Source organism: Marivibrio halodurans (genome assembly GCF_017963645.1).
Taxonomy (GTDB): Bacteria; Pseudomonadota; Alphaproteobacteria; order UBA8366; family Aestuariispiraceae; genus Marivibrio; species Marivibrio halodurans.
Map to the genome: position 1 here is coordinate 284,655 of NZ_JAGMWN010000005.1, position 95,225 is coordinate 379,879.

The window sequence follows — 95,225 nt, forward strand, 5'->3', positions numbered from 1 at the left end:
CGATATTCCGGATGGCCCGGATGCAGTGCCAACAATGCCGCCCGGGGGTCGGCCGTGGCATCGGCGAAGGCGCGCGCGACGAAGCCCGCCGCCTCGAAGGTACGCGCTTCCGCGAAAACATTGGGATCGCGGTCATGAGGGGCGGCACGCCCAACCGCCGCGTCGCGGGCATAGGCAAGGAGCGCCGTCGTGCTCTCCACCTCCAGGGCGGCGAGACGTTCAACATCCGACGCCGCGTCCTCGACGAAGGGGATGACCCGGTCGGCGGATATGGAATGCGGGTAGTCCGTGGGATTCAACCCCTCCCGGCCTGCGTCCTTCAGCACGGAAAGTGCCGCCGCCAACCGTCCGGCGCCGGCCGCCAGCCCCTCGGCGAACCAGATGGAACGCCATCCCCGGGCCTCATAAGCCTCCAGCAGCTCCCCCTGGATCCGGGTCCGACCGGCCGCGTCACGAGACGTCGGAGCGGCAAATCCCTGCTCGCCCACCTGCCGGAGCAAGGCCGCGGAGAGCGCATCCCCATCCAACGCCGCAGAGTTGGAAGACCATGCCGGAATGAGCGATATCGCCAGCAGAACGGCCGGAAACAAACCATGGGCGAGTTGCTTGACGAGAGAGCCCCATGGAATCGGAGTCATGATCGAATTCATCGAATGAATATAGGGCACGGGCCGAAAAGCGGCCAGTATACCGAAACGCCGCTATCCGGAAGGGCTGATGGGCGTGTAGTTGACGGGTGGCTCGTAGCACCGCTTCAACCGCGCCATGGAATCGCGCAGCGGAATAAGGTTGAATTGATAGCCGTGGCTGTTGCCCTCGGTATCGATAATCGTGAAATCCGCCGTGGTGCCGCCGAACCCGAAATCGGCGATCAGGGTATTATAGATGTTGTTGTACCAATCGACATACTCCGGCGAGACGCTGCCCGCCTCCTTGTCGAACATCTCCGGCGTGGGGCCGAAACGCGCCTCGTACATCTGATTGTAGCGCGGAAAAAAGGCGCCGGATTTCAGATTCTCCATAACGTAGAACCAATGTTCCTGAACCGGGCCGCCATCGATCGAATAGGTGACGCGGAAGGGCTGCGTCGACGCGCCGATCTCATGCCCGTGGGTAATCCACAGTTCCGGATTCGCATCGCCCGCGTCGCACAGGAAATAGAGAAAGGCCTTGCCGTCCATCGATTGCAACCGGAAGCCCGTCAGATCTGTTCCGTCCTTCGGGTCCTTGCCGTCGACCGGCACCGGATTGGCCGCAGCCGACCAGGCCCATACCGCCGACACGAAGCCGAGCACGGCCAGCGCCACCGACAGTTTTCCCACGCGCCAAATCGTCATGCGTCCCATGCGGCAGGTCCCCACCCGTTTCCACGCGCCCGGGACGGCGCGCCCTTCCCTCTTCCTATCGTGTTCGCATCGCGAAGGGTAGGGTTTACCGTCGGCCGCGCGCCGTCTAAACCCTATCGTGAACCCATTGCCGGCCGCCCCCTTTCCAGAGGGGCAATGCCCGCGACAGACGCCGATTGATCAGGAGACCGACCGACATGGCCTTTTCCCCGCGCCCCCCCTTCCGCCGTCTCGCTCTCGCGCTCGGACTTGGGCTGACGCTTTCCGCCGCCGGGGGCGGCGCGGCCCAGGCCCAGGATCTGGACCCGGAGAACACGCTGATCATGACGCTGGAAAGCGGCGAGGTGACCATCGCCATGCGGCCCGACCTCGCGCCGAACCATGTGGAGCGGATCAAGACGCTGGCGCGCGAGAATTTCTATGACGGTGTGGTCTTTCATCGGGTGATCGACGGCTTCATGGCCCAGACCGGTGACCCGACCGGCACCGGCACGGGCGGCTCCAGCTATCCCGACCTGAAGGCCGAATTCAGCGATGCCCCGCATGTGCGCGGCACGGTTTCCATGGCGCGCACACCCGATCCGGACTCGGCCAACAGCCAATTCTTCATCGTTTTCGACCGCGCGCCGCACCTGAACGGTCAATATACCGTCTGGGGCGAAGTCGTCGACGGCATGGATCTGATCGACGGCCTGAAGCGTGGCGCGCCGGGAAGCGGCATGGTCAGCAACCCCGATCATATCGTGACCCTGCGGGTGATGGCGGACGTTCAGTAATCCGGGTAGTGTCTCAGTTTGAAGTCTGCCGGGATTGACTCCCTGTCGCGAACCCGCTCGCCTTCCTATATGCTTAGCGTGAAGCATAGGAGGGTCCAATGGGACGCGAGAAAGAGGAAATGGAGTTGCGGGAGCAAGCCCAGCGCGACGCGGCTGAGCGCGATGATCGGCGGTGCGGGTACTGCGGAAGCGTCGTGCCGTACGGCACAGATTTGGGCGAGCACGGTGAATGCCCCGCATGTGTTGGCGCATTGGAAAACGATTGATGCCTAAAGGCCCCAAAGGACAAAAGCGCCCCGCCGACGTGATCGGCAACGCCGTGCGCGTCATGCAGATCGCCACAGGCGAGGCTGAGGAAGAATACGACGACGACGGCAAGAACAAGGCCGCGCAAGAACTCGGGCGCAAGGGCGGCGCATCGCGGGCGAAGAAGCTGACGGCGGAACGACGCTCCGAAATCGCGAAAAATGCTGCTACTCGTCGTTGGAAGTCGGATCGGAAAGAGGAAGTAGCGGGGCCTCCGGATACGACAGAGCGTTCCGAGTAGATTCATCAACCATTTCGTCGCGAATTCCCTTAATGATGATGTATGGCTGCATCATCGGGTCTCGGAATCGATAACGGAACTGCCGGTCCTGGCCGCGGCGAATAAGGACGCGCCCCCGATCTTCGGAGACAAACTCCGTTAGGTGCCGCTGAAAATTGGCATGGGTCACCGGCCGCTTTCTAATCATCTTTAACGGCGGTATCACGCTAGTCGGTGAGAAAAAGCCGGCGTCGTCTGATTGGGCCAAAGCACAAGCCAAAAGAACCTCTTGGAATTTCGCATCCGTTTGGTTGCTGGCCGTGGCTGTGACGTAGTCATCTTGAAAAGATTGCTCGGTCTCTGAAATAAATCGGTCCATAGCCGCATCAACGTCCCCGTCTTTTACAGTAAGCCTCCGCTCGCGAGCGGCATTCTGGAACGAATATTTTCCGAGCATATGAACGTAGAAAGGTAACCCTCTGGCTAGGGTAACTATTTTCCACCTAGCATCGCCGTCAAGCTTAAGTGGCGTTAGCTTAAGACGAAGATTAAGTATCTCGTTGAGTTCTTCATTTGACATTCGGTCCAGTTTAACTTGAACCAAAGGCCTTCTTATGGACTCGTGACCTTTAACCAAATCAGAAACATTCTCTGCAACACCAACTAAAATTATGGTTGCTGTAACATTGTAATCGGACAAAGATTTTATAAGATTCGCGGTGAGCTCTTTAGCGTCTTCATCGTAAAGCTTGTCAAATTCATCAATAATTATAATGGGTATAGAATTTGGATTGCACTTTTGTAATTCCCTTCTGATTGTATCAGGGGAGACGCGGTCAAACTCCACTTCAATAGGAACAAGTTCGGCCCGGCCCGTCATTTTGGCAAATGCCAACAATTCTTCGAGAGCTTTTGTCCACAAGGAAGTAAAATCATCGGAAGGATCCGTTTGCACGCGTCCTATCACGAATGATTGCAAAGTCTTTCCGTACCGTCGCCAAAAAATGTTGGCCAACGAGCTTTTCCCAACGCCACGCTCGCCGAACAAGATTGCATGCTTCGACCTGTCAAATACCGTTTCAAGCAGCAACCGAACCTGGCTCGTACGACCAGCAAAGAGGCGTTCCTCATCGACAGGGCCGGTGCTAAAAAGCTGCGCAATATCGAACTCTAGCGCCAACCAATCCTCGGGAGTCTTAGGCCGTTCAATTTTGTCAATCATCAGCGCGCCTTTATCGTGTCCGGGGAGTTAAGTAGGGCGCCAAAAGTTTAAAGTAAGGTTCTCAAAGGTGCAAGTAGCTTATAAGTGAGCAATGTACTTGACGCCAAGCATATAAGTTCACATATTAGGGGTATGAACAAACTGCCCCTTCAGAAGCGCGTCCAAATCCTGAGCATGCTGTGCGAGGGATCGTCCATGCGCTCGATCTCGCGGGTTACGGACGTGTCCATCAACACCGTGAGCAAGCTGCTGGTGGACGCGGGGAACGCGTGCAGCGCCTTCCATGACGACAAGGTGCGGGGCGTCGAGGCCCGCCGCGTCCAGTGCGACGAAATCTGGTCCTTCACGTATGCGAAGCAGAAGAACGTGAAGACGGCGAAGGCCGCGCCGGAGAATGCGGGCGATACGTGGACGTGGACGGCGCTGGATAGCGACAGCAAGCTGATCGTTTCTTGGCTGGTCGGTGGTCGTGACAGCGAATACGCGATGGCGTTCATGGACGATCTACGCAGCCGTCTGGCCAATCGGGTGCAGCTCACGACGGACGGGCACCGCGCCTATTTGGAGGCCGTGGAAGGCGCGTTCGGCGGCGACGTGGACTATGCGCAGCTTGTGAAGCTGTACGGTGAGCCTGCGGAGAAGTCGCCGGAGCGGAAGTACAGCCCGTCAGTCTGCAAGGGCGCCCGCAAGCAGCGCGTCGAAGGTAACCCCGACCCGAACCACGTCAGCACGTCGCATGTGGAGCGCCAGAACCTCACCATGCGTATGCAAATGCGTCGGTTCACGCGGCTTACCAACGCGTTCTCGAAGAAGTTCGAGAACCACATGCACATGATCGCGCTCTACACCGTCTGGTACAACTTCGTGCGTATCCACAAGTCGCTGCGGGTTACGCCCGCGATGGCGGCTGGCGTCACGTATCGGGTGTGGAGCATGGAGGATATCGTGGGGCTGATCGACGCGGCTGCCCCGAAACCAGGGCCGCGCGGGCCGTACAAGAAACGCGCTTCAGTGGATATGCTGACGCCAGAAGAACAAGAGGCCCTGAGAGCGGACGGCCGCCGCACTAGCGCCTACGCTCGGGAAGCCTTCAAAGATTTGCGGCCAAAGAATTCAAACTGAGACAGTACCGTAATCCGCCATCGCTTGCCGATATGCGGCGCCGGCGCTATAATCGCGCCTGTTCGGGAGAAGCCCGAGCAGGCGCGCGGCCGCCCGTTTCGCCGCCCGGCCCTCGACGAGGCCGGTCCATAGCGGGATCGCAGAAGCCGATCCACGATTGTGGAGAGTTGCCGCCATGTCCGTTTCGGCCGCCGGTGCAGTCGCGCTTTCCAATGCCGTCACGCAGCAGAATTTCGCGATCGCCGCCGTCAAGCAACAACAGCGGATGGATGAAGGTGTCCTGCAACTCGTGACCCAAGCCGTGCGGGATGGCGGCCAAGCGCTCAACAGTAGCGGGCGTGGGCAAGTGGTGAATATCCTGACCTGACGCCGATCGCGCGCCGCGCATCCGGCCCCTCCTCAGCCGCTACCGCGCGGTACCGGTTTCCGGACGCCTCCTCGGGCGGCGGTCAATATATCCTGGCGGGGGCGCGGCGGTCACGGCCCGACCGAACTATGAAGGGCGAAACGGCATGCTCGATGAACCGCCCAATGAGGCGGAGGTCCGTCGGATTTGGGAGAAGAAGCCGGCCCTGCGTGCCATCTATTCGGATTTCCACGATCGCATGACCGAGGCCCTGCCCGATGACGGCGATTGGCTGGCGATCGGCGCGGGTGCCCTTTGCGCCCTGGAAGGGCTCGGCGCGCGGTTCCATCTCGACATCCTGGACACAGCCTGGATCGACGAGCATGGCGCGCATGCCGACCGCCTTCCTCATGAGGATGGCAGCCTGTCCGGTATCGCGATGCTGGACGTGCTGCAACATCCGGTCGAGCCCGGCGCCTTCCTGACGGAGGCCGCGCGGGTGCTGCGACCGGGCGGACGCCTCGTCGCGATTGAACCGGGCATCACCCCGCTGTCCTGGCCGGTGCATCGCTATCTGCGCGGCGCCCCGGTGGAGATGAGCGCCGATCCGCTGCACCCCACCGCCGGCCATCATGGCCCTTATGACGGGAACCTCGCGGTACCGACCTTGCTGTTCCGCCGGGAGGAGCATCGTATCGCGTTCATGGACGCGGTCCCGGATTTCGCGATCCGCCGTCGGGATTGGCTCGGCCTTATGGCCTATCCGCTATCCGGCGGTTTCAAGGAATGGGGCCTCATGCCGGAAGGGCTGGTCGCGCCGCTTTCGCGGCTGGAAGACAGGCTGATGCCCTGGCTGGGCCTGTGGATGGCTTTCCGTCTTCTCATCGTCCTGGAGAAGCGGGGCTAGCCGCGACGCACCGATCGCCTCGCCCCTTCCGCCGGTCCGGCGACATCCCCCTTAAATGGCCCTACCCGATTGCTTTATTGCACCTTACTTATAAGGCCATTGCGAGGAATCATTCATCGGGTAGAGGGTTATGAGCGCCTACGGCACGACCAAGCTATCGGTCAATCTCAATAAGGTGGCGCTACTGCGCAACCAGCGCGACGTCGGCTATCCCGATCCGGTCGCGGCGGGGCGCACGGTGCTGAAGGCGGGCGCGCACGGCCTGACCGTCCATCCACGCCCGGACGAACGGCACATCCGGCGCGCGGACGTCCATGCCATCGCGGAGATGATGGCGGTCGAGGGATGGCGCCGCCGGGGCATCGAGCTGAATATCGAAGGCAATCCGTTCGACTCCTACATGGACCTCGTGGCCGCCGTGCGGCCGGATCAGGCGACCCTGGTGCCCGACGGCCCGACGGCCGCGACGTCCGACAATGGCTGGGACGTCCTGGCGGAGTCCGATCGGCTGGCGGACCGCATCGCCGCGCTGCACGAACTCGGCGCGCGTGTCTCCCTGTTCATGAACGCGGAGAAAGACGGCGCGCGGGCCGAGGCGGTGATGGCGAAGGCGGCCGGGATCGGCGCCGACCGGATCGAGCTTTATACCGGTCCCTATGCCCAGGCCTTCGCGACCGAGGCACGCCAAGCGGTGCTGGAGGACTATGTCCGCACCGCCGAGGCCGCGGTGAAAGCAGGCCTGCTGATCAATGCGGGCCATGACCTGACGACCGAGAATCTGGGGCCGCTGCATAATGCGCTGCCGCGCCTCGACGAGGTCTCGATCGGCCATGCCTTCACCGCCGATGCGCTGTGGATGGGGTTAGAGGGCGCGGTGCGCGCCTATCTCGACGCGTTGGGCGCGCGTCCGTCCCGCTCCCGGCACGTGGCTTAGTAAGGCGCGGCGCCGGCGACTTAGCGCTGTCCCGGACCGCCCGGCGGCGGCAGGCCGCGTTCCTCGGCTAGGTCGACGGCGGATTCGTGGCGTTCCGTCTCGCGGATCTCGCCATTCTCCAGGAAATCCAGGATACGCGCGTCGCCCCAGCGCGATATCTGATGCTGCGCATGGGTATCGTCGATCGCCACGCCGAAATCGCCGGGCAGGCCCAGCGTCTCCAACCGGCCCGCCACCGCCGATTGATAGAGCGTGCCCCGCCGGTTCATGAAGCAGCAGCGGTCATATTGATTGAAGACCTGCAGGTAGCTGCGCCCCTCCCCCTCGCTGGCGAGGAGCGGAATCTCCAGATAGTTCGTCGCCTTGATCAGCGGGGCATAGAGATGCGGCGGCGTCCATTCCGGCGGCGCCCACCAGGTCCGCAGATAAAGCGGCAGGAAGGAGGCGACGGAGACACTGCGCCGGAAGCGCGTATCGGCCGCGGCCGCGACGGCGGTGACCCACCCGCCGGCGGAGAAGCCGACGAGATCGACCGCCTTCACCCCATGTCCCTCGCGCAGGCGGTTCGCCATGACGATGGCCGGCTCGATATAGACGCGCATCGGATGCTCCAGATAATAGAGCAGATAGTCGAGCGTCAGATTGACCGGCCCCCATTCCGGGGAATTGTAGATCTGGAACTGGTTTTCCCCATAGCCCGGGAAATTGAGCAGGCCGACGGTATGGCCGTCCTCCAACAAGGCCTGGATGAAACGTTTCGATTGCGAGAAATCGCCGGCATAGCCGTTCTGATAGATCACCGCCTCGCCCGTCGGCTCCGGCGGGGTCAGGATATAGCCGATGCTGACGTAATTGGCCTCGTTCGGCATGGTCAGGCGTTCCGCCGTCACGCCTTCCATTCCGGCTGTCACGCCATAGGGGTCCAGGCGCCCCGCCTCGACCTGTGACGGTTGACGCCCGGTCGGCACGCCCGACGGCCCCCAGACGGCGTCGCGCAGCGCGCCGCGCAGTTGCACGATATCCGACGGTTCATGCGCATCGATCAGCTTGGCCGGATCGATGGTCAGAAGGTCGGAGGAGATTTCCTCGTAGAGATAGGGACTGTCGGCCTTGAGGCGCTTATAGACCATGTAGCCATAGTCCGTCTTGCGCGCATACCAGACGAGCCCCAGAGCCAGGGCGAGGAAGGCGGCGAGGCCGATCAGACCCGCGCGGCGCCAATTCATCGGCGGCAGGTGATCGACCTCACGGTGCCCGGTGAGCGGCCCGATCATCCGCGCGCCGGGCAGCACCAGGATCGACAGGAGCGCGACCTGCCACCACGCCGACCAGATCGAGAAATTCGCGAGCGAGCTGACCCAGAAGGCCGCCAGCGTGGCGAGCGACACCAACGCGCCGGCCCGCCCCGCGATCGTGTTTCGAACGAAGACCGCCGCCAGGGCGGCCAAGCTTCCCAACAACAGCAGGAGGCCGGGAATCCCGGTTTCCGAGAGAACCTCCAGGAGCCAGTTATGTGGGTGGGAGGGCACATATTCCTGGCCGATGTCCAGGACCTCGTCATGCGCGCCCTCGACCATATTGATCGTGTTGATGCCATAGCCGAGCAGCGGGCGCTCCAGCGCCTTGTCGAGTACGAAACCCCAGATCGCCTGGCGATGGAAATCGACCACCGGCAGAGGCGGCGCGGCCTCGTCCGCTTCGGTGACGGGTGGGCTCGGCAATCGCATCAGAACGACCAGCGCGAGCGCGGCGAGCACGGCACCGGCCCCGCCGACGGCCCAAAGGCGCGTACCCGACGGCAGTCGCCGCCCCCCCCAATAGGCCCCAAGCGCGAGCAGCGCGGCCAGCAAGCCGCCATAGGCCGCGCGCCCCGGCTGGCGCCCGTCGCCCAGCACGACGAAACCGCCCGCCAACGTCGCCGTCAGAGCCAGTGCGAGCCAAATCCCCCCGGCGCGATAGCCGATCCACAGCATCACGGGTATCGCGATGGCGACCACCGAGGTGAAGCTCTTGAAGAAATAGACCGGGTCGGAAACGGAGCTGTCGAAAGGTGCGAAAATTCTAACCAGCCCATAGGCCTCGTAGATTGAGGTCACCGCGATCAGCATGACGGCCGTGAAGGCGACGAGGAACGTTCGTTCCGCCAGTTCCCGCAGATCCGCGCGCTCCGCAAGGACGATCACGAAGGCAACGGCGGCCGCGATAAACACGCCGATGCGGATCACCACCTCGAACGAGGCCAGCGGATCCTGGGAGAACGCGCTGGAAAGCGCCCACCAGAGCGCGGTGCCGCCGGCCATTCCTCCCGGCCATCCGATGAAGAGATCGCGGAACCGCCAGCGCAGGACATGGTCCCGGAAGCGGGGAAGGATCAGGATCACGGCGATCCCGAAGACCAGGGCGAACACCGCCCGTCCGAACAATACGGACGGTACGGAAAGACCGAGCAGAACCGCCGAAAGACGCGCCGGATCGATGTCGCGCGCGCCGTCGAGAACGGCCTGGCCGAGTGGCGCCGTGCGCCGCAACAGGGTGATGGGACGTTGCATCACCCTATACCGCCGCGCCCCGCCCGGGACCGGCCCATCGCCGTGGCGGAATCGCGGCCCCGCCCCGGGCCCCCGGAGCCATCACGTTGCCGTACCACCACCGCCATCGCCGCCTACCGCCCTTCATGCACGCGGGCATGCGCCCGTCAGTCGATCAACCCGCGTTCCCGCAACTTCGCTACCACCAACTCGGCCGCATCCTCGGCGGAGAGAGTGCCGGTGTCGAGCCGAATTTCCGGGGATTCCGGCGGCTCATAGGGGGAATCGATGCCCGTGAAGTTCTTGATCGCGCCCGAGCGGGCCTTCCGATAGAGCCCTTTCGGATCCCGTTGTTCGCAGATTTCGAGCGGCGTGTCGACGTGGATTTCGATGAACTCGCCCTCCTCGACCAATGCGCGCGCCATGGCCCTCTCGCTCCGGAAGGGCGAGATGAAGGACACCAGCACGATAAGCCCCGCATCGACGAAGAGCTTCGCCGTCTCGCCCACGCGCCGGATATTCTCTACCCGCTCGGCATCCGTGAACCCGAGGTCGCGGTTGAGCCCGTGCCGCACATTGTCGCCGTCGAGCAGATAGGTGTGCCGGCCGAGGCTCATCAGCTTCTTCTCGACCAGATTGGCGACGGTCGACTTGCCCGCGCCGGAAAGACCGGTGAACCACAGGACGCCCGGGCTCTGTCCCTTCGCCGCCGCGCGGGAGGTCTTATCGACGTCGAGCGCCTGCCAATGCAGGTTGGTCGCCCGTCGCAGCCCGAAGGCGATCATGCCGGCCCCGATCGTCCGATTGGAATATCGGTCGATGATGATGAAGGCGCCGGTCTCGCGATTGTCCTGATACGGGTCGTAACCGATGGCGCGGTCGAGCGCGATATTGCAGTAGCCGACCTGATTGAGCCCCAGCGTCTTGGCCGAGCTGTGCTCCATCGTATTGACGTTGATCTGATGCTTCAGGCTGGTGACCGCGCCGTTGACGCTCTGCCCGCCGAACTTGAAGAGATATTGCCGTTCGGGAAGCATCGCCGCCTCGTCCATCCACAGGATGTGGCAGGCGAACTGATCGCTGACCTGGGCCGGTTGGTCGGACGCGGCGATCAGGTCACCGCGCGAGATATCGATCTCGTCCTCCAGCGTGAGCGTGACCGCCTGCCCCGCGACCGCTTCCGCCGGGTCGCCGCCGAAGGCGACGACGCGCGCCACCCGGCTGGACTTGCCCGACGGCAGCACGGTGACCGCGTCGCCGGGCTTGACCGTCCCGCCGACGATGGTGCCGCAATAGCCGCGGAAGTCCCGGTCCGGGCGGTTCACATACTGCACCGGCATACGGAAGGGCAGCGCCGACCAGTCGCGCGCGACCTGCAGCGTCTCCAGCACCTCGACCAGGGTCGGCCCCTCGTACCAGGGCGTTTCCTCCGCGCCCCGGCGCAGCACGTTCGCCCCTTCCAACGCGGAGATGGGGATGGCGGTCACGCTCTCGAAATCGAGGCCCTCGGCGAAGGTCCGATAGGTGGCGACGATCGATTCGAACGTCTCGCGCTCGTAGCCCACCAGATCCATCTTGTTGACCGCCAGGATGACATGCCGGATGCCGGTCAGGCTGGCGATGAAGCTGTGCCGCTTGGTCTGGGTCAGCACGCCCTTGCGCGCGTCGATCAGGATGACCGCGGCCTCGGCCGTCGAGGCGCCGGTCGCCATGTTGCGGGTATATTGCTCGTGCCCCGGCGTGTCGGCGACGATGAACTTGCGCTTGTCGGTCGCGAAGAAGCGATAGGCGACATCGATGGTGATGCCCTGTTCGCGCTCCGCCTGCAGGCCGTCGACCAGCAGCGCGAGGTCGAGGCCGTCGCGCACCGTGCCCGCGTTCCGGCTGTCCTTCTCCAGCGCCGCCATCTGATCGTCGAAGATCAGTTTCGAATCGAACAGCAGCCGGCCGATCAGGGTCGATTTGCCGTCATCGACGCTGCCGCATGTGATGAAGCGCAGCAGGTCCTTCTTCTCCTGCTCCTCCAGGAAACGGGCGACCTCCTCCGGCGATTGGGCCTCGGCGATCGCTTGCAGGGCGGGATCGTCCATCAGAAATACCCCTCCTGCTTCTTCTTCTCCATGGAGCCTGCGGAATCGTGGTCGATGATCCGGCCCTGGCGCTCGGAGGTTCGGCTGACCAGGGTTTCCTGGATGATCGCGGGCAGGCTGTCGGCCTCGCTCTCGATCGCCGCCGTCAGCGGATAGCAGCCGAGCGTGCGGAACCGCACCTTGCGCATGGCCGGCGTTTCCCCCGCCTCCAGCGGCATCCGATCGTCATCCACCATGATGAGTTGCCCCTCGCGTTCGACCACCGGACGTTCCTTGGCGAAATAGAGCGTCGGAATCTCGATCCCTTCGGCGTGGATATATTGCCAGATGTCGAGCTCGGTCCAATTGCTCAAGGGAAAGGCGCGGATGCTCTCCCCCTTGGCGATCCGGGTGTTGTAGATATTCCAGAGTTCCGGGCGCTGGTTCTTCGGGTCCCAGCGATGGGTCGCGGTGCGGAAGGAGAAGACGCGCTCCTTCGCGCGGCTCTTCTCCTCGTCGCGGCGGGCGCCGCCGATCGCCGCGTCGAAGCCGTACTTGTCGAGCGCCTGCTTCAACGCCTGGGTCTTCATGACGTCCGTATGCAACGCGGAGCCGTGCGTGAAGGGTCCGATTCCCTGCTCGACCCCCTCCCGGTTCACATGGACGATCAGGTCCATGCCCACCTCGCCCGCGCGGCGGTCCCGGAATTCGATCATTTCCCTGAACTTCCAGGTCGTATCGACATGCAGCAAGGGAAAGGGCGGCGGCGCCGGATGAAACGCCTTCTGCGCCAGATGCAGCATCACCGAGCTGTCCTTGCCGATCGAATACATCATGACCGGCCGCTCGAACGAGGCGGCGACCTCGCGCAAGATATGGATGGACTCCGCCTCCAAACGGCGAAGATGGGTCAGCCTGCGGTCCATCTTAGAGCCGCTCCCCTCTATTCCGTGACCGGCCGAAGGCCGGTCGATCAGGCCATGGATGGCCGGTCGCGCGGACCCCGACCCGGTCTCGCGCCGGCTGGCGGACACGCAGAACCCGGACTATCGACGCCCACTCTCAACGATCGGGTCCTACCCGATCCTTTCTCGTGTTGTCCCCGGCCGCGCGCGCATCCGCGCATGACGTATCGGGGATATCATCGGCACTGGCGCCGACAGATCCCCTCGTGAGGACATCCCCCGCGGGGGAATGGGCGTTTCCCGGAATGCGTTCGACCGTTCCAACTCCGGATTCCATGTCCCGATGATGCGAAACCCCGGTCGGAGGGAATGAGCCCGCGTCGTTTTCCACGCGGACCACCGCTCCATCGCGGCGCGGTCGTCGCGACCCGCCTTGATCGAGCGATTCTCCCGACCGACTGAAATGTCATGCATCGACGCTGGGCCTCCAGGAAATCGGCGATCGATTTTCTTGCTCGGTTGGTTGGACCGTTAACTACACTGTCTTTGTGGTAATTGCAAGGCGACCACGACGCGATTGCTTGCGCGCCTCCCTCGCAGACGGCATGTTGCATGGGGTAAGCAATACGCGCCGACGGTCGCCGAAACCATGCATTATGACAGCGATCTTGGCGGATACGCGCCTCTGGACGGCCATTTCCCAATGGTGCTCCCTCTTCGCAGCATGGCGGACAGGATGATCGAAAGAGAAACCAATCGGCGGTGAAGGATCGTTGACGGTGAACAGCGCGGGGACGGCGAACAGCGCGGAGACGGTAAACAGTGCGGGAGGGGATGTGACGGCATCGCTCACCCTGCCCAGACGGCGCCCCCGCGTGAGTGGACAGAGGCCGTCTTTCGGGTGGATCGAGGATATTTTCGTGTATCGAGACGTAACAGCACCCATCGGCTGCCGCGCCCTGTCCCCCTTTGCCCCGTCCGTGGGGCGGGTCGGATCTCCCGCCCCGTCGGCCGCCGCATGAGTCCTCCCTCGAGCGACATGCCGGACGGCGAATTCGGGCCGCCTCCCTCCCCGTTCTCGACCATCCTTTCGCCGCGCCCTTCAGCGACGCGGCGGGTATATCCGACATGATGTTTCCCCGTTCGATACGCGACGCGATCTCGGAGGTAGGCGTCATCCTAAGCAGGCGCGATCAGGCCCGCCTCGCCAGCATCGTGCTGGCGACGACGGCGCTCGCCGGGATCGAGGTCGCCTCGCTCGCCACGATCGCCTCCTTCATGCTGCTGGTGACCGACCCCGGTCAGGCCGGCGACAATTGGATATTGTCGACCATCCAAAGCCAGTTCGACCCGACATCCGATATCATCTATGCGGGGCTGGTGGGGGGCGTCCTCATCCTTTCCGTCGTGCTCCGCAACATCATCGCCGCCGGGGTCACCTGGTACCGGTTGAGCGTCGTCGAGGGCTTGCGCGAAACGGTCGCGAGCCGCCTGCTGGCGAGCTATCTCTCCCAGCCCTTCAGTTTCTTCTACCGGATCAATTCGGCGACCATCGCCAAGAACGTGACGCACGAGATCGATGATTTCGTCTCGACCTACATGAACGGCATCGTTCTGCTGGCCAGCGACGTGATCGTCTCCGGCGCGATCATCCTTTTCATGATCGTTCAATCGCCGGGCGCGGCACTGATCATCCTGGTCAGTACCGGCGCGCTGGCTGGCACGGTGATCGTGATCCTCAAGAACCGCTTGGGGCAGATGGGACACACGCACCGAAAGCTAAACGAGACACGCCTGAAGCTCGTCAACGAATCGATCGGAAGCATCAAGGAAATCCGCCTGCTGCGGCGGGAGCGTTATTTCTACGATCTGTTCTCGCGCACCTTCCGGCGACTGACCGATCTGCACGTGCGCTATCAACTCATGCTGGAGTCGCCGCGCTACATCCTCGAAGTAGCCATCATCATCGGTCTTTTCAGCGTCTTCGCGACGCTGGTCTGGACCAGCGGATCGATCGCCCAAGCCGCCCCGAGCGCCGCGGTGATCGTGCTCGCCTGCTATCGCCTGACCCCGATAGCGCACCGGATCGTGAATACCTTCGGCTCGCTTCGCTTCAACACGGCCATCCGAACCGCGATCGCCGAGGTTCTGGTCCAGCGGGGGCGGGAGTTGGAGGTTCTGGAACGCCCGCCGGTCACCCCCCTGCCATTTCGGGACCGGATCACGATGACGGCCGTGGGCTTCGATTACGACAACCGGGAGGGCGCGCTCAAGGAGATCGACCTGACCATCCGGGCCGGCGAATCCGTCGGTATCGTCGGCCGCTCCGGCGCCGGCAAGACGACTCTTGTCGACGTCATGCTCGGCCTGCTGGAGCCGACGAGCGGCTCGGTCTGGATTGATGACCGGAAGCTGGATGCGACCGCGCATGAAAGCTGGTCGGCGAGCGTCGCCTATGTGCCACAGTTCGTTTTCCTGACCGACGCGAGCCTCGCGCACAATATCGCTTTCGGCCTCAATGACGACGAGATCGACCGCGACCTGGTCGAGGATGTCGCCCATCTCGCCCAACTCGACGATCTGATCGCGCAATTGCCCGATGGGCTCGACACCGTGATCGGCGAGGGTGGCAACCGGCTTTCCGGCGGTCAGCGCCAGCGGATCGGAATCGCGCGCGCTTTCTACCAGGATTGCGCGCTCCTCGTTCTAGACGAGGCCACGAGCGCGCTGGACACCGTGACCGAAAGCGCCATCCAGGACGCGATCCATGCCCGGCGTGGACTGATCACGCAGGTGGTGATCGCGCATCGTCTGACCACGGTGAAGGAATGCGACCGGATTATCGTGATGGACGCGGGCCGCATCGTCGCGACCGGCGACTACGAAACCCTGGAACGCGACAGCCCGCATTTCCACGCCTTGATCAACGTTCATGCCGGGCCGGGGAAATAGCGCGGCCAGAATAAAGCCCGATGCCGTACGCATACGGCACGCACCGGGCTTCCTACATTTGCCGATCCGCGACCACGCCGCCTCTTCTTTCCTTCGGAAAGATCAGGCGAACCGTGGTGCCCTGTCCGACAGTGCTTTCTATCTCCAGGGCCCCGTCATGCAATTCGATCAACCGACGCGTGATGGCGAGCCCCAATCCCGAGCCTTCGTAACTGCGGGAGAGCGAGCTTTCCGTGTGACCGAAAGGTTGCGTGACGAGATCGAGCTTGTCCTCCGGTATTCCCATGCCGACATCACTCACCCGGACGACCGCCCCCTCCCCGTCCGCTCCGATATCGACAGCGACCTCGATCGAACTTCGGGACTCGCTGAATTTGACCGCGTTGGATAGGAGATTGAGCAGCATCTGCCGCAAGGCGCGCTCATCCGCGATCAAGGTCGGGATGTCCGGATTGGGCGTGAATTCGATACGGACCTGCCGTTCGCGCGCCAGGGGGTTGATCAGTTCGATCGCGCCGCGAATACAATCGTCCAGCGTGATCTCGACATCGTCCAGCTCCAGCTTGCCCGCCTCGATCTTCGATAGATCGAGGATCATGTTGATGATCGAGAGCAGATGGGAGGCGCTGGTATGGATATCCTCCAGATAGCGGGTATAGCGGGGCACCCCGATCGGCCCGAAAAGCTCATCGCGCATGATGTCGGTGAAGCCGAGGATGGCGTTCAACGGGGTGCGCAATTCATGGCTGACATTGGCGATGAAGTCGGACTTGGCACGGTTCGCGAACTCGGCCTGCAGCTTCGCTTCGTAAAGCGACTGCTGGACGCGCGCTTCCTCGGTCACATTGGAGCCGACACCGCGATAGCCCCGGAAAACGCCATTCTCATCGAAAATCGGTACGCCGCTGGCGCTGATGACCAGAGGGTCGTGGTTATCCGGACGCTTGAAGGGATAGCGGAAATCATAGAAGGCGCGCCGGTTCTTCAGATCGTCGAGATGGGCCTGCCAATGCGGGTCGCCCGTATCACCCAGCGCGCTCTCCGGCCGGCCGCGCCCCAGCAGCTTCTGCGGGTCGATGCCCGTTTCGGTCGCGAGCGTGTCGGAGAAATAGGAAAAGCACAGTGTCTCGTCCATTTCCCAGAACCAGTCGGAGGCGATTTCCGCGTAGTCCCGGAACCGCCGCTCGCTCTCCCGTAACGCGCGCTGCACCGACAACAAATCGGTAATGTCCTGTATCGTCCCCTCGTAATAGAGGGGAGTATCATCCGCATCGCGCACGAAACGCGCCGTCTCGCTAACCCATATCCTCCGGCCGTCGCGGGACTGCACCTCCGAGACCAAACGGTCTATCTCTCCCCAGGACTCCATCAAGCGTACGAAGGCATCCCGCCGATCCGGATCGGCATACCAGGCAAGCTTCCCTTCCGCTGCCGCCTCGACCAGGGAATCGACCCCCGGATAGCCATAGATGTCCGCCAACGCCTTGTTGGCGAGCAGCAACCGGCCGGACGGTGTCGTTCGATAGACGCCAATCGGAAGCGCACTGACGAGGTCGCTCTGCTCGCCAGCGCTTCCGACCGCTCCCCCTGATTCGGTCGAATCGGCCATGTGGACGGACGGTTCCCTTCGCGGAATCGGGAAAGGATCGAGCATTCCCGATCCCCCCGATCCGCACGCGCTTCTCTATTCCGGCCGCACTCTAGCCCGCGACACGTGCCTTTTACAATTGTCCCGCATGTCGACGCAGTTACCCGACCGGGAGCTTACGCACCATCCCTCACGCACGGGCCCTCACACGCGGGCGCGCGCTGCCGCTATACACCCGCGCAGACACCCGCACAGGCACCCACGATCAGGGGCGAGGGAACAGCCGCGCGTCGACGGGAACGGGATCGTCCGGCAATTGACCCGCGCGGGAGAGCGCGACCGCTTCCTCGATCAGATGGGTCAACAGTTCGGTGAACAGCATCGGCGACTCGTCGAGCGCCTCCCACAGGAAATACCCGAAGGAACCGGGGCAGGGATTGACCTCGTTGAGCCAGACCTGCCCGCTCTCCCCATCGCACAGGAAATCGATACGCGGTGCCCCGGTCCCACCGACGATGCGGTAGGCCTCCGCCGCCCATTCCCTGATATTGTCGGCCATCCCGGCCGGCATGTCGGGGTTGAGATCGCGGGTCAGCGACAACATGCCCTGGCTGGCCTGCCCCGGCGCCTTGGCCCCGCCCTTCTCGCCGCTCTTGCCGCCGCCGGACATGTATTTCTGCTTGAAGTCGAGGAGATCGTCGCTGCGCTTCGGCCGCTCGATCGCGCTGGTGCGAACCGCGCCGTCGATCCGGGCGACGGCTATATTATATTCCACCAAATTGGGGACATAGGGCTCGATCACCGCGCGGCTGTCGAGACGGAAAAGGTCCGGCAGCACCTCCAGGAGCGTCTCTAGGTCGTCGACCTTGGCCACCCCGATGCTGGAGCCGAGATGCGCCGGCTTCGCGATGGCCGGAAAGCCGATGCGCTGCACCGCCACCTCGACCGCCGCGCGGTCGGGGATCAGCCCCTGGGCCGGCCGGTCAACGGCCGCGTCGTCCAACAAGGGGATATCCCCGCCGCGCAGGGCACGCTTCGTCAGGCCCTTGTCCATCAATAGCGCGGAGGCGAGGGTACGCATGCCCGTATAGGGAATGCCCGCCGTCTCGAACAGGCCCTGGATCTGGCCATCCTCCCCGATATTCCCGTGGAAGGCGGGCAGTGCCACGTCGAAGCCCACCGGCTTCGGCTTGGAAAAGAGGCCGCCGCCGGAAAGCGGGATCAACCGTCCCTCCCCCCGCGCGGTCAGGTCCAGGGTAACGGGCGTCAGCCCCTCCGCCGCCTGACGGCCGGGAATGTAGGCCGCGCGCCGGCGCAGCGCATCGCCGACGAACCAGTCGCCACGCGTGGAGATATAGACCGGAAAGGCCTCGTATCGCGCGCTATCGACCGCCGCCAATGCCTGCAGGCCAGAGACGACACTGACGTCATGTTCCGGCGAGCGGCCACCGAACAGCACCGCGATCCGCATCTTCCCCGCCATGGCCGAAATCCACCCTTTACGCTTGTCCGAAGGCTCGTTCGAGCTTCCGACGAATCATGGACGATTCGGCGGCAGGTCCAAGGCAAATCTGGGCGTCCCGCCTCTGCTTTCCGCCCTTCCGGTGCGGTGGAGGGGCTTTGTTCCTCCCTGGAATCCCTGTAGGAGAGGCGAAGACAATCCACCGAAAGGTCCCGCATGACCGCCAACGGCCAGGACAGCATGGACCCGATCGAGGCGAACGGCGCGCGCTTCGCCGTCCGCGCGCTCGGCCTCGCGGCCGGTGAAGCCCCGTTGCAGCTCATCTGGGCGCATGGCTGGGGCGTCGATCACCGGCTGATGGCGCCGCTGGCGGAGACGACGGCGCGCCGGGCCGCCAATTGGCTGATCGATCTGCCCGGGTTCGGCGCGGCGCCAAAACCACCGGACGACTGGGGCACCGCCGACTATGCCGACCAGATGGCCGAATGGTTCACCACCCTGCCCCGGGCGGCGGGGGCGAAACGGGTCTTCATCGGGCATTCCTTCGGCGGGCGCGTCGCGGTGCAACTGGCCGCCCGCCATCCGGACGCGGTCGATGCGATCGTGCTGATCGCCGGGGCGGGCCTGCAACGCAAGCGCGGGCCGGTCGACCATCTGCGCCGCAAGGTCCGTCAACGGCAATATAGGATGCTGCGCGCGCTTGCCCGGGACGACGCGGCGCGCGAGGCGCTGGCCCAGCGCTTCGGCAGCCCCGATTACCGCAATGCCGGCGCCATGCGGCCGATCTTCGTGCGCGTCGTGCGCGAGGATTTGAGCGATCAGGCCCGCCGTGTCACCTGTCCCGCCCTCCTGGTCTATGGAAGCGAGGATCAGGAGACCCCGGCGGAATTCGGCGCACGCTATGCCGGGCTGATGCATGATGCGCGGTTCGTCGAACTGCCGGGCCTGGATCACTATACCGTGCTGGGCGACGGGCGGCATCAGGTACTGCACAGGCTGAAGGACTTCCTGGACGGATTATGACCGAGTGGCTCGCCTATCTCCCCCCGATTGCCCTGCTGGCGGGCTTCGCCCTCTTCGCCCGGCGGCGTTTGCTGACCTATCTGCATGTCTTCCAGCAGGAGGAATATGACGGCCCGCGCTTCATCAAATGGATCGCGCGCAATGGGGCCGTCGACCGTCGCATGACGTTGGCGTTGGCGGCGCTCGGCTTCGCCACGCCGCTGCTCCATGGGATCGGCGGGATAAACGGCAGTTGGATCGCGGCCGGTTTCGCGCTGCTCTTCTTCCTCGGCCTCGCCGCGATCGAGAACGACCCGCGCAAGGCCGCGAAGAAGAAGCTGGCGATGACCCGGCGCGCGCGGCGCATCCTCTATCTGGCCGCCGCCGTGCTGGCCGTGCCGGCGATCGCGATCGCGGCGATCCCGCTGCCGGTCTGGTCCTGGCTGGTGGCGGTGCAGTCGATTCCGATCGCCCTGGTGCTCGGCAATCTTCTGCTCATGCCCTATGAGGCACGGGTGCAGAAACGCTTCTGGACCGAGGCGCACGATAAGCTGACGCGCCTCGCCCCGACCGTCATCGGCATCACCGGCTCCTATGGCAAGACGTCGGTGAAGCATATCCTGGGGCATATGCTGGAGACCGTGGCCCCCACCCTGATCACGCCCGGCAGCGTGAACACGCCGATGGGCATCGCCCGTGTCGTGCGCGAGAGCCTGGGCGCGCACCATCGCTATTTCATCGCGGAGATGGGGGCCTATGGTCCCGGGTCCATCGCGCGGCTATGCCGTCTAGCTCCGCCGGACTTCGCCATCATCACGGCGATCGGCCATGCGCATTACGAACGGTTCAAGACGCTGGAGACCGTGGCCGAGGCGAAGTTCGAACTGGCCGAGGCCGCCATCGCCCGCGACGGCCACGTCGTGGTGCCGACATCCTTGGCGGAGATCGGCCCCGCCGCCGCCCGGATGGCGGAGCGGCCGGATCGCTTCATCCGCTGCGGCGCGGCGGAGGGCTGCGACCTGCGCATCCTGGAGAGCCGCCAGACGCCCGAGGGCATCCTGGTGCGCGTTGTCTGGGACGGCGTGGAGCACGAATTGCGCGCACCGCTGTTCGGCAGCCATCATGCGACGAATCTCGCGCTCGCCTTCGCGGCGGTCTGCGCGCTGGGCGTCCGGCCGGAAGACGCGAAGCTGGGCCTCAAGCGCCTGCCTCAGATCGCCCACAGGCTGGAGGTCAAGCCGCGGCCCGACGGCAGCGTCACGCTGGACGATGCCTATAATTCCAACCCCGTCGGCTTCAAGGCGGCGGTGGAGACCGTCGGCCTGCTCAAGGGGAAGCACGGCGGACGCGGCATCCTGGTAACGCCTGGCATGGTGGAACTGGGCGAGGCGCACCGCGCCGAGCACGCCAAGGCGGGCGAGGCCGCCGCCGCCACGATCGACGTGCTTCTCGCCGTCGTGCCGGAACGGATCGAGCCGCTGATCGAGAGCTATCGCGGCGCCCGGGGGGAGACGGCGGAAGTCATCCGCTGCGCCAGCTTCGCCGAGGCCGATACCTGGCTGCGAGAGAACCGCCGATCCGGCGACATCGTGCTGCTGGAAAACGACCTGCCCGATCTTTATGAGCGGAAGCTGTCTCTATAGCCTGAATTCTGATGATTGGTAGAAGGGCCGAACGGCGCGCCCCTACATCCGCGCGACGGCGTCGAACAGCCATTCACGGAAGCGCGCGACCTTGCGCTGCGTCAATCCGTCAGCGGTGGTGACGAACCAGTAACGCGCGCCCGCCGGCAGCGTCATGTCGAAGGGCCGAACCAACGTGCCCGCGCACAGTGCGTCATGCACCAGGACGGAACGGCCCAGCATCACCCCGCGTTCCGCGATCGCCGCCTGCACCAGGAAGGTGCTATTGGTGAAACCGGGGCCGCGTGAGGCATCGAACCCCTTGATATCATGCGCATTCAACCAAGCGGGCCACCGGCGTAACCAGGACTGCCAGCTATAGGTCGCGCGCGCACCGGCGCTGGCATCGTGCAGCAGGGGCACATTCGCCAGATCCTCCAAGCGCGTCAGACGTTTCGCCATGGCGGGAGCGCATACGGGAAAGACCGTCTCCTCCATCAGGGGTTCCGCGTGAATACCGGGATAAGGGCCGGGGCCATAGCGCACGCCTGCGTCAATTCCATCCCGCCCCAGATCGACGATCTTGTCGGATGTCGAGAGACGCACATCGATATCCGGCACCGCGGCCTCGAAATCGACCAGACGCGGCACCAACCATAGGGCCCCGAAGGAGCCGAGGCAGGTCACGGATAATGTCCGGTCATCGGTACCGGCCGCCGCCGTGCGGCTTGCGTCCGCGATCAGGTCCAGCGCCTCGCTCAATGCCGGCAGGTAGCGCCGGCCGGCGGCGGTCAAGCTCAACCCACGCGCATGACGGGTGAAGAGCGCGCAGCCCAGGATATCCTCCAGCATCTTGACCTGCTGGCTGACGGCCGAGGGGGTGACCGCGAGTTCATCGGCGGCCTGCGCGAAACTCTCATGCCGGGCGGCGGCCTCGAAAGCACGGACCGCGTTCAAGGGAGGCAGGGATCGACGCATGATTAGGCCAAGTTTTGCTTATTCTAAAGCTCAGATATTCCCGTTTGTGACTTATACGGTCAAGCCATAGATTTCTCACCAGCAAGGAAATTCAAGCGCCGGACAGGCTGGCGCACCTGACGGATGGAGAAGAATCGATGAGCACACAATCCTTTATGAGCAAGCCTGCCTATTCCTTCGGCGGAACCGTGACGAACGGGATGGGTCCACTTTCTCTGCTCGCGCTCTGGCAGCGCCGGCGCGAGGAACGCGAGGCGCTGCGGGACCTTCCCGATTTCCTGATCGCGGATCTCGGCCTGACGCATGAGCAGGTGCGGGCCGAGGTTGAAAAGCCCTTCTGGCGGGCCTAGGCGGTTCAGCCGGCCCGGTTCCGCCGCCCCGTGCCGGCATCGACACGCAATCGCGCGGACGGCGCGTCGATACCGGTTCATGGCGGAACCCGGCCACCCCCGAAGCCCCGACCGGCCTTTCCCCGCCGGAAGCGGACGGCCGGTGACGCACACCCGTCACCGGCCGTTCCCATGCCGGGAACCGCTTTTAAAGGCTGACGATCTTACCCGGGTTCAGGATGTTGCCCGGGTCCATCGCCTGTTTCAGCGTGCGCATGACGGCGACGGCGTCGCCATGTTCATGGGTCAGGAAATTCTTCTTCCCCATGCCGATACCGTGCTCGCCCGTGCAGGTGCCGCCATAGGCGATGGCGCGGTGATTCATACGCTCCACCAAATCCTTGGCGCGCTTCTGCTCCGCCGTGTCGCACGGATCGAACAACAGGACGAGGTGATAATTGCCGTCGCCGACATGGCCGACGATCGGGGCGACAAGCCCCGTCTCCTCGATATCGCGCTTGGTATCCAGGATACAGTCCGCCAGCTTCGAGATCGGCACGCAGATATCCGTCGCCATCCCTTTCTTGCCCGGCGACAAAGCCATGGCCGCGTAATAGGCGTCGTGGCGAGCCTGCCAAAGCCGATTGCGATCCTCTGTTCGCGTGGACCAGGAAAAACCCCCGCCCCCCAGGTCGTCGGAAATCGCGCGCACCTGTTCCGCCTGCTCGTGCACGGATGCCTCGCTGCCATGAAACTCGAAGAAAAGGGTCGGCTTGGCCTCGTACCCCTCCAGTTTCGAGTAGTCGACGCAGGCCCCCATCTGAACGTCGTCCAGCAGTTCGATCCGTGCGACGGGGATACCCGATTGAATCGTCAAGATGACGGTATTTACCGCGCTTTCCAGATCGGGATACTGGCATACCGCGCTCGATATCGCTTCGGGAATGCCGTAAAGCTTGAGTTGAATCTCGGTAATGATACCGAGCGTCCCTTCCGACCCGACGAAAAGACGCGTCAAGTCGTAGCCAGCCGCCGACTTCTTCGCCCGGCCGCCGGTTCGGATCACCCTACCGTCGGCCAACACCACGGTCAGGCCCATGACATTCTCGCGCATCGTACCATAGCGTACGGCGTTGGTGCCGCTGGCACGCGTAGCGGTCATACCGCCGATGGAGGCGTCGGCCCCCGGGTCGATCGGGAAGAAAAGCCCCGTATCGCGCAGATGTTCGTTAAGCGCCTTGCGCGTAAGTCCGGCCTGGACGCGGCAGTCCAGATCCTCCCTATTGACCTCCAGCACATCCTTCATCGCGCTAAGGTCGATGGAGATTCCCCCTTCCACGGCGGCGACATGCCCTTCCAGCGAGGTCCCGGTGCCGAAGGGGATGACCGGCACGCCGTGTTCGGCGCACACGCGTACGGTCTCGGCCACCTCTTCGGTCGTCTCGGCGAAAATAACGAGGTCGGGCGCGATCGTGGGATACCACCCCTCGCCCCGCCCGTGCTGCTCGCGCACCGCCTCGGCGGTGGAGGCGCGCTCCCCGAAGCGCTGGCGAAGGATGGCGATCGCGCGCTCCAGCTTATCGGCCTCGACCCGGCCCGATCGGCCCTCGGTCTGGGAACTGTCTCGAATGGTGCTCGCATCCGCGGTCATGATAATGGAACCTCCCGGAAATCGCGCGATGGAACGGGCGGAATTGCGCGATTTGTCTTTCCCGCCTGCTGCCCTTACACCATATCACCCGTAATGTCCCGGACCCAAGCGGGTCGCGGGGATGACTGGACCCGTCCCGTTCGATATGGCCATGCGACGCGTTCATTCAATCTTCAGAACCATGCGGTAGGACGCCCCCGTTCCTATCGCGCCCAACCCTACGAACGCACGCACGAGACACATGGCACGACCCGAGGAGAAGAAGGCGACATTCGGCGGAGTGAGCCGGCTGATGCGCTATCGGCTGATGATTCCGATCCACCGCAACCGGCAGGACCCCCGGCCGGCCGCGCGCGGCGTTGCGATCGGTCTGTTCTTCGCGCTGATGCCGACGGTCGGCGTGCAACTGGCGCTCCTCGGCCTGTTCTGGGCGGCGATGCGATGGTTGAGGCCACAATGGCGGTTCAACTTGATCGTCGCGGCCGCATGGATCTGGGTCACCAATATCCTGACGATCCCCTTCGTCTATTACGTCTTCCTGGTGACGGGACGCCTCATGCTGGGCGAGCCCGATCCGTTCGGCGGGTTCGAGCATTTCGTCGCGCATATGCACGGGCTGCTCAGCAGCGACGCCAGCTTCTTCGAATCGCTCTTCGTCTACACCATCGGTATCTTCGAGGCATGGGGCTTGCCATTGTTCGTCGGCTGCATCCCCTGGGCGATCGGCGGGGCATGGCTCGGCTATGTCTGGTGCCTGAAGCTGCTGCGGCGCCTGCATGCCCGCCAGCGCCGCAAGATGGAGGCACGCTTCGCCGCCGAGATCGAGCGGCGCAAGGCTCAGGGCGCGTCCGGGGGCGACGCGTCATCCGGGGAAGCGGGCGCGACGGTATCGTCATCATCGCCACGATCCTCCTCCGCCGGCTGATCGAGATCGGCCTCGCTGCGCGGGTCGAGCACGAAGACCTGAGGGGTCGTGCGCTCCGTCGCGACGAAGTCCGCCTGCTCCTCCGCCGGCACCGGCGCCCGCCGGGTCATGCGGTAGAGCGCGTAGAGCACCAGCAGACCATGCGCCGCCGCGGTGAAGATGAACAGACTCGCCGGCCCGAAACGCGGCAGCAACGCCCCTGCCGCCACCGGCCCCGCCACCGCGCCGACCGCATAGGCGACAAGAAGCGCGGCACCGGCCTCCACGAAATCGCCGGCCGACAGATGGTCGTTCATATGCGCGACGCAAAGCGAATAGATCGGCATCGAAAGACCGCCGAAGAACCCGACCGCGGCGAACAACATCCAATCCGTCGCCCCCAGGATCAGAACCGCCGCGAGCACGAGCCCGCTCACCCCCGCCAGCGCGGACGCGACGGTCAGAACGAGCCGGCGGTCGAAGAAGTCCGACAGCCGCCCCACCGGCAATTGCAGGACCGCCCCGCCGACGATGGCGCTGGCCATGAAGGTGGCGACGCCGGTGCTGTCGAGACCGGCATCCACCGCGACCTTCCCCGCCAGCCCCCAGAAGGTACCGAGCGTGACGCCCACCACGACGCAACCGACCATGGCGAGTGGCGACGCCTTGAAGAAATGCAGGATGCGCACCCGGCTGGCCGCCACGGGCCCGGGCTGCACCCCCTTGGTCAAGCCGACCGGCACGAGGCTGAGCGCGATCAGGATCGTGACCACCGAGAACAGTTCGAACCCTGCCGGATCGGCGAGCGGCAGCAAATACTGTCCGCCCGTCATCGCGGCCAGATCGACAATGCGATAGACGGACAGCACGCGCCCGCGATTCTCATTGGTCGAAAGCTCGTTGACCCAACTTTCGATGACGACGTAAAGGCCCGCGAACCCCAGCCCGGCGACCGCGCGGAAGACGATCCAGCTCCACGGATCGACGCTCAACGCATGCGCGGTCGCGGCCGAGGCGACGACCGCCGCCATGACCGCGAAGGATCGGATGTGGCCGACACGGCGGACCAGCGGCACGGCGGCGAGGCACCCGATCCCGAAGCTCGCGAAATAGGCGGCCGCGATCAGGCCGAGTTCGACCGCGCTGAACCCTTCGATCGCGGCGCGCACCGCGATCAGCGTCGGTAGCAACCCGTTGCCGAGCGACAGGATCGCGAGCGAGACGAACAACGCGCCGAAACCGACCAGGACCGAAATCATGCGCGACCTCTCATCCACCGCCTCCCGGCCAACCCGCCATATCATCGGTTCCGACGAGAGTAACGACCACGCCATTCGACCGCAAATATCGTCCCCTGCCACCGGACCGTCCCAAGTTGCGGCGGTGACCCAAAGGTGCAAATCTACGATGGCATATCATGATACCCGGATCGCCCATTCGGCGGGTGGTATCGGGGCGCGTGGCGGAATTAGCGGTGGTGAAGCGTGATACCCTACCGGAAAATAGAGAGTTGGGAGTACTTCCACCTTCCCCTGGAGGTGGAAACCACCCCCTTTCCCGTCTTCGACCGCATATTGTCGCTCTGGGCCGGGAAAAGAGGGGGACGGCCGATGCCCGCCTGGTCGGATTTCGACATCGCGGATTTCGTCGGCTGGCATCGCCATATCATCCTCCATGAAGTGACGGGCCCTCCTTTCGACCTTTATTGCCGGCTGTTCGGCACCTTCCCCACCGAGGCTTACGGCGTGAACCTGACCGGGCGAACCGTGCGGAACGCCGCCCCGAGGATCGAGACCGCGAACGACCTCGCCCATTTGGAGAAACTGGCGACGGAACAGCGGATCGGCTGCTGTTCCGGAACCCGTTACTGGTCGGGTAAGGAATTCATCACCATGGCGTTCCTGGAACTGCCGCTTTCCGACGATGGCCAAGCCGTGACGCATTTCCTGATTTTGACGGTCGACCTGCCGCCCGCCGCCCGCGCGGCGCACGCGACCGTACGATAACGGACCACCGCTTGACCGCCTCCCCTCGGCGGTTCCGGGTGGTCCGCGACTCGGCCCCATCATCCTGTCCCCTGAATGCTCTTCCAGCCCCGAGGAAGCGGTCATGCCCGACATCCATACCCTCATGCTTTTCGCGGGCGCGAGCCTCGTTCTCTACATCTCGCCCGGCCCGGACATGCTCCATGTGGCGAACCGCGCGATGGCGGACGGCATTCGGGGCGGCATGCTCGCCGCGCTAGGGGTTTCCGCCGGGCTTGTCGTGCATATGCTGGCCGCCGCCTTCGGACTCGCCGCCGTGCTGGTGATCTGGCCGATCGCCTTCACGCTGGTGAAATGGCTGGGCGCGGCCTATCTGCTCTATCTGGGAGTCACGGCCCTGATGGGTCGGGGGTCGGCCGCCCGCCCTACCGGCGGGATGGCGCGGGCCGGATCCTGGCGGCTCTTCCGGCAAGGGTTCCTGGTCAATCTGCTGAATCCGAAGATCGCGCTTTTCTTCATGGCCTTCCTGCCACAATTCGCCTCCCAGGCGCCGGGTGCGAACGGCGTCGACCAGACTCTGCAAATCCTTATCCTGGGCGCGCTTTTCAACACGGGCAGCCTGGTCTGGCTCGGCATCCAGACCGTGACCTTCGCGCGCATCGGGCGGTGGCTATCGGCGCGGCCGCGCATCCTGCTCTGGCAAAGGAGGGTCAGCGGGGTGCTGCTGATCGCGCTCGCCGGACGACTGGCGGTGGCGGAACGATAGGCCACCTTCGACCATGGGCGCTCAGGCGTGATCGGCGGCGATCGCCTTGATTCGCTCGACCATGGCGACGAAGCCGTTGCGACGGTTCGGCGATAGATGATTCGAGAGCCCGAGCCGTCCCAGCGTATCGACCGCGTCCGTCTCCAGGATCTCGGCCGGGCGGCGATCATTATAGAGTTCCAGCAGCACCGCGATCAGCCCCTTCACGATGAAGGCGTCGCTATCGGCGCGGAAATGCAGCCGGGTCTCGCCGTCGCGCTCGACCGGCTCATGTACCAGCCAAACCTGGCTCATGCAGCCTCGGACCTTCGTGTCCTCGGTCTTCTCCGCCTCCGGCATGGACTCCAGTTTCTTGCCGAGATCGATGACATAGGCGTAGCGATCCTCCCAATCATCCAGAAGGGAGAAATTCTCGACCAACTCATCCACCGTCATCGTCATGGCGTTCCCGCTTCGACCTCGCGCGCTCATTCTCTCGTCGGCTCGGATATAGGCTGCATGGCCGGATGGCGAAAGCCCCGCGGGCGTACCCTGACTCCAGCCACGCCAAACGAGCGCCCAAAGCGTGACCCCCCCAAACTGGAGCCACAGTTACAATTGGCACCAACCACGCAGTAGCCTGAACTCACCCCCCATCAGCCGACTCGCACTATCCGAGGACAACCTGTTGAGGCTTCACAGCTAGAGCGAAGGACGTTGCTCGAAGCTTGATGCCAGTTGGACGATCTCCGAGCCACCGCATGTACAAGGTAGACGCTGAAGGTGAATTCAAACTACCCTTAATAGTCGCACTTTGGGTGGAGGGTGGAATGTTTGATTATTCGGTTTGGCTTTCTTGGTTACAGACATCCCCTGCTGGCGGAGACGTTGGATACTGGGTTTCAGCTGCCCTCGCGGTTGCGATCATTGCCTCTTCGGTTTCCATCGCGCTCAGCATCAAACGTAGTCGCGCTCTAATCTCGCTTCGCCTCTCGCTCAACACCCTGGGACAGGCACATGACGCCACCCAAAGCGAGGTTCGTAGGCTTGAAGAACTCTATGCAGATCCGATTTCCCGAGAGCGGGAAGTGCAACGCCTTAAAGAAGAGGCCAACGCGGAGCACGATAGGGCCGAAGATATGGCCGCACGTCTTAAGACGCTCCAGAAGGACTATTCCGACAAAAAGGCGATCTATAATGCCGTGAAGGCTGAAGCGGCCATCTATGATGAAACAATCGAGTTGGCGCAGATTGGGTTCTACCAACCACATTTCCGCTTCGATGATAGCGAGCGCTACAAGACAGCCATCCGCTATGCGAAAGATGAGCAGAAGGCTCTCGTCAAGCAAAAGCGGGCGATCATCATTCCAAGCAATTGGACGGTGAACGGCTCTCGACAGGAAGGTAAGAAACTCGAGAACCGTACCGTTCGACTCACGCTTAGGGCGTTTAACAACGAGTGCGACGCCGCAGTTGCCAATGTGACGTGGCGAAATGCCGAAGCAATGGCGAAGCGTATCAACCGCGCCTTTGAACAGATCAACAAGGAGAACGAACCTCTCGGCGCATCCATAAGCAAAGTATATCTGGAACTGAAGCTCGACGAACTCTCACTGACAATCGAGCGAGAGGAAAAGCGCAAGCGTGAGCGTGAGGAGACTGCAGAACTTCGGCGCCAGGAGCGAGAGGAGAAGAAGCTTCAGGAAGAAGCGCGGCGCGCAGAGAAAGAGGAGAAAGAAGCTGAAGAGCGCCTCACCAAAGCGCGCGCACAGGCGGAGAAGGCGGTTGGCGAAGAGTTAGACGCCCTAAACCTGCAGATCGAGGAACTTCGCCAGCAACTGGAGCAAGCCCATTCTCTAACCGAACGCGCAAAATCGATGGCCGAGCAAACCCGTCTTGGCCACGTCTATGTGATCTCCAATCAGGGCTCGTTCGGCGGCGGCGTGTTCAAGATCGGCTTGACGCGTCGACTTGATCCGCATGATCGCATCAAAGAACTGGGAGACGCTTCCGTCCCATTCAGCTTCGACACCCATGCACTCATTTTCTCTGAGGACGCACCCGCGCTTGAGTCCGCCTTGCATAATCGGTTCGAGGATAAGCGCGTAAATGCTGCGAACATGCGCAAAGAGTTCTTTCGAGTGACGCTCGATGAGGTTGAGCAGGCCGTTTCGGAAGTAGCTCCCGCCGCCGACTTCTATCGCGACGCGGAAGCCCAAGAATATCATGAAACGTTGATGCTCCAGCAAAGGGCTGAGGAAATAGCCGAGGCGGAGTTCCCTGAGAGCATCTAGGAAGACCATACCATCAAAGATCTACTATCCCGTCAGCACCTCATCCATTAACGTTTGCAGGGCATCCCGTTTCCCTTCACAGGTCAGAGCGTCCGATAGGCCTCCAGCCCCGGCGAGGCGCCGGGGCCCCACCAGGCATAGAGAGCCAGCATCGGCTTCGGTCGGGTTTCGGTCGCATGCGGCTCGCATGGCGCATGCAGGCGCAGGCTTCCCGCCTTGTCGGGCGTGCCGCTCCATGTCCCGCCACGCGCCCACCAGGCCTCCCCCGCCAGGGTCAGGTAAAGCTCGTCGGCCGCATGCAGATGGGAAGGATAATGGGTGCGCGGCGCCTGGAGATGCAGGCCGAGGCGGAACCGGTCGCTCGGCACCGGGGCGCGGGGGCCGACGATCTCCGCCCAGGCGACACGGCCCGCGACCTCCCAGCCGGTTTCCGACGCGTCCGGGCGCATCCAGTCGAGTTGTCCGCGCAGGCTCGCCACCGCGCCGACGAGATCCGCCGTCGCGGGCGCGCTCAACGCCAACGCCGAATCGAGGAAGGCCGTCGCCGGCGCGCGGCTTCGCGCGGACCGGCGCGGGCGCGCGGCGGTCACGCCATCGATCTCGTCCGCGATCCGTGCTCCTTCCCGTTTGGCGCGGGCGCGCAGATGCGCCGCCACGAGATCGAGGAAGGGAGCGAACGGGTCCTCCCGGTCGGGCCGGGCCAATCGGCGTGCCCCCGGGTCGGGGCCGAGGGGACGCGGCGCGCTCACGCTTCCGCCGGCTCCGCCCGTTCGGCGCCGGCCTCCGGCGGCCAGACACGGGGCAGCATCGGGCAGTCGAGCGGGGCGTCCGTCCGCTGTCCCCGTTCCATCAGGAATTCCGCCGTCTCCGCCGTCCAAGGGCCGCGCGGATGAAACCGGACATCCTGATCGCCATAGCGCAGGGAAAGCCGCCGGATCGTCTTATCCAGCGGCCGGCGCCCCGCGCTCGCCCCATGAACCGTGCGCAGATCGAAGACCAGGCAATCGCCCGGCGCCATCGCCCAGGACAGCCGCCGATCGTCGAAGGACGGGTCGGAGAAATCCGGCATCGCGGCGTACTCCTCCGCCACCCCGTCGAACGGTTGGTCCAGCTTGAAGTTCTTCGGTTGAAACAGGGGATAGTCGCGGTGCGAGCCGGCGATGAAGCTCAACCCCTCCTCCGGGGACGCCTGTTCCAACGGAATCCAGACCGCGCACATGCCGCCGCCGGTGAAATCGAAATAAGGTTCGTCATGATGCCAGGGCGCGCCGTTGACCGCCCCGGCCTCGCGCAGGAACCAGTTGTCCATCAGAAGATAGGCGCGCTCCGCCCCCAGCAGGCCGGCGGCGATCGCCGGAACCGGCCCCTCCCGGGCGACCGTCGCGATCGGCGGATTGTCCGGCCACATCCAATAGCTGAAGAGATAGCGGGCGGGCGACCCCTCCGGCGTCTGGTCGCGGAAGAACCGGCCGGGCGCGGCACGATCCGCCTCGATCCCCTCGGCGATCAGGTCGAGCCAACGGCGTCCGATCACGCCGTGCAGGCACACGACACCGTCGCGGCGGTAGGCCGCGCGGGTCGCCTCGTCGATGGTAGCTGCCGTTCCGGTCATGACTGGACGGTACGCGCCTTCCCCGCCGCTTGGCAAAGGCTTTGACGCAATGGAACGGGCCCGCGGATACGCATAGATGAAACCTATCCCCGATATGCTTCCTATCGATTGGACGCGATGTCCGCCGAACGCTATCTGACGGCTACCGAGGATATCGGCGCGAGCGAAAGGCGAAGACGATGACGGATCGAGAAGCAGACGGGCGCGGCGCGAGCGAGACCGGCGATCCCCTGCTGTTGACTCCGGGGCCGCTGACCACATCGGCCAGCGTCAAGCGGGCGATGCTGCATGACTGGGGGTCCCGCGACAGGACCTTTCTCGAAATGAACGAACGGGTCCTGGCCCGCATCGCCGGGATGGCGAACGCCACCGCCACCCATGCCTGCGTGCCGATGCAGGGCAGCGGCACCTTCGCGGTGGAGGCCATGATCGGCACCATGGTGCCGCGCGACGGCAAACTTCTGGTGCTGGTCAACGGCGCCTACGGAACGCGGGCCGCCCGCATCTGCGCGCGCATCGGCCGCGCCGTCGCCACGCTGGAAACGCCGGAGGACACGCCCCCCGACCTCGCCGCGCTGGAGCGGCGCCTGGCGGAGGATCAGGCGATCACCCATGTCCTCGCCGTGCAGTGCGAGACGACGAGCGGCATCCTGAACCCAGTGGAGGAGATCGCCACCCTCGTCGCCGACGCCGGCCGCGCGCTGCTGATCGATGCGATGAGTGCCTTCGGCGCCCTGCCGCTCGACGCCGGGGAGGTGCCGTTCCAGGCGCTCGCCGCCTCCAGCAACAAATGCCTGGAGGGGGTGCCGGGCCTCGGCTTCGTGCTGTGCGAACGCGGGGCCCTCGCCGCGGCGGCGGGCAACGCGCCCTCGCTCGCCCTCGATCTCGCCGACCAACAGGCGGTGTTGGAGAAGACGGGCCAATATCGCTTCACCCCGCCGATCCACGTCATCGCGGCCCTGGACCAGGCGATCGCGGAGCACGCGGCGGAGGGTGGCGTCACCGGGCGCGGCGCCCGTTATGCGGAGAACTGCCAAGTGCTGGTGGACGGCATGCGGACGCGCGGGTTCGAGACGCTGTTGCCCGACGAATTGCAGGCGCCGATCATCGTCACCTTCCGGATGCCGGCCGACCCGGCCTTCGACTTCACGCGCTTCTATGACGGACTCGCCGCGCGCGGTTATCTGATCTATCCGGGCAAGCTGACGGTCGCGGAGAGCTTCCGCATCGGCTGCATCGGCCGGCTCGCCCGCGCGGACATGGAAGGCGCGCTCGCCGCCGTCGATGCCGTCTTGGCGGAAATGGGCGTGACGAGCGTCGCCGCCTGACGGATTTGCAAGAATATGGAGAGGATTTCAGCCCCATGACCTACCGCTATACCCGCCGCCACATCGGACCGGTCGAGGCCGTTCTGTTCGACAATGCCGGCACGATCGTCGATTTCGGCTCGACCGCGCCGGTGATGGCCTTCGTCGAGCTTTTCAAGCGCAGGCAGGTTCAGGTCTCGGTCGAGGAGGCGCGCGGCCCGATGGGCGCGGCCAAGCGCGATCACATCGCCCAGATGTGCGCCATGCCGGGCGTCGCCGCGCGCTGGGAGGCCGCCCACGGCAAGGCCCCGACGGAAGCCGATATCGACGCGATGTACGAAGAGTTCCTGCCGCTTCAGGTCGAATGCCTGCAAAGCCACGCGACGGTCATTCCCGGCGCGGTCGAGTGCTTCGCGCGCTTGCGCGAGGCGGGGAAGAAGATCGGCACCACCACCGGCTACCCGCGCGAGGTAATGCGGGCGTTGACCGGAAAGCTCGCCGATCAGGGGATCGTGCCCGACAGCCTCGTCTGCGCCAGCGATGTCGCGCAAGGCCGGCCGAAGCCGGATATGTGCCTGCAAAGCGCGCTCAATCTCGGCGTCGCGGATGTCGGGGCCTGCGTCAATGTCGACGACAGCGCGCCGGGCATCGAGGCCGGGCTGGCCGCCGGCATGTGGACCATCGGGCTGGCCTGTTCCGGTAACGAGGTCGGGCTGTCCTTCGAGGAATGGAGCGCCCTTTCGCCCGAGGGACAGGCCCCGCTGCGCGCCAAGGCGGGCGAGAAGCTGGCCCGTGCCGGCGCGCATTTCGTGGTCGACACGGTCGCCGATGTCGCGGACGTGATCGCGGAGATCGAGGCACGGATGCGGATGGGCTAACGCCCCGTTCCCGCCTCTCTTTCCGCTCCGGCAGAGGGAGGCGGGACCCGCGCCTCAATCCAACGGGATCGCATCGTCCGAGAAGACGCTCTCCACCCCCATGGCGAGGAGCCGCCGCGCATCGGCCGGATCGTTGACCGTATAGCAGCGGATCGCCGCGCCGGTGGCGACGACCGCCGCCGCCCGGTCCGCCGTCAGGCGCACCGCATCGCAATGCAGCGCCTGGGCGCCGACGGCATCCATATGGGCGCGCCAATCCACGCCGATCGCATCGAAAAGCGGGGCATAGTCATGTCCCGGATGGACCGCATGCGCGGCGCGCAGGGCATCCGGCGAGAAGCTGGAGACGACCGGCGGCGCCAGGCGCGCGGGCCAGTGATCGCGCAGCAGGCGGGCGACGGCCTCCCCGGTCTCGACCTCATGGCCCTCGGCCGGCTTGATCTCCACATTGGCGCCGAGGTCGAGGCGGTCGAGCGCCGCCAGCGCCTCCACGAGGGTCGGGACGGCCTCCCCCGCGAAGGCGGCGGAAAACCACCGCCCGGCATCAAGCCGCTTCAACGCGTCCAATCCCGTCTCCGCGACCCGCCCTTCCGTGCCGGTCGTGCGGCGCAGCGTCTCGTCATGGATCACCACGGGCGTCCCGTCGCCGCAAAGCATCACATCGAATTCCACCCACCGGACACCCAGGCGGGCGGCTTCCTCGAAGGCGGCGATGGTGTTCTCCGGCGCCCGCGCGCTCGCCCCGCGATGGGCGATCAGGCGGGGGACATCGGTACGCGGATGGTAACGGGACACGGGCTCGCTCACAGCGCGCCCTCGAAGCGTTCATCCTCGTATGCCGTCGCTCCGCGATCGATATGGTAATGGGTCAAGGTCTGTTCGTCGCTCGCCATCCGCCAGGACAGCAGTTTCGCGCGCATCTCCGCCAGGACCTCGCGATAGGCCGGGTCGTCCGCCCGGTTCACCAATTGATGCCGGTCCGCCTCCAGATCGTAGAGCAGCGGCGGCAGGGCCTGGAAATGCACGTATTTGAAGCGCCCGTCATTGATCATGGCGAGCCCGCAATCCTGGCTGCGCAGGCCGAGGGCACGCTCGGCCCCACGCCCGACCGGATCGCCGAAATCATATTCCACATGCGCGGCATCGCGCCAACGCGCCGGCGTCCTTCCTTCCAGCCAGGCAAGGAGCGGGACCCCATCCATGCCGCGCGGCACCGGCGCGCCCAGGAGGCTCAGCACCGTGGGCGCCACATCGACCGATTCGGTGAAGGCCTCCACCCGTCGGCCGCGCCCGGCGGCCGCCTCCGGGCGGGGGTCGCGCACGATCAGCGGCACGCGATAGCTCTCGTCGAAGAAGCCGGTCTTGGAGAGCATCCAGTGATCGCCCAACTGCTCCCCATGATCGGAGGTAAGGACGATCAGCGTCTCGTCATAGGCATCGTTTTCATGCAGCCAATCGAGGATTCGGGCGAAGCAGTCCTCCACCTCGTTGATCATGCCGTAATAGGTCGCGCGAAGTTGGGCCAGTTCCTCGTCCGCCATCTCCGCGGGCGCGACCGACCGGCCGACGAAAGCGCCGACACCGGCATTGGTGCCGCCGGCCCGGCCGTTGATCTTGAAATCCAGGAAGGGATGGACCGACGCCTCCGCCCACGCGCTTTCCGCGCGGACCGGCGCGGGCGTCTTCTCCGGCGCGTAGCGCGCGTGATAGGGCGCCGGCGCGATGAAGGGCGGATGCGGGCTGATATAGCTGACATGGGCGAACCACGGGGCGCCACCCCGCGCCTCCAGGTAACGCAGCACCTCGTTGGTCAGGAAGGCGCCGTTGCTGTCGGCGGCCTTGTAGCGCGCGGGTGCCGCGCAATAGGCGCGACCCGCCGCCTCCGCCTCGGCCAGCGCTTCCGCCGTCGGACGGAAGATATCCCAGGGTTTCTCCGGAACGGGGAAGCCCTTCGCCTTCAAATCCGCGAACCATGTCCCGAAATCGTCGTCCAACCGGCAGACCCGGGTCATCCCGGGCAGCACGCCCTCATAGCTGTCGAAGATCGGATCGGCGCCGTCGCGCCCGCGAGGGTCGGGCGAGATATCGGTATAGCCGAACAGCGCCGGATCATAGCCGAGGCGCCGCGTCTCCAACGCCAGATTGGTGAAGCGCGCGTCAAGCGGCGTGCCGTTGCGCAAGGAACGGTGCCGGTGAAGATAGGTCCCGGTGAAGAGCGATGCGCGCGCCGGGCCGCAAGGACAGGTCACCGACCAATGATTGGCGAAATGCGTCGCATCGGCCGCGAAGGCGTCCAGCACGGGCGTGCGCAGCAAGGGATGGTCCATCGCGGACAGGCAATCCCACCGCCACTGGTCGAAGGTAACCAGCAGGATGTTGCGGATGGCGGACGGGCGGTTGGGATCGATGGTCATGATGGCGCGGAGAGTAGCAGCGCCCCATTGCGCTTTCGAGACGGATATTTCAAATCGCGGGCACGAACCGCACGGCCATGCTGCCGATATAGGCCACATAGGCCAGAAGCAGCACCGCGCCGCCGAACCGGCCGATGGTGCAGGCCCGGATCAGCAACACCATGACCAGGAGCGACGCCGCCAGCATGACCCATAGATCGATCGCCTGAATATCCGGCGAAATCACCAGCGGTTGGACGATCGCGGTTATGCCCAGGATAGACAGCACATTGAAGACGCAGGAGCCCATGACGTTCGCGATCGCGACGTCGGTATGGTGGCGCAGCGCGGCCACCACCGTCGCCGCCAATTCCGGGAGCGAGGTGCCGAGCGCCACCAGCGTCAAGCCGACGATACTCTGCGGCACGCCGAATCGATAGGCGATACCGGTCGCGCCATCGACCAACAGATGCGCGCCGAACAGCAACCCCGCCAACCCGACGATATTGAGCGCCAGGATCACCCAGATGTTCTGGGGAACCTCGCCGACTTCCTCCAGTTCCTTCACATGGATATCGTCGGGGTCGGTGCCGGCCTCCGCGGCGGCTTCGGCCGCGGCCCTGTCCGCCGCCGCCTTGTCGGCGGCGGCCTTCTTCTGGGTCCGCCGGTCGCAGCGATAGGACCAGAACAGGATACCGACCAGCATCGCCACCATGATGGCGCCCTGCCAGCGCACGATCTCGCCCGTCATGCCGAGCGCGACGAGAATGATGGCCGTGCCGATCATCATGCCCGCGTCGCGCTTGGCCGCGCCCGCCTCGCAGGTCAGCGGGGAGATCACCGCGCCCACGCCCAGGATGAGCAAGAGGTTCGAGATGTTGGAGCCGACGACATTGCCGATGGCGAGCGCCGATTGCCCCTGCAACGCGGCATCCAGCGTCACCACCAGTTCCGGCGCGGAGGTCCCGAACCCCACGACCGTCAACCCGATCATCGCGGGCGACACACCGAGCTTTTGAGCCAACCCGATCGCACCGCGCAAAGCCCCCTCGCCGGCGATGAACAACATCGCCAAGCCAACGGCCACGAATATGAAATCCATAAGAATCGCGGACCCCGCCTTGGTTCGCTTACGCGTGTTTCCCCCCACGCAAAGCCCCTGAGATATGCGGGTGGCCGGCGAAATTGCAAGCCCGCCTCCCCTGGTAAAGTCACCGAGGGCTGTCAGGCTCGGCGCGCGCGGGAACGGGGTCGCACTAATCTACAAGAGCCGGGGAAACATTCCTGCTAGGGTAACGCCATGAGGTCGCCAGCGAACCGCGCCATCGCGCAATATGAGGCCATAGACGCCGGGGCCCTCGGCGCCGACGACTCGACGTTATTCTGGCGCGACCCACGCTGGCACGACCTGGAGTGCCTTGCGGCCCGTTTCGTTCGCCATGTCTACGCCCCGCATGTCCACGACACCTATGCCCTCGGCGTCATCCTGGCGGGCGCGGAGCATTATCGCTATCGCGGGGTGGAGCATGTCGCGGGGGCCGGGGATCTCGTGATCCTCGACCCGCACGAGCTGCATGACGGCCGTCCCGCGGAGGGCGGCTATCGCTATCGCATGATGTATCCCGCCCCGAGCCTGATGGCGGAGATCGCGGGCGAGATCGCGGACGGACCGGCGCGCGCCCCGCATTTCCCCGAGGCCAAACTGACCGATCCGGAGGTCGGGCACGCCGTGGCGCGTCTCCACGCCCTGCTCGGCCAAGCGCCGGAGAAATTGCAGGCCGACGGGGCGTTCCTGGAAACCATGGCGCTGCTGATCGGGCGCCACGGCCGGGATGCGCCGGTGGATCGTCCCGCCGGACGGGAGGACAAAGCGGTCGCGCGCGTGTGCGAGGCGATCGAGGATACCCTGGACGAGGATTGGTCGATGGAGGCGCTGGCCACCCTGGTCGGCTTCAGCCGCTATCGCTTGATCCGCTGTTTCCGCCGGGCGCTCGGCGTGACGCCGCATGCCTATCGCACCTCGCGCCGGGTGATCCGCGCGAAGCGGAGCTTGGCGGCCGGGGCCACGCCAGCGATCGCCGCGCTGGAGGCCGGCTTCTACGATCAGGCGCATCTGACCCGCGTCTTCAAGAGCGTCGTCGGCGTCACGCCCGCCACCTTCCGGCGCGGCTGTCTCACCTGACACCGACCGCCCCGGCCCGCACAGGCCGGGGCGCACAAATCTGCAAGCCCGCGCGCGTGAACGGCGCTATGCGTCCTCCCGACTCCGATGGAATTACCGGGAAGGATCGATGCGCGACACGCCCTCTTCCCCCGCGGCCGCCTCCTTCGCGAGCGAGGCGCGGCGGGGCCTGATCGATATCCTGCCGCTGCTGCTGGGCGCGGTTCCCTTCGCCATGCTGTGCGGCGCGCTCGCCGCGCAGAAGGGCCTGAGCCCGGCGGAGCTAGGGCTGATGAGCGCGGCCGTCTATGCCGGCGGCGCGCAGTTCATCGCGATCGAGATGTGGGCGAGCCCGACGCCCGTGCTGGCGGTCGTCGCGACGACGCTTCTCGTCAATGCCCGCCATGTGCTGATGGGCGCGGCGATCGCCCCACATCTTCGCCATCTGCCGGGGCCCGTCCGGGCGCTCTACATCACCATCCTGACGGATGAGAGCTGGGCCGTCGGCATGCGCCGGGCGACGCGGGGGGTGGGTCTCAGCCCCGGTTACGTGTTGGGAATGATCGTCCCCTTCTATCTGCAATGGCCGGCGGCGGGCGTGATCGGGTGCCTGTTCGGCGGCCTGGTGCGGGATCCGGCGCGAATCGGCGCGGATTTCGTCTTCACCGCCGTGTTCCTGTGCCTCGTGGTGGGGCTTTGGCGCGGCCGGCATTCCACCGCCCCGGTATTGGCCGCCGCCGCGAGCGCGACGCTCGTGCATCTGGCGGTGCCGGGGGTCTGGTATATCTTCGCCGGCGCGCTCGCGGGGACGCTGGCGGGGGCGCTCACCGCCCCGCGCACGGCGGGGGAGACGCGCGATGACGGCTGAGGGTTTCTGGAGTCTCGATCCGATGAATCTCGCGGCCATCCTGGGCATGGCGCTGGTAACGCTGGCCACGCGCTGGGCGGGCTATGTCGCGGTCGCGCGTCTCAACCCGACCGGCCGCTTCAAGGCGGCCCTGGAAAGCGTGCCGCCCGCCGTCCTGACCAGTCTGGTGGCGCCGATGACGCTCGCCACCGGCCCGGCGGAGAGCATCGCGGCCGCGATCACCGTGCTGGCGGCATGGCGTCTGCCGACGCTGGCGGCGGTGATCCTGGGTGTCGGATCGGTCGTCCTGCTTCGAGCCGTCATGCCGATGGCGTGATGCCTCGGCGGAATGGACCCGGGAACAGGGCGTTGGCAGGGGGCCGGAGGAAGGAGCCGATCGGATAGAGCCCCGCTTGGGGATCAATCCACGCGGCCGCCATATGGCGCGGGCGCGTCGGCGCGCCATTGCGCCGCATCCGTCAGACGGGGATCGGTCGGACGAATCGCGACCAACACCCGGTCGACACGCTGGCCGTTGGCGGTAAGCGGCAGCATCAATCGGTCATACCCGTAGCGCGCGATGACCCCGAAGAGCTTTCGCCGCTTATAGAGCGGCTCCGCCTTCATGGCGCAACGCTCATAGGCAGCCAACACCTCGCGCCTGATTCGCGCACTGAAATGACCATCGACATAGCTTCCCGACGGGTCCGCGCCGTAGAGGCGCACCAAGTCCGCCCCCACCCAGAGATACCGGGCGCGGAACGGAGCCTCGACCTCCACCATGGCGAGCGCGGCACGGCACGGCGCCATCATTTCAGCCGATAGGGCGGACTGGAACGGCGCCGCGTGTCCATGGCGGAGGGAAAGCCAATCACGATACAGCGCCCGAAAATCCTCAGGCACGATACGACCCGGCACGATCGGCGGCCGCCCATCCCATATTCGCCGTGTCGCGTTTGGCCGCGAGACACGCGTCTCGGCGGGGGTAACGGGTGGATATACGGTATCGACCGTCGGCTCCCGCCCCCGGTCATCGGCGGAATCGCTCATGACCTCACTATATCATGGCGGGAAACGACGCCACAAATGCGAGCATTTTAGACAACAGGCCGCGCTTTTCCCGGAGGGTCGGTGCAGGGTACGGCCCATCCTTACCGCCGCCGGACCGCCGCTGGATTGACGCACGATCCCGCAACCGCTCAAATCGGCCTGCGTCCCGGGCCGGTAAGCCCGCCCTTTTCTTCCGCCCCGCCCGCGTCGGTGGGAACGATCTGACAGGAAAGCTTGGCCGATGAGCGAGAATGCGAGCGCCGGCCCCACCGCGGGCTTGCAGGATGTCGCCGACCAGCGCGACGGCTGGCAATTCTGGGTCGATCGCGGCGGCACCTTCACCGATTTGGTGGGACGTTCACCCGACGGACGGCTGGTGACGCACAAGCTGTTGAGCGAGAACCCGGAAGCCTATGCCGACGCCGCCGTGCAGGGCGTGCGGGATCTGCTGGAGTTAGGCCCGGACGACACCATCCCGGCCGAGGCCATCGACGCGGTCAAGATGGGCACCACGGTCGCGACCAACGCCCTGCTGGAGCGCAAGGGCGACCGGACGCTTCTGATCGTGACCAAGGGCTTCCGCGATGCGCTGCGCATCGGCTATCAGGCACGCCCGCGCCTTTTCGATCGGCATATCGTGCTGCCGGAACTGCTCTACGACCGGGTGGAGGAAGTGGCGGAACGCCTCGACGCCGGGGGCGAGGTGGTGACCCCACTCGACCTGGAGGATTTGGAGCCCCGGCTGCGCGCCGCCTATGACGACGGCATCCGCGCGGTCGCGATCCTTTGCATGCATGCCTATCGCTATCCCCAGCACGAGGAGCGGATCGCCGAACTCGCCAAGGAAACCGGCTTCACCCAGATATCCACCAGCCATGCGACGAGCCCTTTGATAAAGCTGGTCGGGCGCGGCGATACGACGGTGGTGGACGCCTATCTCTCCCCGATCCTTCGGCGCTATGTCGATCAGGTGGCGGGGGCGTTGGGCGATGTCCGCCTGCAATTCATGCAATCGAACGGCGGCCTGACCGACGCGCGCCTGTTCCAGGGCAAGGACGCCATCCTCTCCGGTCCCGCGGGCGGTATCGTCGGCGCGGTGAAGACCAGCGCGCAGGCCGGATTCGATAAGCTCATCACCTTCGACATGGGCGGCACATCGACCGACGTCGCCCATTACAACGGTGAATTGGAGCGCGCCTTCGAGACCCTGGTCGCCGGCGTGCGCATGCGCGCGCCGATGATGCAGATCCATACGGTCGCGGCCGGCGGTGGGTCGATCTGCCGCTTCGACGGCGCGCGCTATCGCGTCGGGCCGGAGAGCGCGGGCGCCGACCCCGGCCCCGCCTGCTATCGCCGGGACGGGCCGCTGGCGGTGACCGACTGCAATGTCATGCTGGGCAAGTTGCAGCCGGATTTCTTCCCGGCCGTGTTCGGCCCGAACCAGGACCAACCCCTCGACACCGAGGCGGTGGCACGCAAGTTCGCCGATCTGGCCGAGGAAATCCGCGCCGCGACCGGCGACGACCGCGCGCCGGAGGACGTGGCCGAAGGGTTCCTGAAGATCGCGGTCGAGAACATGGCGAACGCGATCAAGAAAATCTCCGTCCAGCGCGGCTATGACGTTGGCGACTATACCCTGGTCAGCTTCGGCGGCGCCGGCGGCCAGCATGCCTGCCTGGTCGCCGACGCGCTGGGGATGAGCCGGGTTCTGCTGCATCCCTTCGCGGGCGTGCTATCGGCCTATGGCATGGGACTGGCCGACGTGCGGGCGCTGCGCGAGCAGTCGATCGAGAAGGATTTGGACCGATCGCTGGAAAGCGGCGAGTTGGCCGAGGCCCTCGACCGCATGGCCCGGTCCGCGCATGACGAACTGACCGGCCAGGACGTGCCGGAGGAGAAGATCGCGATCCATCGGCGGGTGCATATCCGCTATGACGGGTCGGACACGCCGCTCGACGTGCCCTTCGGCACGAAGGAGCAGATGATCGCCGCCTTCGAGGCGGAATACCGCGCACGCTTCGGCTTCGTGATGGCCGGCAAGGGGATGATCGCCGCCAACGCCGCCGTGGAAGCGGTCGGCAAGACCTTCGACCTGGCCGAGGACGAGGAAGGCGCGGAGGGCGCGACACCCGCACCGCTGGCCCGCGTCTCGATGCATTCCGGCGGGGCGCGGCACGAGACCCCGGTCCATGACCGCGATGCGCTGAAACCCGGCAACCGGATCAAGGGCCCCGCCATCATCGCGGAGAAAACCGGCACCAATGTGGTCGAGCCCGGTTGGGAAGCGGAATTCACCGCCATCGGCAATCTGGTCCTGCGCCGGGTGGAGACGCTGCACCGCGCGCACGCCATCGGAACGGAGAGCGATCCGGTAATGCTGGAGGTCTTCAACAACCTCTTCATGTCGATCGCCGAGCAGATGGGCTTCACGCTCCAGAACACCGCCTTCTCGGTCAATATCAAGGAGCGGCTGGATTTCTCCTGCGCGATCTTCGACCGGGACGGCGGCCTCGTCGCCAACGCCCCGCACATGCCGGTCCATCTGGGCTCCATGGGCGAGAGCGTGCGCGCCGTCATCCGCAATAACGAGGGCACGATCCGGCCCGGCGACGTCTATGTGCTGAACGCCCCCTATAATGGCGGCACGCACCTGCCGGACGTCACCGTGATAACCCCCGTCTTCGACGAGAAGGGCGCGGATATCCTGTTCTATGTCGGCAGCCGCGGCCATCAGGCCGATATCGGTGGAACGACGCCGGGCTCAATGCCATCCAATTCCCGGACGGTCGAGGAGGAAGGCGTGCTGATCGACAATTTCAAGCTGGTCGATCGCGGCGATTTCCGGCGCGATGCCTTGATCGCGCTTCTTTCCTCCGGCCGCTATCCCGCGCGCAATCCGGAACAGAACGTCGCCGACCTGGAAGCCCAGATCGCGGCGAACGAGAAGGGCGTTCAGGAACTGCGCAAGATGGTCGATCAATTCGGCCTGAAGACCGTCATGGCCTATATGGCCCATGTTCAGGACAATGCGGAGGAAAGCGTCCGCCGCGTCATCGACGTGCTGCAACCGGGCTATTTCTCGTACGAGATGGACGACGGATCGGTCATCAAGGTCGCGGTCTCGATCGACCGGACGCGCCGTCAGGCAACGGTCGATTTCACCGGCACCAGCGCGCAGCGGGATACCAACTTCAACGCCCCTTCGGCGATCTGCCGGGCGGCGGTACTCTATGTCTTCCGCACGCTGGTGGAGGACGAAATCCCGATGAACGAGGGCTGCCTGAAGCCGATCGACATCGTGATACCCGAAGGCTCCATGCTGAACCCGGTCTATCCGGCCGCCGTCGTCGCCGGCAATGTGGAGACCAGCCAGGTGGTGACCGACGCGATCTATGGCGCGCTGGGCGTGCTGGCGGGCGCGCAAGGCACGATGAACAACACCACATTCGGCAACAAGACCTATCAATATTACGAGACGGTCTGCGGCGGCTCCGGCGCGGGGCCCGATTTCGACGGCACGGCGGGCGTGCACACGCATATGACCAATTCCCGCCTGACCGACCCGGAGGTGCTGGAATGGCGGTTCCCCGTGCGGCTCGACAGTTTCGAGATTCGCGAGGGCACCGGCGGCAAGGGCAAGCATAAGGGTGGCGACGGCACGCTGCGCCGTCTGCGCTTCCTGGAGGATATGGAGGTCGTCATCCTCTCCAACCGCCGGCGCGTGCCGCCCTTCGGCCTGAAGGGCGGGGAGGACGGCCAGTGCGGCCGCAACTGGGTCGAGCGCGCCGACGGCACGGTCGAGGAGATGAGCGGCACCGACAGCCGCGCGGTCCACCCCGGCGACGTCTTCGTCCTGCAAACACCGACTGGGGGAGGATACGGAGTACCCGATTGAGTCCCTGGTCGAGGCGATCGTTTTACCCTACCCTGATACCCAAGGCGGGATTGATGGCACACGGTGGGGAGCGGTTCACGTGCTCGACCCAAGACAGCACGCTCTTTTCAAGCATTGGAAGGCGCTATGTCCGGCGCCGGGGCAACCGCCGCCGCGTTCGGCCTTTGACCCCCTCGACACACCTTCGGCACTATCGACCTTGGTGCTGGCCGAGGTAACGGGGATCGAACTCACTTTCCGCGTCGTCGGCACGGATCAGGTGGAGGCCTGGGGCTTCGACTATACCGGCCGAACACTTTCCCAAATCATGACGGGAGAGTATCACGACTTCATTCGCGGACTCTATGATCAGACGATCGAGACACGGTCCTGCGTCTTCTCGCATAGCCGTTTTCAATGGGATCAAGGCCGGACACTCGATACCCGCCGCCTCATGATGCCGCTTACCGCCACGGACGCGCCGGATGTGGTGCGGTTCATCCTGGCGAGTCAGGTCTTCGACTATGGCCGGACCGGCCCCGAGACACCGGTCGTCGCGCGGGGAGAGGCGGTCGGACGAATCGATCTGGAACATCACGTCCTGAAGTCGGAGTGACCGCCGCACGGCGCGCTTGCCATGACCGGCCGGCGCCCCATAGCATCCTCGTCATGATCGACGATACCTTGATAGACGCCTACCAACGGGATGGGGCCGTCGTGGTGCGCGGCGCCTTCGCGGCGCATGTCGAGACGATCGCCGCCGGCATCGCGCGCAACATGGCGGAGCCGGGTCCCTACGCGGCGGAAAACCTGAAGCCGGGCGAGGCGGGGCGCTTCTTCGACGACTACTGCAACTGGCAACGCCTGCCGGAGATCCGCCGGATCGTGGAGGATAGCCCCGCCGCCGAAATCGCGGCCGCCGCCATGCGCTCACGCAGCGCGCAGTTCTTTCACGACCATATCCTGGTCAAGGAACCCGGAACGGCCAAGGCGACACCCTGGCATCAGGACATGCCCTATTATTTCGTGGCGGGACATCAGACGCTCAGTATGTGGATTCCGGTCGATCCCGTGACGGAGGACACCTGCCCGCAATTCATCGCGGGCTCTCACCGGTGGGAGAAGATGGTGACGCCGGTGCGCTGGCTCGACGACAGCGATTTCTATCCCGACCCCAGCCTCTATCGCCCGGTTCCCGACCCAAGCGTCGAGAATTTCGATATCCTGAGCTGGGCGCTGGAGCCCGGCGACGCGATCCTGTTCGATTTCCGCACGGCCCATGGCGCGCCCGGCAACCTGACCGCCGCCCGGCGCCGGGCGCTGTCCCTGCGCTGGGTTGGCGACGACGCGCGCTATGCCGAGCGTCCGGGCCGCACCTCGCCGCCCTTCCCGGGCCACGGGATGATTCCGGGGCAACGGCTGCGGCAGGACTGGTTTCCGGTCCTGTTCGGAAACGGCTAAGGAAACATATGCCCGCCTTGCCGGCGCCCGTCTTCCCCGTGCCCGTCTTCCCGGCCCCCGCCTTCCCGACGACGGCCTCCCCCGACAAGACGGGGGAGGCTTTGTCCAGTCGCCACGACGAAGGCGTCATCCACCTTAGTCGTTGGTCGGGAAGGCGAGTTGATAACCGTCCTTGATGCCCGACGGCCAGCGCGAACTCACCGTCTTCATCTTGGTGAAGAAGCGGATCGATTCCGGCCCGTGCATCTGGGTGTCGCCGAACTTGGAGCGCTTCGCCCCCCCGAAATTGTGGAAGGCCATCGGCACCGGAATCGGCACGTTGACGCCGATCATGCCGACATCGACCTGATCGGTGAAGCTGCGCGCGGCATCGCCGTCGCGGGTGAAGATCGCGACGCCGTTGCCATATTCGTGATCGTTGATCATCCGCACCGCATCCTCGTAGGTCGAGGGCGCCATGACGGACAGAACCGGGCCGAAGATCTCGGTCTTGTAGATCTCCATCTCGGTCGTCACCTGATCGAACAGCGTGCCGCCGACATAGTAGCCATTCTCATAGCCCTGGAGCGTCGCGCCGCGGCCGTCGATCAGGAGCTTCGCGCCCTCGTCCACGCCACGCTGGATCAGGCCCTCGACACGTTCCTTCGCCTGACGGGTGATCAGCGCGTTGATATCGGCATCGGGGTCGTCCCAGGCGCCGATCTTCAGGCCCTCGACCGCGGGTGCCAGCTTCTCGATCAACCGCTCGGAGGTCTCCTTGCCGACCGGCACGGCGACGGAGATCGCCATGCAACGCTCGCCGGCCGAGCCGTAGCCGGCACCGACCAGCGCATTGACAGCCTGGTCCATGTCCGCGTCCGGCATGATGACCATATGGTTCTTGGCGCCGCAGAAGGCCTGCACGCGCTTATTGTGGCGCGAGCCTTCCTGATAGATGTATTCGCCGACCGGCGTGGACCCGACGAAGCTGACCGCCGGCACGTCCGGATGGTGCAGCAGCGCGTCGACCGCTTCCTTGTCGCCGTGGATGACGTTCCACACACCGTCCGGCAGGCCGGCTTCCTTCCACATCTCCGCCAGCATGTTGGGGGCGGAGGGATCACGTTCCGACGGCTTGTTGAGATAGGCGTTGCCGCAGGCGATCGCCATGGCCCCCATCCAAAGCGGGATCATGACCGGAAAGTTGAAGGGCGTGATGCCGGCGACGACACCCAGCGACTCGCGGATCGAATAGAGATCGATGCCACCGCCGATATTGGAATTGAATTCGCCCTTGATCAGATGCGGCACGCCGGCCGCGAACTCGACCACGTCGATGCCGCGCTGAATCTCGCCCAGCGCGTCGGGCTTGGTCTTGCCGTGTTCCTTGCAGAGCACCTCGGCCAACTGCTCGCGCCGGGCCACCATCAACTCGCGCATCTTGAAGATCACGGCCGAGCGTTTCGGCACCGCCGTCTTGCCCCATTCCTCGGCCGCGGCCTGGGAATTACGAACCGCCGCATCCACCTCCGCCGTCGTGGCGTAGGGAAGCTTCCCCGACACCTCGCCCGTCGACGGGTTGAAAACGTCGCCGAAGCGGCCGCTCTCGCCCGCGACATACTTGCCGCCGATGAAATGTTGCAGGGTCTCGGTCATGGGGACGCTCCTCGCTCGTTTGATGTCGATCAGCCGATCGGTCGCCCGTTCGTTCCTCGCGTCGATCGCCCGACTCTTGTTTGGGTCATTTTCCAGGCCGGTACCGTCCGGCCACCGACCAGCGTTTTACGGGCCGAGGCCGTCTATCTCAAGCCGCCTCTTGCCGTGCCATACCGCGCAACGTGCGGAGTTTGCTCTCGAAATCCTCCCGGTTGTGATAAGCGCCGCAAAGCCGCCGCCGCCCGTGATAGGCCAACCGGCCGTGCAGGGTGCGCCAATTGTCGAACAGCAGGGCGCGGCCGGGCCGCAAGCCGAAGACGAGCTGGCGCGCGCGTTCGTTCGCCATGCGATGGAACAGGCCGTAGGCGCGATAGAAGGCCTCCTGCTCCGCCTCGGGCAGCAGGAAGGGCGCGCGGTCGTGATGGTTGAAGCTCACCTGCTCCACGGCGCCCTTACGGTCGAGGCGAAAGACCGGCCGCCGCGCCTCCAGATGCAGTCCCTCCTCCAGGTAACGGGCGGGCACGGCGACCGTGCTCAAGACCTCGAAGGCGGCCGGGTCCTTGGCGCGGATCTCCTCCGCGATCGCGACGCCATCGACCAGAACACTCTCGCCCCCCTCGCCGTCGAACTCGATGACATGGAACATCTGAAGGCCCGGGGCATCGTGGCTGTAGGTCGAATCCGTATGCGGCGTCAGCGACAGGTTGGTATAGGCCGTGTCGGCGCGCGCCAGATTTGCCGTGAAGTCCCAGAAATCGCCGAAGACGGTCTGGCGCAGATAGCCGACCCGCTCCGCCAGCGCGCGCGTCGCCTCCGGCGTCGCCGGCACGCCGTCGACCAGCCCGAAGCCGTCACGCGCGACCGCCTCCAGCCAGGCGCGCAAGCCCTCATCGCCATCCATCACCTGGGCATGCGGCACGCTCGGCAAGGCATCGACATCCCAGACACCCGCATCCGGCCAAAGGACCGGCGCACAGAGCGGCGCTTCCGACGCCTCCCCTTCCTCCGCCAAGCGACGCAGGAAATCGAGGGACAAGACGCTTTCATGGTCCTCGTTACGCCAGCGCACGGTCAGCACCCGCCCGCCGTCCGTCACCGCGGCTTCGCGCGCCAGGATCAGCTGCTCGAAGGTGAAGACGTCCACCTGACGCTGCAGGGTATCGGGATGCAGGCTCTCCGGCGTCTCGCAATGGTCGCGCAGCCAGAGCGCGGGGAAGCGCCGTGTCGCCCCTCCGCCCCAATCGAGCGTCACCGTCTTGCCGTCCGCCGATACTTCCGCCGTCACGCTCTCGCGCGCCATGATGCGTTCCTCGCCTTTTCACTTCCGCCATGTTCGATGTGGTTTGGATTTTCCCAAAGCACCCCCGACGTGGCAAGCCGCCGGAATCCAGCATGCCGGATGTCCGGGGATCGTTAACCCGCGCTTTTATCGGAACAGGGCCCTACGATTTTCCTTGAACTCGCGGCCCAAGCATTTGATATAGGGGCTGCTATCGCTCTCCAATCTGAAGACCTGTCCGTCTCTCGAAGGCTGCCGGTCCCTTTCAATTGCGACCGACGAGCCACAGCCGCGGCATATCGCGCGCGGCGTATTAAATAGACTAGGAGTACGGACGCCATGGCTACCGGCACCGTGAAATGGTTCAACCCGACCAAGGGTTTCGGCTTCATCGAACCGGAAGACGGCTCGAAGGACGTTTTCCTGCACATCTCCGCCGTCGAGCGCGCGGGCCTCAATAGCCCCGCCGAAGGCCAGAAGGTGAAGTTCGAGCTCGAGACCGGCCGTGACGGCCGCGCCTCGGCGGGCAACATCAGCTACGTCTGATAACGCCCGCGTCTCTCGAGACGCCGAGAACCTCCCCCCGGGCGACCGGGGGGAGGTTTTTCTTTGCGGTGGCCCGCACCCGGGAAAGGCTAGAGCATGATGATATGATGTGGCCCACTCGAGATCGTTTTTCCGGGTTTCCGGCAAGGAGAGGACGCGCGGGCGATATGGGTCATCGTCAAGCGGCCTCGACGCGGTCCGGGGGCCCGGAAAAACGACCGAAGGCGGCGTCTCGGATGGGGCCACATCATATCATCATGCTCTAAGCCAGGAAGCGTCGGAAAACCCGTTCCAGAAGCCGGCTCACCGGATTGTCGTAGCCGTCCGGCGGCAGGCTGCCGCAGAAGGTGATGGAGCCGGTCGCGAAGACCGCCCCGCCGCCCGGCACGTCGAAATAGACCATGTCGGCGCGTTTCAGCGCCTCCGGCGGCTCGCCGTTCACCGTGGTGATGTGGGTCAGCATCTCCTCCGGCACGGTCACGAAACTTTCCGGCGCGCCGGCGGAGCGGGCGAGGACCGTGATCCCCTCCGGGCTGCCCAGCATCGGGTCCACGCGGTCGAGCTCGAAGCCCGCCGCGCCGCCGCCGCTCAACCCGAAATCGCCGAGCAATTGGCCAGCCTCCAGCCCCTCAAGAATCCAGGCGCCCGGCGCGTCACCGGCTACCTCCTCCACGCGATAGGCGTCCGCTTCGAACTGGCCTTGCGCGCTGAAGCCGATACCGACCAGAAGCTGCGGCGCCCGTCCCTGCCGACGCCAGAGACCGCCATGGCCGCCGTCGAAGGCATGGTAATATTCCCCCGGCCGCGCGTCCCAGGCGCGGATGCCGCCCTCGGCCCGGCGCACCTCGATCGCGCCCGGCAGTTCCTCGTGACGCGCGATCTTCCAGTAGAAGCCATTGCCGCCGAGATAGGCGAGCTTCCCACCCGCGTTCCGGAACCCGGTCAAGGCGTCCAGCGTGTTGGCGGTGTGATATTCCGGGTGGCTGCCCGTCGTCAGCATCTTGTAGCCGTCGAGCGCGGCCGCCCCCTCCTCGTCCAGGATCTCATCCGTGACGATGTCATAGGGAATGCCCTTGGCATGCAGCCAGCCGATCAGATGGCTGTCCGCCGGGAAATGCCGCAGGCCCGAGCCCTCGCCATAGCCGAAGGTCGCGTAGCCAGGCTTCAGGGTGAAGAGCGGGCGCCGGTGGCTGGCATGGCAGATGCCGGAGCCGTCCCTGTGGCGGTTGTAGGTGGAGAGCCCATATTCCGGGTAATCGGCGGGGTTATAAGGATAGGCGCCCCAATCCCGGAACCGGTCGCGCCAGAAGGGTGCGAAATCGGGCCGGGCGTGATTGCCGTAGACCGAATAGGTGAAGGTCGAGACCAGCACCGCCAGATCGGCCGTGCGCGTGCCCTTGGGCGGCGGCACGAAGAAGGGGATCGCGTCCTCCGCCTCCCCGCATTTCAGGCGGCAGACATAGATTCCGGTCGGCAGGTCCGTCGGCAGGGTCCAGCGGATATCGTCATCCCAGCCGAAATCGACGATCTCGTCACTGTGAAAATGGATCGCGGCATAATGCGCCGGCTTCTCGCACCAGCGGAAGACGGTCCCGTCCCAGAGCGAGCCCGCGACCCCGCGCGTCGGCAGATTGACGATTTGGCCATGAAGACCACGCGGACCTGCATCCTCGACCGCCAGGCTCTCGATCCGCCGCGCGAAATCCCAGGTGGCGAGGGTGTTCCCCCCGCCGTCGCGGACCGCCGGGGCCTCTATCCGGCCGTCGAAATGGTCGATCGCCGCGCCGTCCGCGTCCAGGCGGGCGGCGATTGTCAGCACCGCGGCGGGGGAAACCGTTTCCGTGGCAGGAACCGAAGCCTCCCCACGCGCGCCCGGGCGCGGTGCATCGGCGCGGCCATGAGGCAGCGCCTCCCAGGAAACCGAGAGCCGGCCGTCCGCGAGATCGAGGCATATGCGATACCAGCGCTCCGCCTTCAACGGCTCCGAAACGGTGGCGGCCGCCTCCCCGGACCGGCCGACGAGGCGTCCCGAGCCATCGAGCATGAGGACCAATCGGCCAAGCGCGATCACTACCTGCTCGCGCCCATCGGCCGGCAGGGTCGGCCAGATCCGCGCCTCGACCGACCCGCCACGGGACAGGTCGAGAGCGCCGGCCCCTTCAACCACTATATGGGAGCCCGGATTGAACGGTTGCACGCGGGAGGGATAGCGTCCGGCGAAGGAGGCGGCCACCGGTTCCTCCACCACGCCGGGCCCGTCCGGATTGGGATCGGCGGTGATGGAACGGGTAAGCCAGGCATCGAACGGAGCAGGCCCGTGCGAGGAGACCTTGAAGCCGATTTCCTCTCCCGGCCGTACCGTCAGCCTGTCCGCATAGCCGAGCAGTGGAATCCGCCCATCCTGCCGCGCCATGATCACCTCCCCAGTTCCGCGTTGTTTCCCTATCCGCGCCGCGGGCTCAGTCGATGCCGAGCTTCGCCTTGACCGACCCGTCGAAGCCGACCGTCACGCTGCCGTCGTCATGTTCGATCACCGGCCGCTTGGCGAGCGACGGATTGTCCTTAACCAGCATCGCGGCCCCTTCCGTCGCATCGGCCAGCGCCTGCTGGCCCTCGTCCAGCTTGCGCCAGGTGGTCCCGCCGCGATTGACCAACTTGGCCGCGCCGACACCTTCGGCCCAACGCATGGTGGTTTCAGTGTCGGGCGGCATCTTCTTGAAATCGACGAACTCATAGTCGATGCCGGCGCCCTTCAGCGCCTTCACCGCCGTCTTGCAGCTATCGCAATTCCTCAGGCCGTAAACCTTGGGCATGATATCCTGTCTCCTTATCAACACGCGTCAAATGCCCGGGGTCCGCGCGGGATGCGCGGACTGGCCGGTGCAATCCGGTATTCCGGGCTATTCGGCGGCGATCCGCCGCGTCTGGTAGAGCGCATGATCGCAGACCGCCTGGACCAGACGGCCGAGATCGCGTCGCAATGTGGTAAACCCTGGGACCTTCTCCACCGTCGCCTCGCGCATATAGAGGCTCCGGTTGATTTCGATCTGCAGGCTGTGCCGGTCCTGGGCCGGCCGTCCATAGGCGCGCACCAGTTCCGCCCCGCGATAGGGATCGTTCAGCCGCACGCTATAGCCCATATCGACCAGCCAGTCGCGCACCAATTCGGTGAAACCGGACGCGCAACTCGTCCCGTCCCGATCGCCCAGGACGAAATCCGCCCGCGCGCCGGGCCGCCCCGCGACGGCCGGGCTGCTGGAGGCCGGCATGGAATGGCAGTTGATATGCCAGACGGCGCCGAACGCGGCATAGGCGCGTTCCAGCTCCCCTTGCAGCGCGTCGTGATAGGGGCGCCAATATCCCTCGATCCGCCGCGCCACCTCGGCCACCGGCAGTTTTCCATCATACATCGGCCGCTCGCTCGGGTAGCTGCGCCAGATCAGCCCGTGCCCCAGGCGCGATTTCTCCGTCGGCGCGATGCGGCCCGGCCAGATTCCCTCGATCATGCCGGGATCGATATCGTCCGCCGCCCGGTTGGGGTCGATGAAACTGCGTGGGAACTCCGCCGCCAGAAGAACCGCGCCATAAGCCGGCGCATCGGCGAAAAGCTCATCGACGAAGGCGTCCTCGACCCGGCGCAGGTCGCGCATCGGAACGCTGGGTCGAAAATCCGCCGGATAGCAGGCACCGGAATGCGGCGAATCCAGGACCACCGGCGCCACCACCGCATCCGGCACAGCCGCCGCCAGGCGATAAACGCCGTCGAGCCCGTCGACGCGCGCGGCATACCCGGTCTGTGCGCTTTCGCGGTCTTGTGGCGGATCACCGTCACACATGCTCCGGCTCTCGCTTTCGAAAAGGGACGCGTTCGCGCTCGTTGGGGGACGCGTCATCGTGACTTCCCATAAGGTGATATCAATCGCGCGTGCCGTTGGCAAAGCCCACGCATGGCGACTATGATCCACGCGCGCCGAACGCGCATGTTTAAGTCCCCGTCCGAAGGAGCCCCCCATGGCAGGAACGATCGACGCCCGCCTCGACGAACTCGGCATCACCCTGCCGGAACCGCCCGCCGCGGCCGGTGCCTATACTCAGGTGCTACGTGTCGGCAATCTACTCTATATCTCGGGCCAGGTTCCGTTCCGCAACGGCGAGATCACCTATGTCGGCAAGGTTGGCCGGGACTTCTCGCTGGAGGAGGGACAGGAAGCCGCGCGCGCCTGTGCCCTCAACATCGTGGCGCAGGTGAAGCGCGCCCTCGACGGCGATCTCGACCGGGTCGCGCGGATCGTGAAGCTGGGTGGCTTCGTCAATTCCACGCCGGACTATACCGACCATCCGAAGGTGATAAACGGCGCCTCCAACCTGATGGGCGACATCTTCGGCGAGAAGGGGCAGCACACACGCTTCGCGGTCGGCGCGGGCTCCCTGCCGCTGGGTGTCGCGGTGGAGGTCGAGGCGATCGTCGAGGTTGCGTGACCTCCACATAGCGACCGGACGCATCAAAAACGGTAGTTCACCGCGAACTCGACATTGTCGTTACGGTCGTAGCGCCCGAACAGCGTGTCATCCGGCCCCTCGTACCGGGTCGCCGTCCAGGACAGGCGCAGATTGTCCGTCGGCTCGTAGCGTAGGAACAGGCTCGCCAGATTGTCGCGTTCGTCCAACGCCCGGTTATAGGCCCCCCCGAATTTCCACTCGCTGTCCACGGTGACGGTAAGGGACGCGATGATGTTGTTTCGGTTCGGCCGCGCATCCTCCGACGAGAGCACGTAATCGGGGTCGGACTGGCTGTCCAGGCGCACCTCGCGCGCATATTCCACGACCGGCGTGATCTCATCCAACCCCATGCTGTTGGCGAGGCGGGTTTCCCGGTATTTCGCGCCGATCAGCCCGCGCGCCAGATCGTCGTCGCGCCCACGCATCGCCCAATAGCCGACCCCTTCGGCATAGAGCTTCCATGCCCCTTCCGTCACCGCCGCGCCGAACGAGGCGACGGTCACCCGGGGATAGACCTTGTCATAGGGGTTCAATCGTCCCCTCGGCGGCCGTTTCAATACCGGATAGGGACCAGGTCCGTTGAAGCCGGAAACGAAATAGTCGAGGCCCGTCGCCGTGCCCTTATATTGCACGAGATAGCCCCATTCCTCCGGCGTGACCCCGCGCAGATCCTCCTCGATCTCCGCCGTCAGACCGGGCGGCAGGCCCGGAATGTCGATCGCGGCGAATTCGGACCCGCCGGACCCGTTGCTACCGCCCCAGCGCGAGCTTTCGTGCGGGCCGGGCGTGTTCTCCTCGACCGGCATGATAATGCCGGTCAGACGGTCGCTGCCCAGATAGGCGTCCGCGCGAACCTGCCAAACCCCGAAATCGACGGCATGCTGCGGATTGACCGAATTGTCGGCCCCGTAGATGTCGGTCGGCGAATAAATCTCCGCCACGCCGAAGGGGACGGAGTCCTTGCCCATCGTCACCTCGACCACATCGCCGAGATAGCTCAACGTCAACCGGCTGGCGTCGAGATACCGGCCATGACCGGAGCGGCTGCCGGGCCGCGTGAAGAGACCCCGTTCCGCCCCGCTATAGGTCGAGGCCACGGCCTCCAACCCAACCCCCAATGTCCAGTAGTCATTGAGGAAGGTGTCGCTCTCCATGCTGAGATGGGTCCAGGCCTCGAAATCCTGGTTCTCGACACCGTTCGCCGCCGCCTGATCGGGGGGGCGGGAATAGAGGCTCAGGACCGTTTCGGATTCATAGCGCGCGTTCTCGACGACCTGCTCCAGAAGGCCCGGCGCCTCCTCCTCGTCCTGAGCCAAGGGCGCGGAAACCGGCAAGAGCCCGATCGCCGCCACCGCCGCACCCGATAGAACGGCGCGCCGGGCGCGGATGCGTGCATTCATTCCCCGTCCCGATGTCATCAGGCCCCCATTCAGGAAATGTCGGCCCGGGTCAGGCGGGTCGACGTGTCGGCCAGCCGGTCGCCCAGAATCCGTGCGATATTCAAGTTCAACTTATTCGCGATATGCGGATAGAGGCGCATGTTCCGGCGCACCGTCTCGGCGTTGAAGACCAGCATCTCGCCGTCGCTGACGGCATCGACATTGGCGGTCCGCTGTTGCTCGCGCACGAAGCCGACCTCGCCCAGCACCTCGCCCTGACCGAAGGTGGCGAGTTCCGTGCCGCCGCCCGGCCCGTCCTTTATGACCGCGACACTTCCCGACAGAACGAGATACATGTCACGACCGACCGTTCCCTGTTGCACCAAACGGTCCCCCGCCTTGAAGGACACGATCTCCGACAGCAGGATCGCCTTGCGTACCTGATAGCGGTTCATGTCCGCGAAGAGCGGGCTGTTATCGATCACCTTCGGGTCGATCTGAAGCATCAGGATCTCGTCCAGCCCGACAAGCCGCACGAAGGACATCAGCACCGGCGTGACGATCAGGTCCGCGACCAGGGCCGCGATCATCGCGATCGCCGCGAGCAGGCCGAACTGGGCGATGATCGCGAAGGTCGAGCCCTGTAGCACCAGGAAGCCCGCCATCAACGCGATCGAGGTGGAGACCGCCGGGATCGCCTGATGGGCCAGCGTCCGGCGTATCGCCAGCGCCCGGTCGGGCGTCCGGCGGCTTTCCTGCGCATAGGTCGACAGCAGATGGATCGTGTCGTCGATAGCGATGCCGATGGCGATCACCGCCACCGTCGCCGTGCCGGGATTGAGCGGAATGTCGAACAGCCCCATCACGCCGAAGACGATGGCGATCGGTATGACGTTCGGCACCAGCGACAGAAGACCGCCGGTCAACGACGTGTAGACCAGCGACATCATGATGAAGATGACGACCAGCAGCAGTCCCACCGACTGGACCTGGGCGAAGATCAGATCCTCGGCCGCGTTGTTGATCATCAGATTCTGACCGACGATGTTGATGGTCAAATCGGGGCCGGCGATCTCGTTCACGCGGCTTTCCAGATCGGCCACCGCCTGCTTCAAGGCATGGCTTTCGTGGATATTGTGGCGCACGACCATGTTCACGCGCCGGAAATCGGCGCTGACATAGCTTTCCAGATCGGCGCGCTGGAAGAACAGAAGATATTGATCGACCAGATCGGGCGTGTCCGGGACCACCATCATCCCCGGATCGCCGCCGTGGAACTCCCGGTTCACCATGGACAGGTGGTCGGCGATGGACAGCGCCGTGTCGAAGCGCCCGTCCTCCACGATATAATCCTTTATGGCGGCGAGCTTGCGCAGGTTTTCCGGCTGACCGAAGGCATCCGGCGCCGTCGAGACGAGGTTTATATAGAAAATCTCCATGCCGGAGAGCGTATCGGCCAGCGTGTTCACATCCGCGACCAGCGGATGCTCCTGCTTGAAATAGGAGATCGGGTCGTTCGACACCTTGGTCTGCCCGGCGAAGGTCGCGCACACCGCCATCACGACGATCGTCACCCCGATCACCGTCTTGGGATAGGTTCCGATATGCCGCACCGCCACCAGGGTCCAGCCGACGGGACCGCGCAGGCCGGTACCTTCGCCGCCCCCGTCGCCCGTCTCCGGATCGTGCAGACGGCTGCGCAACGGCCCCAGGACGGAAAGCATCAGCGGGATGACCAGCAGCGTCACCACCGCGTTCGTGGCGATCGCCAGCGAGGCGGCAATGGCGAAATCGCGCACCAGTTCCATCTCCGCGAAACCATTGGCCGCGAAGCCGAGGACCGTCGTCACGGAAGTCAGAATCAAAGGCAACCCCAGATGCCGCATCATGTAGAGCACGGCGCGCCGCCGGCGCTCCGACCGGCTCTCCGTCTCCCCGTCCTGGCCGAGGCCGGACAGATAGCCGGAAAGCATGTGCGTATCCTCGGTCGACCCGATGACGATCACCAGCGAGGGCACCATGGCCGAGAGGATGTTGATCGGAACGCCGAGATATCCCATCAGCCCGAAGGCCCAGGAGAGGCCGAGCGTCGACGTCAGCACCGGGAAGACCGTCGCCATGCCGCTGCGCAGGAACAACACGATGATCGCGATCAGCAGGCCGAGCGACATCGGCACGAGCAGGGACAGATCGGCGAACAGGTTGACCATGTGCTCATGATTGACGCGCGGCGGACCGACCTGGAACACCTCGTCGAATGAGCCGGCATGGGGGGCGATCGCGGCCTCGATCGCCTGATAGGCATGGCGGTCGAAATCGGGATCGGCGGGGTCCTTCGTCACGCTGACATTGATCGCCGTGGCGAAGCCGTCCTCCGAGATGAAATTGCCCACGACGAGCGGGGAATAGAGCGCCCGGGCCTTCGCCTCCTCGATCCCCTCCCGGTCGAACGGCACGCCGTCCAGAACGGTGGAGGATTGGATCATCCCGTTCCGGTCCTGGATGCTGCGAACGTTGAAGAGGCTTTCCACCTTCTCGACGAAGGACAGGTCCTCCAACGCGTAATGCATCTCCTCCAGATCGAGGAGGCGCTCTTCCGTCCAAAGATCGTCGGAACGGACATAGACGATCGTGGTGTTGTCCGACCCGAATTCCCGCTTCACCGCCTCGTAGGTAACCTTGGTCGGATCGCTGTCGCTGATCAGGCTGTCGAAACTGGTGTCGACACGCAGCTTCTCCAGCCCCGGCGCGGTCAAGGCGGTGACCAGCAGGAGGAAAATCAAGGTGATCCACCGATGGCGGAGTCCGAAGGTCAGGATTGTCTGCATGGAATGGGAAATCCGGAAATCCCGGTGTCCGGGCCGCGCGCGGTTCGGACGCCGGCGCGTTAGCGGAGGTAGCGTCCGCTGGTCACCCAGCGCTGCTCGAACATGCGGGCCGGGACGGCGTTCTCGGAAAGCTCTCGGCCCTCCACCCGGATCAGTGTCTTGTGACGCTGCTTGTCGTTATCCATCAGCGTCGTGTTGGCGCGCCACGTCTCCCCCTCGATCCGGACCATGTCGCGGGAATGCTGGGTCTTCAGATAGCGCCCGCGCCGGTCGTAGAAATCGATTCGCCGGATGAAATAGCGATCCTTGCTGATATAGAGGCGGCGGTATTCGTAACCGGTCTCCGCCGCCAGTTCCTCGTCCTTCGGATAGGCATCGACGACGAAGGAATCGATCGTGTCGACGGTCTCGCCATTCTCGTCCTTGATTTCGGCCATCTCATCCGCCTGACGCTCATAGCGGAACTTCGAGCGGTCCTCGGACGTCATGTCCTCGAAGGCGAAATCGGTGCCCATGAAATAATTCCGCTTACCGCCGTCGGCGGAGCGCTTCATCTCCCGCCCATAGGCGGGCAGATACATCCACTGATCGTCGCTGGCGCCCCGGTTCTGCCAGGTCAACAAGGCCACGCCATGGACGCCCGCGGGCTCGTCGAAGACCACAAGATATCGATAAAGGTCGTCCTCGACCTCCCGGGCGAAACGGCGCAGGCTCCGCTCCTCGGTATTGCCGCGATCGTCGATCAGGGTCATCGCCTGATCCTCGGTCTCATAGGGCCTGTCGTGGCGACCGGACACCTCGTCCATGATGTCCCGGCCGGACATCTCCGGCGCGGTCTGGTTCTGGGACTGAGTTTGAGCCTGGGACTGAGCCGCGAGCGGCAAAACGACGACCGCCGACAAGGCCAGGGCGACGGCCGGAATAAAGGACCGGCCCAGTATAGGAAACATGAAGCACTCCCCCACATCGAACTTCACAGAATACACTTATTGCGCGCGAAACCCGAACCGCTCTTCCCTCGAATTGGGGCGGCGCGCACGATGAAGCGGTGGAACCACCCTCCGCCTCCGGCGGGGCCGCGCATTCCCACGAACCTGTAGTGCGCGGAACCAAGCGCGAATGGCGATCGCGCGCGTAACCTTTCATATCGAAATTTCAATGTCTAGGACGAAGTGGTAAGTGCGTGATCGGCTTCGACCCGCATTCGCAATTCCCTGTCCGGTCGCACGGGATGCTCCACCACCCCGGATGGACGGACCGGCCCGGCCTCCCGCGACCTCACGCACGGCCCCACGGAAAAACACCGTAGATTGTGTGCATGTGGGATGAGGAAGCGCGGGCCTCCCCTTTTTCGAACGACCCGCCGGCATGCGCCCCACCCGCGACATGCGCCGGAACAGGTTCTTCCCGCCCGGCGGCGCTTGTCGCGCAATCACGGGTCGGGTAGTGTCCGCCGAGGGACGCGGCACGACCGAGGACGGGGGATTCCAACGCCCTCTTTCCCGTTCACACGCGGCGTCCCGGGATCCAATCCTTCAGGGAGACGCGTCCGCGATGAGCGCGCCGGAAACGCCGCAGAAGGCGCCCTATTCCGTCGAGGTCGAGGCCGGGAGGGTCTATATGTGGTGCGCGTGCGGCCGCTCGGCGCGGCAACCCTTCTGCGACGGCAGCCATGCGGGCACGGGCATCGCGCCGCGCCCCTACAGTTCGAGGAAGGCGCGCACCGTCTTCTTCTGCGGATGCAAGAGAACGGAGAAACCACCCCTGTGCGACGGCTATCACGCCACCCTCTAGGATCACGGCCCTGGTCGCGGTCGTAGTCATGGCGCGGGGGACGATAAAGGGACAGAGTATGAAGGTGACGATGGTTCGATGGGCCGCATTGGTCCTGACGGCGGCCCTGGGTCTTTCCGCCTGCGCCGGGTCCTCGGATCTCGGCGTGAAATGCCCCGAGATTCGAATCCCGCAAAACACCGAACGCCTGACCCGGTTCCGCCCGGGCGAGGGGCGCGATATCACCGACGTACGCCTGCAGGCGGAGGTAACCTATCTCTCCGGAACATGCGAGATCGACGACGAGGTGATCGAGCTCGGCTTCCCGATCGCCGTCACGGCCCAGCGCGGCCCCGCCAACGAGGAAGGCCTGTCCGACGTCACCCTTTTCGTCGCGGTGGCCAATCAGAGACGCGAGATTCTTTCCCGCCGCGAACTGCCGGTCCGCCTCACCTTCCCCGCCAACAAGGTGCGCGTCATCAGCCGGGAGGAGATCACCGTCGAGATTCCGCGTCACGAGGATGACGGCGTACAGGACTATCTGGTCTTCCTCGGCTTCGCATTGAGCGAGGATGAACTCGAATTCAATCGACGGGAGAACCGATTGGGGTTCTGAACCGCCCGACGATATAACCACCGGCATCAGCAAGCCTTGGGGAGAGCGACCGATGACCTTGCCCTTCGAGAAGCACGAATATCTCGAACGCATCGACCGCGTGAAGCGATCGATGGAGAATGAGGGGATCGAGGTCCTGATCTCCGCCGACCCGGCGAACATGAACTATCTGACCGGCTATGACGGTTGGTCCTTCTATGTGCCGCAATGCGTCATCACGGCGCTGGCGGAGCCCGAGCCGATCTGGATCGGCCGGGCGATGGATGCCAATGGCGCGCGCGTGACCACCTTCCTCGGGGACAGTTCGATCCTCGGCTATCCGGACGACTATGTGCAGAAGCGCGACTGCCATCCGATGGATTACGTCGCCGACGTGTTGCGCGACCACGGCCTCGCCTCCAAGCGCATCGGCGTCGAAATGGATGCCTACTATTATACCGCCGCCGCGCATGACGCCTTGGTTCGGAGCCTGCCGAACGCCAGTTTCCACAATGCCCACTGGATCGTGCGCTGGGTGCGCAACATCAAGTCGGACATGGAAATCCAGTACATGAAACAGGCCGGCCGGTTGATGGAACTGGTCATGCAGGTCGGCGTCGCCCATATCTCCGCCGGCGTGCGCCAGTGCGACGCGGCCGCCGCCATCTATCAGTCCCAGATCAGCGGCATGGGCGATTTCGGCGGCGACTATACCGCGATTTGCCCGATGCTGCCGACCGGGATCGGCACCTCGACCCCGCACCTGACCTGGACCGACGAGACGTTCCGCGAGGGCGAGGCGACGATCCTCGAACTCGCCGCCGCGCGCCATCATTATCACAGCCCGCTGGCGCGGACCGTCTTCCTGGGCGAGCCGCCGGACTATCTCCAGGATTGCGCCAAGGGCGCGGTCGAGGCGCTGGAAACCGTGCTCGATTTCATCAAGCCCGGCGTCACCGCGGAGGAGATCGTTCAAACTTGGCAGAAAGTGGTCGCGAAATACGGGATCGAGAAGGACAGTCGCATGGGCTACTCCATCGGCTGCGCCTATCCGCCCGACTGGGGCGAGCACACGCTCTCGCTGCGGACCGGCGATAAGACCGTGATGCAACCGAACATGACGATCCATGTCATGCCGGGGATCTGGTACGACACCTGGGGGGTCGAGATTTCCGAGGCGATCCGGGTGACGGAAACAGGCTGCGAATGCCTCGCCAACGTCCCGCGCGACCTTTTCGTGAAGGAGTAACGCACGATTTTCCAACAACCATTAGGTGAACTTCTCTCTCGGTGACCGTACGGAGTTGCGAAGCCCCGGGGGGGGCGTATGGTGCTAGTGTCTGTCAGTTCCGGGCGGGGAGGGATCGTGCATGACACGACCGGAAGAGGGGCGGTTCACCGCGGCCGCGAGGCCCGACCTCTTACCGCGGCGACACCCGGTATCGCGGGGGGGCGCCCTGCGCGATCCATCCGTTTTCGTGGAATCGGTTTTTGATTGGGAATGGGAAACCGACGAAAACCACCGTTGCACCTATATCTCCGACTCCGTCGAAACGATCCTCGGCACATCGCCCGGTACCTTCCTAGGCCTTTCACATCTGCAATTCTCCAATATCCAGGCCGATCCCGGCGCGGTCGGCGGATATCGGGCCGACTTGCAATCACGCCGGCCAATCCGGGCGTTCACCTTTCATCTGACCGGCGATGACGGGTCCGATCATTGGTGCCGGATCTGCGGCGTGCCGCGCTTCGACGCCGACGGCCGATTCCGTGGCTACCACGGCTATGGCCAGGAGGTGAGCGAGGAGATCAACGCGCAGAGCACCAGCGAGAGCCAGAATCGTCTCCTCGCCAATGCGGTCGACAGCCTGACCGAGCCCTTCGCCCTGTTCGACCATGAGGACCGGTTGGTTCTCAGCAACAAAAGCTTCCGGGACATGCGCGCGGACATCCGGGAGATATTCAAGGTCGGAACGCCATTCGCCACGATCTTCCGGCACGCGGTGGAGTCCGGGCAATTCGTGCCGCTACCGGGCATGACGACGGAAGAATTCATCGCCTGGCGCATAGAGCGTCACAAATCGCCCCGGGGCGCCTTCGAGCTCGAGGGCCCGAACGGCTCCTGGTCTCTCGTTATCGAGGAGCGCATCGCGCAACTCGGCACCGTGACGATCCATTACGACCTGACCGAACGCAAGAAGGCCGATCAGCTTATCCTGCAAGCGAAGAATCAGGCGGAGCAGGCCAACCAGGCGAAATCCTATTTTCTCGCCAGCATGAGCCATGAGCTGCGCACCCCGCTCAACGCCATTATCGGATTCGCCGACATGATCGAGGCCGAGGTCTTCGGGCCGATCGGCAACGCGCGGTATCAGGAATACCACGCCAACATCAAGAAAAGCGGCCAGCACCTTCTGGACATCATCGAGACGCTGCTCGATCTCTCCTGCATCGAAAGCGGCGCCTTCGATATAGACCCCGCCGAAATCGATCTTCCGGAACTTGTTCAGGAGGTCGCCCACATCACCGAGGTCAAACGACATGGGTCGCCCGGGCGCGTGCGAATCGATATCGCATCCGACTGCCGACACCTAGTCAGCGATGCGCGCGCCATACGTCAAATCCTGCACAATTTACTGACGAATGGTCTGAAATTCTCCGCTCCGGAAACCCCGGTCACGCTCACGGTCCGCCCCTTGGGGAAGGAGCATCTCGATATCCGGGTCAGCGACCAGGGTATCGGCATCGCGGGCAGAGACCTGCTGCGCATAACCGACCCCTTCGCACGCGGCAGGGACGCCATGGTGCGCGCGAAGGACGGTGTCGGGCTGGGCCTCGCCATATCCAACATGCTGGCGCACGAACTGTCGGGCCGTCTTTCGATCGATAGCATCGTCGGTAAGGGGACCACCGTCACCGTGACCCTTCCAAGGCGGATCGGTACCGACCGGGAGACCAAGGCCGCGCCCGCCGTCACCACTGACGGGCCCTGCGCGATCTGACCGGCGCGCACCTGGCCCGCCTGTCCCCAATCGCCCCGCTTTCCCCCGGGGGCTACCCCCGGCCGCGATAGGGGGCGACGCCCTGATCCGGAATCCAGACACCCTCGGGCGGGGTGCCGGTCTGCCAGAAGACGTCGATCGGGATACCGCCGCGCGGATACCAATAGCCGCCGATGCGCAGCCAACGCGGCTCCGCCGCCTCGACGATCCGCTTGGCGACCATCAGGGTCGTATCCTCGTGAAAGCCGCCATGGTTCCGGAAGGCGTGCAGGAACAGCTTCAGCGACTTCGATTCGACCAGCAGCCGGTCGGGCACGTAATCGATCACCAGATGGCCGAAATCCGGTTGTCCCGTCACCGGACAGATCGAGGTGAATTCCGGGCAGACGAACCGCGCGACATAGTCGCTGTCGGCATGGCCGTTGGGCACGGTCTCCAGGATCGCCTCGTCCGGTGAGGTGGGCACGGCCGTTCCGTGGCCGAGTTGGCCGAGCCCCGCGAAACGATCCTCGCTCATCATGCCGCCCCGTCCCGCGCCATCAGGCGCCGCCGAGGCGTTCGGCGTGCCATTCGAAATGCTCGCCCAGGAAGCTCGCGATGAAGAAATAGCTGTGGTCGTAGCCATGCTGCATGCGCAACTGAAGGTCCACGCCGGCCGTCCCGCACGCTTCCTGGAAGAGCTCCGGCTTGAGCTGTTCGGTCAGGAACTGATCGGCATCGCCCTGATCGACCAGAATGTCGCCGCCGGGCCACCCTTTGCGCGCCACCAGCAGGCAGGCGTCATGGGCTTCCCAGGCCGCACGGTCATGACCGAGATAACCGCCCAGCGCCTTCTCCCCCCAGGGGACCCGGGTCGGCGCCACGATCGGCGCGAAGGCCGAGACGGACTTATAACGATCCGGATTCCGGAGCGCGATGGTCAATGCCCCGTGCCCCCCCATGGAATGGCCGAAGATACCGCGCCGGGCGCCGTCCAGACCGAATTTCGCCTCCACCAACGCCGGCAATTCCTCGACGATATAGGAATACATCCGGTAGTTCGCGGCCCAGGGTTCCGCCGTCGCATCGACATAGAATCCGGCGCCACTGCCGAAATCGTAGCTATCCTCGTCCGGCACGCCCTCGCCGCGCGGGCTGGTATCGGGCGCCACGACGGCGATGCCATGCTCCGCCGCCCAACGCTGGGCACCGGCCTTCACGGTGAAGTTCTCCTCCGTGCAGGTCAGACCGGAAAGCCAGTAGAGCACCGGCGGCGGCCCGTCGAGGCCACGCGGCGGCATATAGACGGAGAACCGCATCGGCGTTCCCGTCTCCCGGCTGTCATGGCTGTAAACACCCTGGATGCCGCCGAAGCATTTGTTCTCGGCAACGGTTTCGATCGTCATCGCGTGCGGCCCGCCTCTCCTAGAACGTCACGACGGAGCGAATCGACTTGCCCTCGTGCATCAGGTCGAAGCCTTCGTTGATCCGCTCCAGCGGCATGGTGTGGGTGATCATCGGATCGATGTCGATCTTGCCGTCCATGTACCAGTCGACGATCCTGGGTACGTCCGTGCGCCCACGCGCGCCGCCGAAGGCGGTGCCCCGCCAACTCCGCCCGGTGACGAGTTGGAACGGACGGGTCGATATCTCCTGGCCCGCGCCGGCGACGCCGATGATGATGCTCTCGCCCCAGCCCTTGTGGGCGCATTCCAGGGCCTGACGCATCGTGTTGGTGTTGCCGATGCACTCGAAGCTGTAGTCCGCGCCGCCCCCGGTCAATTCGACGAGATACGGCACCAGGTCGCCCTCGATATCCTTCGGATTGACGAAGTGCGTCATGCCGAAACGCTCGGCCATCGCCTTCTTCTCCGGGTTGAGATCGACGCCGACGATCATGTTCGCGCCGACAAGCCGCGCCCCCTGGATGACATTGAGACCAATGCCGCCAAGGCCGAAGACGACGACGTTGGCGCCCGGCTCCACCTTCGCCGTGTTGATCACCGCGCCGATGCCGGTGGTGACGCCGCAGCCGATATAGCAAACCTTGTCGAAGGGCGCGTCCTCGCGAATCTTGGCGAGCGCGATTTCCGGCAGCACCGTGATGTTGGAGAAGGTCGAGCAGCCCATGTAGTGCAGCAGTTTCTCGCCATTGAGCGAGAAGCGCGAGGTGCCGTCCGGCATCACCCCCTGCCCTTGCGTGCCGCGAATCGCCTGGCAGAGATTGGTCTTGGGATTGAGGCAATAATCGCATTCCCGACATTCGGGCGTGTAGAGGGGAATGACGTGATCCCCCTTCTTCAGATGGCGCACGCCCGGGCCGGTATCGACGACGACGCCCGCGCCCTCATGGCCGAGGATGGTGGGGAAAGCACCTTCCGGATCCTCGCCCGAGAGGGTGAAGGCGTCCGTGTGGCAGATTCCGGTCGCCTTGATCTCGACGACGACCTCGCCCTCCTTCGGGCCCTCGATATCCACTTCCTCGATCGAGAGCGGCTTGCCCGCCCCGAAGGCCACCGCGGCGCGTGCTTTCATCGTCCGTTTCCTCCTGGAAAATCGTTTGGGTCGCCAGACGGCGCGATGGTGCCAGCCGGGCGGGAGCGGCGCAACTGGCTAGCCCTCGGTAATCCGGGGCGATTTCATTAGGACGCGGATCTTAAAGACCGTGCGCGCGGAAATAGTTCTCCCAGCCGCCCTCCGGGGTGAAGCAGGTCTGGTAATCCCGCTGCTCCGCGGTTCCCGCCTCGCAATGAAGAGCCTCCAAGGCGGTCTCGACCTCCATCAACCGGAATTCCACATCCACCGGCGCCTCGTGCCCACTCGCCGCCCATTCGGAGAAAGCCTCCGCCTGAAGCGCGAGCGTCCTGGCCCGCTCGGCCCGCTCACGATCGCCCATCGCATCGAAATAGGACGCCAGGCGCGTCCCCGCCATCCGGCTTCGAACAACCTTCTGCGAATAAATCCGGCGAAAGAAAACCCACCGCTCCTTGGACGCCATCCCGATATCCTTGATTCTTTAACAAGGCTTCCCGGAAAAATGGCATGACTCTTCGAGCACACCAAGAAAATGGTGACGCCGCATTCTCACATTTTTGTCATCCGCCGGTGGATCAACGTTCCAGTCGGCCGAGCGCGTCCCTGGCCCCGTCGACCATGTAGCCCAGGTCGACGGCGAGGCTGATCCAGCGATAGCCGAGCGCGATCATCCGGTTCGCCATGGCCGCGTCGCCGCAATGGATGCCGGGCATGGCGCCCGCCTTGGCCGCGCGGGCGGGGATCGATTCGATCGCACGGACGACCTGCGGGTCGTCCGGCATGGGCTTGGGCAGATTGCCGTAGCTGAAGCCGAGGTCGTTGGGCCCGACCAGCAGCGCGTTCAGGTTCGGCGTCGTCAGGATTTCGTCGAGCGCCTCATACCCGTCGCGGGTTTCGATCATGCCGGAAGCGACCACCGCCTCGTTCGCCCGTGCCGCGTAATCCGGCCCGCCGGTCAGGCCCGCGCGCACCGGCCCCCAACTGCGCTTGCCGTCGGGCGGATAGCGGGTCGCGGCGACGATGGCGCGCGCATCCTCGGGCGTGTCGGTCAACGGCGCGATGATACCACCCGCCCCGCAATCCAGCATGCGGCCGATCGTGGCCGCGTCGTTCGACGGCACGCGCACGATGGGCACGATGCCGGCCCCGCCGATCGCGCGCACCATGTCGACGGCCGTGCCCTCGTCCATCGCGCCGTGCTGACGATCGACGATCAGGAAGTCGAACCCGGCATGGGCCATCGCCTCCGCGATCATGGCGCTGTCGGCCATCACCATGGCGCCGACGGCGGTACCGCCGTCGCTCCAGATCTTCTTCAAGGCGCGTGCATGCATGGGCTTGGTGTCTCCCCTCGATTCATGACGGACCCGTTACCAATGGGTGGGGGCCCGCCCTCTATCTGCGAAACTGCTTCGACAGCGCCAGCGCCTGCCCCTGGTAATTGGAGCCGATGCCGGAGCCGTAGGGCCGGTCCGTCGGTTGGCTCAACCGCTCGAACAGAACGCGCCCCATGATCTGACCATGGTCGATCAGGAAGGGCACCTCGTGGCTGCGTACCTCCAGCACGATCTTGGCACCGACGGGCCGCTCCCCCTCATAGCCGAATCCGGGATCGAAGAAGCCCGCGTAATGAACCCGGAACTCCCCCACCAGCGTATCGTAAGCCACCATATCGGCGGCATAGTCCTGCGGAATCGCCACCCGCTCCTTGCTGGCGAGAATATAGAAATCGTCGGTATCGAGGACGATTCCGCCGCCATCGGGCTTATGGACGGGTTCCCAGAAATCGTCGGGGTCGTAGGCGCCCACGCGATCGACGTCGATCGGGTCCTCCGCGCGTTTCGCGCGATAGCCGACGATATTGTCCGCCCCCGCGCTCGCCAGATCGACGGACAGCGCGATCGCGCCATGCTTGATGTCCGCGCCCTCTCCCGCGCCCGCCTCCTCGTCCTCGCCCGCATGGACAAGGCGCGCGCGCTCGTTCAGGTCGCGGATGAAGCTGTCGGAGGTGCGCGGCCGACCGATGCGCAGGCGCACCTGGGCGAGCCGCGAGCCCTCGCGCACCCGCACATGGAAGGAGCGCGGCGCGATCTCCAGCCACAGCGGCCCGCAATAGCGCTCCCGGATCGCATCGAATTCCGTCGCGTGGTCGGTGATCACCCGGGCGAAGACGTCGAGCCGGCCGGTGGAGCTCTTCGGATTGGCCGAGCCCGACCAGCGCGAGCGCAGCCGCAGCCCCTCCTGAAGGGGCACCAGATAAACCGAGCCGCGCTCCAATACCGCGCCCTCGTCACCATTCAGCGCGATGCGGTCCAGCGCGAATTGCTCCAGCTTCTCCGCCACCGTCTTGGTCGGGCCGGGCAGGAAGCTCGCCGGCACGCGATAGGCTACCGCGCCGAGCCGGAGATCGAGGCTGGCGGGCTGAATCTGAGCTTCATCGATTCTGCGCTCGGCGCGGATATCGCCGAGTTCGATCGCGGCCTTGACGAGTTGCGCGGGCAGGATGCCGGACTGCCTGTCCGGCCCTTCGCCGAGCGCGGGCAGTGGCTGTTGCACGGGCCTCCCTCCTCGAAACCTCCCTAATGGGTCGCGGGAAGCCGAGCCTAGTCAACTTCGCCCGGCCGTGCATGCGAAAATCGCCAATGCCCGCCGTCCCTCAGGCATTCACCCGCAGATAGCCGGAGAAGCCGGTTTTCTGATGCTCGATCACATGGCAATGGAACGCCCAATCGCCCGGATTGTCGGCGACGAGCGCCACCTCCAGCACTTCCTGGGGCTGCATCAGGACGGTATCGGTCCACCAGGGCGGCAGCTTTCGCTGGTTCGAGCGTAAAAGCTTGAAGGTATGGCCGTGCAGGTGGATCGGGTGGGAATTGGGCGTCTCGTTCTTCATCCGCAGGATATAGCTGCGGCCCAGCCGCATCTCGGCCAGCGGCGCGGCGGGGTCGGGCACGTCGCCGCGCCAGGGCTTCCGGTTGATCGACCAGAAGGTATAGCCGAGGGTACCGCAGATCGACGGCAAGGGGCCGTCGCCCCCCGGCGTCCACCCGAAGAGGAAATCCAGCACCTCCGCCTTGTCTAAATCCGGTTCGGCGACCGGATTGGGGGGAAGGGGCTGCAACTCCGCCAGGTCGCGCCCGGCGCTCGCCCCGACCGCGCGGAACCGGGCCAGCGGCGCGGCCTCGCCGAACCGCCGGCGCGAGAGCGTGACGACCGCCCCCTCCCGGTCGGGCACGCGCAGGGCGACGTCCGCGCGCTGCCCCGGGGCCAGGACGAAGCCCTTGGACGGCAGCGCCCCGGCCAATGGATTGGCGTCGAGCGCGATCAGCCGGGCCTCGGCGCCATCCGCCTCGCCGCCGTCGATATCGTAGGTCGCGATCCGCGCCGTATCCGTCACCGCGAGGCGTAGCCGCACCAGGCTTCCGGCCGGCAGGTCGTGGACCGGCTCCCGCCGCCAATCGACCGTCGCGACCGTACCCGTCGTCCCACCCCGCGCCGCGTTCCGAGGGGTATAGAGGGAGAGAAACGTCCCATTCTCCCCCAGCCGGAAATCCCGGATATTGAGCGGTATATCCCGGTCGAAACCGGGGTCCTCCGCCTCCTCCACGATCAGCACGCCGGTCATGCCGCGTGCCATCTGCTCCAACGTATTGCAATGCGGGTGATACCAGAAGGTGCCGGCATCCGGCGCGGTATAACGATAGCGGCAGGTCTCCCCGCCCTCGATCGGCGCTTGCGTCAGATAGGGCACGCCGTCCATTTCGTTGGCGATACGCAGCCCATGCCAATGCACCGTCGTCACCTCGTCGAGCCTGTTGGTGACATCGATCGTATAGGGCTGGTGCTGCGTCATGCGCAGGACGGGCGGCGGGCCGTCGGCCGCGAAGCTCATCATATCGGCCGTGGGCTTGCCGGCGACGATCTCATGCGACAAGCGCCCGGCGTCGAGCGACGCATCGGCCGCGAGCGCGCGCCGCGTCGCGAACCCGGCCAGCGCCGGCGCGCCGAGGAACGCCGCCCCACCCATCATGACCGCGCGACGGGACAGTCTCATCCTTCTTCTCCCTCGAACCGAGAAGCGGGCCCGATCACGCGGACCGGCCCGAACTTGCGAATGCATCGCAATGTTAGTTTCCCGCTCGGGCGATTGAAAGGGATGGGCGGGGATGCGGGCAAGATGTCGCGGGCGGATGGGGGCGGATGGGACCGGCTATCGCGCTATCGCGGCGCCGCCATGGTCATGGCCCAGAAATGCTGGACCGGCACGCGGCTCCCGCCCTGCGGTCGATAGGTATAGCCGATACCGACCTCCCGAACGGTCTTGTCCAGCATCGCTTCGCGATGCCCGGCCTTCGAGTCGATCCACCCCTGCACGACCTCGCGCGCGCTGGGCTGTCCGGCGGCCAAATTCTCCAGCACCCTGCTCCAATGATAGCCGACGCGATCGACCCGGTCGGCCGGACCAGTCCCGTCGGGTGTGCGATGGGCGAAATAATCACGCCGCGCCATGTCCTCGACATGCGCCTGCGCCGCGCGGTCGAGCAACCTGTTCCGGCTGAGCGGCAACAGGCCATAGCGCTGGCGGAAGATGTTGACGTTCTCCAGCACCCGCTCGCCCCAGCCGGCGGGTACCGGCGATGTCGGCGCGGCGAGGACGATACCCCAAACCTGCGTGCGTCCGCCATTGACACGCGGTTCCCCGGCCGCGCCCGCGAAACGCTCGCTGAGATCGACCCGGCCGATGCCGACCTCCTGGTAAGCGGGGTCGAGCAGAGGGTCCCGGCGTTCCGGGTCCTCCGCCCAGACGCGCGCCTGCACCACCGGATCGGCGACGCCGAGGTCGGCGAAGGCGCGCATCGACAGGAAAGCATAGGCGTGGTCGCGCAGACGCGCCGAGACATCGAGGGCACGGTCGCTGCGCGGCGCGCCCCGCGCCGACGCCCCGGCAAAGTCGCCCGCGATCCGCGCCAGCCTGGGTTCATGGCGCAACGCCGCGATACCACGTTCGATCCGCAATTGGTTGATCGCCTCGATGAGGCCGCGCTCCGCCCCGTCGAGAGCGTGGGCGCGGGCCGCGCCGATCGAGCCCCCCACCAGGCAAAGGGCGAGAATGGCCCCCAAGAGAAGGACGCGACGCCGCACCGCCCGACCCGCCCCCAGCGGTTATTCGACCGTGATCTTCGGCGCCTGACGCGCCCCGCCGAGGACGGCGTCGCGCACCTGGACCGCGATCGCTTCATAGGCCTTGGCATGCGGCCCGTCGGGCTCGCTCACCACGACCGGACGGCCTCCGTCGGAAGTCTCCCGAATGAGGATATCGAGCGGTATCTCGCCCAGGAAGGGCGTGCCCAGCTTCTCCGCCTCGCGCTTGGCGCCGCCATGGCCGAAGACATGCGCCTCGTGCCCGCAGTTCGGGCAGACATACATCGACATGTTCTCGATGATGCCGAGGACGGGCACATCCACCTTGCGGAACATGTTCAGGCCCTTGCGCGCGTCGAGCAACGCGATGTCCTGCGGCGTGGAGACGATCACCGCGCCGGAAAGCGGCGTATTCTGGGAGATGGTGAGCTGCGCGTCGCCGGTGCCCGGCGGCATATCGACGATCAGGATGTCGAGCGGCCCCCACATGACGTCCGAGAGCATCTGCTGCAACGCGCCCATCACCATCGGCCCGCGCCAGACGACGGGCTGGTCCTCCGCCACCATGAAGCCCATCGACATCGCCTTGATGCCGTAATTCTCCATCGGCTCCAGGGTCTTGCCGTCGGGCGAGTTCGGCCGCCCGGAAATGCCGAGCATGCGCGGCTGCGACGGCCCATAGACATCCGCGTCCAACATGCCGACGGAGAGGCCCAGCCCCTTCAACGCCAGCGCCAGATTGACGGCCGTCGTCGACTTACCCACGCCCCCCTTGCCCGAGGCGACGGCGACGATGTGCTTGATCTCGGCGGCGCCGCCCTTCTTGGCCGATTTGTTGCCGGCCCCCGCGCCGGCGCCCTGCGGATTTTGGGACGCGTTCCCGGATTGCCCCTTCGGCGCGCTCCCGGAAGCGCTCTTCTTGGATTCCGCTGTCAGGACGGCCGTCGAGGACAACACGCCCGGAATTCGGGCCACCGCTTCCTCCGCCTTGCGGCGCGTGTCCTCGTAATCGCCGGCGCGCGCGGGGTCGATCTCGATCGAGAACTGAATCATGCCGTTCTTGATCGCGATGCCGGAAATCATGTCGAGCGCAACCAGGCTTTTCCCCGCTTTCGGGTCCTGAACGCCCTGAAGCGCGTCGAGGATGGTCGCTTCGGTGATATCGGCCATGGCGTGCTGGCTACCTTTCGAAGGGGCTCGGTGGAACCGCTTAATTTCCTTGCCGCCGCGCCGGAAATCCTTGGCGCGGCATGACTTCATTCCATATATGAAGCGGCGGCGGGACGCAAAGGGGCGGCGTTTCGCGATCCCGTTTCGAACGCGGGCGGGATCGAATGGATCACAGTGGGGTTGATTCGTCCCAGGCAATGATAGTGTTATGCGCCGCGCCCAACGGACGCGACGCATGCCGTCGCGACCGCCCGGTCGGATCGCGCGATCAGGCGGCACGGCCCGGCGCCGGCAAACGCGAACGCAATCGGAGTAGCTGAATGCCTTGGCAGAACAATGGCGGCGGCCCCTGGGGCGGCGGTGGCGGCAGTAACGGCGGGGGTGGCGGCGGCCCGCAAAGCCCCTGGGGGCGCGGCTCCGGCGGCGGTGGTGGGCGGCGCCCGCAACCGCCCGATACCGAGGAGATGATCCGGCAGGCGCAGGACCGCCTGAAACGGATGATTCCCGGCGGCTTCGGCGGCGGCAAGCTTGCCGGCGTGATCGCGGCGATCGTCGTCGCGGTGTGGCTGGCCACCGGCTTCTATCAGGTGAACACGAACGAGCAGGGCGTGGAACTCGTCTTCGGCGAGTTGTGGCAGACCACGGGCGAAGGGCTGAACTACAACTTCCCCGCCCCGATCGGCGACGTGCTGCTGCCCCAGGTCACCAACATCAACCAGATCAATATCGGATTCCGCGATGGCGGGCGGTCGACCGCGCGCAACGTCGCGGAGGAAAGCCTGATGCTGACCGGGGACGAGAACATCATCGACGTTCAGTTCACGGTCTTCTGGAAGATCCGGGACGCCGGGCGCTACCTCTTCAATATCCGCAATCCGGACGACACGGTGAAGAACGCCGCCGAATCCGCGATGCGCGAGATCATCGGCCAGACCCCGTTCGAGTTCGCGCGGACCAACGGCCGCGCCGAGGTGGAGAATCAGGCGCAGGACCTGACCCAGCAGATTCTCGATTCCTACGAGGCCGGCATCCTGGTCACCAACATCGAGACGCAGAGCGTCGATCCGCCCGAATCCGTGCTGGACGCCTTCCGGGACGTGCAGGCGGCGGCGGCCGACCGCGAACGGTCGATCAACGAGGCGACCGCCTATCTGAACGAGATCACCAACCGCGCCCAGGGCCAAGCCGAGCAGGTGGTCCGCGCGGCCGAGGCCTATAAGGAAGAACAGATCAACCAGGCCAAGGGCGAGACCGACCGATTCCTGGCGATCCTGACGGAATATAATCAGGCCAAGGACGTCACCAAGCGCCGCATCTATCTTCAGACCATGGAGAACATCTTCGCCAACATGGAGAAGGTGTTGATCGAGAACGGCGAAGGCGGCGGCTCGGGCGTGCTGCCCTATCTGCCGCTCGACGTGATCGACAAGGATCGCGCGGGGCGTACCAATCCGTTGCAGCAGGACCAGGACGACATCGACGGGAGCAGCAACTGATGAACCGCACAGTGATTATCATCGGCGGTATCGTCGCCGTCCTGCTGATCGTGCTGTCCAGCGCCGCCTTCACGGTGCGCGAGACGCAGCAGGTGCTGATCCGCCAGTTCGGCGAGGTGCAGCGGATCGTCGGCGACCCCGGCCTGCACTTCAAGATCCCCTTCATCCAGAACGCGACCTATTTCGACAAGCGCGTGCTGGACTTCGACGCGGAGCGGGAGGAGATTCCGACCCTCGACCAAAAGCAGCTCGTGGTGGACGCCTTCGCGCGCTACCGCATCGTCGATCCGCTGAAATTCTATCAGGCGGTCGGCAACGAGCAGGGCTACCGCGCGCAATTGAGCCAGATCCTGTCGAACGCGCTGCGCTCGCAGGTCGGTTCGATCACGCTCTCCACCGTGTTGACCGAGAAACGCGCCAACCTGATGGAGCGAATCGCCGACGTGGTCGACGAGGAATCGCGCAATCTGGGCGTCGAGGTGATCGACGTGCGCATCAAGCGCGTCGATCTGCCGGAGGAGAACAGCCAGGCGATCTTCCGCCGCATGCAGACGCAGCGCGAGCAGGAGGCCCGCCGCATCCGCGCCGAGGGTGACAAGGAGGCCCGCCGCATCCGCGCCGACGCGGACAAGCAGCAGCGCGTGATCGTCTCCGAGGCCCGCCGCGAGGCCGAGGTTCTGCGTGGCGAGGGCGACGCCGAGGCCCAGAACCTCTACAACAAGGCCTTCACGCAGGATGTGGCGTTCTTCGACTTCTGGCGTTCCATGCAGGCGATGCAGAAGGGCCTGTCGCCGGAGACCACCACGCTCGTCGGTCCGCCGGATTCAGACTTCTTCCGGTTCTTCCAGAGCCAGGAGCCGGCCGGTGGCGCCACGGTCACGGGGCCGTCCGAGTAATCCTTTGAACGGGACGTTTCCCGCCCGGCCGCGCGCCGGGCGGGGGCACCCGCCTCCCCCTTCCCTTTCCATCGCGCGCGATCATGGATGATTTCTGGACCGCGATCCTAACCGCGCTCGGCCTGGTGTTCGTGATCGAGGGCATGGCCTATGCACTCTTTCCCGAGGGAGCGAAGCGCCTCGCCGCGTTGGCGCAATCCCTGCCTGCCGGTAGTCTGCGACGCGGCGGCCTCATCGCCGCGATCGCCGGCGCCCTGCTGGTCTGGCTGGTGCGGGGATAAGATGGGGAGAACGCGTGCCTTCCGGCCGCGACCGGGCACCATCAAGCGGAACGAAATGTGGCAGTTTCAGGATTTCTACACTGCTATCCGCAGCGTGCATTGATAGGGTCGAAATCCTTTCCCACATCGCGATACAGACATTGGCGGTTTCGTCACGTCCCCTATATCCCTGGTCATCGATGCCGATCCGGGGCAAGCTTTCGGAAAGTATCCAGCGCTTGCCCCAGATCGAAGCGGGTTTGGGTCGGGACCGGAGAATGGATACCCGACGAACACGAACCGCCCATGCCGATTGAAGACCCTAGAGGTCCGCGTCCGGCGGCCAATGCTTCGGGTCCGGACGTGCACTCGAATTGAAGCGGAGTGAGTGAGACCGATCATGTATCGCGCCGACAAACCAATCGTCCAAGCCTTCGCGCAGCCGCGCGCCGGCCTGGACCCGGTGTTCGCGCGGGTCGCCGCGGTGGCCCTCGCGCTCGTCATGGCCGTCGTCTCGGCCGCCCCCGCCCATGCGCGCGGGACGCCGGACGGCTTCGCCGATTTGGCCGAAAAACTGCTTCCGGCCGTCGTGAACATCTCCACGACCCAGAAGATCGAGGGCCGGTCCGAGGGGCCGGGCTTCAAGCTTCCCCCGGGCAGCCCGTTGGAGGATTTCTTCGAGCGCTTCGGCAATCCCGGCGGCAATTCCCCGCCGCGTCAGGCGCAGAGCCTGGGCTCCGGCTTCGTCGTCGACGCCGAGGCCGGTATCGTCATCACCAACAACCATGTCATCGAGGGCGCCGACGAGATCAAGGTCATCCTGCAGGACGACACGGAACTCACGGCGGAGTTGCTCGGCACCGACCCGAAGACCGACGTCGCGGTGCTCTCCGTCGGCGAAGGCCACGAGCTGCAGGAAGTACCCTTCGGCGATTCCGACGGGGCGCGCATCGGTGACTGGGTGGTCGCCATCGGCAATCCGCTCGGCTTCGGCGGCACGGTGACGGCGGGCATCGTCTCGGCGCGCGGCCGCGACATCAATGCCGGCCCCTACGACAACTTCATCCAGACCGATGCGCCGATCAACCGGGGCAACTCGGGCGGGCCGCTCTTCAACATGGACGGTCAGGTGATCGGCATCAACACGGCGATCATCAGCCAGACCGGCGGGTCGATCGGCATCGGATTCGCCGTGCCGTCGAACCAGGCGGAACAGGTGATCAAGCAGATCCGCGAATACGGCACGACCCGTCGCGGCTGGCTCGGTGTCGGCATCCAGGAAGTCAGCCCGGATATCGCCGACAGTCTGGGTCTCGAGGAAGCCGCCGGCGCGCTCGTCGCCAATGTCTACGAGAAGAGCCCTGCCGAACGGGCGGGCTTCAAGTCCGGCGACGTCGTCCTGCGCTTCGACGGCCAGAAGGTTCCGAGCCAGCGGGCGCTGCCGCGCATGGTCGCCAACACCGATGTCGGCAAGGAAGTCGATGTCGTGGTCTGGCGCAATGGCGAGGAGAAGACCCTGAAGGTCACCCTCGGCGAGTTGGAGAAGGTCGATCTCGCCTCGCTCCGCACCGAGGATGGCGAACAGGGCCAGGGCGACGGATCCGCCGCCGTCACGGTGGAATCCCTCGGCCTGTCGCTCGCCGAGATCACCGGCGAGGTGGCCCAGCGCCTCGAACTCGACCCGAATACCAAGGGCGTGCTCGTCACCGACGTCGAGCCGAACAGCGACGCCGCGCAGAAGACCCTGCAACCCGGCGATATCATCCTCGAGGTGAACCAGAACCCGGTCACCAACCCGGGCGAGGTCGCCGCCGAGGTTCAGAAATCGGTCGATGCCAGTCGCAAGACCGTGCTGATGCGGCTGGAGCGGAACGGCGAGCAGCGCTTCGTCGCGGTGAAGATCAACCAGGGCTGATCTCCGGATCGTACCCTGACCGATCGACCTGAAGGGACCCGCCGGTTCTTGAAAGAGGCCGGCGGGTTTCCTTTGTCTTGCGTCCGGCCATTCACCGACACCACCCGACCAGAGCATGATAGAGAGGCTTGGCATGACCGAGACGACGACGCGCCGCACCGGGCAGGCCCCCATCGGGCACGACCCCATCGGGCAAGACGCCACCGCCCCCGCCGACCCGCCCGATTTCGACGCCTATCCGATCACCCATCGGCTGGTGGAGGCGGAAGCGGCGGGCCGCGCCGTGCGGGTCGTCTGGGAGGACGGGCTGATCTGCCGCTATCATGTCTTCTGGCTGCGCGAGAACGCGCCGGACCCCGAAACCACCCATCCGGTAACGCGCGAACAGGCGTTGCAGCTATTGGAAATACCGACCGACCTGGAGGCCGCGGAGGCCTGGGTCGATGCGGCCGGCGGACTCGGCGTGCGCTGGTCGAGCGGCGAGCGCTCCCGCTTCCACCCGGGCTGGCTGCGTGCCTATAGCCACGGCGCGACGGACGGCGAGGACGGCGCGGGCCTCCACGCGCTGCCATCCCGCGTGCGCTGGGACGCGGCCATGATGGCGGACGCGGTGCCGCGCTTCGACGGCCCCACTGTCCTTTCCGATCCGGCGGAGGAGGCGCGCTGGGTCGAGGCGCTGCATGTCCACGGTCTCGCGATCCTGGAAAATCTCGACAGCACGCCGGAGGTTATCGAGACCGTGCCGGCCCGCCTGGGGCCGATCCGCGCGACCAATTTCGGGTCCGTCTTCGACGTACGTTCCAAACCGGACGCGGATTCCAACGCCTACACCACGATGACGCTGCCGGTGCATACCGACCTCGCCACGCGGGAATTCGTGCCGGGCCTGCAGTTCCTCCACTGCCTCGCCAACGAAGCGGACGGCGGCGACAGCCTGCTGGTGGACGGCTTCCGGATCGCGGATGATCTGCGCGTGGCGGACCCGGCGGCCTTCGAGGCGCTGACGACCCTGCCGCTGACCTACTACAACAAGGCGACGGCCACCGATTACCGGCACGACGCGCCGATGATCCGCCTCGGCCCGGACGGCGGTTACGAGGAAATCCGGTGGAGCCCCTGGTTGCGGGCGCCCGTCCGCGCCTCCTTCGAGGATACCGATCGCATCTATCACGGGCTGCGCACGATCTTCGCGCTGGCCGACGACCCGGCTTTCACCATCCGCCTTCGGCTGAAGCCGGGCGATCTGCTGGGCTTCGATAACCGGCGTATCCTGCATGGACGCACCGGCTTCGATCCCACGACCGGCGATCGCTGGCTGCGCGGCTGCTATGTTGAGCGGGAGGAATTGCATTCCCGCCTACGTATCCTGGCCCGCCGCCGACGTGCCGCGGCGGTCGAGAATGCCGCAGCGGCTTGACCTGCGCCCCGCGCATCCGATGTAAGTAACAGATGGGTGCGAAGAAGGAGGCGCGGCCCGCGCGCCGTCCGTACCCGCCGTCACATCGAACGCCGTGGAGCTTTCATGAAGACCGAGCAACCGCCCGTCATCCGCCTTTCCGACTATACCGCCCCCGCCTTCGCCATCCCCAGGACGGCGCTGACGGTCGATCTCGACCCGACGCGCACGATCGTGGAGGCGGTGCTGGAGGTCGAGCGGGTCGACGGCGGCGCCCCCTCGCTCACCCTCGACGCCGAGGGGATGGAATTGCTCGCCCTTGAAATCGACGGCACTTCGGTGCCGGAGGACGCCTATCGGATGGAGGACGACAAGCTCTCCATCGCGGAGGTGCCGGAGCGCTTCACCCTCACCGCCCGTGTCGCCATCGATCCGCAGAGCAATACGCGGTTGGAAGGGCTCTACCGCTCCAACGGCGTCTTCTGCACCCAGTGCGAGGCGGAAGGCTTCCGCCGGATCGCCCCCTTCATCGACCGGCCGGATTTGTTGAGCCGCTATTCGGTCACCATCCGCGCGGACAAGAAGACGTGCCCGGTCCTGCTTTCCAACGGTAATCTGGTGGAGAGCGGCGATCTCGACGACGGCCGGCATTATGCCGTATGGGAAGACCCGTTCCCGAAGCCCGCTTATCTCTTCGCGCTGGTCGCGGGCGACCTCGCCTGGATCGCGGACCGGTTCACCACGCGCTCCGGCCGCGCGGTCGATCTGCGCATCCATGTCGAGCATGGTAACGAGGGCCGCGCCGGTTACGCGATGGAATCGCTGAAGCGCTCGATGGCATGGGACGAGGAACGCTTCGGGCTCGAATACGATCTCGACATCTTCAACATCGTCGCCGTCAGCGATTTCAACATGGGCGCGATGGAGAACAAGAGCCTAAACGTCTTCAACGCCAAATATATCCTGGCCGACCCGGAAAGCGCGACCGACGGCGATTTCGCCGCGATCGAATCCATCGTCGGGCATGAATATTTCCACAATTGGACCGGTAACCGGATCACCTGCCGCGACTGGTTCCAATTGAGCCTGAAGGAAGGTCTGACCGTCTTCCGCGACCAGGAATTCTCCGCCGACATGCGCTCGCGCCCGGTGAAGCGCATCCAGGACGTGCGCATGCTGCGCGCGCGTCAGTTTCCGGAGGATGCGGGCCCTCTCGCCCATCCGGTGCGGCCCGACAGCTATATGGAGATCAACAACTTCTATACCGCGACCGTCTACGAGAAGGGCGCGGAGGTGATCCGCATGCTGCATGCGCTGCTTGGCGAGGAGGGCTTCCAGAAGGGCATGCGCCTCTATGTCGAGCGGCATGACGGCCAGGCGGTCACCTGCGACGATTTCGTCGCCGCCATGGCCGACGCGAACGGCCGCGACCTCGATCATTTCAAGCGCTGGTATGCCCAGGCCGGCACGCCCGAGGTGACGGTGGAAAGCCATCACGATCCCGAGGCTGAGACCCTGACCCTCACTCTCGCCCAGATGACCCCGCCGACGCCGGGCCAGCCGAAGAAGCAGCCGGTGACGATTCCGCTGGCGCTGGCCCTGATCGGGCCCGACGGGCGGGAGATGCCGATCCGGATCGAGGGCGAGGACCGGGGAACGGAAACCGTCCTGCTGCTGACGGAGGACCGCCAGAGCGTCACCTTCGAGGGGGTTGCGGAGCGGCCGCGCCTCTCCCTCAATCGCGGTTTCTCCGCGCCGATCCGCCTCAACCAACGCATCGGACGGGAGGACCGCGCCTTCCTCATGGCGCACGACACCGACCCCTTCGCGCGCTGGGAGGCGGGCCAGCAATATGCCTGCGACCTGTTGCTGGAGATGATCGAGAGCCTCGGCCGGGGCGAGACGCCGAAGGCCGATCCCGCCTTCATCGAGGCGATCGGCCACACCCTTGCCAATAACGGGCTGGACGATGCCTTCCGCGCGCAGGTCCTGGCGCTGCCGACCGAGGAATATATCGGCGAGCAGATGAAGATCGTCGACGTGGATGCGATCCACACCGCGCGCGAGACGCTGAAGCGTGCCCTGGCCGACGCGCATTACGACCGCCTGCTGGCCACCTATCAGGCGCGCCGCAGCAACGAGGCCTTCGCCCCCGATGCCGAGCAGGCGGGGCGCCGGGCGCTCAAGAATGCCTGTCTCGCCCTGTTGGCGGCGAGCGGCACGGCGGATACGGCCGAGTTGGTCCGGCTTCAGGCGGAGACCGCGAACAACATGACCGACCGCATGGCGGCGATCATGCTGCTGACCGGCAACGGCCTGCCGGGCCGGGACGAGGCACTGGCCGCCTTCCGCGAGCGCTGGAAGGAGGACGAGCAGGTGATGGACAAATGGTTCGCCGTCCAGGCCACCTCGCCCGAGGCCGATACGCTGGATCGCGTGCGAAAACTGATGCAGGACCCGGTCTTCTCCATGCGCAAGCCGAACAAGGTGCGCGCGCTGATCGGCGCCTTCGCCGCCGCCAACCCGGTGCAGTTCAACCGCGCGGACGGCGCGGGCTACGACTTCCTGGCGGAACAGACCATCGCGCTCGATCGGCTGAACCCGCAGGTGGCGGCGCGGCTGATCGGGCCGCTGGGCCATTGGCGGCGTTTCGACGAGACCCGGCGCGACATGATGAAGGCCGCGCTGGAGCGTATCCTCGCCACCAAGGATTTGAGCCGCGATTGCTACGAGATCGCGTCCAAGGCGCTCGCCGACTGAAGGCCCGCTCCCTTGTAAGCCCACGCGCTTGTGACGGCTTTGTGATGCGCGCGCCCCTCGCGCCGGGTTAGTCTCGCGCCCACCTCATCGGGGTATGGATCAAGGCGGGCGACGGAACCGGTTTCATGGGCGAGACGATCGATACCGACATCTGCGTCATCGGGGCGGGCAGCGGTGGGCTGTCCGTCGCCGCCGGCGCCTCGCAGATGGGCGCGCGCACGGTCCTGATAGAGCGTGGCGCCATGGGCGGGGATTGCCTCAATCACGGTTGCGTCCCTTCCAAGGCGTTGATCGCCGCCGGGCACGCGGCCCACGGCATGCGCGCCGCCGGGCACTTCGGTATCGCGCCCGTCGAGCCGGCCATCGACCGCGCGGGCCTGCACCGCCATGTCCGCCACGTGATCGAGGCAATCGCCCCCAATGACAGTGTCGAGCGGTTCGAAGGCCTCGGCGTCACCGTCCTGCAGGAAAGCGCGCGCTTCACCGGCCCGCGCGAGGTAACGGCGGGCGACACCGTCGTGCGGGCGAAATGGATCGTCGTCGCCACCGGCTCCACGCCGCTGGTGCCGCCGATTCCGGGGCTGGCCGACATCCCCTATCTGACCAACGAGACGATCTTCGGCCTGGAAGAGGAGATCGATCATCTGATCGTCATCGGCGGTGGTCCCATCGGGCTGGAGATGGCGCAGGCGCACCGGCGCCTCGGCGCGCGGGTGACGGTGCTGGAGGCCGGCCGTTTCCTCGCCAAGGACGATCCGGAGGCCACCGCCGTCGTGGTCGAGCGATTGCGCGCCGAAGGCGTCGATCTACGCGACGGCACCAAGGTAACCGGCGCAAGCGCGCGCGAGGGCGGCGGCGCCACCCTAACCGTCGAAGACGCCGACGGCGGGACGGAGACCGTTACCGGCAGCCATGTCCTGGTGGCGGCGGGGCGGGTGCCGACGACCGACGGCCTGGACCTGGAGGCGGCCGGCATCGCCCACGACCGGCGCGGCATCACCGTCGACCGGCGCCTTCGGACGACGAATGCCCGCGTCTTCGCCATCGGCGACGTGGCGGGGGGGCCGCAATTCACGCACATGGCGGGCTATCACGCCGGGATCGTGATCCGCCAGGCGCTGTTCCGCATGGTCTGGGCCCGGACGGACGACCGCGCCGTCCCCTGGGTCACCTACACCGATCCCGAACTGGCGCATGTCGGGCTGCTGGCCGACGACGCGCTCGCGCGCCACGGCGAAGGCAATGTCACGATCCTGCGCTGGGGCTTCGAGGAGAACGACCGCGCCCAGGCCGAACGCCGGACGGACGGCTTCGTGAAGGCCGTGCTGGACAAGCGCGGCCGCGTCCTCGGCGCCACCATCGTCGGCGCCGGGGCGGGGGAGTTGCTGCTGCCCTGGGCGCTGGCCGTGCAGGGGCGGATGAGGATCGGCAAGCTCGCCGGTGTCATCGCCCCCTACCCCACACGCTCCGAAGCCAGCAAGCGCGCCGCCGGCAGCGCCTTCACCGGCACGCTCTTCTCGGAGCGAACGCGCAAGCTGGTGCGGTTCCTGCTGCGCTTCTAATCGCGAGGTTGGAGACGGCCAGGCGGAGCTCGCCATATTTATGCGCAAAGCTGCGCACCGCGCCGTTTCGATGCTGTTCCAGGCATCGACCGATCTCTGTCGTCGATCCGATATAGAGCGTTCCGTTCTTCCGGGTCGGCTCCAGCAGGGAGCGAAGAAGTTTCAAACTTTGACACAATACCCGCTTCTGACCTGTACCAGCCCCTAGACACATGAAGGAGAAAGCCGATCTTAGATTGCTGACAAAGAATGACAAAACAGCAAAATTAAGAGTGTACACAGACCAAACCGGGAAAAAACAATGAGCGACACCCCCGAACAGAGATTCGAGCAATGGTTACAAACGGCCACACGCTACTTTGTTTTGATCAATGCGGGAGGCGCAGTCGCAGTCCTAAGTTTTATTGGCGCAAGCCTTACATGCAGCCTGTCTCCAAATATAGCTGTCATTTCTCTATTTTTCTTTGTTGCCGGACTGGTTATTGCAGGCATTGTTATTTTGGGTCAATTGACTTTTTCATACCGTGTGTATTTAATGGATGATGCGAATCCACACGGAGCAGATATTTCGATCAATAGCAAACCGGTAACGCGATTCGGAAATTGGGTAGAACCACGCACGGGATCTTTCCTGGCTGACTCTTTTTTTCTTTTTGTTCTGGGGGCATCTATCGGGCTGCTCGCTCTTATTAGCTGGTGACGAGTGCGCACGCTTAGTCAGTTAGATCAAATGCCCTTCATTCGCTTAATATCTCAGCCTGTGCTAATTTCCATAGCTACAATTAAAGCTATCTGATCTCTTGGTTTCTTCTTTTATGCTACACGCAGTAGATTTTTATCGGCTCCTATACGTCTTTTGCGGGACCCGCATGGACATAAGCGACGATCGACCAAGATGCCGGCCTTCAGTTTGAAGATATGAAGGGTAAGAGGCATTCCATAAGCAGTTGGCGGTAGATTCACCCCAGCGCGCGCGCCCATTCCTCGATCACGTCGGCGTCGCGCTCCGCCTCGCGCTTGCCGGCGAGGCTCGCGCAGCGCGCGGGCGCCAGTTTCGAGAGCGCCCAGACGGCCGCCCCGCGCACCACGGGGGCGGCATCCTCCAACAGGCGCTCGACCGGCGGGGCGAGGCTTTCCTCCCCGCTATTGCCGCAGGCGATCAGCACGTTGCGCAGAAAGCGGTCGCGCCCGATCCGCTTCACCGGCGAGGCGGTGAAGAGCGCGCGGAACGCCGCGTCGTCGAGGGTCAGGAGGTGCTCCAGCCGCGCCCCATGCGCGCCGGGGCGGGGCAGGAAGGCGGTTTCCTCCGTCGGGACGGCGAACTTGTTCCACGGGCAGATGGCGAGGCAATCGTCGCAGCCATAGATGCGGTTGCCCATCGCCTCCCGGAATTCGTGCGGGATCGGCCCCTTATGCTCGATCGTCAGATAGCTGATGCAGCGCGTCGCATCGAGCGTATAGGGCGCCGGGAAGGCATCGGTCGGACAGATGTCGAGGCACCGCCGGCAGCCGCCGCAATGATCGCCCTCCGCCGAATCCGGCGGCAGGGCCATGTCGGTGAATATCTCCCCCAGGAAGAGCCAGCTTCCCAGGTCCCGGCTGACCAGATTGCTGTGCTTGCCCTGCCAGCCGACGCGGGTCAGCGCGGCCAGCGGCTTCTCCATCACCGGGGCCGTGTCGACGAAGACCTTCACCCGGCAGCCATAGGTCTCGACCATCCAACGCGCGATGCGCTTCAGCCGCTTCTTGATCAGGTCGTGATAGTCGCGATTGCGGGCATAGGCGGAGATATTGGCCCGGTCGCGCCGGCGGAGCGCCGTCATCGGGTTGCTCTCCGGCCCGTAATTGAGGCCGAGGACCAGCACGCTCTCCACTTCCGGCCAGAGGGTTCGGGGGTCGCGCCGGCGGGCCAGCGTATCGGCCATCCAGCCCATCTCACCATGTTCGCCATTGGCGACGAAGGTGTCGAGGCGCGCCTGCTCCCGCGGGCCGACCCGGGCCGGCGCGACGCCGGCGACACTGAACCCCTCGGCCAGCGCGCGGTCGGTGATCGCCTGCTTGCGGTCGTCGTCCGTCATGGGCGGGACGGTACCCTTACAAGGGCGCGATGTCGCCCATCGCGTAGGTTCGGCGGAAGGCCGCCGCATGCGCCGCCAGCCGGCCTTCCGCGATGGCGCCCCGCAGCCCCGCCATCAGGCGCTGATAGAACTGCACATTGTGGCGCGTCGCCAGCATCGGCCCCAGCATTTCACCCGCGCGGACAAGATGGTGCATATAGGCACGGGAATAGTTCGCGCAGGCCGGGCAGGGGCAGTCCTCCTCCAACGGGCGGGGATCGTCCGCATGCCGGGCGTTCTTCAGATTGATCGGCCCGCGCGCGGTGAAGATCTGCCCCGTCCGGCCGGACCGGGTGGGCAGCACGCAATCGAACATGTCGATGCCGCGTTCCACCGCGCCGACGATATCGTCTGGCTTGCCCACGCCCATCAGATAGCGCGGCTTGTCCGTGGGCAGCAGCGGCACGGTATAATCCAGCACCTCGAACATCAGCTCCTGCCCCTCCCCGACCGCGAGGCCACCGACGGCATAGCCCTCGAAGCCGATATCCGTCAGCGCCGCGACCGAGCGTTCGCGCAAATCCTGGTGAACGCCCCCCTGCACGATACCGAAGAGGCCGTAGCCCGGACGCGCCACGAAGGCCGCGCGCGAGCGCGCCGCCCAGCGCATGGAGAGCTCCATGGAGGATTCCACCTCCTCGCGGCTGGCCGGATATTTCGTGCATTCGTCGAAAGCCATGGTGATATCGGCGTCGAGCCGGCGCTGGATATCCATGGAGCTTTCGGGCGACAGCGTGTGATAGCTGCCGTCGATATGGCTGCGGAAGCGGACCCCCTCCTCCGTCAGCTTGCGCAGATCGGCGAGCGACATGACCTGGAACCCGCCGCTATCGGTCAGGATCGGCCCCGGCCAATTCATGAAGCGGTGGAGGCCGCCCAGGCGCTCCACCCGCTCCGCGCCCGGGCGCAGCATCAGGTGATAGGTATTGCCCAGCACGATCTCCGCCCCCGTGGCGGCGACATCCTCCGGCGTCATCGCCTTGACCGTGCCGGCGGTGCCGACGGGCATGAAGGCGGGGGTCTCAACCGGCCCGTGCGCGGTCGTCACCGTTCCGCGCCGCGCCTGTCCGTCCGTCGCATGCAGGGTGAAGGAAAAATCGGTCATCGGCGCGGGCTCCCGTCATCGGCGCCGCCGCCATCCGCCCGCTCCAGCAGGCAGGCGTCGCCATAGCTGAAGAACCGATAATCGGCGGCGATGGCGTGCGCATAGGCCGCCCGCATCCTCTCCAGCCCCGAGAAGGCGCTGACCAGCATGAAGAGGGTGGAGCGCGGCAGATGGAAATTCGTCAACAACAGATCGACCCCATGGAAGCGGTGACCGGGGGTGATGAAAATGTCTGTGCTGCCCTCGAAGGGCGGGACAGTGCCCGCCCGGCCGGTCGCGACGGCTTCCCGGGCCGCGCTCTCCAGCGTGCGCAGCGCCGTCGTGCCGACGGCCACGACGCGCCCGCCGTCGCGGCGCGCGCGGGCGATGGCCTCCGCCGTCTCTTTCGGCAGGCGCGCCCATTCGCTGTGCATGATGTGGGCGTCGGTATCCTCCGCCTTCACGGGCGCGAAGGTGCCGGCACCGACATGCAGGGTGACATGGGCCCGGCCGATCCCGGCCGCCTCCAGCGCCTCGATCAGGCGCGGGGTGAAATGCAGCCCCGCCGTCGGCGCCGCGACGGCCCCTTCCTCCCGCGCGAAGAGGGTCTGATAGGCCGCCCGGTCGTCCGGGGTGGCCGCTTCGGCTTCCATATCCGCATCCGCTTCAGGGCGTGGACGCTTGATATAGGGCGGCAACGGCATCCGCCCGACGGCCCATAGGGCCTCGCGCAACGCGCTCCCCGACCGGTCGAACAGCAGATCGACACGTCCGTCCGCCTGCTTCTCCGCCACCCGCGCGCCTAAAACCCCATCGGCGAAGAGGATCGCGTCGCCGGGCTTCAACCGTTTCGCCGGGCGGCAATAGGCGCGCCAGCGGTCGGCGGCGATCTCCTCCACCAGGGTGGCTTCGATCGCGCCGCCGCTTTCCGCCCGCCGCCCGTGAAGGCGGGTCGGTATCACCTTCGTGTCGTTGACGATCAGCAGATCGCCCGCCCGCAGCAGGTCCGGGAGGTCGCGGACCCCGCGATCGGCGAAACCGCCCACCGCCGGCACATGCAGCAGCCGGGCGGAATCGCGCGGGCTCGCGGGGGCCTGCGCGATCCGCTCCGGCGGCAGGTCGAAATCGAACAGATCGACACGCATGGACGGTTTCGCTCGGGCGCCGGCGCTCAGGCCGCCTCGGCCGCGCGGAGGGTCCTCGGATAGAAGGCGACGATGGCGCGGAAGGCCGGCAGCAGCAGCAGCGCCATGGCGAGCTTCGACAGGAAATCGCCGAAGCCGAGGCTGACCCACGGTACCGACGTACCGGCGAAGGCGATCGAGAAGAAAAGCGCCGTATCGACCGCCGATCCCAGGAACGAACTGACAAAGGGGGCCTTCCACCAGCTCTTGGCACGCAGTTGATCGAAGACGGTGACGTCGAGCAACTGCGCCAGCAGGAAGGCCGAGCCGGAGGCGATCGCGATCCGTGTCGGCGCGAAGATCAGCGACAGGATCACCCCGACCGCGAAGCCGACATAGACGACGCGGCGCGCGGCGCCCGCGCCGAACAGCCGGTTGGTCGTGTCGGTCACCAGGAAGGCGATCGGATAGCTGACCGCGCCGTAGGTCAGCCAGTCGGCGAGGTTCAAGCCGCCGACGGTCGCCTGGATCGGATATTGGACGAGGATATTGGCGGCCAGGATCACCAGACCCATGGCCAGCATGGGCGGCAGCAACAGCCCCGCCCGAACGCGCGTGTCCGTCATCGTTATCATCCCTCATGCGCCGGGCGGATTGGCTTGCCCATTCCCCATCGGGGGGCGGGTGGGCCAGCGCGGCAGGGGCCACGCCCCCGGCGTCCGTTCTACGGGTGCGGGCGATATAGGCGGATGCGGCGGCGCGGTCAATCGCGGGGGCGCCCGCCACGCCTCCCCTCACGTCGGCTCGCCCTACCAGTCCGCGCGCCGTGTCCAGGCCACCGCCGCCGCCAGCACGACGAACAGCGCCGACGCCGCGCAGGCGGCCGCGAAGCCGATCCGGTCATAAAGCTGGCCCAGCAGGAAAGGCCCCAGGAAGATCGACCCATAGGTGATCGTCGTATGCAGGCCGAGCAGCATGCGCCGCCGCGTCTCTCCACGCCGCGACAGCAACAGGATGATCAGATTGACCCCGACATGGTTCGCCACGCCCCAGAGAAAGGCGGCGGCGAGCGCGGGCGCGATATGCGTCGTCGCCGGCGGCAGCCCGACATAGATCGCCCCCAGCACCAGCAGAACCACCGGAAAAACCCGCCGCGCGCCCCAGCGATCGACCGCGCCCATGGCATAGCTCGCCAACCCGAAACCCGCGCCATAGGCCAGGACGACGATCCCGGAAAGGCTCGCGCTCGCCCCGATCGCCTCGTGCAGGCGCGTGCCGAGATAGGGATAGAGCCCATAAAACGCCGTCATATAGAGCAGGCAAATCAACAGCAGCGGCCGCGCGCCCCGCGCCGACAGGCTCTCCCCCAGGCTGGGGCGCGGCCCCGCCGGCCCAACCTGTCCAGCCGGTTCAGCCGGTCCAGCCGCACCGCGCGGCAGACGCGCGAAGCCCGCCACCGTCAGCGCCGCGAACCCGGCCAGGATGAGATAGACCGCCCGCCACCCGGCCATGTCCGCGACGAAGGCGGAGAAAGGCACCCCCAGTACCAGCGCGATCCCCCATCCCCGGATGACGCGGCCGAGGGTTCGGCCGCCCTGTCCCGCCGGAGCATTGGCGGTGGCGGCATCGTAGATAGTCGGCAACATGCCCCCCACCATGGCCCCGATCGCCGCCTGGCAGAGCGCGAGGTGCCACCATGCCCGCGACAGCGCGCTGCCCAACAGGAAAAGGGCAAGCACCGTGCCGCCGACGCACAGGATGCGCCGCGCCGACCAGGTGACGGCGCTCCGCGCGAAGAGGAAGGAGGTCAGTGCCGTCGCCGCCCCGAAGGCGGAGATCGCCCGTGCCACCGCGATGGGTGTGCTGTCCAGGTCGCGGGCCACGTCGATCAGGATGGGGCTCAACACGAAGGAATTGGACCCGATCACCATGATCCCGAGGGTCAGAACCCATATGCCGGGGGCGCCCGAATCCTGTTCCTTCATGGCTGATTCCTCCATATTTCATTCGGTACGATCTATATTTTCCGTATGAGGTTCCGCCCGATGCGGCAAGGAGAATGGGCAACCGGCATGGAAGAAACGAATGGAACTCGGCGGCGGCCGACCGCGCCGCCCGCCATCGACGACACCGACCGAAGGATATTAAGGCTGCTGGCCGAGGATGCGACGCGCACCTATGCGGAACTCGGGCGACGCGTCCATCTCTCCCCGCCCGCCGTGCATGAGCGGGTGCGCCGCCTGAAGCGCGACGGCGTCATCCGGGGCACGGTGGCGCGGCTCGACGGAACGGCGATCGGTTGTCCGCTGTTGGCCTTCATCCATGTGGAGACGGAAGGGCGCGCCTTCACCAGGACGCTCGACAGCTTCGCGGCGATCGCGGACGTGGAGGAGGTACATACCGTCGCGGGCGATGCCGGCGTGGTTCTCAAGGTGCGCACGCGCGACACGGGCGATCTCGAACGCCTGCTCGCCCGGCTTTACGAGATGGAGGGGGTGCGGGCCGCGAAATCCTTCGTCGTGCTCGGCACCTATCTGGAACGGGGACCGCACCCCGATATCGATCTATAGCGGGCGGTGAAAGCCGTCCGTCGAGCAATCAATTGGCGATCACCGTGCCGAAGCCCTTGTCCCGCGCCACCTTCAGCGCATGGACGGCGATGGCGGTATCCTGGACGCCCGTGCCGGTCAGATCGCAAAGCGTGATCTGATCCGCGTCCGTCCGGCCGGGCTTCGTCCCGGCGACGATGGCGCCGAGTTCCGTCACCTCCATATCCTCCGGCACCAGCCCGGCGCCGATCGCATGGTGCAATTCGCCAAGGCGGGCCGATTGCTGATGATGGTCGCAGACGAAGAGGTCGGCCTCGGCGACCACCTCCGGGGCGATCTCGTTCTTATGTTCGGAATCGGACCCCATGGCGGTAATGTGCAGCCCCGAATGGATAAGGCCGGTATCGATCAGCGGCTTACGCGCGGCGGTCGCGGTCACGATGGCCTGGGACTGCCGGGCAAGCCCGGCGAGGCTCGCCGCCGGCGCGCTCTCCCGGCCGGTCAGGCGCTGGATATCCTTCGCCGCCTTGGCACAGGCGTCCGGATCGCGGCCCCAGACCAGAACCCGGTCGACCCGACGCTCCAGGCAGAAGGCCTGCGCCTGAAGGCGCGCCTGCATGCCCGTACCGACGATACCCAGCGTATCCATGGCTTCCGGGGCCAGATGGCGCGCGGCGACCGCGCCGGCGGCCGCGGTGCGCACATCCGTCAGATAGCCGTTGTCGAGCAGGACCGCCTGAACATGGCCCGTCTCCACGCCGTGGACGGTCATCAGTCCGCTCGTCGTCGCCAGGCCCTTCTTCGGGTTGTCGAAGAAGCCCGGGCTGGTCTTGACCGCGAATCCGTCCAAGCCCGGCACATAGGCGGTCTTCACATCGACCTCGCCGTTGCGCTCCGCCATGTCCATGCGCAGCACCGGCGGCATGACGGCCTTGCCCCCGGACAGGGTGGCGAAGGCCTCCGCCACGATATCCACCGTGCCGCCGTCGAGCGCCACGCAGGCCCGCAGGTCCTTTTCCGTCAGGATCAGAATGTCAGGCATCCGCCCTCCGATCTCCCCATGCACGGCACCTAACCAGATACCGCTGCCGGATCGACATCCTCACCCGATGCGATCCGCGTGAACAAGTCCATATCGACGCCCCGGCCGGTCACGATCACGGCGATGTGACCGCCGGGACGTGTTACCGACCGCTCCAGCAACGCGGCCGCGCCCACCGCCGCGCCGCCCTCCGCGACCAGTTGCTCCGCACGATAGAGATGGCGCATGGCCCGCGCGATCGCCGCCTCATCCACCAGGATGACCTCGTCGACGAGCGCGCGGCACATAGCGAAGGTAATCCGGTTGTCGAGGCCGATACCGCCGCCCAGCGAATCGGCGAGGCTCGCCACCTCCTCCACCGCGACCGGGTGTCCGGCCGCGAGGCTGGCCTGCATCGCCGCGCCGCGATCCATGCTGACGCCGACGATGCGCGCCGCCGGCCGCCGCGCCTTCACCGCCGCGGCGACGCCGGCGATCAACCCGCCGCCGGACAGCGGGACGATCACCGTATCCACCTCCGGCCAATCCTCCACGATCTCCAGCCCGCAGGTCCCCTGCCCCGCGACCACGTCCCTGTGGTCGAAGGGCGGAATCATCACCATGCCCTCCTCGGCCACCAGACGCCCGGCCTCCACCGCCGCCTCGTCCTGGCTGCGTCCGACGATGCGCGCCTCCGCGCCCAGCGCCTCGATCGCGCGAACCTTGTTGGCGGGCACCAGCCGGGACATGCAGATGACGGCGCGAATGCCCAACCGCCCCGCCGCATAGGCGACCGCCCGGCCATGATTGCCGGTGGAACAGCAGGTGACACCCCGCGCCCGGTCCGCCGGGGACAGGGAAAGCAGGGCATTCGTGGCCCCGCGCAGCTTGAAGGCGCCGGACGGTTGCAGCAGATCGAGCTTGAGGCGCACATCCGCGCCCGTAACCGCGCTCAAGGATGGGCTGGGAACCAGCGGCGTGCGGATCACATGCCCCTCGATCCGCGTTCGCGCGGCCTCGATATCGGGAAGGGTGACGACCGGTTCCATGACCGTCGGAGCATAAGGGGCCCCGACGACCCGCCGCAAGCATGGGGGCGGCATAGGGCCCAAGGCGGGGTTTACGGAACGAACCGGCTGCGCGCGGCATGTGGGTTGGCATGCATGCGGGGATGGTCGTCCACGCCTTCGCGTCCCGCCCCATAGGGAGGACCGCCACCGCCCTTCAAGGAAGGGGCGATCACCGGCGCGCCCTGGGACTGCTCTCCGGTCTCGTCCTGCGTCACGTCCTCGCGCGAATTTGTGGGATCGCCTTTCTCGGGTTCGGCGTCGACCGGCTGCTCCTCGGAGACTTCCACAGCCCATGCGAACCAGTCATGCAGGTACCCCCTGGCATCGTGCCAGTGATCCTTTGAGACCCAGATGCTCATCCCCGCGCCGACATAGGCGGCCAAAAGAATGCCTCCCAAACTCACTGTAATTACAACGAATGACAGCACTGCATTCCGCCAAGTGACGATCCGCCTCGAATCCTCTATTATTTCCTTGATCGTTCGCTCGAACTCCTCCCTCTCTGATCGGAGGGCGGCGGCGATTTGCTGCGGCACCTCGCGTTCCCGACGTCGTAGCGCGCGGTTCTCCGCCTTCAATCGCTTGATTGTCTTCTTGAAGCCTTTCCGGTCCTCCCGGGCGCGCATCTCCCGGCGCCGGGCCGTCTCGCGTAAATCCTCAAAATCGCGTATCAGGTCCTCGAAGAGGGTGGCCACCTCCGCGTGACCGCTCTCCCGCAGCGCCTTGAGGAGACCGTCGTGGCGGGTGGACGCCGCCTCCTCGGCGGAGGCGGAATGCGCCGACCACTTGGCCTCGATGCGTCCGCGAACCGCCGCATCCAGCCGCGCCAGGACCTGCCGCAGCAGATCCTCGCGACCGGTCGCTTGCGTTCCCGCCGCCATCATCGCTCACCGGCTTCGCTTCGCCGCGATGAAATAGCGCTCCGCCCAGCGCAGGCCGGCTTGATAACTCTCCTTCGTCGTCGTCCGGTCGTAGAGCCGGACGCGGAACCGGCAATCATCCTCGCGCGCGCGGCCATGATCATAGATCGGCGCGGCGAAGTCCCGCCATTGCTCCAGCGTCAGGCTATTGTTCCGGGGGATATGAAGGATATCCAGCGCCCGGACATCGTCGGCGCGGTGGGCGGGCCAACCGGGCTCCACGATCCAGCGATAGTCCGCGATCGTGACATCGTAGGTGAATTCCGGATTGTCCCGCGCGTCGACCCAGCACGGCACATAGCCGCGCACCTTGCGCAGGCGCTCCTGCTCCGCCGCCTCCATCGCGGAGACACGGTCGCGGGCGCTCGTCAGGTCGGAGCGGAGTGCGCCCACCTCATCCTCGACCCGCCGCAGCACGTCACCCACCGGCGTATCCAATGGCACGTTCAGACTTTGCGCAACGCGGGAGACCGCCTGCTCCAGCGATTCGGCCCGCGCACGGCGCGCCGACATCTCCGCTTCGAGACGTGCCACCTCCGCCACCAAGTCGTCCGACGCGGCGCGCGCCGACTTCGCGGCATCCATGTCGCGGACGAGACGCGTCACCGCCGCCTCGACATCCGCTAAGGTTTCGACCGGCGTGCCGCCGCCATACCCTTCCAACTGCTCCTTGATGCGGTCGATGGCGACCAGGGTTTCGCCGACCTCCTCGCCCTTGTCGCGCATGAGGGCAAGTTGCCGCCGCAGATCGAGCATTTGAGCGCGGAGTTCCCCGATCCGCGCGGCCGCGCCGGCGAGACGCTTCTCCAACGCCTCGCGGCTCGCCCCCTCGCTCTGGAGATCCTCGACCTGCCCCTCATATTCGGTCAGGCGCGTCATCGCGCCGCCCAACATCAGCAACGCGACAAAGATGATGATCAGCATCAACTCCAGAACGCTCGCGTTTCGGACCTCCGCCTTGCGCAACCGGGCCTGAGCCCCTCTCTCACCGAAAGCTCCCATGCCTCACCTCAACACGTCGACGATTGCGCGGGCGGCCTTCGTCAATTGGGCGAAGACATCATCGACCGCAGTGACGATCTGCCGGCGCTCCGCTTCCATCTCCTCGCGCAGCTTACGGATGAGATCGATATCCTCCTGGGCGGCCGTGGCCTGCTCGCGCATCGCGTTACCGCCGGATTCCATGGCCGACGCCGTTTCCTCCAACCGCGTATTCAAGGAGTCGAGCCGCGCCGCCAGTTGCTCCGACGCGCTCGCGCCCTTGAACAGCCCCTCGACGATCATCTCCATCGCCTTCAGGTTCTCCTGCGCCGCCTGCATGCGCTCCGTGGCGCCATCGACCTGCTCCGTCAGCTTGCCCCAGGCGGTCTTATTCTGATTGGTGGATTTCTTGAGGTCCGCCAGCTGCTCCCGGAATTTCGCGATCTCCTCCTCGATCGCCGTGGTGAGCGCGCCGAGGGACTGCTTGAAGCCCTCCGGCTCGAATTCGACGGTGCCGATGCGTTCGCTCAACCTGTCCGTGACGCCGTCCAGGGCGCGTTCGAAGGACCGGGTAATCTCCTCGACGGTACGCGTCTGCTGCGCGGCGCCGTCGCGCAGTTCGGTCCTGACCTCCTCGGCCATCTCGGTCAGCATTGCGGATGCCTTGCGAAGCGCGGCGTCGAACTCCTCGACCCCGCGTCTCACGCTGCCCGACAGATCCACCATGGTCTGCGACATCTCGTGATCGGCCATGCTGCGATTGTCCTCGGGCGAGCGGTGGACCTGCACGATCACGACGCGCGCCAACATACCGATCACGGTGGTGCTGAGCGCCGCGCCGAAGCGCTCCAGGATCACGCGATTACCGACCCCGAGGTCCCCACCGCCGAGCGCCAGGAGGCTCGCAATCAAGGAGAAGAGAGTGATGAGGAAGCCGAGATAATAACAACTGTCCCCGATCTGCTCGAAGTCGAAGCGCTTCTTCGTGGCAAGAAGAGCCACGGCCGCCCCACAATATAAGAGCGTGAGCAGGAACGGTCCCACGATAGGAAAAACCCCGGCCGGCGGCACGAAATAGAAGGAGAAGCTGAAGAACGCCCCGCCGGCCACGGCGACAAAGAACGATATGGTCAGGACATCGAAGCCCAATGGAGAGGCGGCCCGTGTGGCACTTCGGCCCAGTTTGTAGCTCAGGCTCATCTTATCGGCCTCACTTCAACCAAATTTCCATTTATCCATTTGAAATACTGTTCCCAGAACAGAATATGCCGCCGTGTCTGCAGGGCCTCGTATTCGGGATTGAGCAGATAAACGATTTCCACATCCGCCCCGCCCAGCGACGTCGCGACCTCGCGCGCGTAGGTCCGCGCGGCGAACCAGTCGAAGGAGATCGGGTCCCGGAACTGGCTGTAGTCGCCCGGCATGTGTTGCAACATGTCGGAGAACAGGATCAGCCGTTGCGGCGCCTGGCGCGGCTTGAAATCGTCGCGCAGCGCGACTTCCTGAATCATCTCCATGATCGGCGAGCGCGGACTTGTCTGCGTCGTGGCGAGCGCGTTGATCGCGCGGTCGAGCGGCTCGCCGAAGGTCGCCTCGAACTTCGCGCGGATCTTCCTGGGGTTTTGATAGAGCGTGTTGGCCGCGCTGCCGTCGCCCGGATTGCAGAGATCGAAGGCGGGGATCGGGGCGCTGAAATTCTTATGGTCGAGCACATAGATCGACAGTTTGTCGAACTGCCGCATCTCCTCCCCGACGGTGCGGATGATCCGGCCTAGATAGCTGCGCTGCGACGGCGAGAAGGTGTCCGTCTTGTCGACCACGACGATGGTATGCGCGCGGTAGCCGGATTCGGGACATAATACCAACTCTCGCTGATTGAGACTCACGAGGGATTCCCATGGGGCCGCAAATCTGATTCACCATGACAAACGATGG

Annotated in this window: 83 protein-coding genes and 1 pseudogene (1 of these 84 only partly in view); 38 read left to right on the forward strand and 46 right to left on the reverse strand. The window is 65.4% G+C overall.

Features of this window, described 5'->3' with window-relative positions; all coding sequences use genetic code 11:
* Positions 1 to 638 carry the 5' end (the start) of a L,D-transpeptidase family protein gene (locus KAJ83_RS19540; RefSeq protein WP_210682409.1) on the reverse strand. It extends 1,057 nt beyond the left edge of the window, so the window shows 638 of its 1,695 coding nt (coding positions 1-638); it begins with the start codon at positions 636 to 638; its stop codon lies beyond the left edge, outside the window.
* 63 nt (positions 639 to 701) lie between these two features.
* Positions 702 to 1,346, reverse strand: coding sequence for a hypothetical protein (locus KAJ83_RS12530; protein WP_210682410.1), 645 nt, complete (start codon positions 1,344 to 1,346; stop codon positions 702 to 704).
* Between the two features lie 197 nt (positions 1,347 to 1,543).
* On the opposite strand from KAJ83_RS12530, the gene KAJ83_RS12535 reads away from it, so the two are divergent.
* Both KAJ83_RS12535 and KAJ83_RS12540 read left to right on the forward strand, forming a co-directional pair.
* Complete coding sequence (locus KAJ83_RS12535) at positions 1,544 to 2,122, forward strand: peptidylprolyl isomerase (protein ID WP_210682411.1); 579 nt, start codon at positions 1,544 to 1,546, stop codon at positions 2,120 to 2,122.
* A gap of 238 nt (positions 2,123 to 2,360) precedes the next feature.
* Positions 2,361 to 2,669 carry a hypothetical protein gene (locus KAJ83_RS12540; protein ID WP_210682412.1) on the forward strand — a complete coding sequence of 103 codons (309 nt, stop codon included), beginning with the start codon at positions 2,361 to 2,363 and terminating at the stop codon, positions 2,667 to 2,669.
* Here the strand turns inward: KAJ83_RS12540 and KAJ83_RS12545 are convergent.
* Positions 2,596 to 3,870 carry an nSTAND1 domain-containing NTPase gene (locus tag KAJ83_RS12545; protein ID WP_210682413.1) on the reverse strand — a complete coding sequence of 425 codons (1,275 nt, stop codon included), beginning with the start codon at positions 3,868 to 3,870 and terminating at the stop codon, positions 2,596 to 2,598. The two genes, KAJ83_RS12540 and KAJ83_RS12545, sit on opposite strands and share 74 nt — an antisense overlap.
* A gap of 132 nt (positions 3,871 to 4,002) precedes the next feature.
* On the opposite strand from KAJ83_RS12545, the gene KAJ83_RS12550 reads away from it, so the two are divergent.
* The 4 genes from KAJ83_RS12550 to KAJ83_RS12565 all read left to right on the forward strand — a co-directional run bounded on the left by KAJ83_RS12550 (position 4,003) and on the right by KAJ83_RS12565 (position 7,179).
* Positions 4,003 to 4,992 (forward strand): IS1 family transposase, encoded by a 990-nt coding sequence (locus KAJ83_RS12550; RefSeq protein ID WP_246484480.1) that lies wholly within the window; start codon positions 4,003 to 4,005, stop codon positions 4,990 to 4,992.
* A gap of 175 nt (positions 4,993 to 5,167) precedes the next feature.
* The gene (locus KAJ83_RS12555; protein ID WP_210682414.1) at positions 5,168 to 5,359 is read left to right on the forward strand and encodes a hypothetical protein; all 192 of its coding nucleotides are present in this window, start codon (positions 5,168 to 5,170) and stop codon (positions 5,357 to 5,359) included.
* A gap of 145 nt (positions 5,360 to 5,504) precedes the next feature.
* On the forward strand, positions 5,505 to 6,245 hold the full coding sequence (locus KAJ83_RS12560; RefSeq protein WP_210682415.1) for a class I SAM-dependent methyltransferase: 741 nt from the start codon (positions 5,505 to 5,507) through the stop codon (positions 6,243 to 6,245).
* A 130-nt stretch (positions 6,246 to 6,375) separates the two neighbouring features.
* A complete protein-coding gene (locus KAJ83_RS12565) occupies positions 6,376 to 7,179 on the forward strand; it encodes a pyridoxine 5'-phosphate synthase (RefSeq protein WP_210682416.1) in 804 nt (267 codons plus the stop codon).
* 20 nt (positions 7,180 to 7,199) lie between these two features.
* Here KAJ83_RS12565 and KAJ83_RS12570 read toward each other — a convergent pair whose 3' ends face one another.
* The 3 genes from KAJ83_RS12570 to cysD form a co-directional block, all read right to left on the reverse strand.
* Positions 7,200 to 9,728 (reverse strand): O-antigen ligase family protein, encoded by a 2,529-nt coding sequence (locus KAJ83_RS12570; protein WP_210682417.1) that lies wholly within the window; start codon positions 9,726 to 9,728, stop codon positions 7,200 to 7,202.
* A 146-nt stretch (positions 9,729 to 9,874) separates the two neighbouring features.
* Entirely contained in the window at positions 9,875 to 11,797 is a 1,923-nt protein-coding gene (gene cysN, locus KAJ83_RS12575; protein WP_210682418.1) for a sulfate adenylyltransferase subunit CysN, read from the reverse strand.
* Positions 11,797 to 12,702, reverse strand: a complete 906-nt coding sequence (gene cysD / locus KAJ83_RS12580; protein ID WP_210682419.1) for a sulfate adenylyltransferase subunit CysD — start codon at positions 12,700 to 12,702, stop codon at positions 11,797 to 11,799. The genes cysN and cysD overlap by 1 nt, the downstream gene beginning before the upstream one ends.
* 1,107 nt (positions 12,703 to 13,809) lie before the next feature.
* On the opposite strand from cysD, the gene KAJ83_RS12585 reads away from it, so the two are divergent.
* Complete coding sequence (locus KAJ83_RS12585) at positions 13,810 to 15,633, forward strand: ABC transporter ATP-binding protein (RefSeq protein ID WP_210682420.1); 1,824 nt, start codon at positions 13,810 to 13,812, stop codon at positions 15,631 to 15,633.
* 52 nt (positions 15,634 to 15,685) lie between these two features.
* On the opposite strand, the gene KAJ83_RS12590 is transcribed toward KAJ83_RS12585, so the two are convergent.
* Complete coding sequence (locus tag KAJ83_RS12590; RefSeq protein WP_210682421.1) at positions 15,686 to 17,242, reverse strand: PAS domain-containing sensor histidine kinase; 1,557 nt, start codon at positions 17,240 to 17,242, stop codon at positions 15,686 to 15,688.
* A 244-nt stretch (positions 17,243 to 17,486) separates the two neighbouring features.
* Positions 17,487 to 18,704 carry a D-alanine--D-alanine ligase gene (locus KAJ83_RS12595; RefSeq protein ID WP_210682422.1) on the reverse strand — a complete coding sequence of 406 codons (1,218 nt, stop codon included), beginning with the start codon at positions 18,702 to 18,704 and terminating at the stop codon, positions 17,487 to 17,489.
* 195 nt (positions 18,705 to 18,899) lie between these two features.
* Here KAJ83_RS12595 and KAJ83_RS12600 point away from each other — a divergent pair, with 195 nt between their 5' ends.
* Both KAJ83_RS12600 and KAJ83_RS12605 read left to right on the forward strand, forming a co-directional pair.
* On the forward strand, positions 18,900 to 19,706 hold the full coding sequence (locus tag KAJ83_RS12600; protein WP_210682423.1) for an alpha/beta fold hydrolase: 807 nt from the start codon (positions 18,900 to 18,902) through the stop codon (positions 19,704 to 19,706).
* Positions 19,703 to 21,328: a Mur ligase family protein gene (locus tag KAJ83_RS12605; protein ID WP_210682424.1), complete on the forward strand. Its 1,626-nt coding sequence runs from the start codon at positions 19,703 to 19,705 to the stop codon at positions 21,326 to 21,328. The genes KAJ83_RS12600 and KAJ83_RS12605 overlap by 4 nt, the downstream gene beginning before the upstream one ends.
* Before the next feature lie 42 nt (positions 21,329 to 21,370).
* Here the strand turns inward: KAJ83_RS12605 and gcvA are convergent, their stop codons facing one another.
* Positions 21,371 to 22,285, reverse strand: a complete 915-nt coding sequence (gene gcvA, locus KAJ83_RS12610; RefSeq protein ID WP_281413134.1) for a transcriptional regulator GcvA — start codon at positions 22,283 to 22,285, stop codon at positions 21,371 to 21,373.
* A gap of 137 nt (positions 22,286 to 22,422) precedes the next feature.
* Here gcvA and KAJ83_RS12615 point away from each other — a divergent pair, with 137 nt between their 5' ends.
* Positions 22,423 to 22,635, forward strand: coding sequence for a DUF1127 domain-containing protein (locus KAJ83_RS12615; RefSeq protein WP_210682426.1), 213 nt, complete (start codon positions 22,423 to 22,425; stop codon positions 22,633 to 22,635).
* Between the two features lie 187 nt (positions 22,636 to 22,822).
* Here the strand turns inward: KAJ83_RS12615 and KAJ83_RS12620 are convergent, their stop codons facing one another.
* Positions 22,823 to 24,265 carry an FAD-binding oxidoreductase gene (locus KAJ83_RS12620; protein ID WP_210682427.1) on the reverse strand — a complete coding sequence of 481 codons (1,443 nt, stop codon included), beginning with the start codon at positions 24,263 to 24,265 and terminating at the stop codon, positions 22,823 to 22,825.
* 241 nt (positions 24,266 to 24,506) lie between these two features.
* Here KAJ83_RS12620 and KAJ83_RS12625 point away from each other — a divergent pair, with 241 nt between their 5' ends.
* A complete protein-coding gene (locus tag KAJ83_RS12625) occupies positions 24,507 to 25,190 on the forward strand; it encodes a DUF2062 domain-containing protein (protein ID WP_210682428.1) in 684 nt (227 codons plus the stop codon).
* Here the strand turns inward: KAJ83_RS12625 and KAJ83_RS12630 are convergent.
* Entirely contained in the window at positions 25,103 to 26,428 is a 1,326-nt protein-coding gene (locus tag KAJ83_RS12630) for an MFS transporter (protein ID WP_210682429.1), read from the reverse strand. The genes KAJ83_RS12625 and KAJ83_RS12630 overlap by 88 nt on opposite strands.
* A gap of 225 nt (positions 26,429 to 26,653) precedes the next feature.
* Here KAJ83_RS12630 and KAJ83_RS12635 point away from each other — a divergent pair, with 225 nt between their 5' ends.
* Positions 26,654 to 27,175 (forward strand): PAS domain-containing protein, encoded by a 522-nt coding sequence (locus tag KAJ83_RS12635; RefSeq protein ID WP_210682430.1) that lies wholly within the window; start codon positions 26,654 to 26,656, stop codon positions 27,173 to 27,175.
* Between the two features lie 103 nt (positions 27,176 to 27,278).
* Positions 27,279 to 27,920, forward strand: a complete 642-nt coding sequence (locus KAJ83_RS12640; RefSeq protein ID WP_210682431.1) for a LysE family translocator — start codon at positions 27,279 to 27,281, stop codon at positions 27,918 to 27,920.
* A 21-nt stretch (positions 27,921 to 27,941) separates the two neighbouring features.
* Here the strand turns inward: KAJ83_RS12640 and KAJ83_RS12645 are convergent, their stop codons facing one another.
* Entirely contained in the window at positions 27,942 to 28,361 is a 420-nt protein-coding gene (locus KAJ83_RS12645) for a SufE family protein (protein ID WP_210682432.1), read from the reverse strand.
* A gap of 133 nt (positions 28,362 to 28,494) precedes the next feature.
* On the opposite strand from KAJ83_RS12645, the pseudogene KAJ83_RS12650 reads away from it, so the two are divergent.
* Positions 28,495 to 28,605: pseudogene (locus KAJ83_RS12650) on the forward strand (IS481 family transposase); the annotation flags it as partial.
* Positions 28,606 to 28,660: 55 nt separating this feature from the next.
* On the forward strand, positions 28,661 to 30,193 hold the full coding sequence (locus tag KAJ83_RS12655) for an SNIPE associated domain-containing protein (protein WP_210682433.1): 1,533 nt from the start codon (positions 28,661 to 28,663) through the stop codon (positions 30,191 to 30,193).
* Positions 30,194 to 30,276: 83 nt separating this feature from the next.
* Here the strand turns inward: KAJ83_RS12655 and KAJ83_RS12660 are convergent, their stop codons facing one another.
* Positions 30,277 to 30,942 carry a dimethylsulfonioproprionate lyase family protein gene (locus tag KAJ83_RS12660; RefSeq protein ID WP_210682434.1) on the reverse strand — a complete coding sequence of 222 codons (666 nt, stop codon included), beginning with the start codon at positions 30,940 to 30,942 and terminating at the stop codon, positions 30,277 to 30,279.
* Positions 30,939 to 31,805, reverse strand: a complete 867-nt coding sequence (locus KAJ83_RS12665) for a phytanoyl-CoA dioxygenase family protein (protein WP_210682435.1) — start codon at positions 31,803 to 31,805, stop codon at positions 30,939 to 30,941. The genes KAJ83_RS12660 and KAJ83_RS12665 overlap by 4 nt, the downstream gene beginning before the upstream one ends.
* A 179-nt stretch (positions 31,806 to 31,984) precedes the next feature.
* Between KAJ83_RS12665 and KAJ83_RS12670 the strand changes: the two genes are divergently transcribed.
* Positions 31,985 to 33,133, forward strand: a complete 1,149-nt coding sequence (locus tag KAJ83_RS12670) for a 2-aminoethylphosphonate--pyruvate transaminase (RefSeq protein ID WP_210682436.1) — start codon at positions 31,985 to 31,987, stop codon at positions 33,131 to 33,133.
* A gap of 35 nt (positions 33,134 to 33,168) precedes the next feature.
* On the forward strand, positions 33,169 to 33,990 hold the full coding sequence (phnX, locus tag KAJ83_RS12675) for a phosphonoacetaldehyde hydrolase (protein ID WP_210682437.1): 822 nt from the start codon (positions 33,169 to 33,171) through the stop codon (positions 33,988 to 33,990).
* A 54-nt stretch (positions 33,991 to 34,044) separates the two neighbouring features.
* Here the strand turns inward: phnX and KAJ83_RS12680 are convergent, their stop codons facing one another.
* The 3 genes from KAJ83_RS12680 to KAJ83_RS12690 are packed head-to-tail and all read right to left on the reverse strand — an operon-like array spanning position 34,045 to position 37,485.
* Entirely contained in the window at positions 34,045 to 34,797 is a 753-nt protein-coding gene (locus tag KAJ83_RS12680; protein ID WP_210682438.1) for a glycerophosphodiester phosphodiesterase family protein, read from the reverse strand.
* Positions 34,794 to 36,404, reverse strand: coding sequence for an alkaline phosphatase family protein (locus KAJ83_RS12685; RefSeq protein ID WP_210682439.1), 1,611 nt, complete (start codon positions 36,402 to 36,404; stop codon positions 34,794 to 34,796). Before KAJ83_RS12685 ends, KAJ83_RS12680 begins: the two co-directional genes overlap by 4 nt.
* A 49-nt stretch (positions 36,405 to 36,453) precedes the next feature.
* Positions 36,454 to 37,485 (reverse strand): calcium/sodium antiporter, encoded by a 1,032-nt coding sequence (locus KAJ83_RS12690; protein WP_281413135.1) that lies wholly within the window; start codon positions 37,483 to 37,485, stop codon positions 36,454 to 36,456.
* Between the two features lie 198 nt (positions 37,486 to 37,683).
* Here KAJ83_RS12690 and KAJ83_RS12695 point away from each other — a divergent pair, with 198 nt between their 5' ends.
* From KAJ83_RS12695 to KAJ83_RS12705, 3 genes are all read left to right on the forward strand, one after another.
* Positions 37,684 to 38,565: an AraC family transcriptional regulator gene (locus KAJ83_RS12695; protein WP_210682441.1), complete on the forward strand. Its 882-nt coding sequence runs from the start codon at positions 37,684 to 37,686 to the stop codon at positions 38,563 to 38,565.
* Between the two features lie 109 nt (positions 38,566 to 38,674).
* Positions 38,675 to 39,412: an AzlC family ABC transporter permease gene (locus tag KAJ83_RS12700; RefSeq protein ID WP_210682442.1), complete on the forward strand. Its 738-nt coding sequence runs from the start codon at positions 38,675 to 38,677 to the stop codon at positions 39,410 to 39,412.
* Complete coding sequence (locus tag KAJ83_RS12705; protein ID WP_210682443.1) at positions 39,402 to 39,728, forward strand: AzlD family protein; 327 nt, start codon at positions 39,402 to 39,404, stop codon at positions 39,726 to 39,728. The genes KAJ83_RS12700 and KAJ83_RS12705 overlap by 11 nt, the downstream gene beginning before the upstream one ends.
* 83 nt (positions 39,729 to 39,811) lie before the next feature.
* Here KAJ83_RS12705 and KAJ83_RS12710 read toward each other — a convergent pair whose 3' ends face one another.
* Positions 39,812 to 40,441 carry a PAS domain-containing protein gene (locus tag KAJ83_RS12710; protein ID WP_210682444.1) on the reverse strand — a complete coding sequence of 210 codons (630 nt, stop codon included), beginning with the start codon at positions 40,439 to 40,441 and terminating at the stop codon, positions 39,812 to 39,814.
* Positions 40,442 to 40,682: 241 nt separating this feature from the next.
* Between KAJ83_RS12710 and KAJ83_RS12715 the strand changes: the two genes are divergently transcribed.
* The 3 genes from KAJ83_RS12715 to KAJ83_RS12725 all read left to right on the forward strand — a co-directional run bounded on the left by KAJ83_RS12715 (position 40,683) and on the right by KAJ83_RS12725 (position 45,776).
* On the forward strand, positions 40,683 to 44,336 hold the full coding sequence (locus KAJ83_RS12715) for a hydantoinase B/oxoprolinase family protein (protein ID WP_210682445.1): 3,654 nt from the start codon (positions 40,683 to 40,685) through the stop codon (positions 44,334 to 44,336).
* A gap of 79 nt (positions 44,337 to 44,415) precedes the next feature.
* Positions 44,416 to 44,931 (forward strand): PAS domain-containing protein, encoded by a 516-nt coding sequence (locus KAJ83_RS12720; RefSeq protein WP_210682446.1) that lies wholly within the window; start codon positions 44,416 to 44,418, stop codon positions 44,929 to 44,931.
* A gap of 53 nt (positions 44,932 to 44,984) precedes the next feature.
* Complete coding sequence (locus tag KAJ83_RS12725; RefSeq protein WP_210682447.1) at positions 44,985 to 45,776, forward strand: phytanoyl-CoA dioxygenase family protein; 792 nt, start codon at positions 44,985 to 44,987, stop codon at positions 45,774 to 45,776.
* Positions 45,777 to 45,911: 135 nt separating this feature from the next.
* On the opposite strand, the gene KAJ83_RS12730 is transcribed toward KAJ83_RS12725, so the two are convergent.
* Together KAJ83_RS12730 and KAJ83_RS12735 are read right to left on the reverse strand one after the other, a co-directional pair.
* Positions 45,912 to 47,411, reverse strand: a complete 1,500-nt coding sequence (locus KAJ83_RS12730) for a CoA-acylating methylmalonate-semialdehyde dehydrogenase (RefSeq protein ID WP_210682448.1) — start codon at positions 47,409 to 47,411, stop codon at positions 45,912 to 45,914.
* Between the two features lie 148 nt (positions 47,412 to 47,559).
* Positions 47,560 to 48,711: a trimethyllysine dioxygenase gene (locus KAJ83_RS12735; RefSeq protein ID WP_210682449.1), complete on the reverse strand. Its 1,152-nt coding sequence runs from the start codon at positions 48,709 to 48,711 to the stop codon at positions 47,560 to 47,562.
* Positions 48,712 to 49,029: 318 nt separating this feature from the next.
* On the opposite strand from KAJ83_RS12735, the gene KAJ83_RS12740 reads away from it, so the two are divergent.
* Positions 49,030 to 49,236 carry a cold-shock protein gene (locus KAJ83_RS12740; protein WP_210682450.1) on the forward strand — a complete coding sequence of 69 codons (207 nt, stop codon included), beginning with the start codon at positions 49,030 to 49,032 and terminating at the stop codon, positions 49,234 to 49,236.
* 262 nt (positions 49,237 to 49,498) lie between these two features.
* Here KAJ83_RS12740 and KAJ83_RS12745 read toward each other — a convergent pair whose 3' ends face one another.
* From KAJ83_RS12745 to KAJ83_RS12755, 3 genes are all read right to left on the reverse strand, one after another.
* Positions 49,499 to 51,649, reverse strand: a complete 2,151-nt coding sequence (locus KAJ83_RS12745) for a N,N-dimethylformamidase beta subunit family domain-containing protein (RefSeq protein WP_210682451.1) — start codon at positions 51,647 to 51,649, stop codon at positions 49,499 to 49,501.
* A gap of 46 nt (positions 51,650 to 51,695) precedes the next feature.
* Positions 51,696 to 52,049, reverse strand: a complete 354-nt coding sequence (locus KAJ83_RS12750) for an ArsC/Spx/MgsR family protein (RefSeq protein ID WP_210682452.1) — start codon at positions 52,047 to 52,049, stop codon at positions 51,696 to 51,698.
* 87 nt (positions 52,050 to 52,136) lie between these two features.
* Positions 52,137 to 53,072 carry an N-formylglutamate amidohydrolase gene (locus KAJ83_RS12755; protein ID WP_210682453.1) on the reverse strand — a complete coding sequence of 312 codons (936 nt, stop codon included), beginning with the start codon at positions 53,070 to 53,072 and terminating at the stop codon, positions 52,137 to 52,139.
* A 175-nt stretch (positions 53,073 to 53,247) separates the two neighbouring features.
* On the opposite strand from KAJ83_RS12755, the gene KAJ83_RS12760 reads away from it, so the two are divergent.
* Positions 53,248 to 53,715: a RidA family protein gene (locus KAJ83_RS12760; protein WP_210682454.1), complete on the forward strand. Its 468-nt coding sequence runs from the start codon at positions 53,248 to 53,250 to the stop codon at positions 53,713 to 53,715.
* A 23-nt stretch (positions 53,716 to 53,738) separates the two neighbouring features.
* On the opposite strand, the gene KAJ83_RS12765 is transcribed toward KAJ83_RS12760, so the two are convergent.
* From KAJ83_RS12765 to KAJ83_RS12775, 3 genes are read right to left on the reverse strand one after another with little or no spacing between them, the layout of a single operon-like run.
* Positions 53,739 to 55,136 (reverse strand): hypothetical protein, encoded by a 1,398-nt coding sequence (locus tag KAJ83_RS12765; RefSeq protein ID WP_210682455.1) that lies wholly within the window; start codon positions 55,134 to 55,136, stop codon positions 53,739 to 53,741.
* 29 nt (positions 55,137 to 55,165) lie between these two features.
* Entirely contained in the window at positions 55,166 to 57,943 is a 2,778-nt protein-coding gene (locus KAJ83_RS12770; protein WP_210682456.1) for an MMPL family transporter, read from the reverse strand.
* Positions 57,944 to 58,002: 59 nt separating this feature from the next.
* Entirely contained in the window at positions 58,003 to 58,893 is an 891-nt protein-coding gene (locus KAJ83_RS12775) for an outer membrane lipoprotein-sorting protein (RefSeq protein WP_210682457.1), read from the reverse strand.
* Between the two features lie 604 nt (positions 58,894 to 59,497).
* On the opposite strand from KAJ83_RS12775, the gene KAJ83_RS12780 reads away from it, so the two are divergent.
* From KAJ83_RS12780 to KAJ83_RS12795, 4 genes are all read left to right on the forward strand, one after another.
* Positions 59,498 to 59,737 carry a CDGSH iron-sulfur domain-containing protein gene (locus KAJ83_RS12780; protein ID WP_210682458.1) on the forward strand — a complete coding sequence of 80 codons (240 nt, stop codon included), beginning with the start codon at positions 59,498 to 59,500 and terminating at the stop codon, positions 59,735 to 59,737.
* A 64-nt stretch (positions 59,738 to 59,801) separates the two neighbouring features.
* Positions 59,802 to 60,332, forward strand: a complete 531-nt coding sequence (locus tag KAJ83_RS12785; protein WP_210682459.1) for a hypothetical protein — start codon at positions 59,802 to 59,804, stop codon at positions 60,330 to 60,332.
* A 52-nt stretch (positions 60,333 to 60,384) separates the two neighbouring features.
* Positions 60,385 to 61,560 carry a M24 family metallopeptidase gene (locus KAJ83_RS12790; RefSeq protein ID WP_210682460.1) on the forward strand — a complete coding sequence of 392 codons (1,176 nt, stop codon included), beginning with the start codon at positions 60,385 to 60,387 and terminating at the stop codon, positions 61,558 to 61,560.
* 229 nt (positions 61,561 to 61,789) lie between these two features.
* On the forward strand, positions 61,790 to 63,313 hold the full coding sequence (locus KAJ83_RS12795) for a sensor histidine kinase (RefSeq protein WP_210682461.1): 1,524 nt from the start codon (positions 61,790 to 61,792) through the stop codon (positions 63,311 to 63,313).
* Positions 63,314 to 63,365: 52 nt separating this feature from the next.
* On the opposite strand, the gene queF is transcribed toward KAJ83_RS12795, so the two are convergent.
* The 9 genes from queF to apbC all read right to left on the reverse strand — a co-directional run bounded on the left by queF (position 63,366) and on the right by apbC (position 72,139).
* Complete coding sequence (gene queF / locus KAJ83_RS12800; RefSeq protein ID WP_210682508.1) at positions 63,366 to 63,830, reverse strand: preQ(1) synthase; 465 nt, start codon at positions 63,828 to 63,830, stop codon at positions 63,366 to 63,368.
* A gap of 22 nt (positions 63,831 to 63,852) precedes the next feature.
* Positions 63,853 to 64,698, reverse strand: coding sequence for an S-formylglutathione hydrolase (gene fghA / locus KAJ83_RS12805; protein ID WP_246484483.1), 846 nt, complete (start codon positions 64,696 to 64,698; stop codon positions 63,853 to 63,855).
* 19 nt (positions 64,699 to 64,717) lie between these two features.
* Positions 64,718 to 65,827, reverse strand: coding sequence for an S-(hydroxymethyl)glutathione dehydrogenase/class III alcohol dehydrogenase (locus KAJ83_RS12810; protein WP_210682462.1), 1,110 nt, complete (start codon positions 65,825 to 65,827; stop codon positions 64,718 to 64,720).
* Between the two features lie 121 nt (positions 65,828 to 65,948).
* Positions 65,949 to 66,224: a hypothetical protein gene (locus KAJ83_RS12815; protein WP_210682463.1), complete on the reverse strand. Its 276-nt coding sequence runs from the start codon at positions 66,222 to 66,224 to the stop codon at positions 65,949 to 65,951.
* Between the two features lie 178 nt (positions 66,225 to 66,402).
* Positions 66,403 to 67,161, reverse strand: coding sequence for an HpcH/HpaI aldolase family protein (locus KAJ83_RS12820; protein ID WP_210682464.1), 759 nt, complete (start codon positions 67,159 to 67,161; stop codon positions 66,403 to 66,405).
* A 61-nt stretch (positions 67,162 to 67,222) separates the two neighbouring features.
* Entirely contained in the window at positions 67,223 to 68,383 is a 1,161-nt protein-coding gene (locus tag KAJ83_RS12825) for a 2'-deoxycytidine 5'-triphosphate deaminase (protein ID WP_343221998.1), read from the reverse strand.
* A 100-nt stretch (positions 68,384 to 68,483) separates the two neighbouring features.
* A complete protein-coding gene (locus tag KAJ83_RS12830; protein ID WP_210682465.1) occupies positions 68,484 to 69,881 on the reverse strand; it encodes a multicopper oxidase family protein in 1,398 nt (465 codons plus the stop codon).
* Positions 69,882 to 70,045: 164 nt separating this feature from the next.
* Positions 70,046 to 70,969, reverse strand: a complete 924-nt coding sequence (locus KAJ83_RS12835; protein WP_210682466.1) for a CAP domain-containing protein — start codon at positions 70,967 to 70,969, stop codon at positions 70,046 to 70,048.
* Between the two features lie 21 nt (positions 70,970 to 70,990).
* Entirely contained in the window at positions 70,991 to 72,139 is a 1,149-nt protein-coding gene (apbC, locus tag KAJ83_RS12840) for an iron-sulfur cluster carrier protein ApbC (RefSeq protein WP_210682467.1), read from the reverse strand.
* Between the two features lie 320 nt (positions 72,140 to 72,459).
* Here apbC and hflK point away from each other — a divergent pair, with 320 nt between their 5' ends.
* The 8 genes from hflK (at position 72,460) to KAJ83_RS12880 (ending at position 83,124) form a co-directional block, all read left to right on the forward strand.
* The gene (gene hflK, locus KAJ83_RS12845) at positions 72,460 to 73,635 is read left to right on the forward strand and encodes an FtsH protease activity modulator HflK (protein WP_210682468.1); all 1,176 of its coding nucleotides are present in this window, start codon (positions 72,460 to 72,462) and stop codon (positions 73,633 to 73,635) included.
* On the forward strand, positions 73,635 to 74,531 hold the full coding sequence (gene hflC / locus KAJ83_RS12850) for a protease modulator HflC (protein ID WP_210682469.1): 897 nt from the start codon (positions 73,635 to 73,637) through the stop codon (positions 74,529 to 74,531). Before hflK ends, hflC begins: the two co-directional genes overlap by 1 nt.
* An 83-nt stretch (positions 74,532 to 74,614) precedes the next feature.
* Positions 74,615 to 74,812, forward strand: a complete 198-nt coding sequence (locus tag KAJ83_RS12855; RefSeq protein ID WP_210682470.1) for a DUF2065 domain-containing protein — start codon at positions 74,615 to 74,617, stop codon at positions 74,810 to 74,812.
* Positions 74,813 to 75,179: 367 nt separating this feature from the next.
* The gene (locus KAJ83_RS12860; protein WP_343221999.1) at positions 75,180 to 76,706 is read left to right on the forward strand and encodes a DegQ family serine endoprotease; all 1,527 of its coding nucleotides are present in this window, start codon (positions 75,180 to 75,182) and stop codon (positions 76,704 to 76,706) included.
* Between the two features lie 133 nt (positions 76,707 to 76,839).
* Entirely contained in the window at positions 76,840 to 78,123 is a 1,284-nt protein-coding gene (locus KAJ83_RS12865; protein ID WP_210682471.1) for a TauD/TfdA family dioxygenase, read from the forward strand.
* Positions 78,124 to 78,228: 105 nt separating this feature from the next.
* The gene (gene pepN, locus KAJ83_RS12870) at positions 78,229 to 80,862 is read left to right on the forward strand and encodes an aminopeptidase N (protein ID WP_210682472.1); all 2,634 of its coding nucleotides are present in this window, start codon (positions 78,229 to 78,231) and stop codon (positions 80,860 to 80,862) included.
* 125 nt (positions 80,863 to 80,987) lie between these two features.
* Positions 80,988 to 82,424 carry a dihydrolipoyl dehydrogenase family protein gene (locus tag KAJ83_RS12875; RefSeq protein WP_210682473.1) on the forward strand — a complete coding sequence of 479 codons (1,437 nt, stop codon included), beginning with the start codon at positions 80,988 to 80,990 and terminating at the stop codon, positions 82,422 to 82,424.
* 301 nt (positions 82,425 to 82,725) lie between these two features.
* On the forward strand, positions 82,726 to 83,124 hold the full coding sequence (locus tag KAJ83_RS12880) for a hypothetical protein (protein ID WP_210682474.1): 399 nt from the start codon (positions 82,726 to 82,728) through the stop codon (positions 83,122 to 83,124).
* Positions 83,125 to 83,383: 259 nt separating this feature from the next.
* Here the strand turns inward: KAJ83_RS12880 and queG are convergent, their stop codons facing one another.
* The 5 genes from queG to KAJ83_RS12905 all read right to left on the reverse strand — a co-directional run bounded on the left by queG (position 83,384) and on the right by KAJ83_RS12905 (position 88,734).
* Positions 83,384 to 84,502 (reverse strand): tRNA epoxyqueuosine(34) reductase QueG, encoded by a 1,119-nt coding sequence (gene queG / locus KAJ83_RS12885; protein ID WP_210682475.1) that lies wholly within the window; start codon positions 84,500 to 84,502, stop codon positions 83,384 to 83,386.
* A gap of 16 nt (positions 84,503 to 84,518) precedes the next feature.
* The gene (tgt, locus tag KAJ83_RS12890; protein WP_210682476.1) at positions 84,519 to 85,646 is read right to left on the reverse strand and encodes a tRNA guanosine(34) transglycosylase Tgt; all 1,128 of its coding nucleotides are present in this window, start codon (positions 85,644 to 85,646) and stop codon (positions 84,519 to 84,521) included.
* Positions 85,643 to 86,770, reverse strand: a complete 1,128-nt coding sequence (gene queA, locus KAJ83_RS12895; RefSeq protein ID WP_210682477.1) for a tRNA preQ1(34) S-adenosylmethionine ribosyltransferase-isomerase QueA — start codon at positions 86,768 to 86,770, stop codon at positions 85,643 to 85,645. The genes tgt and queA overlap by 4 nt, the downstream gene beginning before the upstream one ends.
* Before the next feature lie 26 nt (positions 86,771 to 86,796).
* Positions 86,797 to 87,375, reverse strand: coding sequence for a queuosine precursor transporter (locus KAJ83_RS12900; protein ID WP_210682478.1), 579 nt, complete (start codon positions 87,373 to 87,375; stop codon positions 86,797 to 86,799).
* A gap of 183 nt (positions 87,376 to 87,558) precedes the next feature.
* Positions 87,559 to 88,734 carry an MFS transporter gene (locus tag KAJ83_RS12905; protein WP_210682479.1) on the reverse strand — a complete coding sequence of 392 codons (1,176 nt, stop codon included), beginning with the start codon at positions 88,732 to 88,734 and terminating at the stop codon, positions 87,559 to 87,561.
* A gap of 87 nt (positions 88,735 to 88,821) precedes the next feature.
* Here KAJ83_RS12905 and KAJ83_RS12910 point away from each other — a divergent pair, with 87 nt between their 5' ends.
* Positions 88,822 to 89,319 (forward strand): Lrp/AsnC family transcriptional regulator, encoded by a 498-nt coding sequence (locus KAJ83_RS12910; protein ID WP_246484485.1) that lies wholly within the window; start codon positions 88,822 to 88,824, stop codon positions 89,317 to 89,319.
* Positions 89,320 to 89,347: 28 nt separating this feature from the next.
* Here the strand turns inward: KAJ83_RS12910 and KAJ83_RS12915 are convergent, their stop codons facing one another.
* The 6 genes from KAJ83_RS12915 to KAJ83_RS12940 form a co-directional block, all read right to left on the reverse strand.
* Positions 89,348 to 90,340, reverse strand: a complete 993-nt coding sequence (locus KAJ83_RS12915; protein WP_210682480.1) for a cyclodeaminase — start codon at positions 90,338 to 90,340, stop codon at positions 89,348 to 89,350.
* 29 nt (positions 90,341 to 90,369) lie between these two features.
* A complete protein-coding gene (gene eutB, locus KAJ83_RS12920) occupies positions 90,370 to 91,368 on the reverse strand; it encodes a hydroxyectoine utilization dehydratase EutB (protein ID WP_210682481.1) in 999 nt (332 codons plus the stop codon).
* Positions 91,369 to 91,439: 71 nt separating this feature from the next.
* The gene (locus KAJ83_RS12925) at positions 91,440 to 92,273 is read right to left on the reverse strand and encodes a hypothetical protein (protein WP_210682482.1); all 834 of its coding nucleotides are present in this window, start codon (positions 92,271 to 92,273) and stop codon (positions 91,440 to 91,442) included.
* A 3-nt stretch (positions 92,274 to 92,276) separates the two neighbouring features.
* Complete coding sequence (locus KAJ83_RS12930; RefSeq protein ID WP_210682483.1) at positions 92,277 to 93,311, reverse strand: hypothetical protein; 1,035 nt, start codon at positions 93,309 to 93,311, stop codon at positions 92,277 to 92,279.
* A gap of 3 nt (positions 93,312 to 93,314) precedes the next feature.
* Positions 93,315 to 94,490, reverse strand: coding sequence for a hypothetical protein (locus KAJ83_RS12935; protein ID WP_210682484.1), 1,176 nt, complete (start codon positions 94,488 to 94,490; stop codon positions 93,315 to 93,317).
* Positions 94,487 to 95,176 carry a hypothetical protein gene (locus KAJ83_RS12940; protein ID WP_210682485.1) on the reverse strand — a complete coding sequence of 230 codons (690 nt, stop codon included), beginning with the start codon at positions 95,174 to 95,176 and terminating at the stop codon, positions 94,487 to 94,489. Before KAJ83_RS12940 ends, KAJ83_RS12935 begins: the two co-directional genes overlap by 4 nt.
* Positions 95,177 to 95,225: the final 49 nt, after the last annotated feature.

What these genes read in the sequence shown, in the direction of transcription:
- KAJ83_RS12745 (WP_210682451.1), bottom strand. Translation starts at nt 51,649, where the DNA reads ATGGCGCGGCAGGATGGGCGGATTCCACTGCTCGGCTATGCGGACAGG.
- KAJ83_RS12600 (WP_210682423.1), top strand. Translation starts at nt 18,900, where the DNA reads ATGACCGCCAACGGCCAGGACAGCATGGACCCGATCGAGGCGAACGGC.
- KAJ83_RS12685 (WP_210682439.1), bottom strand. Translation starts at nt 36,404, where the DNA reads ATGACCATCGATCCCAACCGCCCGTCCGCCATCCGCAACATCCTGCTG.
- KAJ83_RS12565 (WP_210682416.1), top strand. Translation starts at nt 6,376, where the DNA reads ATGAGCGCCTACGGCACGACCAAGCTATCGGTCAATCTCAATAAGGTG.
- KAJ83_RS12655 (WP_210682433.1), top strand. Translation starts at nt 28,661, where the DNA reads ATGTACAAGGTAGACGCTGAAGGTGAATTCAAACTACCCTTAATAGTC.
- KAJ83_RS12905 (WP_210682479.1), bottom strand. Translation starts at nt 88,734, where the DNA reads ATGAAGGAACAGGATTCGGGCGCCCCCGGCATATGGGTTCTGACCCTC.
- KAJ83_RS12625 (WP_210682428.1), top strand. Translation starts at nt 24,507, where the DNA reads ATGGCACGACCCGAGGAGAAGAAGGCGACATTCGGCGGAGTGAGCCGG.
- KAJ83_RS12705 (WP_210682443.1), top strand. Translation starts at nt 39,402, where the DNA reads ATGACGGCTGAGGGTTTCTGGAGTCTCGATCCGATGAATCTCGCGGCC.
- KAJ83_RS12665 (WP_210682435.1), bottom strand. Translation starts at nt 31,805, where the DNA reads ATGACCGGAACGGCAGCTACCATCGACGAGGCGACCCGCGCGGCCTAC.
- KAJ83_RS12710 (WP_210682444.1), bottom strand. Translation starts at nt 40,441, where the DNA reads ATGAGCGATTCCGCCGATGACCGGGGGCGGGAGCCGACGGTCGATACC.
- KAJ83_RS12545 (WP_210682413.1), bottom strand. Translation starts at nt 3,870, where the DNA reads ATGATTGACAAAATTGAACGGCCTAAGACTCCCGAGGATTGGTTGGCG.
- apbC (WP_210682467.1), bottom strand. Translation starts at nt 72,139, where the DNA reads ATGGCCGATATCACCGAAGCGACCATCCTCGACGCGCTTCAGGGCGTT.
- KAJ83_RS12865 (WP_210682471.1), top strand. Translation starts at nt 76,840, where the DNA reads ATGACCGAGACGACGACGCGCCGCACCGGGCAGGCCCCCATCGGGCAC.
- KAJ83_RS12930 (WP_210682483.1), bottom strand. Translation starts at nt 93,311, where the DNA reads ATGGGAGCTTTCGGTGAGAGAGGGGCTCAGGCCCGGTTGCGCAAGGCG.
- KAJ83_RS12935 (WP_210682484.1), bottom strand. Translation starts at nt 94,490, where the DNA reads ATGAGCCTGAGCTACAAACTGGGCCGAAGTGCCACACGGGCCGCCTCT.
- fghA (WP_246484483.1), bottom strand. Translation starts at nt 64,698, where the DNA reads ATGACGATCGAAACCGTTGCCGAGAACAAATGCTTCGGCGGCATCCAG.
- KAJ83_RS12815 (WP_210682463.1), bottom strand. Translation starts at nt 66,224, where the DNA reads ATGGCGGGGACGCGCCTGGCGTCCTATTTCGATGCGATGGGCGATCGT.
- KAJ83_RS12645 (WP_210682432.1), bottom strand. Translation starts at nt 28,361, where the DNA reads ATGACGATGACGGTGGATGAGTTGGTCGAGAATTTCTCCCTTCTGGAT.
- KAJ83_RS12570 (WP_210682417.1), bottom strand. Translation starts at nt 9,728, where the DNA reads ATGCAACGTCCCATCACCCTGTTGCGGCGCACGGCGCCACTCGGCCAG.
- KAJ83_RS12925 (WP_210682482.1), bottom strand. Translation starts at nt 92,273, where the DNA reads ATGATGGCGGCGGGAACGCAAGCGACCGGTCGCGAGGATCTGCTGCGG.
- KAJ83_RS12790 (WP_210682460.1), top strand. Translation starts at nt 60,385, where the DNA reads ATGACCTTGCCCTTCGAGAAGCACGAATATCTCGAACGCATCGACCGC.
- phnX (WP_210682437.1), top strand. Translation starts at nt 33,169, where the DNA reads ATGACCTACCGCTATACCCGCCGCCACATCGGACCGGTCGAGGCCGTT.
- KAJ83_RS12550 (WP_246484480.1), top strand. Translation starts at nt 4,003, where the DNA reads ATGAACAAACTGCCCCTTCAGAAGCGCGTCCAAATCCTGAGCATGCTG.
- KAJ83_RS12770 (WP_210682456.1), bottom strand. Translation starts at nt 57,943, where the DNA reads ATGCAGACAATCCTGACCTTCGGACTCCGCCATCGGTGGATCACCTTG.
- hflK (WP_210682468.1), top strand. Translation starts at nt 72,460, where the DNA reads ATGCCTTGGCAGAACAATGGCGGCGGCCCCTGGGGCGGCGGTGGCGGC.
- KAJ83_RS12855 (WP_210682470.1), top strand. Translation starts at nt 74,615, where the DNA reads ATGGATGATTTCTGGACCGCGATCCTAACCGCGCTCGGCCTGGTGTTC.
- queF (WP_210682508.1), bottom strand. Translation starts at nt 63,830, where the DNA reads ATGAGCGAGGATCGTTTCGCGGGGCTCGGCCAACTCGGCCACGGAACG.
- cysD (WP_210682419.1), bottom strand. Translation starts at nt 12,702, where the DNA reads ATGGACCGCAGGCTGACCCATCTTCGCCGTTTGGAGGCGGAGTCCATC.
- KAJ83_RS12695 (WP_210682441.1), top strand. Translation starts at nt 37,684, where the DNA reads ATGAGGTCGCCAGCGAACCGCGCCATCGCGCAATATGAGGCCATAGAC.
- KAJ83_RS12530 (WP_210682410.1), bottom strand. Translation starts at nt 1,346, where the DNA reads ATGGGACGCATGACGATTTGGCGCGTGGGAAAACTGTCGGTGGCGCTG.
- KAJ83_RS12810 (WP_210682462.1), bottom strand. Translation starts at nt 65,827, where the DNA reads ATGAAAGCACGCGCCGCGGTGGCCTTCGGGGCGGGCAAGCCGCTCTCG.
- KAJ83_RS12585 (WP_210682420.1), top strand. Translation starts at nt 13,810, where the DNA reads ATGATGTTTCCCCGTTCGATACGCGACGCGATCTCGGAGGTAGGCGTC.
- tgt (WP_210682476.1), bottom strand. Translation starts at nt 85,646, where the DNA reads ATGACCGATTTTTCCTTCACCCTGCATGCGACGGACGGACAGGCGCGG.
- queG (WP_210682475.1), bottom strand. Translation starts at nt 84,502, where the DNA reads ATGACGGACGACGACCGCAAGCAGGCGATCACCGACCGCGCGCTGGCC.
- KAJ83_RS12820 (WP_210682464.1), bottom strand. Translation starts at nt 67,161, where the DNA reads ATGCATGCACGCGCCTTGAAGAAGATCTGGAGCGACGGCGGTACCGCC.
- KAJ83_RS12775 (WP_210682457.1), bottom strand. Translation starts at nt 58,893, where the DNA reads ATGTTTCCTATACTGGGCCGGTCCTTTATTCCGGCCGTCGCCCTGGCC.
- pepN (WP_210682472.1), top strand. Translation starts at nt 78,229, where the DNA reads ATGAAGACCGAGCAACCGCCCGTCATCCGCCTTTCCGACTATACCGCC.
- KAJ83_RS12605 (WP_210682424.1), top strand. Translation starts at nt 19,703, where the DNA reads ATGACCGAGTGGCTCGCCTATCTCCCCCCGATTGCCCTGCTGGCGGGC.
- KAJ83_RS12560 (WP_210682415.1), top strand. Translation starts at nt 5,505, where the DNA reads ATGCTCGATGAACCGCCCAATGAGGCGGAGGTCCGTCGGATTTGGGAG.
- KAJ83_RS12590 (WP_210682421.1), bottom strand. Translation starts at nt 17,242, where the DNA reads ATGGCCGATTCGACCGAATCAGGGGGAGCGGTCGGAAGCGCTGGCGAG.
- KAJ83_RS12690 (WP_281413135.1), bottom strand. Translation starts at nt 37,485, where the DNA reads ATGGATTTCATATTCGTGGCCGTTGGCTTGGCGATGTTGTTCATCGCC.
- KAJ83_RS12740 (WP_210682450.1), top strand. Translation starts at nt 49,030, where the DNA reads ATGGCTACCGGCACCGTGAAATGGTTCAACCCGACCAAGGGTTTCGGC.
- KAJ83_RS12595 (WP_210682422.1), bottom strand. Translation starts at nt 18,704, where the DNA reads ATGGCGGGGAAGATGCGGATCGCGGTGCTGTTCGGTGGCCGCTCGCCG.
- KAJ83_RS12875 (WP_210682473.1), top strand. Translation starts at nt 80,988, where the DNA reads ATGGGCGAGACGATCGATACCGACATCTGCGTCATCGGGGCGGGCAGC.
- KAJ83_RS12760 (WP_210682454.1), top strand. Translation starts at nt 53,248, where the DNA reads ATGGCAGGAACGATCGACGCCCGCCTCGACGAACTCGGCATCACCCTG.
- KAJ83_RS12755 (WP_210682453.1), bottom strand. Translation starts at nt 53,072, where the DNA reads ATGTGTGACGGTGATCCGCCACAAGACCGCGAAAGCGCACAGACCGGG.
- KAJ83_RS12880 (WP_210682474.1), top strand. Translation starts at nt 82,726, where the DNA reads ATGAGCGACACCCCCGAACAGAGATTCGAGCAATGGTTACAAACGGCC.
- KAJ83_RS12640 (WP_210682431.1), top strand. Translation starts at nt 27,279, where the DNA reads ATGCCCGACATCCATACCCTCATGCTTTTCGCGGGCGCGAGCCTCGTT.
- KAJ83_RS12735 (WP_210682449.1), bottom strand. Translation starts at nt 48,711, where the DNA reads ATGGCGCGCGAGAGCGTGACGGCGGAAGTATCGGCGGACGGCAAGACG.
- KAJ83_RS12830 (WP_210682465.1), bottom strand. Translation starts at nt 69,881, where the DNA reads ATGAGACTGTCCCGTCGCGCGGTCATGATGGGTGGGGCGGCGTTCCTC.
- KAJ83_RS12555 (WP_210682414.1), top strand. Translation starts at nt 5,168, where the DNA reads ATGTCCGTTTCGGCCGCCGGTGCAGTCGCGCTTTCCAATGCCGTCACG.
- KAJ83_RS12535 (WP_210682411.1), top strand. Translation starts at nt 1,544, where the DNA reads ATGGCCTTTTCCCCGCGCCCCCCCTTCCGCCGTCTCGCTCTCGCGCTC.
- KAJ83_RS12540 (WP_210682412.1), top strand. Translation starts at nt 2,361, where the DNA reads ATGTGTTGGCGCATTGGAAAACGATTGATGCCTAAAGGCCCCAAAGGA.
- KAJ83_RS12620 (WP_210682427.1), bottom strand. Translation starts at nt 24,265, where the DNA reads ATGACCGCGGATGCGAGCACCATTCGAGACAGTTCCCAGACCGAGGGC.
- KAJ83_RS12615 (WP_210682426.1), top strand. Translation starts at nt 22,423, where the DNA reads ATGAGCACACAATCCTTTATGAGCAAGCCTGCCTATTCCTTCGGCGGA.
- hflC (WP_210682469.1), top strand. Translation starts at nt 73,635, where the DNA reads ATGAACCGCACAGTGATTATCATCGGCGGTATCGTCGCCGTCCTGCTG.
- KAJ83_RS12910 (WP_246484485.1), top strand. Translation starts at nt 88,822, where the DNA reads ATGGAAGAAACGAATGGAACTCGGCGGCGGCCGACCGCGCCGCCCGCC.
- KAJ83_RS12670 (WP_210682436.1), top strand. Translation starts at nt 31,985, where the DNA reads ATGACGGATCGAGAAGCAGACGGGCGCGGCGCGAGCGAGACCGGCGAT.
- KAJ83_RS12725 (WP_210682447.1), top strand. Translation starts at nt 44,985, where the DNA reads ATGATCGACGATACCTTGATAGACGCCTACCAACGGGATGGGGCCGTC.
- KAJ83_RS12700 (WP_210682442.1), top strand. Translation starts at nt 38,675, where the DNA reads ATGCGCGACACGCCCTCTTCCCCCGCGGCCGCCTCCTTCGCGAGCGAG.
- KAJ83_RS12730 (WP_210682448.1), bottom strand. Translation starts at nt 47,411, where the DNA reads ATGACCGAGACCCTGCAACATTTCATCGGCGGCAAGTATGTCGCGGGC.
- KAJ83_RS12915 (WP_210682480.1), bottom strand. Translation starts at nt 90,340, where the DNA reads ATGCCTGACATTCTGATCCTGACGGAAAAGGACCTGCGGGCCTGCGTG.
- KAJ83_RS12780 (WP_210682458.1), top strand. Translation starts at nt 59,498, where the DNA reads ATGAGCGCGCCGGAAACGCCGCAGAAGGCGCCCTATTCCGTCGAGGTC.
- KAJ83_RS12630 (WP_210682429.1), bottom strand. Translation starts at nt 26,428, where the DNA reads ATGATTTCGGTCCTGGTCGGTTTCGGCGCGTTGTTCGTCTCGCTCGCG.
- eutB (WP_210682481.1), bottom strand. Translation starts at nt 91,368, where the DNA reads ATGGAACCGGTCGTCACCCTTCCCGATATCGAGGCCGCGCGAACGCGG.
- KAJ83_RS12765 (WP_210682455.1), bottom strand. Translation starts at nt 55,136, where the DNA reads ATGAATGCACGCATCCGCGCCCGGCGCGCCGTTCTATCGGGTGCGGCG.
- KAJ83_RS12715 (WP_210682445.1), top strand. Translation starts at nt 40,683, where the DNA reads ATGAGCGAGAATGCGAGCGCCGGCCCCACCGCGGGCTTGCAGGATGTC.
- KAJ83_RS12750 (WP_210682452.1), bottom strand. Translation starts at nt 52,049, where the DNA reads ATGCCCAAGGTTTACGGCCTGAGGAATTGCGATAGCTGCAAGACGGCG.
- queA (WP_210682477.1), bottom strand. Translation starts at nt 86,770, where the DNA reads ATGCGTGTCGATCTGTTCGATTTCGACCTGCCGCCGGAGCGGATCGCG.
- gcvA (WP_281413134.1), bottom strand. Translation starts at nt 22,285, where the DNA reads ATGCGTCGATCCCTGCCTCCCTTGAACGCGGTCCGTGCTTTCGAGGCC.
- cysN (WP_210682418.1), bottom strand. Translation starts at nt 11,797, where the DNA reads ATGGACGATCCCGCCCTGCAAGCGATCGCCGAGGCCCAATCGCCGGAG.
- KAJ83_RS12900 (WP_210682478.1), bottom strand. Translation starts at nt 87,375, where the DNA reads ATGACGGACACGCGCGTTCGGGCGGGGCTGTTGCTGCCGCCCATGCTG.